This window comes from Halopelagius fulvigenes, assembly GCF_055398025.1.
Genome location: NZ_AP043846.1, coordinates 2638998 through 2745104, shown reverse-complemented (window position 1 = coordinate 2745104; position 106107 = coordinate 2638998). Strand labels below are relative to the sequence as shown.

Genomic DNA, 106107 nt, shown 5'->3' with positions numbered 1-106107 from the left:
GCGGCGGCTATCTCGGGCGCGTTCAACGCGCCGCGGGCGCTTTCGACGAGTGCGAAGACGGGGAGCGTCCGCCCGCGCGCCTCCAGTTCCTCGGCGACGGTTCGCACGTCCCCCGGGGTGCCCGCCTTGGGGACCATCACCGCGTCGAGGCGCACGTCCGCGTCCGCGCCGTCGTCTCCGAGGAGGACGCCGAGGTCGGATTCGTAGTCGTCGCTCACTCGGACGACGACTTCGGCTCCCGGGTCGAACGACGGGTCCGAGAGGACGGCGCGCACCGCCTCGCGGGCCTCCGCTTTCCGGGCGGGCGCGACGGCGTCTTCGAGGTCGAAACAGACGATATCCGCGCCGGTCGCCGGGGCCTTCCGCATCAGTTCCGGGCGGTCGCCGGGCGAGAACAGCAAACTTCGTCTGGCCATATCCGAGGTACGCGAGGCGATGTGTTCAAACCGTGCGGTGCGGGAACGACCGGTACGATTTTTCGCCTCGCGCGCGAGGTTCCCCCATGACCGGGCGGTACTACGAGGAGTTCGAGGTGGGCGAGACCATCGAACACGAGAAGCGCCGAACCGTCTCCGAGGCGGACAACCAGCGGTTCTGCGACGTGACGATGAACCAACAGCCGTTGCACCTCGACGCCGAGTTCGCCGCGGAGACGCAGTTCGGCGAGCGACTCGTCAATGGGCTGTACACGCTCTCTCTCGGCGTCAGCCTGACGATACCCGACACCACCGACGGCACCATCGTCGCCAACCTCTCGTACGACGACGTAGAGCACCCCGAACCCGTCTTCCACGGCGATACCCTCCGCGCGCGGTCCACGGTGACGGACAAGCGGGAGACGTCCGACGGGGAACGCGGCGTCGTGACGATGCGCGTCGAAGTGATGAATCAGGAGGAGACGGTCGTCTGTTCGTTCGAGCGAACCGTGTTGTCGCTGAAGCGTCCCGACGAGTAGTCGCCTACCCGACGACGAGGACGAAGTTCGAAACCGACGCGAGGCCCCACGGCGTCGCCACGGCGAGGGGGATGAGCGGCCGCCCTCGGTTCGGGACGAGGCGGGCGGCGACGACGGCGAATCCGACGACGAGAGCCTTCAGTCCGACCATCGCCGGCAACGGACCGACCGCCGAGATGACGGCCCGGGCGAACGGGTTGCCCTCGGTGTACCCGAGTTCGAGGCCGTACGCCGTCAGGAGAACGTCGAGGACGAACGTCACGCCGACGAGTGCCCACAGCGTTCGTTCGTAGTCGGCAACCGCATCGAGGGTGGCGGCGAAGGCGGACGACGAGGGGGACGCCGTCGAGTTGGGCGCGGCCATGTTCGATGGGTCGGCGGGAGAGATCCTCAGTAGTCGTCACATACGGAGAGACTGTACAAATAAACTGAACGTTACCCCGCCGGTAGCTTCGTCGTATCGGGTTCCTAACGGATACGTCGCGTCCGAACGGGGGCGACCAGTCGGCGCGGAAGACGCATCTCGACGTTGTCGAATCTCGAACCGTGAACTCGTCTGGCGGGACGGGCGGGCGTCGCGGACCATCGCCGTCGAAGCGGACTCCTCGCACTCCATCGAACGAACGGTAGAATCATTACGCGCTGTTCCATCTCCACCACCCATGTCGATAGATTGGGGTGACGTGTCACACGTCACGAAGGTAGACCCCGCCGAAAATCTGCCCGAGGACCTGTCTATCCTCGACGGGACCGACCTCGTCATCGTCGGCGGTTCCGACGGCGTAACCCGGGAGAACTCCCTGAACGCGCTCGAACGGATCCGAGCGCACCACCCGGACGTTCCGTTGTTTCAAGAGCCGTACAGTTCGAGTCACGTCTCGGAGGAGACGATAGACGCGGCGGACTACCTCTCCGTCCCGGCGGTGTACAACGGCGACCGCGAGAACTTCGTCGCGAAGCACGTCAATTTCTTCACCGAAGTCGGCAGCAAACCAGAGGAGATACTCGGGTCGGGGCTTCCGCTCGTCGGCGACCTGATAGCGTCGAGGGGCCGGGACGCGATCGAAGCGATTTCGGAGAAGATCCTCGCGGAGGGGTACGTCGTCCAGAACCTCGACTCGAAGGCGGCCGCCGTCTCGGGCGTCGAATCGACGTTCACCGCGGAGCAGGTGGCGGGGGCGGCGTTGGCGACCGAGTCGTTCTACGGGTTCCCGATATTCTACGTCGAGTACTCCGGGACCTACGGCGGGCCGGAGGACGTCGCGGCGGCGGCGAAGTACCTCGACGACACCGTGTTGCTGTACGGGGGCGGCATCGAGAGTCGAGAACAGACCGAGGAGATACTCGACGCGGGTGCCGACGCCGTCGTCGTCGGGGACTGCTTCCACGAGGACCCGGAACGGTATCGACGGACCCTGTGTTGAGCGGTTCGCCCCCGCCCCCGAAACTCCGGGGAACGCTCGCCCCTACAGCACGGTGCCGTGTTTCTTCTCGGGCAGCGATTTCTCCACCGTCTCGTAGAAGGCGAACCGCCCGGCGAGTTCCGCCCGGAGGTCCGACGGCGGCACGATATCGTCGATGACGACTTCGCTGGCCATCCGGTGGGCGTCGATGTCCTCGCGGTACTCTGCGCGCAGTTCCGCCTCCCGCTTCCGGCGTTCCTCCGGGTCGTCTATCTCGTTCAACTTGTTGGCGTAAACGGCGTTGATGGCCGCCTCCGGTCCCATGATGCCTATCTCGCCCGACGGCAGGGCGATGATGCTCTCGGGGTCGTACGCCGGGCCGCCCATGGCGTAGATGCCCGCGCCGTACGCCTTCCGGACGACAACGGTCTGTTTCGGCACCGTCGCCGAGGAGGTGGCGTAGATGAACTTCTTGCCCTTCTCCAAGATGGCGTCGCGTTCGACCTGCGACCCGGCCATGAACCCCGGCGTGTCGCAGAGGTAGAGCAGGGGAATTTCGTAGGCGTCGCACGTCCAGATGAACTCCGCCGCTTTCTCGGCGGCGTCGGGGAAGATGGCTCCGGACCGCTGAGCGGGTTGGTTGGCGACGACGCCGACGGGTCGGCCGTCGATGCGCGCGAAGGCGGTGACTATCTCCGTCCCGTAGTCGGATTTGAGTTCGAAGACCGACTCGGCGTCGGCGACGCGGTCCAACAGGTCGCGGACGTCGTACGGGCGGTTCGGCGACTCGGGGATGAGTTCGTCGATGCCGTCGGGGGAGTACTTCGGCGGCACCGTCTCCGCTCGCGGCGGTTTCTCGCCCGCCTTGTCGGGGAGATACGTTATCAGGTCGGCGACGAGCTCGCGGGCGTGTTCCTCGTCGCGTGCGACCAAGTCGGCGCTCCCGGACTCCTCGGCGTGCATGCGCGCGCCACCGAGGTCCTGCATCTCTATCTTCTCGCCGGTGACCATCTCCACCATCCGCGGGGAGGCGATGGCCATCGCGGACATCCCCTCGACCATGACGGTGAAGTCCGCGAAGACGGGCGTGTACGCCGCGCCCGCGATGCACGGCCCGTAGAGGACGCAGATCTGCGGGACGCGGCCGGAGAGCATCGAGTGGTTGTAGTAGTACTTCCCGATGCCCTCCCGGTTGGCGAAAAAGCCCGTCTGCTGGTCGATTCGACCGCCGGAGGAGTCCATCAGGTAGAGGACGGGTCTGCCGTTCTTCAGCGCTCGCTGCTGCATCCGGAGGAACTTCTCGACGCCGCGGCGCGCCATCGACCCTGCCTTCACGGTGAAGTCGTTCGCCATGAAGTGGAGTTTCCGCCCCTCGAACTCGGCGGCGCCCGTGATGAGGCCGTCCGCGGGGAGGCGGTTGCCGTCGGTCGCCTCCTCGGCATCGACTTCGGGACTGTCCGGGTGCCACGAGTCGAAGTTGGCGAACTTGCCGTCCTCGAAGAGGACGCCCGACGCCTCGCCGTCCGCCGAAGCCACGCCGTCGGTCGAATCCCCGCCGTCACCGTCGTCGAACCACAGATCGAGGCGGTCGCGGACGAACAGTTTCCCCTGTTCGGAGAGTCGGTTTCGGTACTTCTCTGGCCCGCCTTCGAGGATATCGGCGATCTCCTCGCGGAGTTTCGCCTCCCGGTCGGTCGGACCGAGTTCGTCGTCGAGGGGGTACGCCGTCTCGGGCGGGTCTGCGGTCGCCGCGGGGGAGTCGCCGCCGGCGTACACTTCGACGCTCGTATCCAGGTGGCGGGCGAGTGCGCCGGCGATGGCAGACGCCTCGTCCGCGGAGGCGTCGCCGCCGATTCGGACCTTCATAGGTTCGACTCCGCGGCGTTATTCAAAATGGTTTTCTATGTAAGAGTCCGCCGGCGCTCAGTCGTCGGCGAGGTGCGCCTCGATGGGTTCGACGAGCGATTCGTTGCCGACGTACACCGGCGTCCGCGCGTGCAGTTCGTCCTTCTCGACGTCCATCAACGACTTCTCGCCGTCCGAGGAGTACCCGCCCGCCGTCTCGACGATGTGTCCGACGGGGTACCCCTCGAACTGGACGCGGAGTTTCCCTTCGGGCGTACCCTTCAGCGTCGGGTAGCCGAAGACGCCGCCGTAGGTGAGTACCTGGTTCACGTCGCCTATCATCGACCCGCCGTACCGGAGTTTCATCGAGTCGTCCGACTCTATCTCGCGGACGTACGCCTCGAAGGAGTCGACCCAGTCGGGGACGCGCCCGCCGAACCCGTACACCGTCGGGTCCTCGGGGAGCGTCAGGTCCTCGCGGACGGCGTCGTAGGTGCCGTCGGGGTGGACGACGTACTCGGTGACGGTGCCGTCGCGGGCCGTTATCATCGTCGTCGTCGCCCCGTAGAGGACGTACGCCGCGGCGACGATGTCGTCGCCCGTCGCCGGAAGCGGCGCGTCGTAGACGGAGACGATGGTGCCCATCGTGTTGTTGGGCTTGAGGTTCGAGGAGCCGTCTAACGGGTCCACGCAGACGGAGAGACCCGCGCCCACGCCGATGACCTCCTCGCGTTCCTCGCTGGCGTACTCGCCGACGCCCGCGATGTCGCCGATGCGTTCGAGAAGCAGGTCGTCGGCGAACACGTCGGCCTCCATCGGACGCTCCCCCGAGGGGTTCTCGCCCTCGACGTACTTCCGCCGGGTCGGGAGGCCCTGTCGGATGTCCGGGGCCGTCCGCGCCGTCACGTCCACTATCTGGTCGATTACGGAGGCGGCCGAACTCGCTTCGGTCGGGAGTGAACTCTCTTCGGTGGCCATCTCAGAGCCCCGCCGTTTCCAGCGCCTCGTCCGTGGTCGTTTCCTCGAAGATGACCTGCTCCAAGGCGTCGAGGATGCCTTCCGGGTCCTCGCGTTGGAACACGTTGCGTCCGACGGCGAGTCCCTGCGCGCCCGCGTTCATCGCGGACTCGACCGTCTCCAAGAAGTCGCGGTCGGACGCCTTCGACCCGCCGCTCATGACGACGCTCGTCGGTCCGGCGGCGCGTACCGCCTGCTGCATCGCGTCCTCCGAGCCGGGGTACTTCACCTTCGCGATGTCCGCGCCGAGTTCGAGAGCGAGGCGGGCGGCGTAGGCGATGGTGCCCGGCTTCTTGTCGTTCTTGAGGCCCTGTCCGCGCGGGTAGGACCACATCACGACGCCCATGTCGTTCTCGCGGGCGGCCTCTTGGGCGTCGCGGAACTCCTCTTGCATCTCAACCTCGTGGTTCGACCCGCCGTAGAGGGTGAACCCGATGGCGTCCGCGCCGAGGTCCGCCGCGTTCTCAACCGTCCAGTTGACGGCGGAGTCCGGTTCGCCCATCCAGAGGTTGCTCGTGCCGTTCAGCTTCGCGAGGAGCGACACGTCGTCCTCGTAGGAGGGGTAGTACGCCTCCGCGACGCCCTTCTGGACGGCGAAGGCCGTCACCGCCGAGTGGGTCGCCAAGTCCCACAGGACCTCGGGGTCGGCCGTCTCCGGCACCGGGTCGAAGTCCGACGGTCCGTGCTCCAGTCCGTGGTCGTACGCGAGGATGATGGACTTGCCGTTCCGAGTGATGGCGGAGTCGGCTCCGGGTTTCATTACTTCCATTTCGGGTAACTATCTATATAAGCTCTTTGCAGGTCGTCATTCTCGTGCCCGCAGAATCAAATGCAGAATATTTGCTTTAGAAACCGTGACAAGCCAGAACTGCCGGAAGTGGGAAATTAACTCGAAAAGTAAAAAGTTCTTCAAACGCCGTCGAGTCGCTCGTCGGCGGCGCGGACCCACCCCTCGACGAGGGACTGGTCCAACTGCAGGGCGTCGGCGACGCTCTCGGGGTCGGCGGTGGCGAGGCGGCGGACCGAGCGAATCCCGGCGTCGGCGAGTTCCCGAGCGTCCGCCTCCTCCACGCCGTCGAGGACCGTCACGGGAGTCGGGAGGCTCTCGGCGCGCCACGCGGCCTCCTCGTCCTCGGGCGCGGCGGACGCGTCGGCACCGGTCGCGTCAGACCGCCACGCCGCCTCCTCGTCGGTCACGTTCGAGTCGCGTTCGCCCCCCCGCATCGACTCGGCGCGCCACGCGGCCTCCTCGTCCTCGGGCGCGGCGTCGTCGGACGCGCCGTTCCGGTCGCTCTCGACGCTCCGACTCCGCCACGTCTCCTCGTCCGCGGTGGCGTCGTCGCCCGAACCCTCCGTTCCCGAGTCCGCCGACGCCGAGGCGGCGCGTTCGCGCCACGTCGACTCGTCCACGGGGTCGGCGTCCGTCGGTCGCCGGCCGTCCGGTCGCGCGTCCGCCTCGGCGGATTCGGTCCGACGGTCGACGGCGGCCCGGTCGCCGTCGCCCCCGGATTCGTCCGCGTCGCTCTCGTCGTCGCCCCATCCGGTCGAACTCGCGGCTATCCACGCCCGTTCCTCGTCGTCCAAGCCGCGGACCTGCGTGGACCGCCGCGAGAGGTCCGTGTCCGCCGCGTCGAACGACCACGACAGGGAGTGCTCGCGCCGTATCTTCGCCGCGACGCCGGGGTTGACGCCGATCTCGGTCAGATTCCGGTACGAGATGCGCTTTCGGACGAAGTCCGACAGTTCTATCTCCGACGATTCGAGCGCCTCGGCCGTCTTCGGCCCGACGAACCGGAGGTCCTCGAACGTCTCGGGGCCCTCGTCGTCGTCCGCCGCGTCGCTCTCGTCGGTGCTGTGCCACGGAAGCGGAATCTCCTCTCCCTCGTCCGCCTCGCCGGTCCCCTCCACGTCCGACAGGCGGTTGCGGTCGCTCACTCGTCCCGCTTCGACGTACTCGTTCACGCCGTCGCCGGCGTCTCCGCCTTCGGTCACGATGTCACCCGTTGGGTGTACCTTCACTGTTTCCGACTTGAGCGTTTCCGTGCCTATCTCCGGGCAATCATGTTGTCCGACGGCCGACGGAAGCGACGAAACCGACCGACGGGGGAACGTCCCCTCCGGCACGTTTACCACGCGACCGGACGCACGTCCTCCATGGACGTTCGTGACGTAAACGAAGCGGAGACGGTCGGCGTCGTCGGCGCGGGCACGATGGGCAACGGCATCGCACAAGTGGCGGCGACGGCGGGATACGACGTCGTGATGCGCGACATCGAACCGGAGTACGTCGAGCGCGGGTTTTCGAGCATCGAGGAGAGCCTCGACCGACTCGTCGGAAGCGACCGCCTGACCGACGAGGAGGCCGAGGCGGCGCGAGCGAGGATAACCGGGACGACCGACCTCTCGGACCTCTCCTCGTGCGACGTGGTCGTCGAGGCGGCCGTCGAGAACATGGACGTAAAGCGGGACATCTTCGCCGACTTAGACGGACTCGTCGACGACGACGCGGTGTTGGCGACGAACACAAGTACGCTCTCGGTGACGACCATCGCCGCCGCGACGGACGCGCCCGAACGCGTCGTCGGCGTCCACTTCATGAACCCCGTGCCGGTGATGAAGGGCGTCGAAATCGTCGTCGGCGAGAAGACGGCCGAACCCGTCGTTGAGTTCGCCCGCGACTTCTCGGACCGACTCGGCAAGGAGACGTGGGAGTCCGACGACAAACCGGGGTTCGTCACTAACCGCATCCTGATGCCGTGGCTGAACGAGGGCATCCGCGCCTACGACGAGGGCGTCGCCTCGAAGGAGGACATCGACCGCGGGATGAAACTCGGGACGAACGCGCCGATGGGCCCCCTCGAACTCGCTGACCACATCGGCCTCGACATCTGTCTCGACGCCTCGAAGACCCTGTTCGAGGAACTCGGCGACCGCTACAAGCCCGCCTACCTCCTCAAGCGGAAGGTCGCCGCCGGCGACTTGGGGAGGAAGACGGGGGAGGGGTTCTACGAGTACGACTGACTCCGCGACTCACCACGTGCAGTACTCGCACCGGTCGCCGTCGAGTTCCTCGGGGTCCGCCTCCCGTTCCTCGGCGGGGTCGATGACGCTCGACCGCTGACACCCCAAGATGTCCGTCCGGTGCCAGTCTCCGTCCGCCGCGCGAATCACCGTGAGTTCGGGTGCCATACGAGAATGGTCACTCTCTCGTCACGAAAAAGTATCGCCGACGGTGCGGGGGCGCGACGCCGGGGGAACCACTCGTTCGTTCGTTCGTCCGTTCGTCCGTCACCGGGCGAGAAGCGCCGCGGCGGCCAGAGAGAGGAGGAGAAAGACGACGCCGAGTCCGGCGAGTGCGCCCGAGAGCGCCCTCACCGCCGGAATCAGGTCGCCCGCGGCGACGTACGCCAGCAGGGCGGCGAACCCGAACAACCCCGCGACGAAAACGCCCACGAACGCCGCCGTCGTCGCGTCGAGGTAGTCGTCTGCCGGCACGACGCCCCCTTCTCGGTCCGACCCCAAATGGGTACCGAGGCGACAGTCTGAGTATCAGGACTGAACATCTGCGCGAACGCTTTATCGGGGGGAGTGCCGTTGCCGTTCGCATGATTACCGTCGAGAACCTCAGGAAGACCTACGAGGGGTTCCCCGCAGTCGTCGGGAGTTCCTTCGAGGTGGACCGCGGCGAGATATTCGGCGTCGTCGGCCCCAACGGCGCGGGGAAGACGACGACGCTGAAGATGCTCGCCGGACTCATCGAACCGACGGCGGGCGCGGCGCGCGTCGGCGAGTTCGACGCCGGCGACCCGGAGATGCGGCGATGCCTCGGCTTCCTCCCCGAGGAGTCACCCCTCTACGAGGACATGACGCCGCGGTCGTACCTCCGTTTCTTCGCCGACCTGCACGACGTGCCGTACGCGGAGGCGACGCGCCGGACGGAGCGAACGTTCGACCGACTCGAACTCGAACACCGGGAGCGTCGCCTCGGCGACATGTCGAAGGGGATGAAGCGGAAGGTGGCCATCGCCCGGTCGTTGGTGAACGACCCCGACCTGCTCATCTACGACGAACCCGCGTCGGGACTCGACCCTCTGACGACGAACTACGTCTTGGAGTTCACCCGCGAACTCGCCGAACGGGGCAAGACCATCGTCTTCAGCGCGCACAACCTCTATCACGTCGAGAGCGTCTGCGACCGGGTGGTCATCATGAACCGCGGCGAGATAATCGCCCGCGGGACGGTCCCCGAGATACGCGACGAACACGGGGAGACGACGTACCACGTCTTCACGACCGTTCCCGTCCCCGACGCCGAACCCGTCGGCGACGGGCGGCACCGGCGCGTCGTAGCCGACATGGACGCCGTCGAGTCCGTCCGCGCCGCCGCCGAGTCCGCGGGCGGCGAGGTGGACGTGGCCGTTTCCGGCGACGCCACCTCGGACCTGATACGGGCGGCGTCGTCCGTCGGCGGCATCGACGCCAGACCGTACCGGTCGGAGGACGCCGCGATGTGGGCCTTCGACAGGGGCGACGCGGACGCCGTCCTCTCGGCGGAACGGTTGCACGGGCGGGTGTTCGTGACGGCGACGGCCCCCGACTCGAACATCGCGACCACGGTGGTCGTCGTCCGACTCCGCGACGCCCTCCGCGAGTTCGAGCGGACCGAACGGGCCGAGCGGTCGGCGTTCCTGACGAGTTCGACGCTGGAGTTGCCGTCGGAGACGAAGTCGAGCCCGTACTACGGCTTCACGTACACGGTGCTCGTCCCGCTTCTCCTCTACCTCCCGGTGTTCATCAGCGGCTCTATCACCGTCGACTCCATCACCGAGGAGATAGACCGCGGGACGCTCGAACTGCTCCGGGTCGCACCGCTGTCGCTGTCGGACGTGGTGGACGGAAAACTCCTCGCGGCGGCGACGCTCGCGCCCGCCCAGTCGGTGCTGTGGATTCTCCTCCTCGGCGTCAACGGGACGCCCGTCTCGAACCCGCTGTCGCTCTTAGTGATGGTCGCCGCGCTCTCGACGCTCGTCTGCTCGCTCGGCGCGGCGGTGGCGCTCCTCTCGCCCGAACGGCGCGCCGCGTAGTTCCTCTACTCCATCGGCGTGCTGTTCGTCTTCGGCGGCACCACGCTGTTCCCGCACAATCCCGTCAACACGTCCGCGCGCCTCGCAATCGGGAGCCCGGACCCCCTCGCGCCCGCCGTCGTCGCGTCGTACGTCGTCCTCGACGCGGGCGCGTATCTGGCGGTCCGGTACCTCGTCGGCGGCGTGGATCCGAACGAACTGTGAACTCTACTCGACGAACTCCACGCCGGTAATCTCGAACCGCCCGCCGCCCTCCGGCCCCTCCGCGGCGGTCACCTCCCACCCGTGAGCGTCGGCGACGCGCCGCACTATCGAGAGGCCGAACCCCGTCCCGTCGCGCGTCGTCGAGTAGCCCGTCTCGAACACGTCGTCCCGCCGGTCCGGCGGGATGCCGGGGCCGTCGTCCTCGACGTGGAAGCCGCGGGCCGATTCGCCGACGCGGACGGTCACGTCCGGGCCGCCGTGTTCCACGGCGTTCCGGACGAGGTTCTCCAGCAGTTGTTGCATCCGCCCCTCGTCCGCGCGGACGACGCGACCCGCGTCGGCGATGAGCGTCGCGTCCGCCGTCTCGACGTTCCGCCACGCCGATTCGACGGCGTCGCCGAGGGCCACCGGTCTGGTCTGCGTCGCCGCCTCGCCCTCCCGCGCGAGCGCCAACAGGTCGTCTATCAGCCTCCCCATCCGTTCGTGGGCGTTCGCCACGTCCCGGAGGTGGTCGCTGTCGCACTCCTCGGCGGCGAGTCCGAGGCGTCCTTGGGCGACGTTCAGCGGGTTCCGCAGGTCGTGGGAGACGACGCTGGAGAACTCGTCGAGTCGCTCGTTCTGCTGGCGGAGTTCGCGCTTGCTCGCCAACTGGTCGAGCGCCTGCCCCGTGTGCGAGACGAGCAGTTCGGCCAGTTCCACGTCGTCCTCGTCGAACGCGCCGGCCCGTTCGCTGACCGCCTGAAAGACGCCGTGGTCGCCGAGGGGGACGCTGAGCGCCCCGCGGTACGGCCCCTGCGGGTTCGCCTCCTCGGCCGTCCGCACGTCGTCGAACAGGTACGACTCGCCGGTCCGGTACGTCTTCCCGACGATGCCGTCCTCGACGGACATGGGGGCGACGCCGTCCGACGGAACCTCCTCGGAGACGGCCACGACCGACAGCAGGCCGTCGTCTTCGAGGTTTATCACGCACTGGTCGAACTCTAGGATGCTCTCGGCGACGTCCACCGTCCGCCGACAGACCTCCTCCGGCGTGCCGAACGTCGTGATGTCGGTGGCGATGCCGTGGAGCTCCTCCAGCGCCCTCTCGCGCTCTCGCTGCCGTCGGTTGCTGAGCACGCGGAGCACCTGGTCCGCGAGTTCCCCGGCGAACCGGCGCTCGTCGGCGAACCACTCGCGCGGTTCGCCGACGTGTTCGTGGCAGACGACGCCGACGACGCCGCCGTTCGACCGAATCGTCGCGTCCAGGACCGAGCCGATTTCGAGCGGTTCGAGGTACGCTTCGGCGAGTTCGGCGGTTCGCGGGTCGGTCCGCGCGTCCTCGGCGGCGAGAGAGCGGTGCGCCTCCAACGCCTCGAAGTAGGTGGGGTAGTCCGCGGCGGTCAGTTCCTCGCCCTCGGCGTGCGCGTCGGCGGACCGTTCGTACAGGTCCGCGCAGCGGAGGACGCTGTTACCGTCCTCGAACAGCCAGATTCCGACGCGGTCCACGTCGAGCGTCTCGGCGGCCGTCTCGGTTATCGTTCGCTTCCCGGTCTCGAAGTCGCCGTCGGTGATGCGCTCGTCGGTCGAGAGTTCGACGACCGTCCGTCGCTGCCGCGCCCGACGCTCTCGACTGTGGTAGTCGTCCGTCACGTCGCGGAAGACGAGCACGACGCCGATTACCTCGCCGCGCTCGCTCTCTATCGGCGACGCGCTGTCGGCGACGAACCGCTCGGTGCCGTCCCTCCCGACGAGGACCGTCCCGTTGGTCAGTCCGACCGCGCCGCCCGTCTCCAACACCCGCCGTGCGGGGTTCTCCTCCGGTTCGCGCGTCTCGTGGTCGATAATCTCGAACACCTCCGAGAGCGGTTCGCCGGCCGCCTCCTCGGCGGACCACCCCGTCAGTTCCTCCGCGACCGGGTTCATCCGCGTCACCCGCCCCTCGACGCCGGTGGTGATGACGGCGTCGCCGATGCATTCGAGGGTGACCCGGAGGTTCTCCTCTCGCTTCCGCAGGCGACGCTGGGTGCGGTGGTGTTCGTGCTCCTGTACGATGGCCCGCGCGAGGACGCCGTACTGCGAGGTGGGGTCGCCGCCCTTCCGGAGGTAGCGGTCCGCGCCGAGGTTGAGCGCCTCTATCGCCACCTCCTTTCTGCCCCTCCCGGTGAACATGATGAACGGCACGTCGTCCTCGAACTCCTGACGCACCGTCTCGAGCACTTCGAGGCCGTCCATCTCCGGTATCTGGTAGTCGCAGACGACGACGTCCACCTCGCGGCGCTCTATCGATTCCAGCCCCCGCCGCGGGGACGACGTCGTCTCGACTTCGATTCGCGGCGTCTCCGTCTCCAAGAAGCGTCGCGTGAGCTCCAAGAGACTCTCGTCGTCGTCGATGTAGAGCGTCCGAATCGGCGAGACGCGCTCGAAGTCCCCTTGCTCCCGCATCAGTGGGACTCCTTTCGCGCAATAGATTAAAAGAGTTACCAGCACCCGAACGCGCGCGTCGCAGGCTCCGCCCTCCCGCGTCCGAGAGGCGTCGGGTCATGCCCGGTGAAGGGTTCCCCGCGTGGAACATCCGAGTCGGAACGCACTCAAGGTAAGAGGACGGTGTTCGAGGTATGGGACTCGGAGGAACCGCGAAGAAGCTTCAGAAAGTGGCCGAGATGGCAGAGGACGTCTACGCTCGATTGAACGACTTGCGCGACCAGATTCACGCGATGCGCGAGACGGTCGACGAGACGAAAGACCGCGTGGACACCCTCGAAACGGAGTCCGCCGAACAGCGAGCCATCCTCGAAGCCATCGCCGAAGAGCAGGGTATCGACGTCGAAACCGTCACCGCGACGGCGCACATCAAAGAGGCCGAGGCGGACGAAACCGCGGGGGCGGGCGACGCCGACGCCGCGGACGCCCCGACGGACGCCGACGCGACGGACGCCGACGCGACGGACGCGGGGACCGCCGACCCCGAACCCGCCGACGAAGCGTAACGCCGCTTCGGCACCGCGATTCACGTCGGCGCGCGACCCGACCGGTAGTAGTTCGGCTCCCGTCCGCCGCCGACGGATGACAACCTTCAGGTTCGGGGGCAACTTTTGCCACCGCATGACCACGGACCGCGAGCCGCTTTCCTCGGTGTTGGAAACCATCGGCCGGACGCCGTTGGTCCGCGTCCACGCCTCGCCCGACGAGGTGCCCGTCTACGCCAAGGTGGAGTCGTTCAACCCGGGCGCGAGCGTCAAGGACCGCATCGGGAAGTACATGCTCGAACGGATGCTAGAGGAGGGGACGCTCCCCGAGGGCGGCACCGTCGTGGAACCGACCGCCGGGAACACCGGCATCGGCATCGCCGTCGCCGCGGGGCAGCTCGGCGTCGACGCCGTGTTCGTCGTCCCCGAACGATTCAGCGTCGAGAAGCAGCAACTCATGCGCGCGCTCGGCGCGACGGTCGTCAACACCCCGACCGAGAAGGGGATGGACGGAGCGATACGGCGCGCGCACGACATCGCCGACGACTTGGACGACGCCGTCGTCCCCCAGCAGTTCTCAAACCCCCTGAACGCCGAAGCGCACTACGAGACGACGGGGCCGGAGATTTACGAGGCGCTGGACGACGAGGTGGGCGCGGTCGTAATCGGGTGCGGCACGGCGGGAACGCTCATGGGCGTCGCCCGGTACGCCCGCGAACGGAACGAGGACACCTACGTCGTCGCCGTCGAACCCGAGGGGTCGCTGTACTCCAGACTCGAAGGCGAGGACGTCGAGGAGGCCGACTACAAGACGGAGGGCATCGGAACGCACAACCTCGAGACGAACGAACTGTTCGACGACTCCCTCGTGGACGAAATCGTCCAGATAGCCGACCGAGACACCCACGCAGAGGTCAAGCGACTCGCGAGCGAGGAGGGGCACCTCGTCGCCTCCTCCTCCGCCGCCGCGAGTCTCGCCGCGCGCGGCGTCGCCGAACGCATCCGCGACGGCGAGGTCGACGCGCCGCACGACACCGTCGTCACCATCTTCCCCGACTCCAGCGAACGCTACCTCTCGAAGGGAATCTACCGCGACTTCGAGTCGTGGGAGGGGTAGTCGGCGCGGCGTCGCGACGGCGGAGCACGACACCGCCGCGATACCGCCGCGTTACCGCACGAGGCGGCCGTGCTCTACCTTCATACACCTGTCCTGCACGACGGTTAGCCCCGCCTCCTCGGCGCGCGCGGCCGCCTCGTCGTCTCGTATCCCCTGTTGGAGCCAGATTGCGTTCGCGTCGCCGGCCGACTCGTGACGTTCGAGCACGTCGTCGACGATTCCCGGAACCTCCTCGCTGGGGCGGAACACGTCCACGACGTCTATCTCGGCGTTCTCCGGCACGTCCGCCAGCGAGTCGTACGCCGTCTCGCCGAGAACCTCGTCGGCGAAGGGGTTGACGGGAACCACCTCGTACCCGTGGCGTTGGAGGTACGCGGGTATCTCGTGGGCGGCCTTCCCGGCGGTGGTCGAACAGCCGACGACCGCGATGGTTTCGGCGTCGAGTACGTCCCTCATTCCGGCGTCGTCGGTGACTGGCATGGGTACACGGAGGGCGGGCGCGAACAAAAATCGTGGCCGTACGTGCGCACGCGTCACACAGTCAGGCGGCGGGAAGTCAGTCCGAAGCGAGAAGTTCAGTCCGCGGCGAGGCGAATCTCGGGGTCGCCGTCCTCGCGGGTGGTGACGATGCCGTCGAACAACTGCTTCAGCGTGTTCATCGTCTGGTCGTCGTAGGCGCTGGAGTCGATGGCGAACAGGCCCAGTCCGTCCACGCTCTGGATGCGCCCGGTGAACACGTGCAGGAAGCGGAACACCGTCTGCAGGTCGGCGTACATCAGGAGCGTCGAGAGCGAGTGCAGCATGACGCGGTTCTGCTCGATGTGGCGGTCCCGATAGAACGCCTGCAGGAACTCCGAGAGCTTGATTCCGATGCCCGTCATGTCCACGGGCGAGGACGTGTACTTGATGCGGTCGTCGTCGCGGATGTCGCCGAGATCCTGCTGGCGCGTCACGCAGTCCACGACCGCGACCGGCTTCCCCTCGTAGGGGACGCGCTTGCCGAAGTCCGAGAGGACGCGCTGTGCGCCGTCCTTCGTGGTGACGATTATCGCGCCGTCGCCGCGCTCGGTCCCCTCCGCGAGGACGTCGAGCGCCAGCGACCGCTTTCCGGTGAGCGGCGGTCCGCTGATGAGGATGTTCGTTCCCGGTTGGACCTCCGTGTCGAGATCGGGGCCGAGGTCATACATGCGGGTCCCTCGGGGCTGAGCCGTCAGCATGGAGATAAACGTTCGCGTGACGGGTCGACTCGCCGGGAGTCATTAGATGTAAGGTGATATCGTGATGCGATAATATTCTTTTTGATTCCGTAACAAGCGACCGATTCGGCGAGCGACGGACTCCGTCGAGCGACCCCTTCGCCGCCGGTTCGGCGGACACTCACGCGGGTACGCCGCCGGACGCGGTGATTCGCCCGGCGATGAACGCCGCCGTCGCCAGCAACATCCCCTGTTTCAGTCGCGACTGGCCGGCCGACGGGTCGGAGAACGCCCGCGCCGCGCCCCAGAGCATGACGCTGTCGGCGGGGAGCACGAGTGCGAGGTAAGCGGCGCCGAACCCGCCGACGAGGAACGGGACGACGCTCGACGCGACGGCGACGGCCAACACGGCGACGCCGAGCGTCAGGGACCGCCGTTCGCCGACCACTATCGGAAGCGTCCGCAGGCCCTCCTCTCTGTCGCCCGCGACGTCTTCGACGTCCTTGGCCACCTCCCGCGCGAACGTCGCCATCGCCGAGAGGGCGAAGAGGACGAGCACCGTCGTCTCGAACGCGCCGTCCACCGCGGCCGCGCCGAACAGGAACGTAGACCCCGTGAGATACGCGACGACGACGTTTCCGACGCCGGGGAGGCCCTTGAAGAGCTCCGTGTAGGCGAGCAACGCGACGAGGTTCACCACGGCGATGGCGATGGCCGTGACGGGGAGGACGGCCGCGGAGACGACCGCCCCCGCGAAGAGCGCGACGCTGAACCAGAGCGCGCCGCGTTCGCTCACCGCGCCGCGCGGAATCGGGCGGCTTGGGCGGTTGATTCGGTCTATCTCGCGGTCGAAGTAGTCGTTCACCGCGTTGCCCGCCGCCGTGGCGAATATCGTGGCGGCGACGGCGGCGACGATGGCGGCCGGCGCGAGGAGTCCGTCCGCGACGAACGCGCCCGTGAACGTGAGGACGCCCGCCGCCGCGACGTTGCCGGGACGGGTGAGTTCGAGGAGTCCGCGCGCCGTCTCCGACGGCGACGACTCCGCCTCGCGGACGCTCGATTCGGACTCTGCGGCCGGTGGCATACGACGTACTCCCGAAGCCGCGGAGATAAATGGCGCGGAGTCGGACGGATTCGCACGACGAGTCCGAATCCGTGGGTTTAAAACGAATCGCCTCACTACGTAGTAGCGAGGGCGCTTAGCTCAGTCTGGACAGAGTGCTTGGCTTCGGACCAAGTTGCCGTGGGTTCAAATCCTGCAGCGCCCACTTCTCTGCGAGGAACGTACGTGACGAGCGAGACGTTTACGCGAAGGATTTGAATCGGGGAGCGAGCGACCGAGGTTCAAATCCTGCAGCGCCCATGATTCTTCCGCGAACAACGTGAGCGGAGAATCATCTACCGCGAAGGATTCGAACGAGACCGAGGTTCTGCGGAAGCGTGGGTTCTCGGGCGTAGTCCACGATCCTGCAGGGTCCACGGAATCGATAGATTACAGCGTAGAATGTCGCCCGCCCTCTACGAGAGTTCGAGAAGTTGTTGAGCCAGTTTTCGAGGCACCGACACCATCGGCCAGTGCCCCGTGTCCAGTTCGCGGAGTTGCCACCCTCGCTGCTCACACAACTGCCGAATCATATCCAGGGTGGAGTCGTCCATCCCGTTCTGGGTGCAGAGAATATAGCTGGTGAGTAACGCTGCGTCCGGATTACCGACGTTCACCGGCTGTTTGAACGTGTTCAGCGGATGCGGAACAGCCTTTTCCCGCATCCACCGCGTGTCCTCGTCCGAGATGCCCACCCAGCCTGGAGGGTCATCTGGGAGCGACCAACCTCCAGCATGGCCTTTTGCCGACGCTTCCATGGCTTCCCACTCGTCCGGAGGATAGAACTCAGATGCCGAAACCGGCTCGTCGTTCATCGGAACCAGTGCATCCAAATAGACGACGTGTGCGAGCCGCTCGGGGACTCGTTCTGCCACGCCGGTCACTACAAGCCCCGCATAGCTGTGCCCGAGGAGAACAACGTCCGTGAGCTCGTTGTATTCGAGTGCATTCACGATATCCGTGATGTGCGTTTCTAAGTCGATCTCGAACTGAGCAAGGTGTTCTCGTTCACCAAGCCCAGTGAGTGTCGGTGTGTATACTTCGTGTCCCTCGTCACGGAGCAGAGGGGTGAGGTACTTCCAGCACCAGCCGCCGAGCCATGCTCCAGGAACGAGAACGAACTGTCGTGCCATGGTTCTTAGAACGGTTGCGAGCCTGATATAGATCTCTGCGAGGAACGTACGCGACGAGAGAGCAGTTTACCGCGACGGATTTGAGTCGGGGAGCGAGCAGTAGCGAGCGACCGAGGTTCGAATTCTGCAGCGCCCACTTCTCGATTGGAGTCCACTATTAGCGGAGACGCGTCGCTCCCCCGTTTCGTGAGACGCGTACGGATTCGACGTCGGTGCCCGCCGCCGGAAGCGTACCCGGTCCACCGTCGATGACCGACCGGTACGTTCGGTGCTCGGCCGAGGACGAGTCCGACCCGGAACGGTCGAAAAATACGTCGAACGGTGCTGTTCTCCGTAACTTCCGTTACGTTCCCGACGAACCCCCTTCGCTATCCCTCTTCTCGTCGTGACCGTTCCTCCTGCCGGTCGTGCTATTGTCTTCGATAGGAATGTTCTCCTCGCCGTCGAGACCGTGCCAGACGCCGTTATCTCCGACGATATCGGCGCGGCCTCGGTCATTGTCGACGAACAGCCGGACGATCGACGCCGGTCCGACCTCGAGTGTCACCGTGCCGTCACCGTCGACGTCTTCGACCGCGTGCTCGACCGCGTGGTTCGTCGGTTCGTCCCACGAGGACGGTAGCTCGTGGGGCAGTGGACGTTCCGCGGTGGCCGGTTTGAGCTGGACGACTTCGACCGACTTGTCGGCGTACCGGTCGCCCAGTTCGACCGTCACCTCGCTCGGTGCGCGGAGGTTGCGGTTGGTCAGGAACACGGCCAGTTCCTTTCCGCGTCGGTTCTGCATCGCGGCGGCGTCGACGTACGAGACGTCGTCCATCGGATCGATCCGCGGTCCGGTGTCGGGGAGGTTACGGCTAGCACCGCTCGTCGCGACGTCGACGGCGTGCCACTCGGCGTCGAGCTCGAAGACGGCGGAGTACAGTCCGGTCACGGAGCCGTCGGGACGGAGGGGATTCGGATCCGGCGGGTGATCGACCGTTTTCATCGGAACCCACGACTTGATCGGGACCCACGTCTGAGCGGCCCACCTGACGGTATCGGTCTCCCGAATGCACGCGTTGAGGACGCCCGCGACGTAGGACGCGCCGGGCATCGTATCCGGACCCGGATACGGCGCGCCGTCCGCGACGGTCGGGAAGATTCCGATTTCGCTGAGGTTGACGTAGAAGTCGTCGCCGTAGCCGTGTTCGTCAGCGAGCGTTCCGAGCTCGCCGAGTTGTTCGCCCAGCTGGGTCGCGGCCATCACGATCACTTCGTTGTAGTCCCAGTCGTCGGCGTCGTGTTCGTCTTTCCACGATTCGACGTCCTCGGCGCTGTCTAAGCCCCACTGGTAGCGGTGGATATTCAGCCCGTCGAGCTGATCGGGCGACAGTTCGTCCAACAGCGTTTCGTTCCACGGATTGTCGTTGTGTTCGGCCTCGGCCGGGTCCCAGCCGCTCGCGATGATCGTGATCGAATCGTCGACCTCGCGCATCGCCGCGGCGTACTCGTCGAAGCCGATCCGCTCTTCGGAGCCGGTGGCGTACTCCGAGGCGTCGGACGTGTGACCGAACTGCCAGTCGCCCCAGACCTCGTTTCCGACGCCCCAGTGTTCGACGTTCCAGGCGTCAGTGTAGCCGTGTTCGGCCCGTAGCGCCCCCAGCTCGGTGTCGGTCGAGCCGTTGACGTACTCGACCCAGTCGGCGGCGTCCTCGGGGAGGATCTGCCGCTCTTCGCCCCACTCCGGCGCGTTGTCGTGCCAGCCGATCGTGATCTCGGGAACGAGGTCGGCCACCTCGCACAGTTCGAGGTACTCGGCGGTCCCGAAGAAGTTCGGCTGCATCCCCTGCCAGGCGTGATTGAACCGGGGCGTCCGCTCCTCGAGCGGGCCGATCCCGTCGCGCCAGTTGTACTGGCTGGTGACGTTGCCGCCGGGCCACTTCAGCCACGTGCCGTTTTGGTCTTCGAGGAGTTCGATCGTGAGCGGGTTGAACTTGCCGTTGACGGCGTCGTCGGCAGCGAGTTCGATGAAGTCGATGTCGAAGTGTCCGTCGCCCTCGGCCGTGAACTCCACGGCGTACCGGCCGTACGGCGTCTCGACGTCGTCGACGGCGCCGCCCACGTATTCGTCGCCGCTCTTCTCCTCGAGTTCGAGCGTCGGCTCGTGGCGCGTCCACTCGCCGGTGACATCCACCTCCGTCGAGGCGAGGACATCGCCCTCGAGCGTCGTGATCGAGGCCGCAACGGCGTCGACGTCGCCGCGCACCGAGAAGCCGAGGTCGTAGCCCAGCGTCCGGTAGTCCGGCAGGACGATTCGCTGTTTGATACCGCCGGTCGAGCCGTCCTCGACGGCGATGCGCTCGTAGCCGACCGTCCCGTGGGAGGCCGATCCGCCGGCGACGCGCTCGCCGTCGGTCCGGTGTTCGAGGCTCACTCCGGTCTCTCCCACCGGCTCCCACGGGTACGGGAGCATGTCGTGGCGCTCGACCTCGTAGAACGTATCGATCTCGTTCGCGTCGAACCAGTAGTCCGGCGTCCGCCAGAACGTCGGGTTCATCACGTGCAGTGAGTAGACGCCCGGATAGATCGTCGCGTCGCCGTAGTGTTCGTTCAGGCGGCCGAACAGCGTATCGGGGACTGCACTCGCCGACCGAGCGTCGGTATCGACGGTCACCGTGTTCTCGACCGCGTTCCCTGATGTCGCCGACACGACGCCGGGCCCTAGCCCGACCGCCGACCCGGCGACCAGCATCGATTGTGCCGCGAGAACCTGTCGCCGAGAGACGCCGTTTCCGTCCGTCTCACTGTTTCCGTCGTCGTCGTTCTTTGGATCTACCGTCATCCACCGGCGAATAGATCATTATAGTATTAAATGATTGCTAGGTGTCATGAAAGATGAATACGAGACCGGATCGAGCACAGCGAGGGAGCCTATAACCGATCTAAGAGCTGCCAGAACTGGTAGTCTTGCAAGGGCCAAATTCGGCCGACTCGCGCCTCAGAGGTCGATTCGTTCGATAGTCGAACCGGAGCCTGCAGCGCCCATCTTCCTGCGACGAACGAGGCGATAAGACGCTACTCTCTCACTCACTCAACGGACGCTCCAACGCCTCGTCTATCGGTTCGTCGCCGGACCCGAGTTCGAACGTCTTCCCGTGGGTGTTCTCGGCCGTGAGCGACGCGGCGAGCGTTCGAGCCACGTCCTCGCGCGGAATCTCCGCGCTGTCGCGGTCGATTTCCTCCCCGACTTCGACCCGCCCGGTTCCTTCCTCGTTCGTCAGGGGGCCGGGGCGGACGATGGTGTAGGTCAGGTCGCTCTCGCGGAGGTACTCGTCGGCTTCGGCCTTCGCGCGCAGGTACTCTCGAAGCTCCTCGGGACTGTTCTCGGGTCGGTCGGCGTTGATGGAACTGAGCATCACGAACCGCTCTGCGCCCGCCTCCTCCGCGGCGTCGACGATGTTCATCGCGCCGTCGCGGTCGACGCCCCACACGTCCTCGCCGCCGGACCCCGCGGCGAAGACGACGGCGTCGCGCCCCTCGACGGCGTGCGTCACGTCCTCGGTCAGGTCGGCGACGACCGGTTCCGCGCCGAGCGATTCGATGTCTTCGACCTGCGCCTCGTCACGGACCATCCCGTAGGCGTCGTGGTCGCTCTCGGCAAGGATTCTCGTCAGGTGTTGCCCCACCTGTCCGTGCGACCCTGCGACGAGCACGTTCATGGCCCGGAGTTCGCCCGGAGTTCCGAAGAACCTGTTGCCCGGCCGCGCGACGAGGCGCAACCGATTTCGGCCCGTCCGCCCCTCCTTACCGCGGGCGCGCCTCTATCGTGGTGACGATACCGAACAGGGCCGTATCGGACCGCACGACGGGTAGCCCCGCCTCCGCGACGAGTTCGAGGGGTTCCTGGGTCCACCGACAGCCCATCTTCTCGTAGTGGGCGTCGGCGCGCCACTCTTGGAAGCGCGCGAACGGTCCGAAGTCGCTCTTCCCGTGTTCGACGAGCAGAATCCGCCCGGAGGGCGTACAGACGCGGCTCATCTCGCGAAGCGCGGCGACGGGGTCGGGGAACGTGCAGGTCGAGAGCGACGAGATGACGGTGTCGAACTCGTCGTCGTCGAAGTCGAGGTCCTGCGCGTCCATCTCGCGGAGGGTGTCGTCGCGGCCGAGTTCGTCGAGTCGCTCCCGGGCGTTCGCCAGCATCTCGGGGCTGATGTCGATGCCGACCAACTCGACGGACGCCGGCAGGTACCGGAAGTTCGGCCCCGTGCCGCAGGCCACGTCGAGGACGCGGCCCTCCGCGGTGGCGAACTGCCGCCGGCGGTATCGCCCGGCGAGAAACCGGTCGAGCCACTCCATCCGCGCCATCAAGTCGGCGCACTCCGCGTACGACGTCCGAATCTCCGCTATCGACTTCGGTCGCCGCTCCGACGGCGAGGAGTCGGTCGGTTCGGTCGAACTCACGAGTGATACCTCTCGTTCCACCGAGGTTCTACTGGCGCATAAAGATTGACGGCGGCGGTTACAGCGACGGAAGGACGCTCACAGCACCGCCGGAACGACGCTCGACAGCACCACCGTCGTGACGAGCCCAGTGAGGGAGATGATCGTCGTGAGGGCGGTCCACGTCCGGAGCGTCTCGCCGATGGTGAGGCCGCCGATCTCCTTGACCAGCCAGAACCCGGAGTCGTTGTACCACGAGAAGATGTTCCCGCCGGCCCCGATGGCCATCACGAGGAACGCGGGGTGGACGTCGAGTTGCGACACCTGCGGAGCCATGATGCCGGCGGTGGTCAGCATCGCCGCCGTCGCCGACCCCTGCGCGATGCGCACGATGGCGGCTATCAGCCACGCGCTGACTATCAGCGGGATGCCGATGCCGGCGAGGATGCCGGTTATGTAGTCGCCGATGCCGGACGCCGCCAGTAGCGCGCCGAACGCGCCGCCGGCGGCGGTAATCGCGGCGATGTTCCCGCCGCTTCGCAGCGCTTCGGTCAACTCCTCGGTCCACTCTTCGCGCTCCAAGTCGTTGTGGCGGTAGAACGTGTGCGCGGCCGCCATCGCCGCGATGGTGAGCGCCACGTTCTTGTTGCCGATGAACTGAATGTACGGCCGAATCGCCTCCAGCGCCGGGAACACGTCCCGGAAGGAGTTGACGAACGTCAGCGCGCCGACCAAGAGGACGGCGAGAAGGATGGGGAGGAGCGACTCGAACATGCCCGGAAGGGAACTCGTGTTCCGGTCGGCCAGTTCCTCGAGTTCCTCCGTCGTCGTCGCCATCGTGTCGCGGAGGGGGATGTCGAGTCGCTTGTTGATCCACCGCCCGTACACGATGCCGGCCAGAAACGCCGCCGGAAGGGCGGTGGCGATGCCGACGAGAATCGTCATCCCGAGGTTGACGCCGATTTCGTTCGCCACCGCGAGGGGGCCCGGCGTCGGCGGGACGAACACGTGCGTCGTCGCCGCGCCCGCGCCGACCACGACGATGAACAGGGTGTAGTCGCGGCCGACCCGCGCGCGCATCGACCGCGCGAGGGGTGCCATGAGGTAGAACACGCTGTCGAAGAAGACGGGGACGGCGAGCACGGTACTGCTCCCCCACAGGGCGATGTCGGAGTTCTCTCGGCCGAGTGCGCTCTGGAACCCGCGGACGACGCGCTGGGCGGAGCCGCTTTCGAGCATCGACTTTCCGATTATCGCGGCCATCAGAATCGGTATCCCGATGCCGGCCATGTTCTCGCCGAACGCGGCGGCGACTCGGCTAGCGGCGTCGGCCCACGCGAAGTCGGGCACGAACACCGCGTTGATGATGCCGACGAAGAACGCGGCGATGATTAGCCCGACGAACGCCGGGAGGTCCCACACGACTAACAGTAGTATGACCGCTGCCAACGCCAGGATGAACGTCAACAGCGGGCTATGTGCGAACTCTATTGCCATGGTTTGTTGTGATACTCTTCTCACTGCACAGTCGGGGTATAATTATCCACCGAAAACGAGTATTATATATAGAAATTATTATAAGAATAATCTATGAACCGAGCGTAAAATAATGACAGAACTTCACTCTCTGCATCTACGAGGTAGAGTGTGCGTCCCCGGGCGGAGAATGAGTTGAACGGACTACCGGGTTTACCGCCCGTACGTCGCCTCCCGCGCCACCGTGGACGGGTCACCGGTTCGGACGGCGGTCCGACGTCCGACGACGCTTGAGGCTGGAGCCGTCGGGAATCGTACATGTATCCGACGAAAACACTAGTTCTCGGCGGCCATAGCGCCCTTACGGGTAATCGCCTTGGTGTCGGTATGGCCTCCTATTACGTCGCTCTCATCGTGGTGAGCCTCGCCATTCTCGGAGCGGCGGTGCTCCCCCGGGTGTTCGCCGACAAACCGATATCGCTCCCCATAATCTACCTCGCGTCGGGGGCGGTGCTGTTCTTCGTCGCAGGGGTGGACGTCCCGCACCCGGTGGCCCGCCCCGAGGTCACGGAACGCCTCACCGAACTCGTGGTCATCATCGCGCTGATGGGCGCTGGCCTCAAACTCGACCGGCCGTTCGACTGGGGAGCGTGGTCCTCGACGTGGCGACTGCTCGCGATTACGATGCCGCTCTCCATCGCCGGCACCGCCCTCCTCGGCTGGTGGGTGCTCGGCGCGCACGTCGCGACGGCGATTCTCATGGGCGCGGTCATCGCCCCCACCGACCCGGTTCTCGCGGCGGACGTCCAGACGGGTCCCCCGGCGGAGGGCACCGACGAGGAGATAGACCCCGAGGAACAGGAGGGGACGATTCGGTTCGCGCTCACGTCGGAGGCCGGACTCAACGACGGACTGGCGTTCCCGTTCACCAACCTTGCCATCGCCCTCGCCGGCGCGGCGTCCCTCGCGGCGGGCGAGTGGCTCCGAGACTGGGTGCTCGTGGACGTGCTGTACAAGATTATCGTCGGCGTCATCGCGGGGTATGTCGTCGGGCGACTCATCGCGCGGTTCGTCTTCGGGGAACCCGCGAGTACGAGACTCGCCGTGGTGATGGAGGGTTCGGAGGCGTTGGCGGCGACGCTGTTCGCCTACGGCGCGACCGAACTGGTCCACGGCTACGGGTTCATCGCCGTCTTCGTCACCGCCCTCGTCCTCCGGCACTACGAGTGGGAACACGGCTACTACGAACACCTCCACGACTTCGCGGTGATGACCGAACGCCTGCTGATGGCCGGCATCCTCGTCCTCTTCGGCGGTACCCTCGTCAACGGACTGCTCGATCCCCTCACGTTGCCGATGGTCGGCGTCGGCCTCCTCATCCTGTTCGTCGTCCGACCGGTGGCGGGGATGGTGGGACTCCTCGGACACTCCGCACACTGGGCCGAACGACTCGTCATCGCGACGTTCGGCATCCGGGGTATCGGCTCCTTCTACTACCTCGCGCACGCGCTGAACGAGGCGACGTTCAAAGAGCAGGAACTCATCGTCGCCGCCGAGGAACTGTGGGCGCTACTCGGGTTCATCGTCGCCACCTCGACGGTGGTGCACGGAATCGCCGCGTCGCCGGTGATGGAGTGGTTGGACGAACGCCGCGCGTAGCACCCTTTCGCCCCGTCTCCCTCTCGTACCGACGGGTACGCGTTCTCGGCGTGTACGAGGTTCGCGCTGCGCGAGTGACCGTTCTGAAACGGAAACGACATACAAGTGCGTGGCCTCCGAACGGTGCGTTCACCGTGCCACGTGAACGCTCAGTCGATTTCTCGATAGACTACCTGCAGGTGCTCGCCCCCGACGGGTCCGCGGACGATGACCTCGACCCGGACCTCTCGGAGGACCGCCTGCTCGAGCTGTACCGGACGATGAAACGCTCGCGGCGACTCGACGAACGGGCCGTCTCCCTCCAGCGACGGGGGGAACTCGGGACGTACGCGCCGGCCATCGGACAGGAGGCCGCGCAGGTCGGAAGCGCGGGCGCCCTCGAAGAGACGGACTGGATGGTGACCTCGTTCCGCGAGACGCCCGCGTACCTCGCGCGCGGGACGCCGCCGCGGGCGATACTCCAGTACGCGATGGGGATGGAGGAGGGATCCGCCACCCCGCGCGAGGAGCGCAACTTCCCGCCTTCGGTCCCCGTCGGGTCCCAAGCCCTGCACACGGCGGGACTCGGGTGGGCCCAAGAGATAACCGGCGAGGACGCCGCGACCATCGGCTACTTCGGCGACGGCGCGACCAGCGAAGGCGACGTGTACGAAGCGCTCAACCTCGCCGGCGTGTTCGACGCGCACGCGGTCTTCCTCTGTCAGAACAACCAGTACGCCATCTCCGTCCCCCGAGCGAAGCAGACTCGCGCGGAGACGCTGGCGCAGAAGGCCATCGCGGCCGGAATCGACGGGATCCAAGTAGACGGTAACGACGTGCTCGGGACGTACACGGCAGTGCGAGATGCCTTAGAGAGCGCTCGGAACGGCGACCCGGTGTTCATCGAGGCGTTGACGTACCGTCGCTCGATCCACACCACCTCTGACGATCCGTCGGTGTACCGAAAGGTGGAGGAGGAAGACGAGTGGGAGGAACGCGACCCGATAGTCCGGTTCGAGACGTACCTCCGGGAGCGCGGCGTCTTGGACGACGACCGAGTCGAGGAGATACAGGAGGACATCGAGGAGGAACTCCGCGAGGAGATTCGACTCGCCAACGAGGCGCGGGAGGCCCTCGACGCGGCGGACATGTTCGACTACGTCTACGAGTCCCGCCCGCCGGAGGTAGACAGACAGCGCGCGGCGTTCACGGGGGAGGAGAATGGCCGATAAGCTGCGGATGGTCGAGGCGATTCGGGAGACGCTGTTCGAGGAGATGGACCGCGACGAGGGCGTCGTCGTCTACGGGCAGGACGTCGGCGTCAACGGCGGCGTCTTCCGCGCGACGCAGGGCCTCCTCGACGAGTACCCGAACCGCGTGTACGACGCGCCCGTCGCGGAGGCGGGCATCGTCGGCCTCGGCGTCGGCCTCGGCGCGTACGGGCTGACGCCGGTGCCCGAAATCGAGTTCTCGGGCTTCATGCACCAAGCGTTCCACCAGATACAGCAGCACGTCGCCCGCCTCCGGACGCGGACGCGCGGGGAACTCAACTGCCCGATGACGATTCGCGCGCCGTACGGCGGCGGCATCCGGGCGTTGGAGCACCACTCCGAGAGCTTCGAGGCCGGATACGCCCACACGCCCGGCCTGAAAGTCGTCGTCCCCGCGACGCCCGCGGACGCGAAGGGCCTCCTCGCCTCGGCGATACGCGACCCCGACCCGGTCGTCTACTTCGAACCGACGCGGCTCTACCGCGCGTTCCGCGAGGACGTGCCCGAGGGCGACTACACCGTCCCCCTCGGCGAGGCGGACGTGGTGCAGGAGGGCGACGACGTGACCGTCGTCGCGTGGGGCGCGATGCGCCACCGCGCGATAGACGCCGCGGAGGACGTGGACGCGAGCGTGGAGATAATCGACCCCAGAACCATCTCCCCCCTCGACTCGGAGGCGATTCTGGACTCCGTCAGGAAGACCGGTCGCTGCGTCGTCGTCCACGAAGCGCCGAAGACGGCGGGGATGGCCGCCGAGATAATCGCGCAGATAAACGACGATGCGCTCTACTATCTCGAATCGCCGGTCCAACGGGTCACCGGGTACGACGTGCCGTATCCGCTGTTCGCCCGCGAGGACGAGTACGTCCCCGGCGAGGAACGGATCCGAGGCGGTATCGAACGAGCGCTGTCGGAATAAGAGGGGGCGTACCGCCCGCGGCGGCGGCGCGGCGTTACTCCTCGTTACCGGACTTCGTCCGGTGGGCCGACGAGTTTCACTCGTCGACGTCGTCAGACTGCGTCTGACGGCCCGCCGAAGTCTCTTCGGCGGCGTCGCTGTTCTCTTCCATGTACTCCCGCGCCGCCGAGAGTGCGCCGTCGCGGTCGGTCGGTTCGGCGGTCAGGGGGACCTGATTCGACGTTCCGAGTTCGCCGCGCGGTTGGGAGTACACTATCCACTCGTCGCCGCCGCCGGCCTTCTCGGTGCAGACGACCCGTTCCTGCGGCCCTAACCACGAGTGCACGTCGTCGTCGGACTCTTCTGTCGTCCACCCGGACGGGGCGTCGTCGGGCGCGTCGGTAGCGGAACCCATTGTGGGATACCACGCCGCCGAGCGACATAGATGTTCACCGACCGCCACGTTTTCCGACGAGTTCGGTCGTCTCGCTTCGTTCGACTCTCTCTCGTCGGCGACCACCTCGCTTCGTCGCCCCCTTTCGATCCTGTCGGATTCGAAGTCGTTTCGCCGACGACGAAACTCCACCGCGTCGGCCCAATCTCACATCCCTCTGACCCTCCACGATTCGAGTATGCGCGACGATAGTCAATACGACGACTCCCGAGACGAGTACGGCTACGAGGAGATGAACGATCGGTCGTCGTCGCAGTCCCGGCTTCCCGTGCCCACCATCCCGTGGGGGTGGGCCCCCGCCTCCTTCCGAAGCGGAGACGACCACGTGACCGGCGACGAGGACTACGACACCGTGGCGGGCGACGACGAGGGCTACCGCCGGTCCGAGGACGACCAGTTCGCCGGCGGCCCCGACGACCGCCCGTCCGGGGGCGATGACGACTCGTGGTTGGACGAGGGACTCATCACCCTCCTCATCGTCAGCGGCGCGTTGCTGTTCCTCTTCCCGGAACCGGCGACGTCCGCGGTCGGAATCGTCCTCCTCGGCATCGGCATCATCGCGTGGGCCGCCGACATCATGCTGTGAGGTGCCGGCCCTCGCAGACGGCGGCGACGCCACCGACGTCGCGGCCCGTTTCAGAGGCCCTTCGCGGCTCTGCGACGCCGTGAGACAACCGTTTTACCGCGGTTAACTCCCGGATAACTCCGATAGCGGCTACATACTATTATGCCGATATGTATTACCCCGGCCCATGGTAGATGTCTCCGTAATCATCCCGACGCTGAAGCCGCCGGAGGAGATAGAGGCGGTCGAGTATCTGAAACGCGGGACGTTCGACGACTACGAGGTGGTCGTCTCGGACGCGTATCCAGTCACGCGGGCGCGGAACGAGGGTATCGAACACGCAAAGGCGGACAAGCTGGTGTTCCTCGACGACGACTCCCGCCCTCGTGAGAACTACCTCGAACGCGCCTCGGAGACGTTGGAGGACCAGTACGCCGTCGCCGGACGCATCTTCCACCCCCGCGACGACATCTTCGCGCGCTACTTCACCGCCCACTACGGTCACGGCGACGAACCGAAGACCGTAGACCGCTTCTGGGGCTGTAACATGGCGATGCGCCGAGAGGTGATAGAGGCCGTCGGCGGGTGGGACGAGCAGATGGGCTGGGGCCACGAGGAGAAGGAACTCGCCGACCGAGTGCAGGAGGAGTACGACATCTACTACGACCCCGAGATGGTCGTAGACCACCCCTACGCGGAGGGTATCTTGGACTACTGGCGCAAGCGCTACCAACTGGCGAAGCAGACGCCGTACTACTGGCAGACGCAGGGGCTCTCGCAGTCGGCGCAGGTGAAAGAGACGCTGAAGTCCCTCGTCCACCCGCTGAACTACCTCGGTCGCACCCCCACCGCCGCCCTCACGAGAACCGGCGGAACCCTCGCGCAGGGCGTCGGCCGGGTGCAGGGGTTGTTGGGAAACCGAATGCAGGAGTCCCCGAAGACGCCGACGACCGAGTACAAAGAGCCCGTGGGGGGAAAACAATGAGTTACGACGTCGCCGTCGTCGGCACCGGCGCGAACCCCGAGGAGAAGGACACCGACGGGTTCGCCATGGCGTACCGACACGCGGAGGCGTACGACCGCCTCGACGCCTGCGAACTCGTCGCCTGCACCGACATCGTCCGCGAGAACGCCGAGGCGTTCGCCGACTACTGGGACATCGCGGATGGGAACGTCTACACGGAGCTCGACCGGATGCTCCGCGAGGTCGAACCCGACGTGGTGAGCGTCTGCGTCCCGCCGGCGTTCCACGCCGACATCGTCGTGCAGTGCGCCGAGAGTGGCGTCGTCCGGGCCATCCACTGCGAGAAGCCGATGGCGAAGACGTGGGAGGGGTGCCGCCGGATGGTCGAACGCTGCGACGCCCACGGCGTCCAACTCACGTTCAACCACCAGCGACGCTTCGGCGGCCCGTTCCGCCGGGCGAAGGAACTCCTCGACGCGGGCGAGATAGGCTCGCTCCGACGCATCGAACTCGGCGGCAAGAACCTCTACGACTACGGGTCGCACTACTTCGACCTCTGCGGGTTCTTCACCGACCAGAGCGACCCCCTCTGGGCGATGGCCGGCATCGACTACTCCCAGGAGAACGTCCAGTTCGGCGTCCACAACGAGAACGGCGCTATCGCGCAGTGGCGCTACGAGAACGGCGTCCACGGCCTCGCCTCGACAGGCGAGTCGAGCATCATCCCCTGCGAGATTCGGCTCACCGGCACGGACGGGATGATAGACATCGGCGTCGACGACGGCCCCACGCTTCGGATGTTCAACGAGTCCTCGGGCGGGTGGAAGACGGTGGACGCCGACGGCGACGACATCCACTCGCCGAACTGGTCGAAACCCCGGACGGCGGCGCTGAAAATCGCCGAGCGCGTCCCCTTCCTCCCCGAGGAGTGGGTGAAGCAACCGACGTTCATCGACCGCGCGATAGCCGACGTGGTGGGCGCCCTCGACTCCGGCCGAAAACCCGAACTGGCCGCCGAGAACGTCGTCCAATCGACGGAACTGATATTCGCCTGCTGGGAGGCCGCCCGTCGGCGGACGAAGGTCGAACTCCCCCTCGACGTGGACGGCAACCCCCTCGAGGAGATGGTCGAAGACGGCGAACTGCTGGCCGACGAGCCCGAGAAACCGAAACAGACGCCGTAACCGGCGGCGCGGACGGACCGAGCGGCGAAGTACCTCTCCTCGACGGCCCGACGCGTCGGGCGCGCCTCCGATCGCTTCGGACGTAACTGTCATCCGAGAGACGGGCGTAGGCGATGCATGGAGTGGACACCGCTCGTCGCAGAACCGGTGGCGCGGTTCCCCGTCCTCACCCCCCTCCTCGCCGTCGTCCTCGCGGCGGTTCACGTCGTCACGGCGTACGTTCCCCACAAGGCATCGCTGCGAAGCAGGCAGTTGCTCTCCATGGGCGCGGGAACGTCCGTCGCGTACGTGTTCGTCCTCCTCTTTCCGGAGGTCGCGAAGGCGGCCGCCGAGGTGCGCACGATGTACGCGGGGCAGTTCTTCGCGGAGCAACTCGTCTTCCTCGCCGCGTTGGCCGGCCTCGTCGCGTTCTACGGATTGGAGGTGTACGCGGCGCACCGCATCGACGGTCGATTCGAGTCGTCCCGCGGCGGATACACCATCCACCTCGGGAGTTTCACCGCCTACTCCGCGCTCATCGGCTACCTCCTCTTCCATCAGGAGGTGGAGGGCGCACCCAACCTCGTGTTGTACACGGTGGCGATGGGACTGCATTTCCTGAACTTCGACAGGGGGTTGGACCGCCGGCACGGGGACCGGTTCAGGTCCACCGGTCGCTGGATTCTGGCCGGCGCGACGCTCCTCGGCGCGGGCATCGGAATCGTGACGCACGTCGGCGAACTCGCCCTCGGGATGCTGCTCGCGTTCCTCTCCGGCGGGTTGGTGTTCAACACGTTCAAAGAGGAGGTGCCCGAGGTCGACAAGGGACTCTTCCCCCCGTTCTTCGCGGGCGCGGCCGTCTACTCCGCCATCGTGCTCTTCATCTGAGTCTCGCGAAGAGCGTCTCACCACCACTCTTATGCGACCCCTCGCCGAACCACCGAGCAAATGAACCGTCCGCTCGCCGCCGTCGGGGGTGGATTCGTGGGAACGGTCGCGCTGAGCCTTTTGCTTTTACTGTTCGAGGTGGAGACGCGGTCGCGAATCCGCATGTTCGACGCCGTCGCGCGATTCGTCGGCGTCCCCGGCGACACCACTGTCGGATTTGTGCTCTTCGTCGTCGCCGGCGTCTTCGCGTGGCCGCTTCTGTTCGCCGCCGTCGAACAGTCGCTCCCCGGCGACGACCCCGCGATGAAAGGGATGGCCCTCGGAATCCTGCTTTGGGTGGCGTTCGTCCTCCTCGGACGCGGCGACCTCTCAGGGCCGATAATCGCCGCCTTCGCCGGCCTGACGCTCATGGCGCACCTCGCGTACGGATTCGTCCTCGGGAGCGCTTACGCCCGGTTCACGGGCGCGACACCCACCCACGACGCCGGTACCGAATCGGAGATGAGGTGGTGAGAGACGTTCTCGGAAGCCTAGAACTGCCCTTTGAACTTATGCCCGTGTTCTCCCTACCCCCCTGACACGCACTTCGTGCGATGCTATCGATGAATATTCCCCCCTTCGTCGTTCTCATCGTCGCCAGTCTCTTCGCCGCGAGCGTGGCGTACTGGCGGCGTCGTCGGAACGACGCGACGGCAGCGACCGAACTGCTCACCGACCGACTGCGGGCGGACGGCGGCGAACGACGTTCGCCCGACGACGAGGCGAACGAGACGTCCGCCACGGACGGCGGCGTTCCCCCGGCGGCGGGCATGCTGTTCAAGCGACAGCACAAGACGAGCAAACCCTACGGCCTGATGCGGTGGTTCACCACCGTGGACCACAAGGACATCGGATTTCTCTACCTCCTCTTCGGACTCGCGGCGGCGCTGTGGGGCGCGACGGACGCCTTCATGGTCCGGACGGAACTCGTTACGCCGAGTATAGACGTCTGGGACGCCGAGACGTACAACGCGCTGTTTACGACCCACGGGCTGACGATGCTCCTGTTCTTCGTGACGCCCGTGTTCAACGGCTTCGCGAACTACTTCCTCCCGCTGTTTCTCGACGCCGACGACATGGCGTACCCGCGAATCAACGCCATCGCCTTCTGGTTGGTCCCCCTCTCGTTCGTGATGGTTCGCGCGGGACTCCTGACTGAGGTGTTGGCGAAGATCATCGACGTGTTCGGGCCGAGCCTCACCTTCCTCTACGCGTTGGAACCCCCGGCCACCGGGTGGACGCTGTACGTTCCGCTGTCGGTGCAGATACCGAACCCCCAGATCGACCTGCTGCTCCTCGGGTTGCACCTCTCGGGGATAGCGACGGTCATCGGCGCGATAAACATCATCGTCACCGTGTTCACCGAACGTGGCGAGGGTGTCACGTGGTCGGACATGGACATCTTCTCGTGGTCGATACTCACCACGAGCGGTCTCATCCTGTTCGCGTTCCCCCTCTTGGGGAGCGCGCTCTTGATGCTCATCGCCGACCGAAACTTCGGCACGACGTTCTACGCCGTCGAAGTGCAGGGGCCGATACTGTGGCAGCACCTGTTTTGGTTCTTCGGCCACCCCGAGGTGTACATCCTCGTGTTACCCGCGTTCGGGTTGACGAGCCAGATCCTCCCGAAGTTCAGCGGTCGGACGCTGTTCGGCTACAAGTTCATCGTCTACTCGACGCTGGCCATCGGCGTCCTCTCGTTCGGCGTCTGGGCGCACCACATGTTCGCGACGGGCATCGACCCGCGGATCAAAGCCTCCTTCATGGTGGTCACGCTCTCCATCGCCGTCCCGTCGGCGGTGAAGACGTTCAACTGGATATCGACGATGTGGAACGGCGACGTCAGACTCGCCGCGCCGATGCAGTTCCTCGTCGGCGGCATCGGCCTGTTCATCGTCGGCGGCGTCACCGGCGTCTTCCTCGCGTCGATTCCGGTCGACCTCCTCGTCCACGGGACGTACTACGTCGTCGCGCACTTCCACTTCTTCGTCGCCGGCATCATCGCCTTCTCGATGTTCGCCGCGTCGTACTACTGGTACCCGCTTTTCACCGGCCGGTGGTACAGCAGACGCCTCGCGAACATCCACGCGGCCCTGAGCATCTCGGGCGTCGTCGTGACGTTCACGCCGCTTTTCATCATCGGGATGATGGGGCTCCCCCGCCGTTCGGCGTCGTACCCCGAGCAGTTCGCGCCGTTGCAACAGGTCGCCTCGTTCGGCGCACTCCTCATCGCCCTCAGCGTCGGCGTCTGGCTCTTCAACATGGTCCAGTCGTACCGCGTCGGACCGCGGATCCGGAGCGCGGACCCGTGGAACCTCAAGGCGACGGGGCAGTTCTCCAACGAGTGGCAGTGGTTCGAACGGCGACTCGAACAGGAGTTCGACTACGTCGTCGCCGACGAGGGGTCGGAACTCGACACGGGCCGAAACCGGACGGACAACCCCGAACGCTCCTCCGAGACCGAGGACGAGGGGACGCAGGGGGCGTCGGCGGAAGACGACTACTGACTACCGGTTGCCGGGGGTTCGGGGGTCCACCCGCCCCTCCCGGACGCGTTCGTCGTCTACGAACCGGTGGCTGTCGGTTCGTCTGTCCACGAGGAGCGCCACGTCGGCGGCGTCGTACAGCGTGAAGAAGGTGTCCCAATCGACCGCCCTGCTCGCGTCTCTCTCGTCCACGAGGTCAAGGCGCACCGACCCGCCGGGCGTCGCCGCGACGACGGGGCGCTTCCTGGCGGCGGCGGCCCACCCCTCGATCGCGCTCCGCTCCGAGAGCGCGTGTTCGGCTGACGGGTCCCTCGCCTGTCTGTCGGTGTCGTTCTCGGGAGGCATCGTCTCCGTGTCGTTGCCGCGGCACGGTGACGGTTCTCCTGCTTGCGATGGCAAGGACGCGTCGTCGCGGGACGGCCTCGCTCCGAAGTCGGGATCCGCTTGAAGGGCCGCGTTCGCGGGACTCAGCCGTCCGTTCGCACGCCGAGTTCCTCCTCGGCCAGTTCCGCGGCTTGCCGAATCGACCCGACGGAGGTGAGGTGTCCCGCGCCGACGGACGTCTTCATCGCCTTCGCGGGCGCGCCGGTGAACACCTTCGGGCCGAGTTGGGCCACTGCGCCGTCGCCGACGGAGACGATCCACCCCGGCACGTCGAACCGGTAGGGGTCGAGTCGCGGGGCGAAGTCGTCGCCGCCGCCCCGTTCGTGTTCGACCAGTCGGGCGACGTTCGTCGCCACCGTCCGCGCCTCCCGGATGGCCGCCGAGGCGGACGCGGGGACGGCCTCCCCGTCGGCGTCCACCGCCCGCGCGGCGTCGCCGACGACGAACGTCCGGTCGTCGAGTCGCAGGTCGCTCCTGACGAGGGGTCGGTCCCCGCCCATCGCCGCCGCGCCGGTGATGCCGCCGGTCCAGACGAACACGTCCGCCGGGAGCGTCTCGGCGTCCGTCTCGACGGCGTCGGCAGTGGCCCGGACGACGGGCGTCTCAGTCCGCACGTCGACGCCGCGGGCGGTCAGTTCCTCGCGCACCGCGTCGCGGAAGTTCTCCGGGAAGTTCGGCGCGACGTCGCCGAGTCGTTCGAGGACGGTCACGTCGGCGTCGAGATTCTCCTCGCGCGCGAGTGCGGCGAGTTCGCCCGCCGTCTGGACGCCCGAGAGGCCCGCCCCGCCGACGACGATTCGCACACCCTCGCCCGCGTCGAGGACCGCATCGCGGATGGCGAGGGCGTCGTCGACTCGCTTCAGCGGGTGCGAGTGCTCCTCGACGCCGGGAAGCCCGTAGTACGCCGTCTCCGCGCCGAGGCAGACGGCGGCGTAGTCGTAGGAGAGGGAGTCGTCGCCCTCGAAGTACACCTCGCGGGCGTCCCTGTCGAGGCGTTCGACGCGCGCCACCCGCGGTTCGGCCCGGTCGAACATCTCCGTCAGGGGGACTCGGATGGCGTCGGCGACGCTCGGTCTGCGGATGACCCGGTGGACCTCGTGTTGGACGAGGTGGGCGTCGGACTCGTCCACGACGACGAGTTCGGCCTCGGACGGGAGGCTCGATTCGAGTCGGCGAGCGAGCGTCACGCCGGCGTAGCCCGCGCCGAGTACCAGAATTCGCATACGGTCGCTTGGCGCGCCGCGACCAAAGAGCGTGCGGGTCGCCGGGCCGAACGGTCGGGCGGAGTCGCGCGGGGCGGAGGAACCGCCTCAGAAGAGGGCGTCGGACTCGGGGAGAATCTCGGCGGGGCCGCCGACGGACCAGACGTCCGTCTCCACGTCGCACGCCGCGACGGCGGACTCGACGCGTTCGACGTGTTCCTCGGTCGTGTTCACGTAGACGCTCGCACCCGTGTCCGTCGAGAAGTATACCGGGACGTCCTCCTCCTCGCGGAGTTCACGCACGGCGTTGAACACGGCGATGGTCCGCGGTTGCCAGTACACCCACCCGGCGGGGCCGGTCATCGTCGTCGCCGTCAGCGACAGCGAGTCGTGTTCGGCCAACTCGAACGCCCGGTCGAAGTCCGCCTCGCGGAGGGCGTCGCGCATCGTCTGTAACTGCTCGTGGACGTGCGCCATCCGCGCCTCGAACATGTGGCTCTCCGCGGCCTCCTCGTGGGCCTGTTCGGTCTCCTTGTAGGCGGGGACGTGCGCCGCGACGATTCGCAGGTCGTCTTCGAGGTCGGACTCGATGCGCTCCGATCGGCAGTCCTCGTCGTTGAGTCCGGCGTACAGGTGGGAGAACGCGCCGGTCACCGCGCGCGCCGCCGAGGAGGACCCGCGACGGGCGATCGTCGAGATATCGGGGCGGGAGAGGTCGAGGCCGGCGGCCTCGGCGAGGGCCATCGCCGCGGCGGCGAACCCCGACGAGGACGACCCGAAGCCGATGTTCGAGGGGAAGGAGTTCTCGCTCTCCAGTCTGACCGCGTGGTCGAACTCGGCGAGTCCGCGGACGTGGTCCACGACGGCGTCGATGCGTTCCGCGCCGCGGCCCGTCACTTCCTCGCCGCCGATGCGGTAGACGTCCTCGGCGGCGTCGGGTCGGAACTCCACCGTCGTCTTCGTGTGCGTCGGGGCGGTGCAGACGCTGATACTGTCGTGGTAGGGGAGTCGCAACTCCTCGTCTCGCATCCCGTGGTACTTTACGAGACCCTGAATCGGGTGTGCCTTCGCGGTGGCCTTCATGCACCTACGCGGGAGTGACTCCCGGTTAAACGTCCCGATGGGTCACGAGGAAGGGTCGCTCAGTCGTCGGACGGTTCTTCCGCCTTCGTCTCCGCCTCCGGCCCGCGTTGCCAGACGTTCGTGACGGGTTCGCCGGACGGCGGCGTGTGACTGACGTGCTTCATCGAGGTTCGGTCCGAGTTCATCGTGATATCTCTTCTCGTGGGGCGGCTTAACGCTTCGCTGGATATGCCTAGTACCTTCATTAGCATACTTAGGTGTATAAGGTGGACGAGACGCGGTGGCGCTCCGCTACCGCCAGAACGCCGCAGAAGAGGACGCGCGAGGAGAAGACGAGGCCGGAACCGGCGCTTTCGAACTGATCTCTGGTAACATCACGTTACTGCCTACTCTCCCGAACTAATATATCACTTCACGGACAATGGGGCAACCGGGTGACGCAGGTGTTACGTGGTCACGACGACGAAACTTTGATTATGGATTGGACTTAATCAACGCGACACATTCCGAAATTTATCCCCTGAGCGTGCGAATCATCGGAACTTCGAGCCGAGTGGTATCCAAATGAAAACTTGCCCCCACCGTCGAATCCCCCGTCGAACCGCCCCCATGAATTGTGCCCGAACCAACAGGAGCCCTCTCGAACATGTCTGAAACGTGGGACGCCGCGGGATACATCGCGAGTTCCCGCTACCGACTCGCGGTCTGTAAGTTGCTCGCGCGGAACGGACCGGACCTGCCCTCGCGGATAGCCGAGGAACTGGACTTGGCCCAACCGCACGTCTCGCGTGCGCTCTCGGAACTCCGCGAGAGAGACATCGTCGAACTACTCGTCCCCGAGTCCCAGCAGAAAGGGCGGCTGTACGGCCTCACCGGGGACGGTCAGGCCGCCCTCGCCCGACTGCGCGGACAGGCGGTGAACGTCGAGTTCGTCGACGAGTCGCGTTTCCCCCACGCGAACCTCCTCGACTACCTCCTCGACGCTCACGAGTCCGAACTCCGACTCGCTATCTCCCACCACGAGGACCGGACGGACGTCTACCTCGCCGCCGACGCCGCCGCGCGCACCCACGACGAGGAGTCGATTTCGAGCCTCGTCGCGTCGCTGGAAACTGACGGCTGCGACGGCGTCGAGTCCTCCGTCGTCGGACGGACGACGTTCGTCGTCCGCGGACTCGAAGGCGCGACGCTGGTCCAACTCCCCACGGACTGCGACGAAGACGTGTTCCTCTCGCTCGAACGAGGGGCCGACGTCTCCGTCGAATCGTTCGTCGAGAACTGCCAAGCGCACCTCTCCACCGAGAACTAACCGTCGCCTGCCTCCGAACGGGCGAATTCGTCGAAAGAGCGCACTGTCGGTGAGTCGAACATATCGGAGTTTGACGGGCGATACTAAGACGGGAAGGTGTTTAATCACGTAACAGACGTCCATACGTGTATTATAACAACGACTTTGTGTTCGGTCCTCCATCCGTCACTCGGCGTGGACCACCGCTCCGTCCACGAGTCAGTATCGAGTGCCGTCGTCACCGGGTTCACGCCGTCGAAGATACCATGTCCGTGCCGGCGACCGTTCGCCGCGGCCGCCGCTTTTCGTCTTTTCCGCCGGTTCGAGGCGTCAGTCACCGATTTCTCTCCTCTGGACCGCGCGGGCCGCGGAAACTGCCGCTCACCGTCCGTTAGTTGTTGTAATATTCTACTACAAGAGAAACGGCGGAGTAGTTTGTAGAAATTTACAACACCTTATGTAGTACCCGCCCATCTCGGTATCCAAGAACCGCCGGCGCGTCCGGTGGCGACCGGTTGCCCGGAACCGGTCAGGACGGAAACCCCGGGAGCCCCCACAATGATACGAAAGGTACTCGCGGTAGTCCTCGTCGGCGCACTGATTTCGAGTGCAGTTCCGGTCGCCGCACAGACCGTGGACCCGGAACTTCGGACGTACGTCTCCTCCCCGACGCTGACTCCCGGTCAGGTGAACGAGGTACAGGTGCAGTTGGTGAACGACGCGACCGACTTCGACGACACTGCGCGCACGGCGAAGAACATCAACGTCAACCCGAAGGACACGGGCCGCCTCGACGTGCAGACGGGGAGTCTGTTCCTCCCCACGCTGGCGGACCCGGACGCGGCCCAACAGGGTTCGGCAGCGACGCAAGAGATAACCATCGCGGTGAAGGTGCCCTCCGACATCGAAGCGGGGACGTACCGGATTCCGATAAAGGTCCAGTACGAGTGGGATGGCGAGAACGGGCCGCGCGAACGCACCACCACGGAGTACGCCACCGTTCGCGTCGAGGAGGGTCCGCGCTTCGCCGTCGTCGATACGAACTCGACGACCACCGTCGGCGGAAGCGGGACGTTCGAGGTGACGATGGAGAACGTCGGCGAACAGGACGCGAGGGACGCGAGCCTGACGCTCTCCTCGCAGAGCGGAGACGTCTCCATCAGCGGCGGCCAGCAGGGTAACCGGTACGTGGACCGGTGGGAGACGGGCGAGACGCGCACGTTCGAGTTCGACACCAGCCTCACCAACACGGCCCGACCCGGAAACTACACGCTCAACGCCTTGGTGTCGTACAAGGACGCCAACGGCAACGACGGTCGGAGCCCCAACATCTCGCTCGGGATGAACGCCCTGCCCGAACAGACGTTCGACATCAGCGGCGTCAACAGTTCGCTCCGCGTCGGCGAGGAGGGGACGCTCTCCGCCGAGGTGACGAACAACGGCCCGCAACCGGCGAAGAACGCGGTGGTCGTCATCGACCAATCGGGGGAGACGGTGACGCCCATCGAGACGGAGTACGCCGTCGGTGACTTAGCGCCCGGCGAGTCCGCGCCCGTCTCGTTCGACGTGGAGGTGTCGTCGGAGGCCACCTCCGGCCCGCGCCAACTCGGCATGTCCGTCAAGTACCGCGGCGACGACGGCACGCAGCGACAGTCCGACACCATCGACGTCCGGGCCGAAGTCGCCCCGCAGACCGACGAGTTCGAGGTCGAACCGGTGAACGCGACGTTCGCGGCGGGCGACGGCGGAACGCTCGAACTGACGGTGACGAACACCCGCGACGAGACGCTGACCGACATCTCGGCGAAGATATACCCCGAAGCACCGCTCTCCTCGACCAACGACCAGGCGTTCATCGAGAAACTCGGTCCGGGCGAGTCCGAGACCATCGTCTTCCAGACGAGTGCTGGCGGCGACGCGATGCCGAAGACGTACCCGATGAAACTCGACTTCCAGTACGACGACGCCGACGGTGACACCATCATCTCCGACACGTACCAAGTCCCCGTCCGGGTGACCGAATCCGAAGGCGGCGGCCTGCCGTTCGTCGTCGCGGGCGTCGCCCTCGCCCTCCTCGGCGCGGGCGGAGCGCTCGTCTACCGCCGGCGGGACTGATAGATGGACCTCGACCACCAACGCGTCGTCGACTGGGCCGACGACCACATCGTCGAGCGACCGGGGAAGGTGATGCTCGCCTTCTTCGTCGTCACCGCGGTGTTCACGGTCGGTCTGGGAAACGTCTCGACGGAAGCCGGAACGCAGCAGTTCGCCGAAGACATCCCCGCACAAGAGGCGCTCGATAGGGTGAACGACGAGTTCAGCTCGTCGTACGGCGCGGACACCGGCAGCACGCAGCTCATCCAACGCGACCAGAACGTCCTCTCGAAGCAGTCGATGGTGAACATGTTGCGGTTGCAGCAGAAGTTAGAGGAGCGACCGGAGATGCGCGTCAGCGGAACGTCGTCGGCCGCCTCCGTCGTCGCACAGACCATCGACCCGAACGCGACGACGCTGGACCAGCAGATAACGACCCTCGAACGGGCGACGCAGACCGACGTTCGGCGGGCGGTCCGGCAGAACGCCGACAACCCGGCGTTCACCGGCACCCTGAGCAACGACTTCAACGAGGAGGACGCCTCCGCGTCGGCGACCATCGGCGTCGTCGAGCACACGCTCCCGACCGGCCTCTCCAGCTCGTCGGCGGGACAGTCGGGGGAGAGTCCGCTCACCCCGATTCAGACGCAGGCGCAGCGTATCGCGGCCACCTCCGACGGCGACATCACCGTCTTCGGGAGCGGCATCATCTCGCAGGAGTTCTCGACGGTGACGACGGACTCGCTTCTCATCGTCACGCCCGCGGCGGTGCTTCTCATCGTCCTGTTCCTCGTCATCGCCTACCGCGACTTGGTGGACCTCCTGTTGGGGGCGTTCGCGCTGGCGATGGCGGTCATCTGGACGTTCGGCTTCCTCGGGTTGGCGGGCATCCCGTTCAACCAGATAATGATCGCCGTCCCGCCGTTGCTCCTCGCGGTGGGGATCGACTTCGGCATCCACGCGGTGAACCGCTACCGCGAGGACCGCCAGACCGGACTCGACATCGACGCGGCGATGCGGGTGGCGACCGACCAGCTTCTCGTCGCCTTCTTCATCGTCACGGGGACGACGGTCATCGGCTTCCTCTCGAACCTCGCCTCCGACCTGCCGCCCATCCGCGACTTCGGCGTCGTCGCGGGCGTCGGCATCACCTTCACCTTCCTCATCTTCGGGGTGTTCCTCCCCGCGGCGAAGGTGTGGATAGACCACAAGCGCGAGCGGTACCCCATCCCGACGTTCAGCCAGTCGCCCCTCGGACAGGAGGGGTCGGCCCTCGGCGACGTGCTGAGCGTCGGCGTCGGCATCGCGGACAGAGCGCCCGTCATCTTCCTCGTCGCGACGCTCCTTCTCAGCGCCGGCGCGGGCGCGTACGCGACGGGCGTGGACACCTCGTTCTCGCAGGAGGACTTCCTCCCGCCGGAGGAGGTGCCCGCCTACCTGAAGGCGCTTCCCGAACCGTTCGCGCCGAGCGAGTACACCGTCGTCTCGCAGCTGAACTTCCTCGAAGACAAGTTCACCAGCACGCAGGGGGGGACGGTCACCATCTACGTCGAGGGCAGGATGGAAAACGACGCCGCACTCGAACAGGTGTACCGCGCGGGCGAGGACCCGCCGGACTCGTTCGTCTCGGAGAACCGCCGCGCGGAGTCAGAGAGCATCGTGACCGTCATCCAGTCGTTGGCCGAACAGGACGAGGAGTTCGCGGCCCTCGTCGACCGCAACGACAGGGACGACAACGGCGTCCCCGACGACAACCTCGGCGAGATCTACGACTACCTCGAATCCTCGCCGATGGAGTCGCAGGCGTCGCAGTACCTCGCGGAGGACCACCGGAGCACTCGCGTCGTCTACACCGTCTCGGCGGACGCGTCCGACCGCGAAGTGACGAACGACGCGCGCCAGGTCGCCGACCGGTTCCGCTCCGACTACGACGCCATCGCCACCGGGAGCACCATCGTCTTCCTGGAGGTGTCCGACCTCATCTTTACGTCTGCGGTGACGAGTCTGGCGCTCGCGCTCGGGGGAACCGTCGTCTTCCTCGTGTTCATCTACTGGCTCCTCGAGGACTTGCCCTCTATCGCCGTCGCTAACCTCATCCCCATCGTCGCCTCCGTGGCGTTCGTCGCCGCGACGATGCGACTGCTCGGCATCTCCTTCAACGCCTTCACGGCGACGATCCTCTCGCTCACCATCGGCCTCGGCATCGACTACTCCGTCCACGTCGTCCACCGGTTCATCGACGAACGCAAGGAGACGGACGTGATGACGGCGCTCCGGCGCACCGTCGTCGGGACGGGCGGGGCCCTGATGGGGAGCATGTTCACCACGGCGTTCGGCATCGGCGTCCTCGTCCTCTCCGTCCTCTCCGTCCTCGGGCAGTTCGGGGTGCTGACGGCCATCTCCATCATCTACTCGTTCGTCACGTCGCTCGTGGTCCTCCCGCCGGCCCTCGTCCTGTGGGACCGCATCGTGAACGACGACCCGAACGAACCGATGGGCGGCGGCCGCGACTCGCCGTCGGACTCCGACAGTCCTATGACCGCGACGGCGGACGGTGATTTGCTGTGAACCCACTCCGACCGGACGGCGGCAGTTCGCGGGACGGGGACGACGCACCCGCCGACGCCTCCGACGCGTCCCTCGATGCGCCCGGCGCGGCCGCCGACGGCGAACACGAGGCGGTCGAATCGCTCGAAGCGCTGGGGTTGTCGAACTACGCCGCCCGCGTCTTCGTCGCGCTACAGAAGCTCGGCGCGGGGACGGCCAAGGAGATTCACGACCTCGCGAACGTGCCGCGGTCGCAGGTGTACGGCGCGGCGGAGGAACTGGAGTCGCTCGGCTTGGTCGAACTCCAACAGGCCACGCCGAAGCGGTACCGGCCCGTGGGACTGGACGCCGCCCGGCGGCGACTCGCCGAGGAACTGAAGAGCGAGGCCGACCGGGCGTTCGACTACTTGGAGGCGGCGCGGCGACAGCGCACATCGGGCGAGACGCGCGACGACGTCTGGACCGTCCGCGGGCGCGAACCGGTCAACAACCGCCTCATAGAGCTCGCGGAACGGGCCAAAGAGCGGGTGGTCTTCGCCGCGCCCGACACCGACCTCGTCCCGACGGAGCTCGTCGCCGTCCTCGCGGAACGGGCCGACGACGGCGTCGCGGTGTGCGTCGTCAGCGAGAGCGAGGCGGTCCGAACCCGGTTCGCCGAGGCGGCGTCGTCGGTCGGCGTCCTGGAACCGCCGAACGAACCCCCGGCGTCGGACTTCACCGGCCGGGTGTTGCTCGTCGACGGCCGCGTGGTCTTTCTCTCCGTCGCGCCGGCGGCCGAGTCCGGCGGCGAGGAGACGGCCATCTGGAGCGCCGATACGGCGATGGCCGACATGCTCTCTCGCATCATCGAGGGAACGCTGGTCGAACGCTGACGGCCTCCTCGCGGGTCGGACGCCGCCCGTCGCTTACGACCCGACGCCGACGGCGCGCGTCGCCCCCCACGTCAGGACGACGATGCCGACGACGAACCCGCAGAGGGCGACGAGCATCGGGACGGGGTCGAGCAGCTTCTGACCGAGGAACGGTCCGCGGACGAGGAGGAACCCCGTGGCGACTGTCGCCGCGAGGCCGACGGTCGTCACGAACCCGTAGAAGTAGGTCAACACGCCGAGGCCGGCGCGGTCCGTCTCGAACTGTGAGGTGCGAGGCATACCGGAACCTGTAGATTCCGGTGACTTAGCCCTTCTCGTACGTGTCAGCCGACGCGTCGGTGTCGGACGCGCGTCCGACTTCGACTCCGACTCACCAGCGAATCTCGAAGCCCTCCTCGCCCTCGGGGTCGTCGTAGGTGGCGTCTACGTCCTCCACCTCGGCGGCGCTACTTCCGGTGTGACACCACTCGACCATCTCCTCGACGGCCGGGCGCGGCCCCTCGAAGACGGCCTCGACGCGGCCGTCGTCGCGGTTGTGGACCCACCCGTCCACGTCGCGTTCTCTGGCGGCGTCGCGTGTGCTCGCCCGGTAGTAGACGCCCTGTACCGTCCCGGAGACGAAGACGTGCGCGCGCACGCGGTCGTCTGTGGAACTCATACGTCGGCGTACGCGTTCCCGCCGGAAATATCGCCGGGAAAACCGCGGGGCGCGAGGAGGAGAAACCGCCGGACGCGACGCGGTGACTCGGAGCCGGCCGGGACGCCGCGCCGGAATTGGAGGAATCTAAGTGGGGGCCGTCCAACTCTCTCGTATGGAACTCTTCGGAACCGCGGGTATCCGCGGCGACGTCACGTCCCGGGTGACCCCGGAACTCGTACTCGCCGTGGGTCGCGCCGTGGGCCTCGACGTCGTGGAGTCCGGCGGACGGCCGGACGTGGTCGTGGGGCGCGACGGGCGAACGACGGGGGCGGGCCTCGCCGCGGCGGTGGAGTCGGGGCTGGAGTCCGCCGGCGCAAACGTGCTCAGAGTCGGCGTCGTCCCCACGCCGGCCCTCGCGTACGCCTCGCAGGGACGGCACGGCGTGATGCTCACCGCCTCGCACAACCCGCCGACGGACAACGGCATCAAACTGTTCGTGGACGGCGAGGAGTACGACAGGACGCTCGAACGCGCCGTCGAGGAACGCGTGGAGGCGGGCACCTCCCCCGCCGCGTGGGACGAGTGGGGCGACGCCTACTCGATGGAGTTACTGCCCGAGTACCGCGAGGCCGTCGCCTCGTACGCGCGGGCGTACGGCGCGTCCTGCGAGGGCCTCCGAATCGCCGTGGACTGCGGCAACGGCGTCTCCGCGCACGCGACGCCGCGCGTCCTCGACGAACTCGGCGCGCACGTCGTGACCCTCAACGGGCAGGTGGACGGCCACTTCCCCGGCCGGGAGTCGAAACCGACGCCCGAGACGCTTCGGGACCTCCGGGCGTTCGTCGCCGACTCCGAGTGCGACTTCGGCATCGGACACGACGGCGACTCCGACCGCATCGTCGTCGTCGGCCCCGACGGCGACGTGGTCCACGAGGACACCGTGGTCGCCATCCTCGCGGAACACTACGTCCGTTCCGGCGACGCGGACGACCCCGTGGTCGTGACGACGCCCAACGCCTCGGGCCGCATCGACGAACGGGTGTCGGCGGCGGGCGGACGGGTCGAACGCGTCCGCCTCGGCGCACTCCACGAGGGCATCGCCGCGGCCAGAGAAGGGGGCGGCGACGTGGTGTTCGCCGCGGAACCGTGGAAGCACGTCCACACCGCGTTCGGCGGGTGGATAGACGGCGTCGCGTCGGCGGCGGTGTTCGCCCGACTCGTCGCCGAGTCCGGCCTCGACGGCCTCCGCGAACCCGTGACGGAACGCCCCTACCGGAAGGTGAGCGTCGCCTGCCCGGACGCAGCGAAGGAGGAGACGATGCGGACGCTCGAATCGACGCTCCCGGAGGCGTTCCCCGACGCGTCGGTGAACACAGACTACGGCGTCAGGGTCGAACGTCCGGACAACTCGTGGATACTCGTCCGGCCCTCCGGGACCGAACCGTACGTCAGGGTGTACGCCGAGGCGGACGACGTGGACGCCCTGGTCGAGGCGGCCACCGACGCCGTCGAGGACGCCGTCGAGTCGGCGTCCTGAGGGGCGACCCGACGAACGGAGAGCGAGACCGAATCGACGGACGGGCGTCCGGTCGCGAGATAATCGGTCGTACGTCGAGAAACCGCGAATTTTTCGAACATATCGGTCAGCGAAGAAGCGGAGCATTTATGCGCATCTCTGAGACCTATCCTCAATAGGTGACCACACTCATGGATAGACGGAAATTCATCAAGGCGACCGGCCTCGCGGGCGCAGTGGGCCTCGCAGGTTGCACCGGCGGACCGAGTGGAGAGGGAACTAGCGGCGAGTCCGAGACGACGGGGTCCTCGGGAGAGGGCGACTCCTCGGCGACCGAACAGACGACGGGGTCCTCCGAACCGGAGGCGCACGTCGGCGTCGTGTACGCGACCGGCGGCCTCGGCGACGGGTCGTTCAACGACCAGGCCCAGCAGGGCATCCAGCAGGCCGCAGACGAGTTCAACGTCGCGTACAACGAGGCGCAACCGGACGAGGTGTCCCAGTTCCAGAACTTCCAGCAGCAGTTCGCCAGTTCGACGAGTCCGAACTACGACCTCGTCTCCTGCATCGGGTTCCTGCAGGCGGACGCACTCTCGCAGACCGCACCGCAGTACCCGGACCAGCAGTTCATGATCGTCGACAGCACCGTCGACGCCGACAACGTCGCGAGCTACGTGTTCAAGGAGCACCAAGGCTCGTTCCTCGCCGGTCAGATGGCCGGTCTGCTGACGACGCAGGAGTTCAGCGCGGGCGACGGCGCGACGAACCCCGACCAGAAGACGGTCGGCTTCGTCGGCGGCGTCGAGAGCGGCCTCATCGCCAAGTTCGAGGCCGGGTACAAGGCCGGCGTCAAGAACGCCGACGACTCGGTCAACGTCCAGTCCACGTACGTGGGCAGCTTCAACGACCCCTCCGCGGGGAAGGAGGCGGCGCTGTCGATGTACAACAGCGGTGCGGACATCGTCTACCACGCCGCGGGGAACACCGGCACCGGCGTCTTCCAAGCCGCCAAAGAGCAGGGCGCGTTCGCCATCGGCGTGGACCGCGACCAGTCGCTCACGAAGCCCTCCTTCGCGAGCGTCATCCTCGGGAGCATGGTCAAGCGCGTCGACACCGCGGTGTACAACGCCGTGAAGTCGGTCGTCAAGGGCAACTTCGAGGGCGGTTCCACGGTCACGCTCGGTCTGAAGCAAGAGGGCGTCGCCCTCGTGTACGGCGACGCCATCGGCTCGGAGATTCCGTCCGACGTGAAGGACTCGGTCAGTTCCGTCCGCGAGAAGATAATCGGCGGTTCCATCTCCGTGCCGACGGACCCGTCCGAAGTCTAACGTCGAATCGGCGGAACTAAACTATTCCTCAATCATTTACCCACAATGTCAACAGCCGTTCGACTCGCCGGGATAACGAAGCGGTTCCCGGGGGTCATCGCGAACGACGACGTAGACATGTCCGTCGAGGGTGGGACGGTGCATGCGCTTCTCGGTGAGAACGGGGCCGGGAAGACGACATTGATGAACGTCCTCTACGGGCTGTACGAACCGACCGAGGGAACCGTCTACATCGACGGGACGCCGCGCTCGTTCGACTCGCCGCGAGACGCCATCGACGCCGGCATCGGGATGATCCACCAGCACTTCATGCTGGTCGACCCGATGACCGTCACCGAGAACATCACGCTCGGCAACGAACCGCGGAAGTGGGGCGGGTTGGCCATCGACCGCGAGACGGCCCGGGAGGAAGTCGCCGAACTGTCGGAACGGTACGGGTTCGACGTGGACCCCGACGCCCGAATCGAAGACATCTCCGTCGGCGCGCAACAACGCGTCGAGATTCTGAAGGCCATCTACCGCGGCGCGGACGTTCTCATCCTCGACGAACCGACCGCCGTCCTGACCCCGCAGGAGGTGGAGGAACTGTTCGCCGTCCTCGAAGAACTCACCGCGCAGGGGAAGACGATTATCTTCATCTCGCACAAGCTCGGCGAGGTGCTGGAGGCGGCCGACGAGGTGACCGTCCTCCGCGACGGGAAGAACGTCGGCACCGTCGCCACCGACGAGACGACGCGGGAGGAACTCGCGGAACTGATGGTCGGGCGGGAAGTGCTGATGGAGGTGGACAAACCGGCGATGGACGCCGGCGACTCCGTCCTCTCGGTCCGCGACCTGTCGGTCGAGGACGAACGCGACGTGGAAGTCGTCGGGGACGTGTCGTTCGAGGTTCGCTCCGGCGAGGTGTTCGGAATCGCGGGCGTGGACGGCAACGGGCAGGCCGAACTCGTCGAGGCCATCACCGGCCTGCGGACGCAGGAGTCCGGCACCGTCTCCTTCGAGGGCGAACGCATCGACGGGTGGTCGCGCCGAAAGCGCATCCGGGAGGGGATGGCCTACATCCCGGAGGACCGCCAAGAGCGCGGACTGGTGATGGAGTTCGACCTCGTGGAGAACGGCATCCTCGGGAGCCAGCACGCCGAACCGTTCGCCTCCGAGGGTCGAATCGACTGGGACACGTCCCGGTCGCACGCCGAGGACATCATCCGGAAGTACGACGTTCGCCCGCCGAACGCCGACGCCGACGCCGTCTCCTTCTCCGGCGGGAACCAACAGAAGTTCATCGTCGGCCGCGAGTTCGAACGCGACCCGTCGCTCGTCGTCGCGACGCATCCGACGCGCGGCGTGGACATCGGTTCGACCGAGTTCATCCACGAACGACTGCTCGACCTCCGGCGGGAGGGGAAGGGAGTGCTCCTGATATCCTCGAAGTTAGAGGAGGTACAGGGCCTCTCGGACCGCCTCGCGGTCATGTACGAGGGCGAGATAATGGACGTGGTGGACCCGGCGGCGGTGACCGAGGAGGAGCTCGGCCTCCTCATGGCGGGGGAGTACCCCGACTCCTACGAGTCGTCGCGTCGAACGGACGCCGCGGAACCCGCGGGTGAGCGTCGATGAGCGTCAAAGACGGCGTCGAACGACTCGTCGGCGCGTCGGCGTTCGAGCGGTTTCTCATCAGCGGTGCGGCGTTGCTGCTCTCCGTCGCCGTCGGGTTCGTCCTCATCCTCGCGGCGGGGCGGATGACGACGTGCGGGGCCGCCGCCGCGACGTACTTCGGCGTCGGGTTCTGTTACGACCCGTTCCTCATCTACGACCGCCTGTTCCTCGGCGCGTTCGGCAACTTCTCGGCGAACCCGCTCAACGGGCAGTTCGCCACGACGCTCTCGGAGACGACGATACTGATGTTCACCGGCGTCGCCGTCGCCGTCGCCTTCCGCGCCGGCATCTTCAACATCGGGACGCAGGGGCAGCTCGTCGTCGGCGGTCTGGTGACCGCGGTGGCGATTCCCGCCGTCGCGGCGACGATACCGGCCGGCGTCGGCGCGTTCGTCCTCCTGCCGTTCGGCCTCCTCCTCGGGGCCGTCGCCGGCGGCATCTACGGCGCGATACCGGGCGCGCTGAAGGCGTACGCCGACGCGAACGAGGTCATCACGACCATCATGCTCAACTTCGTCGCCACCTCGATCGCGCTGTACCTCGTGCAGAGTCACTTCAAGGACCCCGAGAGCTTCGCGACTCAGACGGTGCCGGTCCCGGACCAAGCGCTGTTCCCGACGCTGGTGTTCAACCCCCGCAACGACTTCTCGCTCGTCGCGTTCGGCCTCGCCGTCGCCCTCCTCGTGGCCGTCTACCTGATCCTCGAACGCACGTCGTTCGGGTACGACCTCCGGACGAGCGGTCTGCAGTCGGAGGCCGCCGAGTACGGCGGCGTCGACGCCGCCCGAACCGTCGTCGCGAGCATGACGTTCTCCGGAGCGCTCGCCGGCATCGGCGGCTCGATATACGTCCTGATGGTGCTGGGTAACTTCCAGACGGGCGTCCCCGCGTACGGGTTCGACGGCATCACCGTCTCCATCCTCGCGGGGAACAACCCCCTGGGCGTCGGCTTGGCGGCGCTGCTGTTCGGCGTCCTCAAGAGCGGGTCCATCGTCGTGGACGTAGCCACGGACGTGCCGCCGCAACTCGTCGGCGTCCTCCGGGGCCTCATCATCCTCTTCGTCGCCATGCCCGAGTTCTTCCGCCTCATCGGCAGACGCGTCTGGACGTTCGAAGACGAGGCGACCGGTCGTCCGGTCACCGACGGCGGCGTGGGAGGTGAGGCCGATGAGTGAGGCCAACCTCCGTTCCGGCCTGACGAGGGGCATCGACTCGCGGCGACTCGTCGCCGGCGTCGCGCTCTTCGCCCTCGCGGCCGTCGCCGTCCTCGGCGTCCTGTTCCCGTCGTCGGGCGCCGGGCAGTTGCTCTCCATCATGACCGCGAAGAGCACGATGTCCGCGACGCTCCGGCTGTCGGTTCCCATCGCGTTCGCCGCCCTCGGCGGTATCTTCGCCGAGAAGAGCGGCGTCATCAACATCGGACTCGAAGGGCTGCTCATCATCTCCGCGTTCGGCGGCGTCTACTTCGCCGACGTGACCGGGAGCACGTGGCTCGGCGTCGCCGCGGGCGTCGTCGCCAGCACCCTGCTGGCCGCGGTGTTCGCCGTCGTCTGCATCGAGTTTCGCGCCGACCAGATCATCGCCGGCCTCGCCATCTGGCTCATCGCGCTCGGGTTGGCCCCCTTCGCGTCGCAGGTGGTGTACGGCGGGCCGAACACCACGAGCGTTCCGACGGTGGGGACGGTTACGGTTCCGTTCCTCTCGAACCCGAAGTTCGGCGCGTTCGCCGCGCTCTTCGACGCGACGCCGTTCGTCTACCTGATGTTCGTCGCCGTCGTCGCCTCGTGGTGGACGCTCAACCGGACCGCGTTCGGTCGGTGGGTCCGCGCCAGCGGCGAGAACCCGAAGGCGCTGGACACCGCGGGCGTGGACGTGCAACGCGTCCGCTACGCCGCGGCCATCCTCTCGGGCGTCCTCGCCGGCATCGGCGGGGCGGCGCTGTCGCTCAGCATCGGACAGTTCACGGGTAACGGCCCGACGATGGTCAACGGCAAGGGGTTCATCGCCATCGTCGCCTACCTGTTCGGCAACTACAACCCCATCGGCGCGATGCTCTCGACGATGCTGTTCGCCGGACTGGACGCGCTTCAACTGACGCTGCAGGCGCGCGACGTGTTCGCGATCCCGCAACCCCTCGTGCGGACCATCCCGTACGTGACGGTCATCATCGTCCTCGCACTCGTCGGTCGGACCCGCATCCCCGAGGCCGCGGGCGACCACTACGAGTCGGGCGAAGACTGAGGCACCGCGCCGATTTTCGCCCTCTGCGTCGTCCGCTTCCGCCGTTCTCTTTTCGCCGTTCTCCGTTCACCGCTCTCCGTTCGCCGCCCGTCGCCATCCGGTCGGATATACTATTTTTCTGACCTTCTAACACGTCTGGGGGATTTATTATCAGGAACGGTGATGCGCCGCATATGCGCCCGCGAGACGCTGTCCGAAGTGCCGCCCGGTACCACCTCCGTGCGTTCGTCCCGACGGCCGTCGGCGTGGGTCTCGCCGGTGTCGGCCTCTGGTTCGGACTCCGAGGAGGCGGAACCCTCTCCCCGACCGCCCTGGCCGCCTCGGGCCGCGTCGTTCCGACCGCCCTCCTCGTCGGCGTCGGCCTCCTCGTCGCCGCGTTCGGCCGAACCGCCGCCCGCCTCGCCGCCACCGCCGACCTCGTCGCCGTCGAAGTCGAGGACGCGCGGGGCGGGGACGACGGAATCGACCCCGACGACCTGCGCGAGACGGTGTCGCTGGCGGTGCAACACGCCGTCGCCGACACGATGGACGTTGCGTCGGACCAGATAGAGGAGAACGTCGAAGACGCCGTCTCCCGCGCCCTCGCCGAACGCGGCGGGTCCGGGGCGGCCGACTCCGTCCGGAAAGTCGTCGACCCGACGGGCGAACGGGAGGTCCGCGAACTCGACGAACGACCCCCGTCCGCCGACCGCCCGTCCGCCGGGAGCGTGAACGGGGACGTCACCGCCGACGGGCCCCCCGCCGACCCTCTCGCCGAACGGCCGCGCGGCGACGAGGAGACGCACGACCCTCTCTCGGAGGCGTCCCGGCGGGCCAGCGAACGGATGCAGTCCCTCCTCGACGACGACAACAGCGAGTTCCCGGCGGAGGCGTCGCCCGACGCGCCCGCCGACGGCGCGGAGATACTCACCGACGACGGCGACGACGGCGGCGAGGAGTCTCGGCTCCCGGACGGTTCGACGGCGACGGCGGACGACGCGGAGATTATCGACGGGGACCGACGCGACGGCGAAGCGACCGGGGAGGAGGCGGCGGACGCCGACGCCGGGATGGTGTTCGGCACGGAACTGAAGGACGCGGAGTGACCGCGCTACTCGGTCTCGCCGGCCCGGCGGCGTGCGTTCGCGCCCGTCCCGTCGAACTGTCGCCTCGTAGGCGACCGAACCGGGCATAAAGAGTATTTCTTACACTGGGTTTTACCAATACTCATCATGTCTGACCTGTTATGGGGTCGCTCACCGACTACGCTGGGTACGGACGGAAGTTCCGGAAGGAACTCGACAAACTCGACCACCACACCGACGCCGATCGGCCGCACGTCAAGCGCTGGCTGAACAGCCTCGACGGCAACGTCACCGAGGGTACGATGGGCGAGTATCTCCGCCAGTTGCGCATCGCCTCGAAGAGACTCGACTGCCCGCTCGTCGAACTGACCGAGGACCGCATGGACGCCTACAAGTTCGAGATGCGCCACGAACGGCAGGGCGGTGACGGCCTCTCGGACTTCACCGTCAAACAGCGCCAGTTCGTCATCCGGCGCTTCCTCCAGTTCGTCAACAGCGACCTCGACGGCCTCGACTGGGCCGACGACTACGAACTCGTCAAACCCGACAGTAAGACCATCAGCGCCGACGACATGCTCACGCAGGAGGACATCCGCAAACTCACCGAGGGAGCGCAGAACCTCCGCGATATCGCCGTCATCGAGTTCCTCGCGGACACAGGCGCGCGCCTCTCGCTCATGGGGTCGCTCCGCGTCGGCGACGTCGACCTGGATACCGAGCAGGCTACCTACACCCCGAACGACGAAGCGAGAGGCCTGAAGGGTGCGCCGATCACCGAGTACCCGCTCATCGACTCGAAGGCGAGCCTGCGGACGTATCTCCGGAACACGCACCCCCGACCGGATGTCGACGAAGCGGCCTTCTTCCACAAGTTGAGCGAAACCAGACGGACGTGGCGTGAGGACGACGGCGCCGTCTCGCCGAACACGATCCGCCGGCAACTCCGTCGAGCGGCCGAACACGGCGGCGTCGACAAGCCCGTCAACCCCCACAACTTCCGACACTCTGCGGTGACGCGGATGGCTCGCGAAGGCTATACGAGAAGCCAGATCGAGCACCGCGTCCACTGGACCATCGACACGGACATGTGGGAGACGTACGAGCACATCGCGAGCGAACAGCACAACTCGGACATCTTCGCGCAGGCGGGCGTCATCGATCCCGAGGACCGCGACGGCCCGAGTCGGGAGCGACACCCCTGCGGAAACTGCCACGAGACGCTCGCCCCGCACCACGAGTTCTGCCCGCGGTGCGGCGAGCCCGCGACGCCCGAGCGACGCGAAGAGGTGGACGCCAAACGCGACGTCGTCGTCGACGAACTCGTGAAGGCGACCGACGCGGAGACGCGCCAGCAGCTGCGGACGCTGCTCGACGCCATCGACGAGAACCCGCAGCACGCCGTCGACGGGTCGTGAATCGTCTGCCGCGATACGAAGAGCGGGGGTCGTAGTCGCGGACATCGCAGTCTCCAACTTACGACACCTCCGAGAGTACGACGTCGTCACCGAGGCGGTGCCACGAGTTTCCGTGGGTGTCGCTACAGTAGATGATTCGAGCGACAGCGTCGGCGTTTTCGACGCACTCGGTGTGGTACGGCTCTCCGTCTTTAAGCGGGGCTACTTTCGTGTCCCAGTCGAGTTCCTCGTCACAACCGGGACAGGTGAAGTAGCCGCGTTCCTTGAACCGCTGAATCTCGCTGGTCTCTGTCTCACTCATCGTCGGTCCTCCCGTCGAGGACGGACTGGGCGAGTTCACCGATTTCCTCGCCTTCGTACTTCTTGACGAGTGCACGCAGCGCTTCGTCAGTCGAGTCCGTGTACTCGCCCGCGTTGGGAGCGTCACTCGAACTCATCGTTTCCTCCGAGGATCGACCTTCTCGGTCGATCGGTTCGGGCAGTCCTCGCGCGTCCCGTCCGTGTGCGGGCTCTTGTTCCACGCGCGGGCGTGCCCGTACTCGACGCCGTCACCGTCGACCGTGATCCAGTAGTTGCAGTCTACACAGACCGCATCGTGGTTCGGGTGCTCGACGGGGATGAGGTGTGATGGGAACTTCTGATCCGTCTCTGCTGGCGTCCAGTCGCTCCGGGCGCTGTTGTCGCGCGAGGGGTTCGCGGGTAGCGTCGTCATGCTGACCCTCCCACGTCGTCGGGATCGGCGTCGGCGAGCTTTCGCGCGAGGCCGTACCGAACCGGGCCCTCTTGGATGGGGCGAATCTTTGGTTCGCGGAAGGTGGCCTGACAGCGGTCACAGTAGTACGCCTCGGCCTCACTGGGCGGGTCCGACGAGATCCCACCCGGCCGGCGGCGAACCTGCGTCTCGTTACACTCGGGACAGGCACGCACCTCGCCCTTGCCAGTGACCGGTCGGCTCATAGGACCACCCCGATGGCGTACCCGACGAGCACGCCGACCTCGAAGATGATCGCGGCGATCCAGATGGCGAGGAACCAGAACGGGCACGTCCGAATCCGGCGGTGGAGTCTCGCCACCTGCCGGTGGAACCGCGTCATCAGGGCCATAGGTCTCCCCCTCCCTGCTTTTCGCGGACTTCTGCGACGTTTTCGAGGTACGTCGCGCCCTTGCGGATCTCGTTGGGATCGACGTTTGTGTGCCGGTCGACGAGTTGTTTGAGTTCCTCACGCCATTCTTCAGCGCTCATTCGGCACTCACCTCAAATTCCTCGTCGCTGCCGGTCTCGGTGAGGAACGTCTGGTCGGAGTCGGGGAGCGACGCGTACTCCAGCAGTTCCTCACGAAGCCACTTCGCGAACGTCGGCGTCGCCATCGTCGTGAACACGGCGACGTAGCCCGAGGCCGCGGCCGTCCCGCGGACGCTCGTCCCGTTCCACGAGTAGCGGAAGCCGAGTTGCGACGTCTCACGCCCGTCGGTCTGGCTGAGGTGGGCGTCGGCGTGGTAGTCGATACTGATGCGCGGGTTATCGGGGTCGGTCTTGTCGCTCGCCCCGACGTGCCACGCCTCGGCGGTGTCGTCGTCGCGCAGGTCGCTCGCCCACGCATCCAAGTCGAGGACGGCGCGGTCGATCCAGACGCCCGCACGCGCACCGAGGTAGTCGAACAGCCACTCGCCGTCTGAGGAGTCGACGCCGACGAAGCCCGCATCGAGGTCGGCATAGAAGTCGCACGCCACCTCGCGGAGCCCGTCGACCTTCTCGGTCGAGATGCCGGTCTCGTCGTCAACCCAGACGTCGGTCGTCTGCGTATCGATGGTGTTCGCGCAGGTGCCGTGGTACACTTCCGCGCCGTCGAGGTAGGCCGTCGACTCGGCATCGATGGCGGGAAAGCCGCTGTCGAGCCGGGAGTCGATGGTGGTCGTCTCCGCCGGGCCGTCGGTGAGACCGAGAATGCACGCGTGCATCAGTCGGCCACCTCCCGAAGGGCGGCGATGCGCTCTTCGAGCACGTCGTCCTCGACGAGCGTCTCGTTCGACTGCAGCAGCCCCAACTTCCCGAGGAGGTCCTTCGTCGTCATGAGCGAGTTCATGCCGATACGTCGGTGGACATCGAGCGCCGTCTCCTGGGCCTCGACCTCATTGAGCACTTCCGCGAGCGTACGCGGCGTCGTCGCGTCAGCGACAATTTGGCTCGGGTGTCCGTCGCACCACTCGGGAATGTCTGCGTCGTTCGACGCCTCCGGGCTCTGATCAAGCGGGGCGTCGGGCTCGTGATCGAGCGGAATGGGCTCGTCGTCGGGGTGCATCTGCCCGTGGTGAATGTTGAGGCTCTGGTAGGGGCCCTTGCCGCAGATGCCGCACCAGACTTTGGACTCGCTGTCGTCGGCGTCGTCGGCGTCGTACCGGTCGGCGTCGTCTTCGGCACTGGCCTCCGAGTCGTCCTCCTCACGCTCGTCGGTCTGGATATCGGGGGACTCGACTGCGTCGGCACCGTCGTCGATGACCGTGGCGAACGCTCCGAGGTCGAGACCATCCACGCGGTCACGCAGTTCGGCGATGCCCTCGACGACGAGGGGGAACATCTCTCGCGAGAGCGACGTCGTCCCTACGGGCGCGATGCGCGCAAGCCGGACGCCCTCGCCCCCGGACGTGCCTGACGCCGTCAGGACGACCGCGTGATCGTCGTCGCCGTCGATGCGGACGACGAGCTGGTCGACCGCGCCATCGCTGAACGTCTCTTCGACCTTCGCGAGCGTGGGCGTCACTCCGGCGGTCGGCGTCTCGATGCTCATCACCGCCACCCCCCGAGGTCGACGAGGTCGTCTTCGCTGGCGAGTCCCTTCTCCGTCTCGTCGGGGTCGATGGCCCCCGAATCGATCCACGAACGACCGGTCGCAGACTCGACGACGTGATAGTCCTCGCCGGCACGGCCGCCCGTCACGGGAACGCAGGCCAACGGAAGCGTGGCCGGCGACTCCCACGGGGAGCCGATGCCTTCGGCGGCGCGATGGCTGACGGCGGCCTCTTCATGTCCGGGCGACGCGCCCGGCGCAGTGGGCCACCCGCCAGAGTCTCGCTTATCGACCGTGGACATCACTCGCTCACCACCCACTCGTCGGTCTCCAACTCTCGTTTAGGCATGAACCCCATCGCGATGAACGAGAGGCAGAACATCGCCAGTCCTACGAGGGCGATGAGCATCGTATCGTATCCGAAAAACGTGCCGAAGAGGCCGACGGCGACACCGACGATACCGACGCCTGCGATTGCAGAAAGGCCATCGTGGTAACCGACTCGCGACATCAGGCGTCACCTCCGACGGTGACGCGGACGCCAGCGACTTGCCCGCAGTCGGGGCAGACGAAGCCGCCCGCCCGTCGCTTAGTCATCGTCGCGCCGTCGTTCCGGCAGGAGAGGGTAACCGCCATCACATCTCACTCCCGTGGGCGATGGCAGGCTCGATGTCGCCGGACCGGAGTCGAATCTCGGCGAGTTCGGCGGCGTCGCGGACGAGGTCCGCATCGACACCGGCGTCTTCGGCGAGCAGCGCGACGGCGGTGGGCATGTGGCCGTCGGCCCACTCGTCGGCAGCGACCATCAGGTCCGCGAGGAAGTGGAGCACGTCGGCGCTCATTCGCCGGCTCCCTCTAATACGGGGATGGAGACGCCGCGCTTCTTAGCCATCCAACGAAGCTTCGCGTCGATCGTCGAACGCCCCTTCTCAGTCAGTTCGTACTCGTTCGTCCGCTTGTCGAGTTCCGACTTGCTGATGAACCCGCCCTCGACGAGTTCGTCGAGGTTCGGATATAGCCGGCCGTGGTTTACGTCTTCGCCATAATAGTCTTCGAGGTCGGCTTTGACCCCGAGGCCGTGCTGGGGGCCGTCGGCGAGTATCGTTAGTATGTTCTGCTGAAAATCGCGCAGCTCAGTCGGCCGCAGCTTTTCTTGCGCTTCAGTTCCTCCCGTATCGTTGGGACAATCATTATTGCCCCGGTGGGTGTCTGCTGTCATGGGTACGGTCCCCGATACGATCCTCGATTGGATCCTCGGACATCTCGTCCGAGTTCGTTCACGGCACCGACACGGTGTCACGAATCCCCAGGGTAGGGGATCGGCCCATCCGGCGTGCGCCAACACGCCGGTTCTTCCGAACGATGATGGGACAGATTGACTATATCGCTCCCTCTACATATAGCTTACTGACAACTAGTCACCACCGTGGTGAGGTGGGGACTACACACAGTATTGTAGGCGTCACATCTAATACTCCCCATCCTGTACTGATGTGTAATCAGAACTACTATGAGCGTAGTCACAGATGGGTCAGACATGCGTAAGGGGGCTGAGTGGATGACCCGCCCCGCTGACGACAGCATCTTGGAGCTGCTGCGGGAGTACGGGAATCTCACGCCAACGGCTGTCGGAGTCCTCAGCGAGGGGGATCTGTCCCAAAGTCACGTCGGCAACCGCTTGCCCACGCTCGCGAAGTATGGGATGACCGGCCGCATCGCGCGTGGCCTCTATTATATCTCTGAGATCGGCTTGGCGTGGCTCGACGAGGAGGTCGACGCCTCGGAGTTGCCCGAACGGGACGAGCCGCTCGGTCCCGAGGACGCCCCCGCGTTCGTCTACGTCACCGACGAGTGAGAGGTGCCTCTGATCCTCGCCGGAGTGCCCCTTATCTCGCGGCGAACTGATCCTCTTCTTATGATCCCTCACGGAGCCGTCGGTGGATGCCCCATCGAGTACCGACGTCCCGTGCATCCACGTGAGACCACGATCTGACGCCGCGTAACTGGCTGCGACCGCGGAGGATATGGATGGCATAGAGCAGTCGGGATCGAAGTATTTCCGACCTCCCCGACACAGATTCATCTGCATGTCACCTACTTATACCTTTCCCGCATCGTCTCGTGTCAATACGACAATGAACGCTTACACCATTCGATGTATTATGATACGATATGATGTACTGTCCAGCAGTACGTCGTCTCATAGGACTGTCTATACCGTTGCCACTATGCCTACCTCGGGTGGATAGCCACACGAAATGGTTCGTAAGCCGGGGGCGTGGATGACGCCCGGAACCGATGAGCGCATTCTCGAGTACATGCGGGCGGAAGGGAACATGACGCCGCTGGCGCTGTCGCGCGATGGAGAGCAACCCCGGCTGGACAAGTCGCGCCAGCACATGAGCAACCGACTCGGAAAACTCGCCGAACGCGGGCTGGTCTACAAGCTCGACAAGGGGTTGTACGGGCTCACCGAGGCAGGCGAGGCGTACCTCGATGGCCGCCTCGACGCCCGCAGCCTTGAGCCCGTCGCCGACCTCACGGACCCAACGGGCCCGCTGCCCGGCGAGACTGAGAAGTGACATTGGTACGAGCCAACTAGTCAATCCCTGCGATAATGAATGTCTGCCGTACCCCTGGAGTGAAAGTGAAAGAAACGGCGAAAGTAGAACTCGTTCGGACAGTTCAAGCCCTGAATCACTAATCTACGGTTCTGGGGCCAATAACGTCTAATAACTGACGGACTGGAATTGCGATAGCGGTTCATATGTGATAGTCACAGACGTTAATGTGGTGACCTGTCATATGAACCTGGATCACTGAGCAGGTATTTACAGCCCGGTGAGTCGTCTGTGCGGTGTTAGCACGTCATAAGATCTTCTTGCACGCGTCCTAATCGTGCCGAGGGGCTAACACTTACGACGGTGCGCCCGAGTGGTTCGTTCCATGGACCGACGTACATTCTTAACACTCACCGGAACTGGACTACTAACTGGAATCGCCGGCTGTAGCGGTGACGCAAGTGAGACGACCACGACTGGCGGTGGTGGCGAGCAAACGACCGCCGCTGCGACGACGTCCTCGACGCCGAGCAAGACCGAAACGGAGACAGCGACCGAGACCGCGACTCCGACCGGCGAGGCCGCGGTCACTGCGACGAAGGAGGCGACGCTACAGGTCAAAGAGGGCGATTACACCACGAAGGCGTGGGCCGAGGCCGAACTCACGAACAAGGGCGACGCTCCGTCGGGCCAACTCCAGGTCGACGTCCGCTTCTACGATGCCGACGACAACATTCTCAGCACCGAAACCGGGTATCTCGCAACGCTCGGCCCGGGGGAGACGTGGCGGGCGTTCATCCCACTGTTTGGCGGCGACGCCAAAAACGCCGACCACGTCGAGGCCGAAGGCAAATTCTCGAAAGATCCGCCGGCCGTTCGCGATGGTGTTACTGTCGCTGAGAGCAGCCTCTCGGGTGGCGACACCGACAAGGTCGTTTCGACGGGTATCGTCGAGAACGGGAGCGACCGCGAAATTAGCTATCTCGAAGCCATCACCAAATTTTACGCCGGCGATGGCGTGGTCGTCAACACCGAGTTCTCGAATATCGACGGCCTCCCCGCGGGCGAGACGTGGAAATTCGAACACACCTACCTGCGGCAGTACGCGCCCGCGGTGACCGACCACACGGTCGTCCTCAACGAAAATATCTGAAAAGGAGTCCGGGGTTGGCTGAGGCGAGGTCAGTCTTTGCACCCGCCGTCGGTACGGACGTGCCGTCGCCCGCCATCGGTCGCACGCCCCTTCTCGATGCCGAGATTGTGCCGGGCCAAGGAGCAAACTTCCGAATGTTCAATCTGAGATAATGTCTCGTCACCAGCGAAGCACTCACAGCACCAGAAGTGGACGACCGTCCCTTGGATATAGCCGTGTGCCTTGTTCACCTCGCCAGCTTGGAGGATCACGAACTCGTGGTCCGCCTTGATCGCCTCACGGAACACGTCGGTACTGGGCTCGTGGGCCTCGTAGTCGAATTTCTCTGTGAGCGGGCAGTGATCTAAGTGGTCGATTTCGGCGATTTCCTCGTCCGACTGCTCGCACTGCCAGCACCTGTACCCGGCCCCGATACCGGCGGGCAGGTCGTATGCAGGCAGCGAGTCCATCGTCACCATCCGCTCGATGGGCAGGCCGTCGACCTGATCGAAGCGGACGCGGATGCTCATATCGGCACCGCCATGTCGGCGTCACATTCGAGCGTCGCCGGCGCCGTCACCGACTCTTGACCGCGCGTCATCCAGTCCTCGACGACCGGATCGTACACCTGCTCGACGCGCCGCCACGGGTACGGGTCGGCGTCGGCGACCTCCTCCCGCGGTTCGTAGACGACGCGCCGCCGTGGAGCGTCGCGGACGTCGTACTCGACGATGAGCTTCTTCCCGTTGCGGATGACCGTCGGCCCGTCGCGCTCACTCATCGTCCGTCACCCCAAGGTCGGCCTGCAGACCATTGGCCACCTGCTCGACCGACACCCACCACGGGAGTTCGACGTAGCGCTCGACGAGGAGCGCACGGATCAGGTGCTTGCAGCGCTTCCCTTCGTCACGCTTCCGATAGACGAAGTCGCCACAGTCGCACTGCAGCGCGTCGAGATTGACGACATGTTCACGTACCTCGTCGTCGACCTCGTTGATCACGACGACCTCGTGGTCGCCCCATGCGTTAGGGTGGTCGCGCTCGACGCGCAGCGGTTCGGTGAGCGCTCGACGCGTCGTCTCGCTGACGGGGAGCGGCTTGCGGTGGAGGTCGTGGTCGTCGTCGGTCATGGTCGGGGCGCTCTTACTCATCGGGAATTCCTCCCTGACGCTTCGGCGGCAGCTCCGGGTCGGGATTCCCCCAATCGGCGGGCACCTCGGCGACGGTCGTCGCGAGCCACGCCTCGTCGGACGCGCCCGGTCCGGTTTCGACGAGTCGCCAGCAGTCGTCGTCACCGTCCTGCGGACGGAGGAGATCGCACCACCGGTCGGGGCCGCCATGGCCGACCCACGCATCGTCGGAGCGCTTGGTCGCGCTCATTGGCCGTCGTCCTCCTGGTGGACGCACGAAACGCGGTATCGCTGGCAGTCCTCACAAAACGTCGCCTCAGGGTGATCAGAGGCGAGCATTAGTCGTCACCTCCGACACGCCGCACGCTCACCGAGTGGTGCATGTCGAGGATCACTTTGCCAGTGCGCTCGCCCTCGCGGAAGTGGCGTTGGTTGACGAGCAGGTATGTGTTCGCGTTCGCCCACTCGCCGGAGACTTCCACGGCGTGCTGTTCGACCGCCCCGTTCTCCATCGTCTCGAACGGCCGGGAGCCGGCGTCGCGGACGACGAGCGGTTTGCTTCGGTCCCCGAAAAGGACTTCGTCCCCGACGTCGAGGTCGCGGACGTCGTCGATGCGTTCGATGCGTTCTTCCGTACTGCGGTATTTCGTAGACATGCTTTCGTTTCCTGCGAAAGCGCGGTCGGTGTCTCCAGCACCGGCCGATTCTGCGACAGTCCGAATCGGCGAGCCACGCTTCACAGATGTTAGTACATTTGCTAACACCATAAAGGTTAGAGCACTTGCTAACATTACGATATGCGCTAAGTATTAGTAGATGCGCTAACTACCATTGGGTGAGAGGTTAGCAAATACTACAATGCAAACAGATGTAGTCCGGGGCATGGCGAAAACTCGGGCACTCCTTACTGAAACAGAGCGTGAACAGTTGGCAGGAGACCATGGGAATAACCGAAAGTACCAGGCGACATCACGGGCGAGACGGCGAATCGAAGACGAACTCCCTGCGGACGTGCGAGTGATGCAAGAACATCAGCAGGACCTGTTAGGCGAACTCCGTGGGGTTGTTTGCCCCGACGAGACGGCCGACGTCGACCTTGACGCCGTCCGCGACGCCACACGGGATGCGAGAGAGGCGTACGAGAGCGTCGACGGCAACGGCGTTGAGGACGCCCTCGACCGGCTCGAAGAGCTACTCGGGATGGAGGACACCGATGGCGACGTGTGAGACCTGCGGCGAGTACATCAGCCTCAAACTCGTGTCGTCGCACGACTCGGACCCGATCTCGACATTAGTTTCTTCCCCGCTCAAGAGTCTGGGGAAGTCGGGAAGAGTGTCCCGCGGAACTTCTACTGCGGGACAGAGTGCGCGATGGAACGCTTCGGCGAGGTGCTCTGTCGGGACTGTTCGTCGAAGCCGGTCGTGTTCCGGGTGAGGTGTTCGAGCGGGCTCTGTTCCTGGACGTACCGCGTTGAGGAGACGGAGTTCAACCGCGGACACGCGAAGACATTGGCTCAACAGGAGGCGAACAACCACGAGAAAGAGAAACGCATCTTCGACGACGATCCGATGCACACGACGACCGTCGAGGAGGCGGCCCGTGGCGAGTAAGACACTTCGACCTACAGGGAGAAGGAACGGTTGAGGGCCCTCATGACTGACGAACGCCGATTCACCCACTGCCCCCGATGCGGTACAGAAACCAACGGCAACGAGGTCTACCGGATGCCGATACAAGGGGACACACCGGACGCCAATCCCGCTGACGAAGCCGCGACCCCCGACCGCCAGATGGTCAACACCGAAGAGTGGATACGGTTCCTCCCCTGCGAGTGCGTCGTCCCGCCCGAAGAGTACGTAGAACTGTTCAAAGAGCGCATGGGCCGATGAGCGACGCACCACGCGGCGCGGCGGGCGTGGAGTTCCTCCGTCTCATCGCGGCGGTGACGAGTTGGTTCCTGAGAGTCATCATCCGGTCGGACTCGTGTCCATCGTCGTGGTCGTTCCCTACGCGGCCTTCATCGTGTGGGCAACTCCGGAAGTCGGGGACGTCCTTGGGACGGGCGGGATGGCGGTGGCGCTACTCGTGTTCTTGCTCCTGACCATGCCGGCGCTGGCCGTCTGCTTGCTTGTCGTCTCGCTCGTCGCAATGGAATACGTCCCATGGGACGTGGTCGACGCCGGGGGTCCGCGATGAGTGACTTCGACATGTTCGAGTATGGGTGGTTCTACGCGACGACCGAGGGGCGCGTGAGTATGCTCTCCTCCAAGAGCAATCTTCACGACATGACCGTCGATGAGGCGAAAGCCCTCCGAGACGAGTTAGAGAAGGCCATCCAGAAGGCCGAGGAGTTCGACGATGACTGACGGCGAGACTATTCCGAGTCGCCGCCGACTGCTTCAGCTATCTCGATGAACCATCCGACCATCTTCTGAAGGGCAAACATCGTGGTAAGAGTGGTGAGTGCGACAAAATGGCCGAGGGTAAATATAAGCAGCGCGGCAAGCCCCCAACGAACCATCATCTTCCAAGGACTGCCACCGCACACCAGATCCACGAACCATGATAGCAGCATCGCTCCGGTCTCGTAATTTGCCCGGATGCCGAGTACCGAGGAGAACACTCTCGGTGTCGACGACGTCGGCGTGGCGAAGGGGTCCGCGGCCGTCGTGGTCGTCGTGGCCGACCGTCGCCGCCGTCGCGACGCACCGCCAGTCGGCGTTCCAGCCTGCCCGATCGCGTCGCCGATCGCGTTGAGGTGGCTCTCTGTCACCGAGTCGAGCTTCTGCGCAGCTTCGAACACCGATTCGAGGTCGGGCATCGCGTTGTGAGTCGGGGCGAGCGCGTCAGCGGCCGTTTCGTTGACAGCAGCGACGTGTTCGAGAGTACCCCTGAGTGGTTCGAGTTTCTCCTGCTCTTTGGCCATGCGTTCCGCAGCGGGTTGGTACGTCTCTGCAGCGTTAAGCGAGGCCTCCGTGACTGGTCCGAGCGCCTTCTGCATCGACTCCAACATGTCGGGGGAGATGAACGGTCCGAAGGTGTTCTCGTCGTCGTCATCGTTGGAGTCCGACATTTATGAATCGCCTCCGAGAGGGACCTGACCCCGGCCGCTGAGCCAATCGCCGAGTAGTTCTGTCACAAATATTGCCGATGAAGTCGAGTATTAAAGCCGTTGCGTCTCCGTCCGCGTCAGAGACGTTCAGCTCCGCACACACCACCGTTTCCAGTGAACCTGCCCTCGCCTGAGTTCAGATGTCTCTCACGGCGGGCTGACAGACCACGAAAAACAGCGCCGAGGCTACGGCTCGTACGGCTCGCCGTCCAACAGCACCTCGGTATCGTCAGGGACGTGGAGCCGCCGCAGCTCGCCCATGAACATGTAGGTCGCAGACCACCCATGTTGGGCCCGGCCATAGACGTACCACGTACCATCATCCTCTTCAACGGTCGAACTCGCCGGGGAGATGCTCACTTCGTCTTCGGCGACGAAGCCGTACTCGCAGGTCGTCGCGAACGACAGATCAAGCTTGTGCGTCTCCTGCTCGCCGTCGCCCGATCCGCCCGACACCCCCGAGTCAGACTGATCCTCCTCGGGGTCGCTTGCAGCGGTGGGGTCTCTCGCACCGTACTCGCCGTCTGGTTCGGCCTCGCCGTAGTGGTTGTCTCGGACTTCGACGCAGTCCCACTCGTCGACGTGGACCTGAATCACCGCTTCGTCAGTCCACCCGTTCGGCGTCGCACGCGGCTGCTTATCGTTGTAGAACCAGTTCAGGTAGATCTCGGCTTTCTCCGAGGGCGTCCCGCGGATGGCGACCGCCGGGACGCGACCGCCGCCGGAGCGCCCGCCGGCGTTCTCGACGACGCGCACCGTGTTGTGGTGAATCTTCATTCGCGTCCCGCCGGGGCGGTGCTGGTCGAAGACATGCGAGATAGCAGGGGCATCGACGACGTTGTACCGGATTTCGTACCCGCCGCCGTTGCCCTGGACCGCGTGGCGGACGTGCCAGATCCGGTTGTACTCGATGATGGGGTACTCGCTGCCCTCGGTCGCGACGCCGTACCCATGCCCCATCCGCGAGCAGTGATGGATGTCGCAGTAGCGAACACGCGTATCGTCGCCGGTCCGAACGCCGGCGTAGCCCCACCCCGACAGCGAGCAGTTGTCGACTTCGACGCCCGTACTCCCCTGCGCGTCGATGCCGAGTTCCGTCGTCTCCGTCTCGTCAACCCAGTTCCACCGCGGCCCGGCGACGCGGAACCCCGTGATGCGGACGTTATCCCCTGCTTCGAGCATCGCCCACGGGTGCTTCTCCGTCTTCAGAAGCGCGCCCTTCGAGCCGTCGTGCCCGCGGTCCGAGGCGAGCGTCACACCCTTAGGGACCGTGAACTCGCTCTTGCCCATGTCGTCGATGGCGGCGTCGTCGGCGACGAAGACGACGTCACCCGTAGAGGCGTTGAGCAAGGCGTCGTTCAGTTCGGACTTCGATTCACAGACCACGTCGGCATCGTCGGCCGTGACGATGCGCGAGTAGCCCTCGCTGCCACCGATCGGACCGTCAGTTTCAGTCATTTGTTGTGTCCTCGCAGATCGGCGGGCGTGTACGCCTCGCCGTCGATCAGGATCTCGGTATCGTCAGGGAGGTTCACCAACGGGAACGACGCGCCCGTCACCTTGAACACCGGAGACCAGCCGGATTGGGCGTAGCCGTGGACGTACGTTTGTCCGCCCTCTTCGTAGACGTCCGCGCTCTTGGGGTGGTCGTGGATGCTGCCGTCGACGGCAAAGCCGTACTCGACCGTGGTCTTGAACGTGAGTTCGAGCGTCTTCGCGTCGGCAGGAACGTCACGTTCGCCGTCGCTGCTATCGTCGACGGGGTCACCCTCGACGGTCACCTCGGCGTCGCCCTGGAGCAGCTCTACGGACTCGACATCGCCGGCGATGTCGTACGTGTCCGTATCCCCCTTGTCGGTGATCCACGCCGTGATGGTGCCGTCCTTGATGGTGTCCCACTGCTCGACATCGTCGGTCGGCCAGATATCGTCTGTCGTGATGATGCGATACTGCGTCTTCGTGCCCGTGCCCGTCACGACGAGCGACTTCGTCGAGGGACGCGTGGACTCGTCAGGCGCGGTCGTCTCCTCGTCGAGCTGCGGCCGCTGGCAGCCGCTCCCCGCGGCCGTCCCCGTGTCGATCCCCGACGTCGGGCAGGAGAAACACCCGCCGTCGACGGTGACCGAGCGTCCGCCATGCACGCGCGCAGTCCCTGCGCCCGAGAACGAACAGTTCCGGAACGTGATCGACTGATCGTCTGGTTCGGTACCCCAGCGGGCGTTCGTCAGGGCGTCGAAGGGGCGACAGGCCTCAACCTCGGAGCGGAGGCGGGAGTTCTCGATCGTGACCGGGCCCACGTTCCCGTCGGCGAAGGCGAGTCGGGACTTCTCCGGCGCGCTCAACAGGAGGAACTCGGTGTTCGAGATGGTGACCGGAACAGACGAAACGCCCTCTTTGGTGTTCTTCGTTTCGAGCACCGGGCCGTGAGGGTTGATGAACTCACCGCGATTGTCGGGATGGGCGTTGTCGGTGTCGATCACGAATTCGCAGTCGCGGACCGTCGCCGGGCGCTGCCCGCCGCCGAGTCGAATCGACGCCTGGTTGTTGTTCTCGAAGCGTGTCCGAATGAAGTGCGTCGAGCCGCGTGTTCGCGAGCAGTAGATCGCGTTCGTCCCGCAGTTCGCGAACACCGAATCGACGACGTAGAGGTCGCCTTGATGCTTGCTTCCGAGCCAGATGCACCCCTCGTTAGCGTCGCCGTCGAGGTGGCCGTGCGAAACGATGTTCGTCGGGCCTGTTCGCTCGATCCGCCGCAGGATAACCGTCCCGTCCGGGGAGGTGGCCATCACGGCCAGATTGTCGGCCGCGCCGTCGCCGTCCGTCGGGTTGAAGCCCTTGAATCGGACGTTATCGACGAGGATGTCGCCGCCGGCTTTGATGAGAAAGCCCGCGGAGCCCTCCCACTCCTCGCCGTAATCGACGACGACGTTTTCGATCGCGAAGTCGCCGCTTACGCTACCGCGGAGGATGAAGTGCGTACCCGCGCCTTTGTAGCGAATCGTCGCTGTCGGTTCGCCGTTCTCGTCAGTCGGCCCGGAGATGACGCAGTCCGATCGCGGCGGGTTCTCGCGGGTGGTCGTGTACGTGACGCCGTCCTGCAGCTCGAAGCGAGTGGCCTCGTCTGCTCGCTCCAGGGCGCGGTCGAATTCGCCCGGGGGGACACGAATGGTTCTGGTTGTTTGGACGTCCGATGCGTCTTGAAGTGTTCCGTCGGGAATCTCTTCGGTTGTCGTAGGCATGTGTTGAGTGGGAAGGATCGCGCAGCGGTGTGTGTCAGAAAAACGGCGGGGAAACGGAGTGCGGTATAGAAAAACTGCAGTCTGTGAGGTGGATGGTTTCAGTTGACCGCGGCGAGTGAGACGGTGGGAGGGGATTCCGCTCTTAGAGGCCTACCCAGGCCCATTCGCGGAGATGGACTTTTTCTTGAGAAGACGTGTCTGCGGGGGTGATATCAACCCGGATGCGTGGGGTGGTGATCGACGAGATATCGACGTCCGTGTCCGCGACGGTATACGCATATTTTGGGTATCCGTTCGCGTCGACCCGCTCCGTCATGATCCCGAAGCGCTGCGCGTCGGCTTCTTGTTGGGCCGTCAACTCCCGACGGGAGACCGACAACGAAACCCCGGTATCTACGTTGGCCTGTTCAACCCCGTCAACGACAACGACCGCGTGCCATGTCGTATTTGCCACGGGGTCTGCAACGAGCATGGCATGATTCTGTTCGGACTCGTAGAACCCGAACCGGACAGTCGCATCCGAGTCGGTATCGCGGGTGATCGACGCCGAGACGAGGGTATTTCGATGCGGAGTTGTGACACGGCCCGCGGTCGCACACGAAGCGGGTTGACCGTCCCCTCGAATCCGGAGGTCGCCCCAGCGATTCACGGCGACGTCGCCTGTAGTGTCATACTGCGAGACGGTGTCCGTGACGAAGTGATCCCAGTGGGCGGTCGTCTCGCCGTGGACCGCCGCCGTCATGTTCGGCGGCGTCGCCAGTCGCGACCCGCTCCACGCCGCGCGTCCCGGCATCGTCGGGAAGAACGTCTGCGCACGAATATCGAAGGGGGTCGTCGTCTTCGAGTGGTTGTTGTAGACGAAGTTCTGCCCCCAGTCGATGCGGTACCCCGTCGCCTCGTGGCCCTGTTTGTCCCCCTCGGCTTGCACGAAGAGGTGATTACTCTGGCCCTTTGCGACGTGGACGCCGACGTCTTCGATTTGGTTGAGTTGCCCCCACCAAAACGACCGGTCTGAGGTTTGCGGATCGTCTTCGTCGCCGATGATGATACCGCGCTGCATCCCTGTTCCCGACACGCAGATGCGATTCATGTGCCCGCTGATCTGTTGCGCCCGCTTGCGGATGATCGCATCAACCGGGCCGCGGCATTTCGGCCAGTGAATCGTCGACGAACTAATATCACAGAGGTGGAGCACATCGCCCGGATCATCCACGTCCGCGACGTCGAAGGAACCCGGGCCATAGATATTGACGGTGTTGCCGATGCCTTTGGACTCGATGAAGTTCCCCGTGAACGAGTCGATGTCTATATCCGACCCACGGAAGTCGAGTGTGTAAGTCGAATAGTCGGTGTCGGGGAGCGAGAGGGTCTGCGTCCAGTGTCCATCTGGGTTATCCTGGCCGTCCCCATATGCGCCGGGTTCGAGTCCGACGATCCCCCCACACGGCGGGAGTGCGTCCAACTTCGTTTGCATGTCATCCGGCGAGGTCGCCCGTGAAGAGGCCGTCGTGTTAGTCATCGGTCGTTAGATCGGATTCGGTGAAATGCCGTACAGGATGTTCACGTGATACAGGAACATCGTGTCATTCGCCGTCCCGTCCGGGTTTTCGATCGAGACGAACGGGGTGTAATCCAGCGTCGGGTCGGGGAGCGCTGACGCGTCCGTGAGTCGGTTCCCGAACGCGTCCTGATACCGGTGGTAGAGTTCTCCCGACGCGTAATCCCAGTAGATCCCTGACGTGACCGCGCCAGAGGGGATGATATTCCGTGTCGGGAGTAGCGTCTCGGTCCCGGCGTTGGAGACTGCGACATTTGCCGCCCCACTCGACGGGCTGTTGACCGGTTGATGGACGATGCTATTCCCGGCACCGTCCTCGAAGCCGATCCCGACGTTCGCGTCGTCGTAGACGCCGACGTTGCCGCCAAATCCGAACGTGACCTCGAATCCGAAAACCCCGAACCGACCCGCGGCGTCGGGGGTGAATGGCCCCATGTCAACCCGGGCAGCGTCTCCCTGCGTTCCCCCCGTGTCCATGAGCGCCCGTCCTCCCATCGTCGTCTCTGTCGAGAGCGTCGCGGCCCCCGTCGAGGCGTCAGTCATCCAGGACGCAAGCGATCCGTCGAACCCGTGGGAAATCTCCTTTTCAAACCGGAATCTGTTTTTCAGCGTCATTGGTTGATCTCTCCGAGTTTCGCCCGCGCGACACCGATGTTCGAGTTGTTGCTGACTTTCGCGTAGTAGAACATGTGCAAGTATTCGCCGTCGTTGTAGAAGTCGTAGGCGTTCACGCCAGTCGCATCGGCCCACGCCGGGGGCGAATAGACGACTTCACCGCCGCCGAATGCTGTTTTCTCATGATCGCTGAACGGGAGCGCTCGTGCGTGAGGCCCTGCTCGGTCGCCGTAATGGATAGCAACCCTCCCGCCCACCGACGAGAGTGCCGGAGACCCTCCGTTATACTCTCTCGGCGCGTAATTCTGCCACTGAGTGTTGTCGAAGGCAGGGGAGGGCTTCGTCTCCCAATTCTCGCCGTCCATGGACCACGCGACGCCGATCCCGGGGGCGTTGTTCGGGCCGTCTCGCCCCTGGTACACGCCGACGAACTTCCGACCGATCCGGCGGACGGAGAAATAACTACGCTCCTGTTCGTCCCACCGGCCATCCGCGGAGCACTTGAGGACCTTCTTCTGAAGCGTGAACGACGTGCCGTCTCCAGAGAGCGGCGCGGTCATCAGATAGGTGTCCTGGCTCCCTCCATCTGGCGAGTGAACGTAGAGGTTGAGACGGCTGTTCCGGGAATCAACCACGGCAGACGGGGAGGCGACGTGGTTGTCTCCGAGTGCAGTGTCGGAGATGACGCGTCCGTGGAAGGTCCACGGCCCCCACAGCGATGGTGCGGTTGAGAGCTCGATTCCCGCGCCCGCGTCGTGGCCCGACCAATAACAGTAGTAGGTGTCGATCGGGGAGGCGAGGGCTTCTTCGGCATTTATGATCGTCGGGTATGTTGCCCCGTCGGGCGATGCGCTCGCGCTCCCGTCGATTATTGGCGAGCCTTTGTCTTCCCACGTGATATCCTCCCACGACCAGTCCCGCTTTTGGTTCTGGATTCGTGGATTCGCCGGCGTGACCGGCGTCGCAGAGAGGTTATCGACAATTGAGTGCCGCGTGGAGACCAGATCAGCGTCGGCCGTTTCGGGCTTGATATCAAGCCCATCGACAGGCGAGATGTTCGTGTTGATATCCGCGTCGACGTACTTTTCTAGCGGGATGTTCGGGTCGTCGTGAACGAGATCAGCAACGTCGGGCGCGACGATATCCAGTGGTCGGGACGCAGAGACGTCGATGCCTTGTGCATCCCATCTCCAGCTACCGCTCGTCTCGGTGTACCTAACGATTTTTCCAGGTGCCATAGATGTGTCTTGTGAAGTTCTTTCTGCAGTGGTTCGCGGGCGGTGCGTCCGGTGGTCAGTGTGTTACTGGGTCTTCTGCAGGCGGCGGACGTCGCGTTCAAGCCCGTCGAGGATGTCGATCGAGTCCTTTGGCGGGTTGATTTTGAGTGTCGCAGTCGCCTGCCCGATTGATTCGCTATACGAGACGGTTTCGATTGGGTATTGCTCGCCGCCCCACTCGGGGATCTCGAACAGATAGCCGGGAAGGACAAGCTCCGGGATGATTACGATCTCTCCCGAGAGTGTGTCCTGGCGGAGCCGTTCTTCGAGCGCCGAGTCGGCGCGGGCTTGACAGTCCGCGTCCGTCGTGAGTGTCGGGTCGGTGATCCGCCAGGGGATCGTCTCCCCGAGCGCATCGATTTCAGCTTGATCCGATGCCGTCGCCGACACTTGCGTCCCATCAGAGGAGATTTTACCCTTGACGATGACCTTGTTCGCGTAATCAGTCACGCTCCCCGTCGCGGAGTCGTCAACCGACGTCCACGTCCCTTGGCGGACGAGGGCGCCGGGTTTGTACGACTCAACAAGACGATCCGCTGCGGTATGCTGGACGGTGAACCGCATCCCTACGCGCTCGTGGAGGTCTTGAAGGACTTCGAGTGGCGTCCCCTCAAACGTCCCATCCGAGAGCGTCGTCGCCGTTTCCGGGTCATAGACGGTCGCGGTGAACGTCGTGTGATCGGTCCAGAATCGACGGATCGCTTCCGAGACGCGCAGGCCAGAATAGTCGACCGTGATATCCCCACGGGCAAGTTCGAGCGCCGGCCCGCGGCCGGCCAGCGTCGCCTCTTCGCCTCTGCCTGGCCCCGGGAACTCCTCGACGCGCCCCTTGAAGATGAGCGAGTCGCCGTAAAACAGGTCCAAGTCCGCGAACTTGAACGACCCGAGGCCGTTGATCCGCGGGACAGTCAAGGAGACGTCCGACGGCGCCGTATGCTCTAACGTGAGATCCATCCCAATGATGGACGTGATGTCAGTGCGGCGACCGTCGGCAGTCGTCAACCGGGCTCGATAGCCCTGCTCACTCTGTGGGCCGAGCGTCCCGCCCCGCTCCCCGCCGAGAGTCGCCCCCTCACGCTCGCCGAGGGTGAACCCACGAGCGGCCGGGCGCGGGGCGCTCGTCGAAAGGTCAACCATCTCAGGCTCCGTCGGGCGTTACGGCGAGACGGTCGGCTCGCACTTCGCCACTCCCGCCGTGCATCGTGATCCCATAGCCGCGCCCACGGTGCGCCGTCGAGGCCGTCGGCGAGGTGATTTCACCGAGCATCGTGTCCCGGGCTCCCGACGCCGTCGAATAGATGCGGCTCGGATGCACGCCTTCGCCCCCGCCGTCGTAATCGGTCTCCAAGATGTACCAGTTCGGCCACGAGACGGAGACGGAGACGCTCCCGAGCGTGTCGAAGTTATTCGAGTCATCGGCGACTTGCAACCGGAGGAGGCCATCGGGATCGAGGCGGACTCGGTTCCCCGAGTAGTAATCGTCCGACTCGCGGCCGAAGGTGAACCACATAGTCCGCGCGTTCGTCGAGTCGAACCGGACAGCGATCGAGATGCGGTCCCCCGACGAGGCGTAGTAGCTGAGGCCGTCACCAGGCAGCGAGTAGTCGCGCGTCCACGTGTTGTTGCTCCACGCGGCGGCCGCATTCCCCTCGAACGCGGGCGTGTTGAAGGTGTACTCGGAACCGCCACCGCGCCAGTTGGCGTTGATGCTCTCGTCGAACGGCTCAACGACACGCTCGGAGGGGGCGCCGATCGTCCGGACGAGCGTCGTGTTGACGCTATGGACCTCGTTAGTGTCCTCGCGATAAACACGGATCTCGCCCGCAGTCGTGTTCAACCACTGCCGCGTCGAGAGGAGTTCCTCATCCGGAGGATCTGACGAGAGTGCGGGGATCGCCCCGCCACCGGTCCCGGCCTTGATCCGACGATCGGTCCTGAATCGCGGTTCGAGGTCGCCCGACGACGTTGCTCCTGGAGGCACCCAGATTTCGGCGAGCGGGACGGCGTCCAGCGCCGCCGAGTCGGGGGGCGCAGGCTGCCAGGTCTTGTCGCCGACGCGGTCCTCGGGAAGCGGCGGCGCAGGACGCCCCTGTTTCACTCGGATTGCACCCTCTCGATCGACGTAGATCAAGTCCTTCCGCGGGTTGACGGGGTCGCCGGGTTGGAGCGTGACGGCCCCACCGGAGACGGACAGTTGTCGCCCGTCATGGACGACCCGTCCGCTGGCGACCTGCAGCTCGATCGCTGAGGTTGAACCGCCGATGATCACGCCGCAACCGCGGTCCCACCCGTAGCCTTCGCCGCGGCGATTCAGGTTATTCAGTGTGAGCGCGTCGCTACCGTCGCCGATGAAGTTTCGCTGTGGCATGAGTCGAGAAGATGTTCCGGCTTACCGTCGGATCTGAAATGCGTTACGAACGTCCGCGGCCGTCCACTCCTCGCCGAGCCGGTCCGAGAGGAATGTCGCCGCTTCATCCGCCGTGACGACGGACACGTCCGAGTGTTCGGTGAGGCTGTCTGGAACGGTCTCTTCAGTCCGCGCGGCGTAGGCCTCGCCGAGTTCGGGGTGTGAGACGACGAACCCGACGTAATCGAGCCCGATGTCGACCGCCGGGCCGGGGATCGTCACTTCCCCGCGCTTGCGCTCGCCGACCGGGAGCACGATAAACGTCGACATCTCAGATCACCCGCTTGGCGAGGCCATCAATAATGCTCAGGTCGCTTTTCGACCCGTGATTCTCCCAGATGATGCGTAAGCCGGCGTAGTTGGTCAGCTCTGCTTCGGTGGCCGTGATATCGACGAGCGTGTTGGAGGTGTCGAGGCGCGTCTGGGTGAGGCGTATCTCACCCGTACTGTGAGTGTTATCGTCGAAGCGCTTGATGCGCGTCTCGATCCACGTGCTTTCCGGCGGGACTGTCCCGACGCTCGCGACCTCCGAACCCGTCCCGCTAGTCATTTGGTCAAGCGTCGTCTCGCCGTTGGCGACGTCGTTCCGAAGCCGCCAGAAGTTGTTCCCGTCGGAACTCCCGGCGAACTGTAACTGGAAGACCGAGGGTTCGTCGCGGTAGGTGTAGATCCGCGCCTCCTCGCCGAGCTCGAAGTAATGGGGCAGTCCATCGCCCGGATAGGAGTCGATATCGCAAAAGTTCGCGTTAGTGTCGGCGCGGACCGCGCCCGATCCCTCGTAAACGGTGGATGTCTCCGGGCCGAAGTCGCCCGTGTCGCCCGTCCAACCGCTGTGGAGCCCCGTGTTGAACGAGTCGATGGTGAGCCACGAACTCCCGCCGATCGCGCCAGCGGTGGTGATCAGCGCACCCCCGTCAGTCGGAAGCCCACCCATTAGAACACCTGGTATGCGGCGGTTAAGGTGACGCTCGATGGGCCGTCCCCGTCCGCGGTGTAACTCGTCGATGTGTCGTTGTCGATCGTAATGTAGTAGACCGAGGTCGAGTTTGTGGTGTTTTCGACGGACCAGATCGGGTTGCCGGTGGTGTATATGTTGTTTATAGCGTCGGTGCCGCTGACTTGGTTTTTATCGGAATCTGTGAGCTCGACGGTGAGATGGTTCTGCGGGGGGCTTCCGTCCCCCTCCGCGATACCAACCATGAAGACGTCGAGCGTCGCCCCTGGCGGGACATGAACAGGCGAGTAATAGTGATCCCCACCGTTGGGGGCGCCGTCCTCCTCGATCGTAACGTTAATCGAGAGGTTTGGCTGCGCGATGACCGCATTCGGCGTGATCTTGTAGGGGGTAACCGACAGATTCCCCAGGATCTCCCTCGTGACCTTTCGGGAGCCGTCGACCGGGATATATTGCGGGTGATCGTCATCGCTCAACCCCGAGAGATTCCCGTGGTCTGCGGTGATCGACTGGTCGCTGACGACGGGAATCCGTCGATCCCGAACATACTCGACATGGGGGTCATCCAGGTCGTTCGCGCCCGTCGCACGCGCAGGGACCCATATCTCGGCGATCGGGACGCCAGTCGTCCCGACAAGGTCGGGCGGAGAGGGTTGACGCGCTTGTCTCGCTTTCTTCCCCTTCGGTTGCGGAGGTTGCGGGACGCCTATCTCACAGTCAAGGGCACCATTCTCATCGACATAGACGATATCCTTGCGCGCCCAGTCGGAGTCACCCCGTGGGAGCGTGATCGACTGCGCATCCACCGAGACAGTCGTCCCCTTAATCCGGACGTCCCCGGTCGTGACGGAAATCTCGATCTTGTCGTCGCGGTCGACGAGTGACGGATCGGCACCAGAACTCCACCCCGTTCCCGTGAGCGCGTCCGTCAGCTGGCCGATTTCGAGAACGTCAATATCGTCTCCGGTTTGCGTCGTGAACATGTCGGGTAATTACTGATTCCCGCTCTGGACGACGTTCGTCGCGTTCGCGTCGATCGTGACGGTCCCACGGTTGTTCGTCACCCAGACGTAGCTCGCATCGGGTTCGTTCATCTGCACCGCGGTCGCCGTTCCCGCAGTGCAGTCACAGTTCTGAACGCGGAGATTCGTCAACGCGTCATACGAGGCGTTGGTCGCGATGACCGCCGCCACGTTGCCGCTCGACGTGTCGATGCGGGACCTGGAGACGGAGACGAACTCGACAGTCCCCGCGCCCGCGGTGACGACGCCCCGACCGGCATGTCCCCCGACGATGTCGAACTCGTCGAGCGTCACGTTCGAGACGACCTCGCCGGTGGCGCCCGCTTCGATGGTGACCGCGTCGCCAGTCCCCGTCGATTCGAGCCGTCCGGCGAGGGTGACGTCCGAGACGTTCGCGCCGGCCGAGTGGATATAGACGGGGTCACCGCCGCCGGAGACGATATCGAGGTCTAACGCGACGCCCGTGACGGCGCCGGTCGCTCGAACCTCGACGGCGTTTACCATCTGGCCGGACGGATCGTCGATGCGCCCCTCGATGTCAGCCGACCCTGCTTCGATGTAGACGCCCGTTTCAGTCGCTCCGTTCCGCGGGATGAGCGTCACATCCGTCGCGTCGATCCGGCCACCCGCCTCGACGACGAGCCCGCGCCGGCCACAGAGGAGTTCGGTCCCCGAGAGTGTGATCGCGCCACCGCTGTCAGTGACGACGCACCCCCCGGAGGCGGAGGCATTCCCGAAGTCCTCCTGGCCGATGTAGCCGCCGACGACCTCGATATTCTTTACCGGCCCCTGGTGCGTGCTTACACCGGCGAGAGTGAACTGCTCGATCTGCGGGTTGATGACGACCGCATCATGCGAGGACTTGTGAAAGTCGATCCCCCGGCGGACCGGTGTGGTACTCGCACCGCCGCCGGCCACCTTCGGCGCGATGAGCGTGAGGTCCTGCGACTTGTGGTGTTGGAACGCCTCACCCTCCGAGGAGCCGTTCAGATAGGGCTTCTCGATCGTGCAGCGGTCGGTCGTATGTCGCCAGCAGTGATAGACGCCGAGTGCGTTGAAGATGAAGCCGTTGACGTGGACGTCTTCGTAGACGCTGTCCGCACACCAGTCGAACTTGAACCACGACGACGTCTGCGCCGAGTCGTCGCCCTCACAGCGCAGGTTTTCGATGCGCGGCGATTCGAGGAGGTCGACCTGGTAGAGGGTGGCGTTGTTCGCCGTCGTGAAGTCCTCGCGGGCGGTCGTCGACATCGTGACGATATTGTTCGTCGTGTCGACGGACGTCACGCGCCCGAACGTCATCGCGTTCGCGGTGTTGACGTTGACCGAGCCGTTATCGAAGAGGTAAACGTAGTCGTCAACCGAGAAGAGAGAGGCGTCCGTCACCGGGATGTCGTTCGTCCCCTGCGAGACGTCCGCCGATAGCGCCGACGACGCCTGGACGCCACCACCGCGGAAGACGATCGCGCCGTCTTCGTTGATGTCCGTGGAGTTGACCGTCCGGGTGAGGGTCGCGTTCTCGCCGCGGATGGTGAGCGGTTTGTTGATGACGTGCGTGCTGTCGAGTAGATACGTCCCGTCGTCGATAACGAGCGTGTCACCGGGGTTACAGTCCGCGATAGCGAAATCGAGGCCAGTGTCCGATGTCGTTGCCCCGGAGGGGTCGGCGGATTCGTAGTTCGAGAGATAGACGGTGTTCGGCGGCCCTCGCCGTCGCGGTTCGTAGATCTCCTTTGCACTGCCCTGATGGACGAGACGCCGGCCGTTGTTCTCGATCAGCTCCGTCCCCTGCCCGTCGACGACGCCTTTGAGCTCGGCGTTGGTCATGTTCCCGACGCCTTTCGGCGAGTCAACCCCGTTTGCAGAGGTGGCGGACGTCCCCGATATGGCCGTGAACTTCGTCCCCGGCCCGCCAGAGAGGGGGTGCGACCCACTGGAGGCCGTGATGTTACTGCTGACGAGGCCGACGTTCGCCGAGTCGGTCACGTTGATCGCGGTGGCGACGTTGCCCTCCCCGATGTTACAGCCTTTGAGTTTGATGGTGCCCTTCTTGATGCCGACACAGATGCCCGCTGTGCCGTAGTTCCCCTTCTGGTAGATGTTGCAGTCGCGGGCCGTCGCGAAGCCGTTCAGTTGGACCGAGGCGTTGAACTGGATGCCGTCAAGGAACGAGTCCCCCTTCCCATAACACGCCCAATTGATTCCGTTTTCGACGACGACGTCGGCGGGGGCGGAAGGATTGCCTAAGAAGGTCACGTCCGCCAGCGTCGAAAGCCCCGTCATCACGGGGGGCCTGTAGGTATTCGATCCGTTGTTGTAGACCGCCGGGAGATTCCCGTTGCTGTTCGGGACCGTAAACAGATCGATCACTACCTCATCAGAGAGGAAAAACGGCAGTGAGTCGATGGCTCCCTGGAGCGTTAGGGGGTCCGACTGCGTCCCCGCAGCGTCGGCCGTCCCGTTCGGCGAACAGTAGAGCGTCCGCTTGCCGGCATCCCACGCAAGCGGGCGCGAGACGAGACCCTCGGAGACGTTCTCCGTGCTGAAGGTGACCGTCGTGTCGGTCGGGAACTCATCAACGCCATCGAAGTCGATGGTGAACGTCTCGTCCTTATCGTTGTGGGAGGTGGTGATGTCAGCGCCGGCAGTGATGAACCCGGCGACGACGTCGCGAACCGACTCTGCATCGCCGGCAGGCGATCCCAGACGCCGATCTTTGAGATACTGGATCTCAGGGTCGTCGAGGTCCGTCGAGGCGTCCGCCTCTGCAGGGACCCATACCTCCCAAAGGGCGAGGTAGTTGCCCGCCTCACCATCGAGTTCTTCGACGCTCGGTTGGTACGCATCCTCGTCGGTCGTCCCGTCCGGGAGCGCCGGTTCGGGCGTTCCGGGGAGGACGACACACGAACCGGCGGTGTCGACGGCGATCAGGTCCTTCCGCGGATCGTCGAGGTCGCCCGCCTGCAGGGAGACCTGCTGGGCGTTGACCGAGACGGTGGTCCCACCGAGGCGGATCTCCCCGCTCGTGATGTCGACGGTGATGTCCGTCGAGTCACTGGTGAGCGAGGCGTCACACCCGGACTCCCACGCATCACCGTTCGACAGATGCAGGAGTTGGTTTATCGTCAGCGAGTCGATGCTGTTCTCGGATTGGATTTCTAACGGCATGGATTAGTGAAACAAGAGTCAGGGCGCGTCGCGGCCGGTCAGAGACTGTTGCGCCGGCGGGCGGCGATGACGGCCTGCCGGGTCGGGAACTCCGCCGTTGAGGCGATGGTCGTCGTTTCGATCTCGAGCGTACACTGGCGCTCGGGGAGACTCGTCCCGTCACTGACACCAGTTACGACCGCCCAGCGGGGGTCGTGGACGCTGTCGCGCGTCGGCGGTAGCTCACCCGTCGCCGTCGTCGCCGGGGCGTCCGCAGCGAGCGGCCGGATGCGAACCAGATTCGACGCCCCGGCCTGCTGCTCACGAAAGTAGCAGTCCACCTCGGGCGTCTGGTAGACGACGACGCCCGGCGCGCGGCGGCCGTACTGTTTGAGCGCGCGATACCGCTCGACGTGGTCGGCGATTTCGTCGTCGGGCTGCGGCCACATGGCGACGCGATAGGTCGCCGATGCGCCGGGTGTAATCGGCGGGACGCCGTTTTCGGCGCTCAGTCCGTCGACGCGGACGGAGCCGATGTGCCACGGTGCGAGGACGGAGTCAGGTGCACCGCCGTCGCTCCCGCCACCGGGGAGGGAGTAGTTAGTGTTATCGTAGCGTGACTGGTCGTAACGTGGTCTGTCGGGCATGGGTTTGTGAGGAGAGGGCTACTGGGCGGTCGGGGGCGATTCCCTGATACAATCAGTGTATCTGAAGACTGAGGTATACGGACGAAACGCGACGCTCTTTCTCTGAACCGACTCGGAGAAAGGAGGGGTGCGGGAACACCCCACCGCGCTTCTTAGAGAAGAAACACCTACTTCCGATTGCACGTTTCTGTACGAACACGAAAAGTGGACTTTTATTCAAAAGCAGTGTAAGGATACCTCTCATGGTGTAGCGAACGGAGGGAAGAGGGGAACCGCCACCGTTACCGTAAGATAGACGATGAGCGCTCCGATGACCGCAAGCGTCAGGGCGGGATTTCCAGTCGTAATTGATGTCACAAGTCCAGAGGTGAAGATTTCCATACTCATTTTCTTCAGTTCCGCGAGTATCCGGTTGACCATGCTGTTCATGCGAGTCTCACGTTCGTGGTGAAACCCCTCTGAGGATTCGAACCTTATTGACCAGTGTTCGCACCTTTGATGGTCAACCGGCTAGACTTGTGTTCACGTGGTTGATTTTTCCATCTAATAGCAGATAATGTTTGCCTTTGTGCGAACACGGGCTGAGATTGGTAGGGAGAAGAATTAGTCTGTGGCCGGCGTCGGCTGCAATAACTCCCGGTAGTTCTCCGGAAGACGTGTTCCATTAGCCCTCATCTCTTGGACCAACGCGTCTGCTTGCTCGAACGCTATTGACTCAGCACGAATAAGCTCGCGCATAACACCAAGACTACCCATCAACTCTAGTTCGAGGCGTTCACAAACAGTACGCGCTCTTCCATCGTCAAGGACGCAGGAATATGTACTCCCACTCGATTCGTATTTCTCGCCAAGGGCAAGAACGGATAATTCTCCGCGCCCTAGGCCGAGGTACCGGTTCGATAGCTCTTCTCGGCGATCAGGATCAGTATTAACGACCTCAGACTCCGATTGAACCCGCTCCACCATCGGACCATCCGACAACACTTCATCCATTACCGTTTCTGTTGTCACAGGAGCGTAGTCACAATCGATTATAGAGTCGAACACGACCAAATCTTCTAGCTCGTCGCACCAAGAGATGATGACTGAAGCATCCAAGATGAGCCTATGCACGTATCGCCCCTCGGAACTCCGACATCGGTACACCAGCTAGCTCCGACGCTTTCTCAAGACTGACTTTACCGCGTTCATAGAGATGCCGGGCAACCTGCTTCCGTTTCCCTTCTAAGCCCTCCTTCTCCATCGAGTTCTTCGTCATCTCTGGATACGTATAATAGACATAAACCAGCAGTTCGTCCCTAGATAAATCGTTCGCAAAATCCTTGATATCCTCTACGAGATACCGAATTCGATCCGGTATCTCAGCATAGACATCCTCAACCAAATCTTCGCCCTTTGGAGTGAGTGCAACACCAAGACGAGTACGTTGGACGAGACCGTACACCTCGAGTTTGTCGTGTATTCCTTCGACGGTCTCGCTGAATGGACCTCTGAGGTAAGCCTCGAACTCAAGGGCCTCTTCCAGCTTCGGCATATTCTTCGCGACCAGGAACAGCTCCTTCTGTATCCACAAATCTCCTGGTACCGCATCACCCCCATTTGCGTGTAATAGCAGCAGGTAGAGTTTGTCCACCTGATCCAGATCGTCGTCTATCATGCCAATCACCTGTATTTATATGTTGTGCACAGGCTCTTAAGGCTATGCCGAAGCTGAACGTAAAAGTCGATACATTTGACGACAGTTCTCTCTTCGCCCATAAAACCATCCAGCTCGGCTCAAAGAGCATCGAAACTCCCGCCAAAGCACTCCAAATTGACGAAACCACACAAACCGACCAGGTTCTGGACGATGCTCGTGGAGCTAACGAAATTTACGTTTCTACCAATCCAGGGAAGCTCTCAAAAGCACAGGAAGAATTCAAGCCGAATATCAAGAAGAATATCGGACGAGCACTGAACAAAGCAAACGACGACGAGTTCAACTTCGTATTCGCTCAATTCGGTTCCGAACGCCGCTTTGAAGACGACAATCTCGACTTTCTCGTAGATACCATTTACTCGACCTCCGATTTTGTGACGGTGCCATTGATGTCCGACCTAGTTTCTGCCATCGAGGACGACGGCAGTGGTGCAAGCTCGATATATTTCAAAACATATAGAGAAAACGTGAAACGATTCATCGAAACCGCAGAGCAGATCAGCAGCAAGCCGATCATGGGGACTCTTCCACAATTGCCATGGGGACTAACGAACAAAATCGTCGAACTGTATCTTGACAAGGGGATTCGGGCGTTCTGCTTCGACTTCAATGGCCGGACTGTCACAGCACAGTTTCAACTATCCAATATGGTCGTCCCCCTCCTTCGTGAGATTGGGCGACGGAAACTCCAAGAGGAGGTTTTCTTCTACTGTCTGAACGCAAATCGCGGTCGAAGCTCAAACGATGCGAACTTTGTCCCCGCGCGTGACTTCATCTCACTCGGATTTGGGTTCGACCTTGTGGGAGACAAGCACATGTCGTTACCTCTCCCAGCAGATTTCTACGATAAGATGGGTGACTCAGACCCAGAGATCCGGCTATTTGATAAAGACGGGTACTACTATCAGAACCACGAATACGATGGGGACCTCACCGATCAACTGCCAACAGAAACAGGACTTGATCGAGACAGAATCGCCAGTAATCCTAGTGACCACCACCGATCCAAGTTCGAAAAGTTGCTCAATGGAGAGCAGCAGGCGCTGGAGGCGACTGACTTGCGCCCAGCGATCGATGAATACCGTGTATTAGACCACATCGAACCGAAAGCGGGGGTGGACAACACGGTACTCTCAAACTTACAATCGTCAAAGCAGGAATTCGACGATGGCCGGAAGCAAAAGCGACTGAACGATCTCTGGTAGCTGTTGGTGTCGTCTTTTCCTTGAATCCGATGGATTCACGACATACAGAGATTTGTCCTTGATTCTGCAACAACAGATACCCTACTTCGAGACGAAAAATCCATTTGCAGATCCGTGTTTGATCTATTCTGCGGCATGCTGCACCGCTAGCCGGTCAGCTAGCGCATGTCGGGACAGGAGCTTCTATACAATCTTCACTGTACTTACCGAATCGGCGGTGATCGTTTCGGGGGTGATATCGAGCCCGTCGACGAGCGTCAGGTTCGTATTCAGATTCGCATCGGGATACTTCGTCAGCGGGATGTCGGGGTCGTTGTGGACGAGATCGGCCACGTCGGGCGCGACGACCTCTAGCGGCCGGGGCGGCGAGACGTCGATGCCTTGGGCGTCCCAACGCCAGCTGCCGCTGTCTCGGGTATACTTGACGATAACTCCGGGTGCCATGATGTGTGTCTATGAATGGGTGACTGCGGGCGGTTACGAGACGATACACTGCGAAAATGAGTGTCTGAGTCGTGTTAGTTGTCGACGAGACGTCTGAGTTTCCGCTCCTGCTTGCGATCACGGGCGTCGAGCATCCGGCGGAGTTCAGCGACGGCGTCCTCGCCGCCGCCGACTTCGATCTTATCGATGATCGTGCGGGCGTCGATCGGCTGGCCACCCCCACCACCACCGCCGGTGCGCTCGTACGCCTTTGTCTCGGCGGGGGTGAGGACGCGCTCGCCACTATCGACGAGCGCCAGTCCCTCGGACCGGACGTAACCGCCGGAGTGGAACGAGGGGATGTTCCCACCGCCGGCAGAGGCTGCGTCGGCGGCCGCACTCGCGGCGTCGCCCGCGGCGTCCCGGGCCGACGAGAGGGCGTCTGCCGCCGAGGAGGCCGCATCCTTGGCAGTCGAGACGATGTCGCCGGCGATGCCGGAGACAGTCGAGAGCTTCGAGCGGAACGCACCAACGAGTCTGTCTAAGATCCCCGTGATCTGGTCGTACATCCCCTGCACCGCCGAGACGGCCGCATCTTTGGCGGCGTTGAACTCGGACTCGGTCGTCGAACGGACCTGGCCGAAGATGTCCGTGACCGTCGAGAGGATCTGGTTGAGGACGTCCGTGATGAGCGACAGAATCTGATTCCAGATGTCCGTCGCCGTCGTGAGAATCTGGTTGAGAACGTCCGTGATCGTCGTCAGAATCTGGTTCCAGATATCCGTCGCGGTCGTCAGAATCTGATTCAGAACGTCGGTGATCGTCGTCAGAATCTGATTCCAGATGTCAGTCGCCGTCGTGAGAATCTGGTTGAGGATATCCGTGATAGTGGTCAGAATCTGATTCCAGACGTCGGTCGTCGTCGTGAGGATCTGATTCAGGATCGTCTGGACCGTCGTCAGAATCTGATTCCAGACCGTTTGGACCGTGGTTTGGATCGTCGTGAGGATCGTCTGGATCGTTGTCTGGATCGACGTCCAGATCGTTTGGACGGTCGTCTGTATCGTCGTGAGAATCGTCTGGATCGTCGTTTGGATCGTCGTCCAGATGGTTTGGACGGTCGTCTGTATCGCCGTGAGGATCGTCTGAATCGTCGTCTGGATCTGGGTCCAAACGGTTTGGACCGTCGTTTGGATCGTCGTGAGGATCGTCTGGATCGTCGTTTGGATCTGAGTCCACACCGTCTGAACGGTGGTTTGGATCGCAGTGACGACCGTTTGGATCGTCGTCTGAATCGCCGTCCAGACAGTTTGGACCGTGGTTTGGATCGTCGTCAGGACCGTCTGGATTGTCGTGAGGATCGCGTTCCACGCCGTCGTGACGACGTTTTGGATCGCGGTGAGTGTCGTCTGAATCGTCGTCTGGATCTGGGTCCACACCTGCGTCGCCGTCGTCTGAATCTGCGTGACGATCGTCGTGATCGTCGTGAGGATCGTGTTCCAGACCGTCTGAACCGTCGTCTGTATCGTCGTGAGGACGGTCCGGATTGTCGTGAGGATCGCGTTCCACGCCGTCGTGACAACGTTTTGGATCGCGGTGAGAGCCGTCTGGATCACCGTCTGGATCGTCGTCCACACCTGCGTCGCGGTGGTCTGAATCTGCGTGACGATCGTCGTGATCGTCGTGAGGATGGCATTCCAGACCGTTTGGACGGTGGTTTGGATCGTCGTCAGAACCGTCTGGATTGTCGTCAGAATCGCGTTCCACGCCGTCGCAACGACCGTTTTGATGGTGGTAAGCGCGGTTTGGATCGCCGTCTGTATCGCCGTCCAGACTTGCGTCGCGGTGGTTTTGATCTGCGTGACGATCGTCGTGATCGTCGTGAGGATCGCGTTCCAGACCGTTTGGACGGTGGTTTGGATCGTCGCGAGGACGGTCGCGATGGTGGTCTTGATGAGATTCCAGTCGTTGATGATCGCCGTCTTCATCGTGGCAAGAACAGTCTGGATGACCGTCTTGATCTGGTTCCAGACGTTCTTAACCGTCGAGAGAAGCCCATTGAGGGCGTTTAGCACCGCGGTCTTGATCGCGTTCCACGTCGCGGTCGCCCCCGCTTTGAGCGACCGCCACTGCGTGAGGAGAGTGGTGACGATCTGCTTCCCGAGTTGCTGCGCGCTTGCGGCGAGGCCGGTGAGGAACTGGGTGACCGAGTCGATGACGTTCTTCGTGATGTCCCGAATCCCGAGGAAGTTCGTCCGCCACGCGGCGAGCAGGGCGGTCACGACGGCGATGGTTGCCGTGATCGGGTTCGACAGCATGACGAAGGCTGCCGCGACGGCGCCGATGATCGAGATCGCGAGCTGGAGTTCCGAGGAGAGGCTGAGGAACGCTTCGAGGATGCGGTCGACGATGGTGATCGCCGCGGTGATCGCGGGGATGAGCACCTCGGCGACGATGTTTGCCATCTCCCCCAAGACGGGGACGACGTTGTTCCCGACCCACTTCGCGAACTTGACGAGCGTCGGCAGGAACCCCTTGACCGCATCGATCAGCGCCAGCAGCTCCGGCTTCAACTCGGTCACCGCCTGCTGGAATGCCGCGAACGCCTGCGGCGCGTTCGAGACGACGTAATTGATGAGTTCCTTGATCGGCGGCAACAGGCCCTTCGCCCGGGCGAGGAGTTCGTTGATCGTCGGTTGGAGCTGCGTTACCGCGTCCTTGAACGCCTGGAACGCCTTCGGGGCGTTCGTCGCGACGAAGTTGATGAGCTGTGTCAGCGGGGGGATGAGATTCGTCGCGATGAACGTCCCCAGCTCCATGATGAACGGGAGGAGACTGGCGATCGAGGCCGCGAACTCCTTGAAGACGGGGTAGGTCTTCGCGACGACCTGCTGAAGCGACTGAAACGCCGGCCCCGCCGAGGTGGTGAGCATCTTCACCAGATCCATGAACACCGGCAGCGCCTGGTTCGCGAGGCCGACGATCGCCTTGACGATCTGCGGGATGACCTGCATCGCGATCTGGCCGAGCTGCACCATCGCATCCCGGAACTGCCCCACCGGGCCGATGACCGCGAGGATGTTCGCGACCAACTGTGGGAGTGCGCGAACGGCCTGGACGAGGAGCGGGCCGAACACCTCACCCAACGGTTGTATGAGCGCTGTGATCTCCTTCTTCGCGGTCTTGAACGCCGCCTTCAACTCCTCCATGTGCGTCACGACGCCCGTCAGCGCCAGTCCGCCGAAGACGGCGCCGAGTGAGGCGGCCGCGGCGGCGACGCCACCGATGACGACGGCCATCGGAGCAAGGACTGTCGAAAGCGTGATGATCGCCGGGATGAGCGAGGCCGACAGTGCCGACGAAAGCGCGGCCGAAGCCCCGGCGGCGAGGGATGCCGCTCCCGAGTAGGCCGACACACCGCCCGCCGCGGCCGCGCCCTTGACGCCTGCCTGCGTCAGCTCGTCGCCGACGGCGTTGACGCGCCCCTTCGCAAGTTGCGACTTCGCCGCGACGCCGGTCATCGCACCCGAGGCGCGCTTCAACCCCGCGCTCATCGTCGCGGCTTGTGCCGCACTCGTGGCGGCCTCGTTCCCGAGTTTCGAGAGCCCCTTCGCCGCACTCCCGGCCGCTTTCCGGATCAACGCGGCCGACGAGGAGAGGTTATTCGCAGAGGACTCGGCGCGCTTGATTCCTTTAGAGAAACCGGAGGAATCAAGGCTTAAAGAAACTGACAATTTCTCGAAAGGCATGATTTTTGACCTGAATTACATTTTTGGGACACTATCGGCAGTGTCCTCAGTCGGTTGCGGGCGCGGTGCTACTCGGGACGGTCTAATCCAGACGCTACGTGGTCTGAGAACAGCAACAGGGCGGGACGCTACCCGCCGATGTCGGTTAGTTGACGGCGAGGGTCGGGCGCAGCGGGATGCCCTCCCACGTACGGTGGCAGGAGATGCAGAGCGTCACCAGATTCTCCATCCGGTTCGCTTGTTCGTGGTTGAGTTCGCCGTCTTCAACGAACTTGTTTCGCGGGGTGATATGGTGAACGTTCAACCCCTTGCCGTACCTGTCACGCGACTTCTCGCTGTCGAGGCCGCATGCTTGACAGGTGTGGTCATCGCGGGCGAGTACCCTCTCACGACGGGTCTGCCAATTCGGCCCATATCCAAGTGACTCTGAGTCACTGTCGGGTAGTTCAAGGCCTATCGCGGCGAGAACGTCGGGCCACGGGCCGAACATCCGATAGTACACGCTCCATGCGTGCGGTCCTTCGCGTTTGAGGTCTTTTGGAAGTGGGACACGCCCAAGCTCATTGTAGAACTGCCGGAGTTCACGAGCGAGTTCGGTCCGTGTCTGCTTCCCGTTATTGTACCTCTCAAGCCCCGCGGCCTCAAGGGCCTCATCCCATGAGCCAAATCTGCGGGTGTAGATCCCGTGGCTGAACTCCCCGTGCTCGATCATATCCCGGTGGCTGAGACGCCGTCCGAGTTCTTCTCTAAGCCGGCGGAGCTCTGCAAGAAGCTCGTCGGTGGGGATGTTGACGCGGTGGTTAGGGTCCAGTCCCGACGCTTCGAGAGCGTCATTCCACGACCCGAACCGGTCTATGTAGGTCGGTGGAGAGTACTTCCCGTGCTGCCGCATATGGGCAATGGAGGGAACCCGACCGAGTTCTGACGTGAGCCGTTCCAGTTCGTCAAGGAGCGCCCCCTCGCTGATGTCCCTCTCCTTATTTGGGGCGAAGCCAGCTTCTTCGAGCGCCTCGCCCCACGACCCAAAGTGTTTGTTGTAGGTCGGATACGAGGCGACGAGTTCGCCGTCCTTCGCATCCTTCACCTTGGGCGTGCGTCCCAACCGTTCAGCGACCTCTCGAAGGGACTCGATCATCTCCTCTTTCTTGTCGGACTGATGGACGCGGGTCTGGTGGTAGTTCAAACCGCACTCGCTGACGAAGTCGTCGCGCCCGCACGTCGGACACTCGATGCCGTCGGCGCTGTCTTCAGTCGTCGCCATCACACACCACCTCGCGGAGCTCGTCGAGGAGGTCGGGACGGTGTTCACGCAGAACATCGATGTCCTGCGGGAGTTCCTCAGTGATCCGCTTCCGGACGCGGTACACCGACTGATCCCGCTGAGAATCAGACGGCTCTCCGTTGCCGGTGATGTAGTCGCGATCGGTGTCGGTCATGAGTGCACGGTAGCGTCCCATGCCCGACTCTGCAGTCTGAGCCATTACAAGACTGACTATGCACTACTGCAACTAAGAAATTTGCACTAATGCATAGTATAGGACTCAGCCGTTGTTAATTGGCTGACCAGTGAGCGTCAAGCCGATCTTATCGCGATAGTTGCTGGCGGCCGTCTCCAGGAACCGCTGCTCCGCGGGATGGAGTTGGCCCCACTCACCGGGCGTCATGCCCATGACGAGGAGGAGTTCGAAGTACCAGATTCCGCGCTTGCTTTCAGCGAAAGTCGTCGATGTCCTCGGCGGACAGCGAGTCGTCCTCCGCGATCAGTCCCTGCGCGACCGTGATGAGTCGCATGAGCGACAGCGTATCGGACCACCAGTCAGGGTCCGACAGCGACTCGTCGACCGCCTTGTCGCCGAGGATCTCGGAGATGTCGGAAACCATCTCCCGGAACCTGTCGCGAATTTCGCCCTCGTTCTCGGCGTCAACCTCTCCCTCGTCGATCGCCTCGAACTCCTCGCTGATAGCCATCAACCGCGTCGCTTCGTTCGTCGAGAGCGTCGAGAATTCGACCTCGAGGTCCTTGTCCTCGAAGACAGGGACGAAGATCGTCTCTTCGTCGGCCGCCTGTTCGAGCTGCTGCTTGATCGACTGGTTCTTTTTCGCCTCGGCCTTCTTCTCGTCGAGCTTCTCTTGTGCCATCTCCCGGGCCTTCTGGGCCGTCTCGGGATTGTCGTAGTCCGGCCCGATCTCGGGAGAGTTGTCGACCTGTGCGCCGCCGTCCGTTCGGATGTTGTCGTTGGTGTCAGTCATGCTGATGTATTAAAAAGTGAGAGTGCGGTGTTAGGGCGACGTGGACCCGATGTGGTAACCGCCGTTCGCGTCGACCTGGAACGTGATCTCGGAGCCGTCCTGCGGGAGGGCCATCTCGTCGAAGTTGATTTCGCACCGATAGAACTCGAACGTCTGCTGAGGCGCTCCGGCCATGGCCGGCTCGTCGTTGTAGACGTGGAGCCGGATGTCGAGTTCCTGCCGGGCGAGCGGCTGCCCGTTGGAGTCGACGATGCCCAGCGTTTGGAGCTGGGGCATCCCCGCGGCGAGCGCGGTGACGAATTCGAGGCCCACCGCTTCGTGCTCGTTGAACCGCTGGCCCCAGCGGCTTTCGTGGAGCTGGAACTCGGTGGTGGTGTCTTCGGACGAGATGGTGGTCTCACCCATCGTGAAGCCGACGATACTCTCTGTCTCGGACGTCTGGCCGATATCCGAAACGACTGCGATTTCGATGAACGCGCCCGAAAGCACGTTCTTGAGATTGGAATTGTTAGCTGGCATGGATGTGTCTACGTCTGCGGAACTGCGGGACTGCGGAGTCGGTCAGCGAACGATGCGCGAAAAGAGGTCAGACGCCGCGCGTCTGGAACCGGAAGCGTTGCGGGAGGGTGACCTTGCCGACAAGGTCGTCTGCATCCTCGCCGCCGAACTGAAGCTCACCCGGGCCGTTGTTACCCCCGATCGGCGTCACGCCCGGGGCGATACCTCCGTCCAACGCGTCGGCGACGGTGTCGCCGATGTTGTAGATGTGGAGACGGCCGTTTTTCTCCCAGTAGGGTTGCGACATCACGACCGTCACCTGAAAGCCGGCCCGGAGGCGGTTGCCGACCTTCCCCTCGGGGCGTTCGTTCTTGTCGGCGAGCCCGACAGAGACGAACACCTCACCGTCCGGGATGCCCGTCTTCGAGGGATTGTCGATGATACGCGCCGGGTCGCCGTCGAGATAGCCGTCGACGAGCGGCGGATGCGTCTGAAGCGTTTTGATGATCGCTTCGAGGAGGTACCCAATTCTGCCTTCGACTGCTGCCATCTGTTAGGCCCTCCGTTTTGCCCGACTGACGGCCGCCTGGAGGCGGTCGTTTATCTCGCCCTCCGCCGCGTGTAAAGCGGGACCTAAGAAGGGTTGCGCTTTTGCTGGCCCGACACTCTTCCGGAAGATCGTCTCCCCGTCAACGGTGAACTTGAGTGCCTTCCCGTCGGCGGTCACGGGACCACGGCCGAACTCAACGGCAGGCGCGTACTCGACGTTCGTCCCGATGATCGCCTCGAAGTACCCCTCACCGATCGCATTGACGACGTGTCCGATGGAGGCCCGAAGCGTCCCCGTGTCGACCGGGGCGCGTTTCTTCGCCTCACGCTCGATGAGGAGGGCGATATCTCCGACCGCCCGCTCAACCTCGTCCATGAGGATGTCGAGGAACTTCTGGAGCGACCGGGACAACTCTTCAGGCGTCGTGTCCCACTCGACATCGACTGAGACACTCATTTAGACGGCCTCCGAGTAGCGTTCGGCGTCGAAGACGTACATCTCAGGCGTTGCTTTTCGGGCGTAGTGGAGGCGCTCGCCGACGATCTTGTAGAGGTCCGCGGCCGACTCGCCGGCATGTTTCGGCCAGACGCGGACGCGGTCCCCCGTCTGGATCTCGCCCGCTTTCGCACGCGGCGACCAGAGGGTGAGCGCCGCGTCGACAACCTCGCCAGCGTTCGTCCGCCCGAGGTTGCCCGCCTCGGCCGGCGACGCGGCCATACAGTTGAGGCGGAACTGCTCGACCCACTGTTCGGTGGGTTGGCCGAGGTCGTCGGTGCCGCCCGTCGGTTCTTGCCGTTCGACGGCGAGTCGGTGGGCGTCGCGCTGGCGGTGGCTCATGATCGAGTGTGCCTCATGATTCGCGTTCGATCTCGTAGTCTGCGCTCAGTTCGAGAACGGTCCCGCTGGCGTCGAACGTGACCGTGTCGTGTCCTTCGCGGGTGAGCGTTACTTCGGTGGGGCAGACGTACTCGAAGGCTTCTTCAGAGTCTTCGAGGTCAAGGCCCTGCGATTCGAGCCACGCTGTGAGAAGTTCGCCGAGATCCACGCCGTCAACCGCCGGAAGTTGTGTCTCGTCCATGTTGGCATCAGGGGACGCTGCCATTCGAACGTTTCGATGACTCATGTAGGAGGCTCCCTCAGCATCTGGAAGGCGATCATCGCGAGGAGGGCGAGGACAGCGGACTCGAACGACGTTCCGAAGTACTCGTACGCGATGAACGGGGCGAGTACGACGATAGCGTCGACGAGGTTGCGAAGTGTACTCTCCCCCTCTGCCTCAGTCTGGTCGCTCATGAGGGACACTCCCGTAGCATCTGGAAGGCGACGACGGCGAGGAGAACCAGAACGACGGACTGGAACGGCCACCCCAGATACTTATGCCCGACGACCGGGATGAGGATGACGACCCAGTTAACGAGTGCGCCGAGCAGGGACCCCTCGTCGCACATCGTTACTCCTCGTCCTCGGGGAGGTCTTCGACGGCCACGGTGACGGTCACCATCGTCGTGTCCTCGCCGCGGTCTTCGATGTCGACTATCCCACCATCCCGAAGCGTGTGAACTCCCTCGCCGTCAGAGAGGTAGTCGATGAGCCGCCCTGCTCGCCGAGCGTGATCGCCCGGTTTGGGGTCGTTACTCATCGTTGCTCACCTCCAGAGAGCGTCGTGTGAACGTCCGTCTCTATCTCGTAGAGCGCGCCACCGATGCGTACTCGGGTGTGGTCGGCGGTAATGATGAATTCGTCACTCATCATTTCACGTCCTCGGTAACCACGAGTTTGAGATTCTCCCCGTGCGGGAGGGGGTACGTCGACCCGTCGCCGTACGTGATCACGAATTCGATGGGGTAGACGCCCGGCGTGTTGAACTCGCCAGACGCCGGCGTATAGCTGACGACGCCGTTGGGGGCATCGTCAAGCGTGGCGGCGACGCCCGACAGTTCCGCCGTCCCATCGGGCGCGTCGGCCCACACGGAGACGCCCGATACTGTCGAGAGATCGATCGCGTATCCGGCGCGGTTCCGAAGCGTTGTCTGGAACTTCGTGTGATCGTCTCCGGGCTTGCGGGTATGGAACGGCGCCCCGTTGACGGTCGGGGAACCGGTCTGGACGTCCTCGCGTACCTCGATTCGGAGGTTGCGGTCCTGCGGGACGGGTTCGTACGACGTTCCTGTCCCGCGGTTAATGACGAACTCGGCGTAGTAGGTGCCGACGGCGTCGAGTTCGGCCGACCCGAACACGTAGCTGACCTTCCCGTTGGCGGCGTCTTCGAGGGTGGCCGCGGCGCCGTTGACGACGGCCGTCCCGTCTTCGGCATCGACGTAGAGGTCAACGCTCGTCGCGCTGGAGACGTCGATCGGGTCCCCATTTCTGTCGCGGAGCGTGTAGCTGAACTTGCTGTGGTCGTCACTCGGTTTCCGAGTGTGTGCGGTTGCTGTCATGAGTCGCTAAAGTTGGTTGAAGTGATGTGCCGCGACCCACCGCCGAGGCGGCGATACCCCATGTCGCGGAGGTCGCCTTTGATATCGGCGTGTAACTCCTTCGGCGAGCGGTAGTCGTAGCCCGCGCCACTCACGAGATCCTCGCTCGCGATGCCGTCCTCGTGGATGCGGAGGATGCGTGCCCGAGCGAGACGGATGACGGCCTCCGAGATCGTGTACGGCGCGTCGTCGGCGTCGGTCCACGTATGCTCGCTGGTGGTCCACCCGTCAACGCGCTCCGTCGCGGTTTGTAGCGACTCGTCGAGAAGGTCGTTCCAGTCGGTTTCGGACTCAATGCCGAAATCCAGCGGCGAGTAGTCCAGTTCACGCTCAAGAGCCGCGCGAGAGGCATACTGTTTCGGCATCCGTCACTCCTCGGCCGAGTCGTCAGCGAGCTCGTCGCGCCGGTCCTCGATCGCTTCGTGTGCGGTCGTCCGGTCCTCGCCTTCTCGCTCGGCGTGTTGGAGCGCGTCTAACCGCCCGTCGAACTCGCCCGCGTCGAGTGCCTCTTCGAGCTCTGGAACCGTCCCGTTGAGGATGTCGTACGGGCCGCGAACGCGCTCGAACTCGGCATCAGTGTGCTCAGTGAGGAACTCGGGGAGCGTGACCGTCTCCGACTCGGCGTCGTCGGGGGCGCCCTCCGGGGCCGGAAGCGTGACCGTCGCATCCGGGTCGACGTCGAACTCGTTCCCCCGTGTGACAACGATGTCGTGCGCGGGCATTCGGAGTCGCATACTCGGCCCCTCGAAGCGGTAGGTGTGAGTGCGGTCACTCATCGTTCACCTCCGCGCGATGGATGAGCGCCTGCTTCTCGTACTCGACGCGTTGCAGGGCGGCTTTGGCCTCCTGGACGGCGTCGCGGAACGCGCTCGAATCGACTTCGACGGTCGCGTACAGTTCGTCGATGTCGGGCATGTTCACCTCCGCCCCTCGACGGCTTTGAGGACGGAGTCCCGCGGGGACTCCCGCGATTCTTCGGCGTCCTCGACGGCGTCGAGATGAGCGTCGACGTTTCCGTCCTCGATCGCGGAGACGACCGACTGCCACGCATCATCGATGAAGGCCTCGGCGTCGAAGTCCTCCGTCTCAGCGTCGTCTGCAGCGTCGTCATCATCGGCACTCTCGGAGTCGGACGCTTCCGGCGGGCCGTTGGCCCACGAAATCGCATCGTAGGCGGCGACGAGCGCGCGGGCGAGGTCTTCATCCTCGACGCTGAAGCGGTTCGCGCTGTCAGTGTCGAGTTGGACCGTCGTCTCCTCGTCGCGAGGGTCAACCACGGCGCCCCAACCGTCGAGTGCACAGCGCAGTTCAAAGCCCATGGGTCAGTCCCGTTTAGACGCCGCCCTGAACCTTCAGGGCCGCGTCGGGTTCGGTCGGGACCCAGTCGATACGGCCGCTGACCTGGTAGACCCACTGCTTCTTCGAGTCTTCGCGGTAGCGGGTGATGTCGAAGCTCGACCGGGGCGATTCCCACCCGTAAACGCCCGTGTCGACGAGCATCGCTTCGTCGGCGCCGAGGTCTCCCGTGTTCGTCAGGAGGGCGGGGCGGCCCATGATCTCGGTGACGCTCGGGCCAGCGCCGCGCAGTTCGTCCGCGAACGTCTCTGTAGACGAGGCGAACTCGTTCGTGGTGATCCAGTCGCCCCACGCGTCGGGCGAGAGGAACCAGACGAAGCGGTCGGGGTTGTAGCCCGCATCGACGAGCGTCGTGTAGGCGCTGACGGCGGCGTTGTAGTTGAAGTCGGTTCCGTCAGTCCCGATGGTGGTGCTGTTGCGGTTGGCGTTGAGGACGGAGTAGGCGATGCCGTCGAGGCGGCGCTGTTCCTCCTCGGACATCCGCATCTGGGTCGCCAGCGTCACGTTGACGGTGGAGTCCTGGATGTCGTTGTCGTGGATGACAACTTCGAACCCGTAGTCAGTCCACGCGGCGCGGACGCCGTCGTAGTTCATGTCGGCGCGGGGGTAGTCCGAGCCCTGCTCAACTTCGACCATCTCGCCGTCGAAGTCCTCGCTGATGGCAGGGTACTCGACGGAGTCGCCGTCGCGGTTCGGTGCTTCAGAGTCGACTTGATAGGCGTTCCGGAACTGGAACATCTCCTCCGGTTCAGGGAGGAGGACGTTTCGCATGTCCGTCTCAGTCGGGACGCCGCTGTAGTTAACGTTCGTAGGCATGTTGTAAGTGGAGAGAGTGTTACCGCGTCGTTACAGGTTGACCGCCGCGTAGCCGGTCGGCATCGTGCCGCCGTAATCGCCGGCGTCGCCCTCGGGCGTCAGCGTCGAGATGGCCTGCGTGCCACTGCCGAACTGCCCCTCCGTTGCGGAGGAACCGAGTTGTGTGCCGGCGGCCGTCCCGGACGCCACGTTGGCGACGACGGGGCCGGCGATGTGAACAGAGACCTTCTCGGTGTCAGTCTTGCTACCTTGTTCCTGTGCCAGAACGCCGATGACGTGCGGGTCGTTGGTCCCGTCTGCTTGCGTGACCTTGCCAGCACTCATGGCGACAGCGTCACCATCCGAAGCGGTACCGTCGCCAGTCAGCGTAACCGTGATGACGCCCGCGTTGAGCGCCTGTCCGGGGTTCTTTGCCATTGTTAGAGAGCCTCCATGTCGATGTCGTCGTAGCTGTCAACGCCCGCCGCCTCGGCCGCCTCCTCGCGGAGCGACTCCGCGTAACTGGAGTTGACGCCGTTGAGCGTGTCGGCGCGGGCGAGCTTCGAGCGGATCTCCTCGCGTTCGTCCTCCGAGAGGGCGTCCACGCCGTCATCGGCGCCGACGTCCCCACCGTTGGGGTCGGCCGGGTCGTCGTCCGTGCTGCCCGTCTCGGGCGACTGGACGAGTGCCTCGGCGTCGAACTCGCCGTCGTCGGTCTCGAACTCGGCCATCAGGTTGTCGAGCGAGAGGGCTTCGGCGGTCGACGTCTGCATACCGGTGCGCTCGGCGAGGGCGTCGGCCAGTACCGAGCGCACGGTTTCGACGCGCTCGGCGAGGGCGTCGTAGTCTTCGGCTTCGACGACATGCGGGTCGTCGTACGTTTCCATTTCGTCGGCGAGTGCCTCGACGTCGGCCTCCACGACGCTCGGGTCGTCAAGCGTGCGGGCCGTGCGAACGAGGTCCTCTTCAGAATCAGTCAGGTCCATAGATGGTGTCGGATCGTCAGGTCCCAGCGTGCTCGCGCCGTCACCGGGATCGTCGCCAGTGGGTGTCGTGTCGGCATCATCGCCCGCCGGGTCGTCAGGAGTCGCGTCGGATTCCGCCGATTCGTCGTCGGGCTGTGCGCCGCCGTCGTCACCCTCGTCGCCCTCGGCACCGCCGTCCTCGAACGCCGCGCCGAGGGCATCGGCGAGTGCCGTGTTCGACATGGCCTCCGCGGCCGAGGGTGCGGGTTCGATACTCGCGCCCTCCGACGCGCCGTTGGAGACGACCGCGAGGTCGCGCCAGTGGAGGATTTCCTCGGCCTGCAACGCGTCGCGCTGCTCGTCACGCTCGCCGAGGCGGCGAATGACGAACGGCGAGACGTCGACGCGGCCGTTCCGGACGAGGTCGGCGATCTCTGGGTCGTCAACCTCGCCCTCGTAGAGGACACCGACGCCCGGCTTGTATCGTGCGTCAGTCACCTCCCCGACGATCGAGCGCGTCGGTGGCTCAGTCGGAAAATCCCCATCTTCGGGGATATCGTGCGCCGAGTCGTCGACGAGCTTCCGCCCGATCAACGCCTCAGTCGCCTGTTCGAGTGTCTCTCGCGGCCAGTGGACGCGCGTTTGCGAGGCGCCGTGAGTAACATCCCCCTCCCCTAACGCCACCCCCCTGACCACCAAAGGCAAGTCGTCGGTTGATTCGTCCGCGAGGACGGCGATACCAGTCGCTGGAGTGTCGTGCTGGGCGTCGGTCATAGTTAGGTTGGAGGAGTTAGTCTCCGAATCGGTCAGGAGTCGTCGTCAAGGACGGGGATGACAGTCCCCTGGCATTGTGGGTGGAATGGTGGCCCCCCGTGCGGGATGTCGTCGATGGGGTAGACATTCCCAACGAACTCCTGACAATCCTCGCAAGGATCATGCCCGAGAATTTTGACGCGCTCGACGTCTGCCTCTCGGTATCGGGTTTTTGCTGCTTCGTTGTGAGCCCGAGGGATTTCAGTCCGCGCCGTTCGTGTCGCGTTGACCTTCCCGTAGGAATCGATGCGGTCAGTGAGTTCACGGGCCGTCTTCTCCGCCCCCCACCCCTGCGTGAGTGCATCCGACAGGACGCGAGACATCTGCTGGCCCGTCGCCGATGTGATGCCCTCCAGTTCGTTGAAGGTGCGAGTGTACAGCTGTTCGACCGTCTCGATATGGATCGAGCGGGTGAACGCGTCTGCGACCGTCCCGGCCGGCACGCTGGCGCCGGCCTGTTGAAGCCATGTGTCGGCGTGGCGAATGCCCTTCTCGTAGGCGGATCGGACATACTGGATTTCGCCCGCATCGTTACGGACGGGTTCGAGGACTCCGCGGTCGAACTGGCGCCGGAGCCACGCCATGAACTTCTCGTGTTTGCGGGAATCGGTCGCGAACGCGTACGTTTGGAGGTCCTCAATGTCACGGAGTGCATCGGCCGCCGTCGGGGTGAGCCCGAGGCGGTCACGCCGTCCGACATCGCGACGGATTACCGTGTTGATAGAGGCGAATCCCCCGCGGAGCTTCTGTGCGAACTGTTGCTGTTCGGTCTTCGTCTTTGTCGGCGGCGTCGGCATCGTTACTCAGACTCCGGCGGTTGTGCGAGGTCAGGCAACTCTTCAACCGGCGGGGGTGACTCCTCAGACGTGTCGGACTCCTCGAACGCCGCCTCGTCGAGTGCGTCTCCGGGGAGTTGCATTATCAAGTCGGCCAGGTACTCGCGGTCGAAGTACTGGTATGCCTTGTCACCAAAGACGAACTCGATTAATTTGCCGTAGGAGGCCGCGGCCTCCAGTTCGTCGGCGTCCATCGAACGGATCGGCGAGTCGTCATCGTCGGGTTCGAGGACCAGATCCATCCCCGAGGTATCGAGGTCGCGCTGTTCGGCCACGCGCTTCATCGCCGGGAGGAACCCGTCGGTGAGTTCCTCGCGGAGGTCGATGACGCGTTTCTCGTAGCGCCGTTCCTGTTGGGTGGTGACGAACTGGTTGATGTTCTCTTCAAAACCCACCGCATACAGCGGCACCGGCAGCGCCGAGACGATGAGTTTGATGTAGAGATTGATGACGTTCAGCAGTCCGTCGGCGATTTCCCCCTCGAACTTCTCGAAGGTGACCGTCCCGTCGTGGCCGATGATGTCGCCCGGCCCCATCTCCGAGCCGATCTTCTCCTCGATAAACTCCGACTGTTCGTTTGCGGACCACTCGGTGACGATGACCTCGTCGCCCGCCTCGACGACGCCCGTCTCGAACGCCAGCGACCAGATGCCGTATGCCTTCGTCTGGATGGCATTCTCGTTGTCCTTGAGGATCTGCTTGAGCCCGCGGACGAGATCGCGGACGCTGTGCGTCGCGGGCGTCCCCCACAACTCGCCCGGGTCGGGGTCCCGGGCGATTTTCGTCACGTCGTTCTGACTGAGCGGGACAACGTCTTTACCGTCGTACTTGCCACGCTGCCCGAGGACGGAGCGTTTGTGATACTGGAGATACGCCGCCGCCTCCCCGCGTTTGGTCTGGATGATCTCGTCACCACTGGCGTCGGGCGAGAGGAGGATCGGACGCTTATCGAGGGTTTTGAGCGTCACCGACCAGGGCGGGATGCACATGAACCCCGTGATTTTCTCGCCGTCTTCGCCTTTGACGTGCTCGGCGAGGACGTCGCCGGCGGCCACGTAGAGGAGGGCTGCCTGTCGAAGGACGGCCGTGAAGTCCTGGTGGGTCTGCCCGGCGATGATGCCCGCGTTTTCGAGAAAGCCACCATCGGGAGTGCCGTCAGGGGCGTCATCCCCACCGTTGAAGAACGCCTCCGTTTCATCGGAGTCGGCAACCATCCGACAGCCGGGTTCGACGACGTCGGCCGCGTACTGCCCGAGGCCGGCGTTGATGAACGGCGTCGTCTTGTAGGTCAGCCAGTCGTCGTAGCGATCTTCCGGGGCCGAGACAGTGTCGACGTTGCCTGCCGTGAACGATCCCGTCCCGTTCTCGGTTCGGGTCTCGGGCGTCTGTGCCTCATGTCGGAGCGCGTCGGCGAGTGTAGACAGTGGATTACGCATGTGTGAATTAGTGTTTGCCAGTAGAGGCGGGCGACCGGCGGCGGACGGTCTTCTTATCGATGTTCCGGAGTGCGATTTCGATAGCGTCGAGGCGGTCGTCGTGCGTCGCGCTGGGGAACTGCAACCACTCATCGGTCTCGAAGTCGCGCCACGTTTCGGCCGCCGGATCTCCGATGATGCGGAGGTCAGAACTCTCGAACTCCGCGGCCATGTTGTGAATGCGCTCCTCTTTGCTCCCGGTCGACGTCGTCCCCTTCGCCGGGATGGGCGTGTCGTCGCGAAGGCGCTGGGACACGCCACGGTTGGCGTTCTGCTCGACAAGCATCGAATCGACGTTGACGTCGCGCAACTGCTCCACTGCCCAGTCCGCGGCACCCTTCACCGACAGCCCCCGCTTTCGAGCGAGGTGGGTCAGATAACCGCGGTCGGTCGTGGTATCCCACGCAACCACGGCCAGGGTGGTGTAGTCGGTATCATTCTCGACTGCCTGCTGGAGGTCGTCGACGAGCCCGAGGTCCATCCCGGCAACCCACTCGTACGACGATTCGGGGGCCGGAAGTTCGTCGACGTACGTGAGCCACTCGCTCCGAAAGACCTCGCCGCTGAGGGCGTGGGGGTCCTGTTGGTTCTCCCGCCGCCAGATCGGGAGCGAATCGTCGCCGTCGACGATGTCGTACAGAAGCGATTCGGGCGGTTTGTGCTCCGGCCAGAGGACGCGGATCTCCTCGTCGGGGATGACACCGTTGTTCGCGAGGTTGACGTCCGCGGGGAGGTCCGAGACGTCGTCGTACACCTCGCCGTCATCGCCGCGGACTGACCAGGCTCGTTGGTCGACGAGCGGCCAGTCCGTCTCGTGGATGGCCTTGTAGACCTTCGCGTCCCACGTCGCCGACTCCAGGATGTCCGTCGCGTAGAGGTCCCGGGGGTGCTTGCGCGTCCCGATCATCGCCTGGACGGCACCGCCTTTGAGGGCAGAGTCGGGATCGCCGAGGTTCTTCGTGTAGTCGCGGAAGTACTCGCGGACGTTCCGGCGCTGGGTCTTCGTCCGCTGGTTCTCCCAGTCGACGATGTCGTCCCAGATGATGACGTCGAAGTGCTTCCCGGTCAGTTGGCTCTCAAGGCCGTACGCACTGATCGAGGGCTCTTTGTGATCGTTCGCGGCCGTCGTGAGTTGATGGCCCGCCGCGTTGGCGATGTCGATGCCGAAATGCGGCGCCCAGTGCTCGACGGCGTCGACGACCTTCCCCGCCCGTTCCGCGGCGATGTTCGCAGTTTTACTGATGATCGCCACCCGGATGTCGGGGTGGGTGAGCAGCGCCCACGCCGGGAAAACGACACCGACGCCTTCACTTTTGCCGTGTCCCCGGGGGAGGAGACGGGCAACCTTCTTCGGGGCGTGCGGGTAGTCCTCGTCGACCGCCTTCCAGAGCGCATTATACAGCTCCTTGAGGTGGTCGCCCGGGGGCAGCGAGTACTCGAACAGTTGGACCGACGCGACCCCCGGATGCGCGATCGGGTTGCGCTCGGCGATGGCCGACGGCGTCACCTGGTCGGTCTGGCTCATGTCTGCGGCTCGACGTCGAACGCCTGGTCGAGTTCGTCCTTCTCTTCAGTCGAGAGGGTGAGGTCAAGCCCCGCCTCCAGGGCGTCGGCCTGCCGGTCTTCGGGAGAGTCGAGGAGCCCGAGGTCTTTTAGCCACTTGCGGTTCTCGTTTGAGAGCGTCTTCTTCGCCGCCAACGCCGGCGCCTTCTTGTATCGGATTTCTTTGACCGTCCCGTGTTCGTGGGTTTTGATCCTCGTTTCGCGATCGATCATCACCGTCCCCGAATCGAGGTCGTCGGGCTTCTGCGTGCTCCAGTTCTCGACGCGGAGCTCAGTCACCGCGTTTACCGAGAGTTTGAACAGGCGGAGATCGTGGCCGGTCGGGATGTCGCCGTGCGTCTCAAGGTAGCGCTCGCGGTAGTCCTCATAAATGTCGTCGGCGATCTGGCGCTGGGGGTCGGTGAACTTCTCCGAGTAGAGGTTCGATTGATCGGCGTACGCACCGTGAGAAACTGAGTTCGTGTTCTCCTCGGGAGCGCCAGCGCCTTCGCGAGCGCCGCCGGGTGCCGCCCCGCCGTGATACTTGCAGTATCCTTCGCCGAGATGGTCAGTCCCCATCCCGGCCCGTTGACCGCAGTAGCCACCGTCCTGCGTCGGGTGGTAGTTGCAGTTTCCGTCAACAGGTTCGTCGTTACTCATCGATACCCCTCATGGATTGATTGTTTTCTCAGTGTGTGTTCGGTCTGTGTTCAGCCGTCGTCGTGGTAGAATTCGACGGGGGTGTTACGCACTCTGGGGGGTGTGGTTGCTACTCTCCAGTTTGTGATGGCACGGTCGGCAGACGGTGATGAGATTTTGTAATTCATGAGGAGACTCGGCCATATGCGCAGGAGTGCGGTGGTGTACGTGTAACGCCTGCCCGAATCTCTCGTTATGTTCCTCGTTAGTCATCCGGCAGAGGCGGCATTGATAGAAGTCGCGCTCCTTTGCCACCTCTCTTCGCTCAGGCCACGGTTTGTGGTAATGGATACGCCGACCAGAGTTCTCCTCCGCACGCTGCTTGAAGAACTCCCGGCGGCAACCGATTGAACAGAAGTCAAGATCGCACCGTTCAGCGAAAAACTTCTTCTTGTCGAACTTCACCGCACAGTTCTCGCAGGTCACTTCTACCCGATCCCACTGGAACCGGTCGTGGCACTCCGGGCTGCAGAAGTTATTCTCGGACCGTTCCAACCGGCGAGGGGTAACGGTTACCTCGTCTCCACATTCAGCGCATTCAACCGTCTCCCCAGCGATACTCTCACCATGCAGTCGGGCATGGTGAATCTTCATTCCGTGGCGGTTCTTGAAACCCGATTCTCCGCACGTCGGGTAGACGTGTTCGGTACTACTAAACTCGTCCAGCGTCTTTTGATGCATGCTTCGGTTGCTCCCGAAGCGCGGTCGGTGTCTCAAGCACCGGCCGTTTTCCTGAAACGGCGATACCGCGCTTCTTGGCAACCTCTACATCCCGAACGCACTTAGTAGTGGCCCCACCGGAATGTCACCCGTGGTAGAAATCCACGGGTAAATACCAACTCACAATCCGATCGTAGCCGATGCGGAGGTCGGTCTGGTTGTTCGACAGCGTCAGTACTTCGTCGTCGTCGTGGAACGTCGCCGTCCCGAGGCGGATCTCGACTTCGGCGTCCTCCTCTTCGACAGTCGCGTGTACTTCTCCGTGCGCTTCAACGTCGGCCTTGAGTAGGTCTATCTGGCTCATTGGTATGGAAAGGGTGAATGCAGTCGTTCAGCGTCGCGTCATGCGGTCTTCGATCTCGTCGGCGATTTCGCGTTTGAGCATCCCGACGTCGTCAGCAGTGAGTGCATTCGTTCGTTCAGGCTCCCGTGGCACGTTTTCCCCGTCGGCGAGTGCTTCGAGGTACTCCGTCCAGGACACGCCGTCGGGCTTGTCCGCCGAAAGGCGCTCGAACAGCGGGTCATCGATGGAGATCGTCGTCCGGTCAGTCATCGGACCTCCTTAGTCCGCTCATAGTAGTCGTCGGCGGTGGCAAGTTCCTCCTCGCAGGCGAGGAGCGAAATGACGAGGGAGGGGGCGGCGAGGGCGACGAGGAACGTGTCGCCCAGGGCGGCGAACAAGAGCATGAGTCCCGCGTTGACGTAAACGGACCAGAAGGTGAGGGTTGATAGCCCCAACTCGTTGAACCTGCGGACTTTGGTGAGGGTGTCGCGTTCAGTCATCTGGTTACTCCGTGTCCGTGCCGATGCCGAGGCGGACGAATAGCGGGTCGTGGGTCGTGAGATACCACTTAACGACGCGGTCAACTCGTGTGGTGACGAAGAGCGCCATCGCCACGACGTAGAGGGCCGTTTCCGTGCCGTCGGACGCGAGTGCCATGAGGAGGATGCCGAGGGCGACGTGATCCAACGGGGGCGAGGAGAAGGTGTCGCGTTCAGTCATCGCGAGGGACCCCCACCATCCCCTGTCCGAGAAAGAGTACGAGAAGCGCCTGCGCTACTGCGACGCCGTCAAGCGCCAACCACCCGAGCCACCCGATAGCGACGAGGATGAGAAACCACCCAGCGGCACGGATGAGCAGGACACCAAGGGTCGCGAGTGCGACCTTGTAGTAGTCTTTCATGGGTCACAGATCCCCGAGCGTCGGTGTCCGAACCTCTGCGCCGCACCCGACGTGCCATCGGTGGGCGTACTGGCGACGGGTCTCGGTTCGGGGGACGGACGTCTCGCACTCCGGGCAGTACAGCCGGAGGTACGGGGAGCTATCGGGATCGTTGGTAGTCGACATGAGGGAGTCCTCGAAGGGTGGTCAGGTCGTCACTCGGCGTACTCGGCGGCGAGCGTCTCGGGATCGAGTTCGATGACGACCATATGCTGACGGAGGAGGCGAATCTCCTCGCGGGCTTCCGCGGACATCGTCGGGAAGATGACGACCGGGACGTACCGCGGGGAGTGGCTCGCGTACAGTCTCGCCTGTCCGACGCCGCCGATCACGTCGTCGGCCGTGTTCTCTACCTCGATCGCGAAGACTGCGCCGAGTGGCGAGACGACCAACCAGTCGGGGATACGGCCGGTGTGGAGACGCGGCTCGTCTCGGATAGCGTCAGAGGGGAATCGGTCGTGGAGCCATGCGCCGACAAGGTCGTGAAACTCGGTTTCTGGGATCGTCATTGGTCTGATGTATGAAAAAGTGCGTCTGCGTTACCGGCGCGTGTCCGTCCGCCCCGGCCAACACTGCCCGCAGGGAAACGCGCCCTTGGCGCGGGCTTCCGCGGGCATCGTCTCGATCATGCCCGCAGTCGTCGCGAGCTTCGTCGGATCGTGATAGATGAGCCAGTTGTCGGTGACAACGGGCTCGGGTGGGGTCATCATCTCCGGTCGTACTCGATTCCCTCCTCGTCGAGGATCGATTCGAGGCGTCTGGTTCCGCGTTCGACGTCCATGTACTCCTCGGAGAGATGCTCGTCGGGGTGTTCCGTCGGTTCGGGTTCCCAATGCGCCAGCACTTCGAGGCCGTCGGGGTGGTCGAACGCTCGGATGTGGTTCTGCCACTCTTCGATTTCGGGCGGGCCGATCTCGGGGCGGAACTCTGTCCGCCGGAGGTTCTGGATTTCGCCCTTGTAGTAGACGGAGAGCTCCCAGTTCGGGCCGAACGAGCGCCGGCCTAACACGTACCGGAGCGCCCGCTCGGGTGGGATGTTGCCTTCGTCGAGGCCGTAGACGATGAGTCGCGGGACGTCATCGGGTTTCTCAACGGTGTGCTGGGCGACGCGGTAGGCAGCGATGCCGGCCCGGACGAGATGCCACGGGACGCGTTCGATGTACCCGAACGACATTTAGTGCGCGCCGGAGGCGTGGCCTTCTCCGACCATGTGCGACAGCGCGTCGGATACCATCTTGAACTGCTCGCTATACGGGACGGTGACGAGCGAATACCCGAAGAGCGTCCCGGCGATCACCAGGACGAACGCTGTCGAATCGAGCCACTCCTTCGGGATGGGTGTCGAGTTCGGTTGTGCGATGATTCGGAGGGTCGCGTACACGACGCTCGGCCCCCCGACAACCTTCAGCATCGCGTTCGGGTCGTGCGCGAGGGTATGGCCGAGGATGGTGCCGAACGCGGCCGCCAGGAACCACGCGATGAGCGCGCTCCGCCGCACCTCGATCCTGCCATCGCCATCCTTGTCTCGCGGGAGACGCTTCCGGAGGTGTTTCGTGACGCGACCGAGGCGTGCGCGGATGTTCGAGTTCGACGCCGACGTGACGGTGTCGTGTCCGGTCGACGTGAACTCGCCGGCGGCGGCGACGTCGGCCGCCGACTTTCCGTCGGACGTGTCGGGGTGCGTTTTCTTGTGCTCCTTGTACTCGGCTTTCTCGTCCGAACTGAACGTTTCCCCGCAGTAGTCGCACTCGTAGGCGGGTAGGCCACCCGAGTCGGGGGTGTCCGTATCGCTCGACTCGGCGGGTGTGTTCTCGACGATCGTCTGGGCGGCGTGGGTGGAGATTCCCTCGACGCGGGCGAGGTCGTCGACCATCGCGGTTTGGATGTCGGCGATGGTCTCGTAGCCGGCCGCGCGCAGTCGAGCCGCTCGTTTCGTGCCGATGCCGTTGATAGTCGTGAGGTCGTCGCTGGTGGTGTCGTTAGAGTTTGTCATGGGGAATATCTTCGGCGTAGTGGTCGACGATGCGGGTGAATCCGGCGGACATGACGATGAGGACGAGGCCGAGCGAGAACACCACGGCCGACGCGCTCCAGAACGGTGACGCGATCAGTAGGCGGGCGAAGATGCCCATGAACGCCAGTCCGAGCAGGAAGTACAGTGCTTGAAAGACGAACGGGTATCGACGATCTGTCATCCGCAACCACAGGCCGGCGACCAGGAGGCCGAAGCCGACGAAGAGGCCGAATTGGTGTGCGAGGACGCTTTCCGATGGGGGAGCAATCATCTTACTTTGAACCTCCGTTGAGGATCACGTCGACGCCCCAGCCCGCGCCGAGGATCGTGAGAAGCCCGACGACGGTCCAGTACTGCGGCGGGGTGCCGGTGACCGATATGTAAATGATCGCGAGACCGGCGACTGTGCCGACGTAGAATTTGATGCTGTCTCTGTTCATTAGACATGATTCTTGTAGTACACGCCGCCGGGAGTGGCGGGGCTGCACGAGAGGGCTACGAGGAGGGTAGTTTCGGAACAGTACAAGTGAAAAGACGCCGGCGGGGAATCGAACCCCAGCACATGGATGGCCACCGTCGCCGGCTTTAGATCACCGACGCGATAGGTGGCTCCATGCCGCGACCAGCGGGCGTCAGCTGCGGACGCACGGGCTTTGTTGGAACTATTGGACTGGAATCGTACGGAGTCGAATGACAGACGCACCGCGCGATAGCGGGACGAGGGCCGACGTAGTGAAGATGAGTACGCCGATCTGCGGTCCCGAGGAACGTAGTTCCCCTACGAAGAATTGATCATGTCCGCCGGTTGGCGAATGTGCGCCCGCTCGTGTGGCTCTGCGTCCTATCGCCGTCGGTCTCGCGGCTCTCGCCGGTCATCGGGTCATCTAGGACAGGTTAGCAAGTAGTTCGCTGGTTACGTGTCTGTTTCAGTCTGTTCGTCTGATTCAACCTGCTCGTCTCTTTCCTCAACCCCCTCTTCGCTTGATGCACCGGCGAGGACAGGTTGATCTCCTGTGATGAAGTCAGGCTTTTCTGGAGGAGAGTGGCATCGATTATGTTTTGCCTCCGAGAAAGGTACCCACCAGAAAAAGCCCGTTCGGGCGTCGATTTCGCTAAGGAGCTTCGTCCGGGCCATGATCGCCTGTTTTGAGTCGTGCTGAAGGTTGTGTATGGCAAGGTGTGATTTCGGGTGATCGGGGAAGTCTTCTGAAGCTGGGACTGGATCAGCCTCTACAAGCTCGTTATACCATTCTTGATCGTCAATGATCCTCTCGATATTTCGGTAATAGTCTGTCGCGTAATCAAGTTCGTCGCTTGATAGCAACCCAAGCTGAGAGTAGTGCTGGTCATACATCCGGGTGCTGAGATCTCGCTCAAGATTGCTCCGTTTACTGTCTGGCATAGATGCTAAAAAATCGAGATCTTCCTTTGATCTCTTTATCTCTGCTCTTAGCGAGTTTCGAATCGATCGGCGTTTGACTGCATCTCGATAGTACTGAATCGTCCATGACGCAACAGCAGTTAGGATAGATCCGATGATTATGAACCAAAGTTCGCTCGGCACCCATGAGACGAAATCCAAGAAAGGAGAGAAATCTCCAAGCATTGAGAGCACCTTTCATCAGAAATGTATTCAT

Annotated in this window: 132 protein-coding genes, 1 tRNA gene and 1 pseudogene (1 of these 134 cut by a window edge); 37 read left to right on the top strand and 97 right to left on the bottom strand. The window is 64.3% G+C overall.

Annotated elements, in window-relative coordinates; translation table 11 throughout:
- Window positions 1–416: the 5' end (the start) of an HpcH/HpaI aldolase/citrate lyase family protein gene (locus tag ACZ522_RS19170; protein WP_379695917.1), read on the bottom strand. It extends 439 nt beyond the left edge of the window; 416 of the gene's 855 nt are visible here — the first part of the coding sequence; its start codon is at window positions 414–416; its stop codon lies off the left edge, out of view.
- Between the two features lie 86 nt (window positions 417–502).
- Between ACZ522_RS19170 and ACZ522_RS19165 the strand changes: the two genes are divergently transcribed.
- Complete coding sequence (locus ACZ522_RS19165) at window positions 503–955, top strand: MaoC family dehydratase (RefSeq protein ID WP_379695919.1); 453 nt, start codon at window positions 503–505, stop codon at window positions 953–955.
- A 4-nt stretch (window positions 956–959) separates the two neighbouring features.
- Here the strand turns inward: ACZ522_RS19165 and ACZ522_RS19160 are convergent, their stop codons facing one another.
- Window positions 960–1319, bottom strand: coding sequence for a DUF5658 family protein (locus ACZ522_RS19160; RefSeq protein ID WP_379695921.1), 360 nt, complete (start codon window positions 1317–1319; stop codon window positions 960–962).
- A gap of 298 nt (window positions 1320–1617) precedes the next feature.
- Between ACZ522_RS19160 and ACZ522_RS19155 the strand changes: the two genes are divergently transcribed.
- On the top strand, window positions 1618–2379 hold the full coding sequence (locus ACZ522_RS19155) for a geranylgeranylglyceryl/heptaprenylglyceryl phosphate synthase (protein WP_379695923.1): 762 nt from the start codon (window positions 1618–1620) through the stop codon (window positions 2377–2379).
- Window positions 2380–2421: 42 nt separating this feature from the next.
- Here the strand turns inward: ACZ522_RS19155 and ACZ522_RS19150 are convergent, their stop codons facing one another.
- The 4 genes from ACZ522_RS19150 to ACZ522_RS19135 form a co-directional block, all read right to left on the bottom strand.
- Complete coding sequence (locus tag ACZ522_RS19150; protein ID WP_379695925.1) at window positions 2422–4224, bottom strand: acyl-CoA carboxylase subunit beta; 1803 nt, start codon at window positions 4222–4224, stop codon at window positions 2422–2424.
- A gap of 57 nt (window positions 4225–4281) precedes the next feature.
- Window positions 4282–5181, bottom strand: coding sequence for a class 1 fructose-bisphosphatase (locus ACZ522_RS19145; RefSeq protein ID WP_379695927.1), 900 nt, complete (start codon window positions 5179–5181; stop codon window positions 4282–4284).
- A gap of 1 nt (window position 5182) precedes the next feature.
- Entirely contained in the window at window positions 5183–5980 is a 798-nt protein-coding gene (locus ACZ522_RS19140) for a class I fructose-bisphosphate aldolase (protein WP_379695929.1), read from the bottom strand.
- A gap of 149 nt (window positions 5981–6129) precedes the next feature.
- Window positions 6130–7239: a DUF7409 domain-containing protein gene (locus ACZ522_RS19135; RefSeq protein ID WP_379695931.1), complete on the bottom strand. Its 1110-nt coding sequence runs from the start codon at window positions 7237–7239 to the stop codon at window positions 6130–6132.
- Between the two features lie 135 nt (window positions 7240–7374).
- Here ACZ522_RS19135 and ACZ522_RS19130 point away from each other — a divergent pair, with 135 nt between their 5' ends.
- Window positions 7375–8241, top strand: coding sequence for a 3-hydroxyacyl-CoA dehydrogenase family protein (locus ACZ522_RS19130; RefSeq protein WP_379695933.1), 867 nt, complete (start codon window positions 7375–7377; stop codon window positions 8239–8241).
- 9 nt (window positions 8242–8250) lie between these two features.
- On the opposite strand, the gene ACZ522_RS19125 is transcribed toward ACZ522_RS19130, so the two are convergent.
- Window positions 8251–8409, bottom strand: coding sequence for a hypothetical protein (locus ACZ522_RS19125; RefSeq protein ID WP_379695935.1), 159 nt, complete (start codon window positions 8407–8409; stop codon window positions 8251–8253).
- Window positions 8410–8508: 99 nt separating this feature from the next.
- On the bottom strand, window positions 8509–8715 hold the full coding sequence (locus tag ACZ522_RS19120; RefSeq protein WP_379695937.1) for a hypothetical protein: 207 nt from the start codon (window positions 8713–8715) through the stop codon (window positions 8509–8511).
- Between the two features lie 110 nt (window positions 8716–8825).
- Between ACZ522_RS19120 and ACZ522_RS19115 the strand changes: the two genes are divergently transcribed.
- Together ACZ522_RS19115 and ACZ522_RS19110 are read left to right on the top strand one after the other, a co-directional pair.
- On the top strand, window positions 8826–10304 hold the full coding sequence (locus ACZ522_RS19115; protein WP_379695939.1) for an ATP-binding cassette domain-containing protein: 1479 nt from the start codon (window positions 8826–8828) through the stop codon (window positions 10302–10304).
- Between the two features lie 18 nt (window positions 10305–10322).
- Window positions 10323–10508, top strand: coding sequence for a hypothetical protein (locus ACZ522_RS19110; RefSeq protein ID WP_379695941.1), 186 nt, complete (start codon window positions 10323–10325; stop codon window positions 10506–10508).
- Between the two features lie 3 nt (window positions 10509–10511).
- On the opposite strand, the gene ACZ522_RS19105 is transcribed toward ACZ522_RS19110, so the two are convergent.
- On the bottom strand, window positions 10512–12929 hold the full coding sequence (locus tag ACZ522_RS19105) for a GAF domain-containing protein (RefSeq protein ID WP_379695943.1): 2418 nt from the start codon (window positions 12927–12929) through the stop codon (window positions 10512–10514).
- Between the two features lie 173 nt (window positions 12930–13102).
- On the opposite strand from ACZ522_RS19105, the gene ACZ522_RS19100 reads away from it, so the two are divergent.
- Window positions 13103–13474, top strand: coding sequence for a DUF5798 family protein (locus tag ACZ522_RS19100; protein WP_379695945.1), 372 nt, complete (start codon window positions 13103–13105; stop codon window positions 13472–13474).
- 115 nt (window positions 13475–13589) lie between these two features.
- Complete coding sequence (locus ACZ522_RS19095; RefSeq protein ID WP_379695947.1) at window positions 13590–14570, top strand: PLP-dependent cysteine synthase family protein; 981 nt, start codon at window positions 13590–13592, stop codon at window positions 14568–14570.
- Window positions 14571–14621: 51 nt separating this feature from the next.
- On the opposite strand, the gene ACZ522_RS19090 is transcribed toward ACZ522_RS19095, so the two are convergent.
- The 3 genes from ACZ522_RS19090 to ACZ522_RS19080 form a co-directional block, all read right to left on the bottom strand.
- The gene (locus tag ACZ522_RS19090) at window positions 14622–15050 is read right to left on the bottom strand and encodes a CoA-binding protein (RefSeq protein WP_379695949.1); all 429 of its coding nucleotides are present in this window, start codon (window positions 15048–15050) and stop codon (window positions 14622–14624) included.
- Between the two features lie 95 nt (window positions 15051–15145).
- A complete protein-coding gene (locus ACZ522_RS19085; protein ID WP_379695951.1) occupies window positions 15146–15757 on the bottom strand; it encodes an RAD55 family ATPase in 612 nt (203 codons plus the stop codon).
- Between the two features lie 190 nt (window positions 15758–15947).
- Window positions 15948–16850, bottom strand: coding sequence for a geranylgeranylglycerol-phosphate geranylgeranyltransferase (locus ACZ522_RS19080; RefSeq protein WP_379695953.1), 903 nt, complete (start codon window positions 16848–16850; stop codon window positions 15948–15950).
- Window positions 16851–16959: 109 nt separating this feature from the next.
- Between ACZ522_RS19080 and ACZ522_RS19075 the strand changes: the two genes are divergently transcribed.
- Window positions 16960–17034, top strand: a tRNA-Arg gene (locus tag ACZ522_RS19075).
- 250 nt (window positions 17035–17284) lie between these two features.
- Here ACZ522_RS19075 and ACZ522_RS19070 read toward each other — a convergent pair.
- From ACZ522_RS19070 to ACZ522_RS19050, 5 genes are all read right to left on the bottom strand, one after another.
- Complete coding sequence (locus tag ACZ522_RS19070) at window positions 17285–18001, bottom strand: alpha/beta fold hydrolase (protein WP_379695955.1); 717 nt, start codon at window positions 17999–18001, stop codon at window positions 17285–17287.
- A gap of 343 nt (window positions 18002–18344) precedes the next feature.
- Window positions 18345–20822 carry an alpha-L-arabinofuranosidase gene (locus ACZ522_RS19065; protein ID WP_379695957.1) on the bottom strand — a complete coding sequence of 826 codons (2478 nt, stop codon included), beginning with the start codon at window positions 20820–20822 and terminating at the stop codon, window positions 18345–18347.
- Window positions 20823–21063: 241 nt separating this feature from the next.
- On the bottom strand, window positions 21064–21699 hold the full coding sequence (locus tag ACZ522_RS19060; protein ID WP_379695959.1) for an SDR family oxidoreductase: 636 nt from the start codon (window positions 21697–21699) through the stop codon (window positions 21064–21066).
- 85 nt (window positions 21700–21784) lie between these two features.
- Entirely contained in the window at window positions 21785–22345 is a 561-nt protein-coding gene (locus ACZ522_RS19055) for a class I SAM-dependent methyltransferase (protein WP_379699843.1), read from the bottom strand.
- 174 nt (window positions 22346–22519) lie between these two features.
- The gene (locus ACZ522_RS19050) at window positions 22520–23917 is read right to left on the bottom strand and encodes a GntP family permease (RefSeq protein WP_379695961.1); all 1398 of its coding nucleotides are present in this window, start codon (window positions 23915–23917) and stop codon (window positions 22520–22522) included.
- Between the two features lie 366 nt (window positions 23918–24283).
- Here ACZ522_RS19050 and ACZ522_RS19045 point away from each other — a divergent pair, with 366 nt between their 5' ends.
- The 3 genes from ACZ522_RS19045 (at window position 24284) to ACZ522_RS19035 (ending at window position 27724) form a co-directional block, all read left to right on the top strand.
- On the top strand, window positions 24284–25555 hold the full coding sequence (locus tag ACZ522_RS19045; protein WP_379695963.1) for a cation:proton antiporter: 1272 nt from the start codon (window positions 24284–24286) through the stop codon (window positions 25553–25555).
- A gap of 134 nt (window positions 25556–25689) precedes the next feature.
- Complete coding sequence (gene pdhA, locus ACZ522_RS19040) at window positions 25690–26766, top strand: pyruvate dehydrogenase (acetyl-transferring) E1 component subunit alpha (protein ID WP_379695965.1); 1077 nt, start codon at window positions 25690–25692, stop codon at window positions 26764–26766.
- Window positions 26756–27724, top strand: coding sequence for an alpha-ketoacid dehydrogenase subunit beta (locus ACZ522_RS19035; RefSeq protein WP_379695967.1), 969 nt, complete (start codon window positions 26756–26758; stop codon window positions 27722–27724). Before pdhA ends, ACZ522_RS19035 begins: the two co-directional genes overlap by 11 nt.
- Before the next feature lie 76 nt (window positions 27725–27800).
- Here ACZ522_RS19035 and ACZ522_RS19030 read toward each other — a convergent pair whose 3' ends face one another.
- Window positions 27801–28118, bottom strand: a complete 318-nt coding sequence (locus ACZ522_RS19030) for a hypothetical protein (protein ID WP_379695969.1) — start codon at window positions 28116–28118, stop codon at window positions 27801–27803.
- 217 nt (window positions 28119–28335) lie between these two features.
- Between ACZ522_RS19030 and ACZ522_RS19025 the strand changes: the two genes are divergently transcribed.
- The 6 genes from ACZ522_RS19025 to ACZ522_RS19000 all read left to right on the top strand — a co-directional run bounded on the left by ACZ522_RS19025 (window position 28336) and on the right by ACZ522_RS19000 (window position 34283).
- Window positions 28336–28743 carry a hypothetical protein gene (locus ACZ522_RS19025; protein WP_379695971.1) on the top strand — a complete coding sequence of 136 codons (408 nt, stop codon included), beginning with the start codon at window positions 28336–28338 and terminating at the stop codon, window positions 28741–28743.
- Window positions 28744–28909: 166 nt separating this feature from the next.
- Complete coding sequence (locus ACZ522_RS19020) at window positions 28910–29707, top strand: glycosyltransferase family 2 protein (protein ID WP_379695973.1); 798 nt, start codon at window positions 28910–28912, stop codon at window positions 29705–29707.
- Complete coding sequence (locus ACZ522_RS19015) at window positions 29704–30870, top strand: Gfo/Idh/MocA family protein (protein ID WP_379695975.1); 1167 nt, start codon at window positions 29704–29706, stop codon at window positions 30868–30870. The genes ACZ522_RS19020 and ACZ522_RS19015 overlap by 4 nt, the downstream gene beginning before the upstream one ends.
- 117 nt (window positions 30871–30987) lie before the next feature.
- Window positions 30988–31737, top strand: coding sequence for a hypothetical protein (locus ACZ522_RS19010; protein ID WP_379695977.1), 750 nt, complete (start codon window positions 30988–30990; stop codon window positions 31735–31737).
- 60 nt (window positions 31738–31797) lie between these two features.
- Entirely contained in the window at window positions 31798–32250 is a 453-nt protein-coding gene (locus ACZ522_RS19005; protein WP_379695979.1) for a DUF6789 family protein, read from the top strand.
- Window positions 32251–32339: 89 nt separating this feature from the next.
- On the top strand, window positions 32340–34283 hold the full coding sequence (locus tag ACZ522_RS19000; protein ID WP_379695981.1) for a cbb3-type cytochrome c oxidase subunit I: 1944 nt from the start codon (window positions 32340–32342) through the stop codon (window positions 34281–34283).
- On the opposite strand, the gene ACZ522_RS18995 is transcribed toward ACZ522_RS19000, so the two are convergent.
- The 4 genes from ACZ522_RS18995 to ACZ522_RS18980 all read right to left on the bottom strand — a co-directional run bounded on the left by ACZ522_RS18995 (window position 34284) and on the right by ACZ522_RS18980 (window position 37116).
- Window positions 34284–34607 carry a hypothetical protein gene (locus ACZ522_RS18995; protein ID WP_379695983.1) on the bottom strand — a complete coding sequence of 108 codons (324 nt, stop codon included), beginning with the start codon at window positions 34605–34607 and terminating at the stop codon, window positions 34284–34286. It abuts the gene before it with no gap.
- 122 nt (window positions 34608–34729) lie between these two features.
- On the bottom strand, window positions 34730–35869 hold the full coding sequence (locus ACZ522_RS18990; protein ID WP_379695985.1) for an NAD(P)/FAD-dependent oxidoreductase: 1140 nt from the start codon (window positions 35867–35869) through the stop codon (window positions 34730–34732).
- Window positions 35870–35956: 87 nt separating this feature from the next.
- The gene (mvaD, locus tag ACZ522_RS18985) at window positions 35957–36931 is read right to left on the bottom strand and encodes a phosphomevalonate decarboxylase MvaD (RefSeq protein WP_379695987.1); all 975 of its coding nucleotides are present in this window, start codon (window positions 36929–36931) and stop codon (window positions 35957–35959) included.
- 59 nt (window positions 36932–36990) lie between these two features.
- The gene (locus ACZ522_RS18980; RefSeq protein ID WP_379695989.1) at window positions 36991–37116 is read right to left on the bottom strand and encodes a hypothetical protein; all 126 of its coding nucleotides are present in this window, start codon (window positions 37114–37116) and stop codon (window positions 36991–36993) included.
- 461 nt (window positions 37117–37577) lie between these two features.
- Here ACZ522_RS18980 and ACZ522_RS18975 point away from each other — a divergent pair, with 461 nt between their 5' ends.
- The 4 genes from ACZ522_RS18975 to ACZ522_RS18960 all read left to right on the top strand — a co-directional run bounded on the left by ACZ522_RS18975 (window position 37578) and on the right by ACZ522_RS18960 (window position 43732).
- Entirely contained in the window at window positions 37578–38240 is a 663-nt protein-coding gene (locus ACZ522_RS18975) for a winged helix-turn-helix domain-containing protein (RefSeq protein ID WP_379695991.1), read from the top strand.
- Window positions 38241–38777: 537 nt separating this feature from the next.
- The gene (locus tag ACZ522_RS18970; protein ID WP_379695993.1) at window positions 38778–40334 is read left to right on the top strand and encodes a COG1361 S-layer family protein; all 1557 of its coding nucleotides are present in this window, start codon (window positions 38778–38780) and stop codon (window positions 40332–40334) included.
- A 3-nt stretch (window positions 40335–40337) separates the two neighbouring features.
- Window positions 40338–42881, top strand: a complete 2544-nt coding sequence (locus ACZ522_RS18965; protein ID WP_379695995.1) for an efflux RND transporter permease subunit — start codon at window positions 40338–40340, stop codon at window positions 42879–42881.
- Window positions 42878–43732 (top strand): TrmB family transcriptional regulator, encoded by an 855-nt coding sequence (locus ACZ522_RS18960; protein WP_379695997.1) that lies wholly within the window; start codon window positions 42878–42880, stop codon window positions 43730–43732. The genes ACZ522_RS18965 and ACZ522_RS18960 overlap by 4 nt, the downstream gene beginning before the upstream one ends.
- Window positions 43733–43765: 33 nt before the next feature.
- Here ACZ522_RS18960 and ACZ522_RS18955 read toward each other — a convergent pair whose 3' ends face one another.
- Entirely contained in the window at window positions 43766–44011 is a 246-nt protein-coding gene (locus ACZ522_RS18955) for a DUF8132 family protein (protein WP_379695999.1), read from the bottom strand.
- Between the two features lie 91 nt (window positions 44012–44102).
- A complete protein-coding gene (locus tag ACZ522_RS18950; RefSeq protein WP_379696001.1) occupies window positions 44103–44390 on the bottom strand; it encodes an acylphosphatase in 288 nt (95 codons plus the stop codon).
- A 154-nt stretch (window positions 44391–44544) separates the two neighbouring features.
- On the opposite strand from ACZ522_RS18950, the gene ACZ522_RS18945 reads away from it, so the two are divergent.
- The 7 genes from ACZ522_RS18945 (at window position 44545) to ACZ522_RS18915 (ending at window position 53592) form a co-directional block, all read left to right on the top strand.
- On the top strand, window positions 44545–45909 hold the full coding sequence (locus tag ACZ522_RS18945; RefSeq protein ID WP_379696003.1) for a phosphohexomutase domain-containing protein: 1365 nt from the start codon (window positions 44545–44547) through the stop codon (window positions 45907–45909).
- Window positions 45910–46079: 170 nt separating this feature from the next.
- Window positions 46080–47216, top strand: coding sequence for a BMP family lipoprotein (locus ACZ522_RS18940; RefSeq protein ID WP_379696005.1), 1137 nt, complete (start codon window positions 46080–46082; stop codon window positions 47214–47216).
- A gap of 45 nt (window positions 47217–47261) precedes the next feature.
- Window positions 47262–48833 (top strand): ABC transporter ATP-binding protein, encoded by a 1572-nt coding sequence (locus ACZ522_RS18935; RefSeq protein WP_379696007.1) that lies wholly within the window; start codon window positions 47262–47264, stop codon window positions 48831–48833.
- A complete protein-coding gene (locus tag ACZ522_RS18930) occupies window positions 48830–50047 on the top strand; it encodes an ABC transporter permease (protein ID WP_379696009.1) in 1218 nt (405 codons plus the stop codon). The genes ACZ522_RS18935 and ACZ522_RS18930 overlap by 4 nt, the downstream gene beginning before the upstream one ends.
- Window positions 50040–51113, top strand: coding sequence for an ABC transporter permease (locus ACZ522_RS18925; RefSeq protein WP_379696011.1), 1074 nt, complete (start codon window positions 50040–50042; stop codon window positions 51111–51113). The genes ACZ522_RS18930 and ACZ522_RS18925 overlap by 8 nt, the downstream gene beginning before the upstream one ends.
- 173 nt (window positions 51114–51286) lie before the next feature.
- Window positions 51287–52198 (top strand): hypothetical protein, encoded by a 912-nt coding sequence (locus tag ACZ522_RS18920; RefSeq protein WP_379696013.1) that lies wholly within the window; start codon window positions 51287–51289, stop codon window positions 52196–52198.
- Between the two features lie 140 nt (window positions 52199–52338).
- Window positions 52339–53592: a tyrosine-type recombinase/integrase gene (locus tag ACZ522_RS18915; RefSeq protein WP_379696015.1), complete on the top strand. Its 1254-nt coding sequence runs from the start codon at window positions 52339–52341 to the stop codon at window positions 53590–53592.
- A 58-nt stretch (window positions 53593–53650) separates the two neighbouring features.
- On the opposite strand, the gene ACZ522_RS18910 is transcribed toward ACZ522_RS18915, so the two are convergent.
- The 13 genes from ACZ522_RS18910 to ACZ522_RS18850 are packed head-to-tail and all read right to left on the bottom strand — an operon-like array spanning window position 53651 to window position 57597.
- Complete coding sequence (locus tag ACZ522_RS18910) at window positions 53651–53893, bottom strand: hypothetical protein (RefSeq protein WP_379696017.1); 243 nt, start codon at window positions 53891–53893, stop codon at window positions 53651–53653.
- Window positions 53886–54029, bottom strand: coding sequence for a hypothetical protein (locus tag ACZ522_RS18905; protein ID WP_379696019.1), 144 nt, complete (start codon window positions 54027–54029; stop codon window positions 53886–53888). Before ACZ522_RS18905 ends, ACZ522_RS18910 begins: the two co-directional genes overlap by 8 nt.
- Window positions 54026–54304, bottom strand: a complete 279-nt coding sequence (locus tag ACZ522_RS18900; protein ID WP_379696021.1) for a hypothetical protein — start codon at window positions 54302–54304, stop codon at window positions 54026–54028. Before ACZ522_RS18900 ends, ACZ522_RS18905 begins: the two co-directional genes overlap by 4 nt.
- On the bottom strand, window positions 54301–54549 hold the full coding sequence (locus ACZ522_RS18895) for a hypothetical protein (protein ID WP_379696023.1): 249 nt from the start codon (window positions 54547–54549) through the stop codon (window positions 54301–54303). Before ACZ522_RS18895 ends, ACZ522_RS18900 begins: the two co-directional genes overlap by 4 nt.
- Complete coding sequence (locus ACZ522_RS18890) at window positions 54546–54695, bottom strand: hypothetical protein (RefSeq protein ID WP_379696025.1); 150 nt, start codon at window positions 54693–54695, stop codon at window positions 54546–54548. The genes ACZ522_RS18895 and ACZ522_RS18890 overlap by 4 nt, the downstream gene beginning before the upstream one ends.
- Complete coding sequence (locus tag ACZ522_RS18885; protein WP_379696027.1) at window positions 54686–54835, bottom strand: hypothetical protein; 150 nt, start codon at window positions 54833–54835, stop codon at window positions 54686–54688. The genes ACZ522_RS18890 and ACZ522_RS18885 overlap by 10 nt, the downstream gene beginning before the upstream one ends.
- Window positions 54832–55551 (bottom strand): hypothetical protein, encoded by a 720-nt coding sequence (locus ACZ522_RS18880; protein WP_379696029.1) that lies wholly within the window; start codon window positions 55549–55551, stop codon window positions 54832–54834. The genes ACZ522_RS18885 and ACZ522_RS18880 overlap by 4 nt, the downstream gene beginning before the upstream one ends.
- Window positions 55551–56378 carry a hypothetical protein gene (locus ACZ522_RS18875; protein ID WP_379696031.1) on the bottom strand — a complete coding sequence of 276 codons (828 nt, stop codon included), beginning with the start codon at window positions 56376–56378 and terminating at the stop codon, window positions 55551–55553. Before ACZ522_RS18875 ends, ACZ522_RS18880 begins: the two co-directional genes overlap by 1 nt.
- The gene (locus ACZ522_RS18870) at window positions 56378–56680 is read right to left on the bottom strand and encodes a hypothetical protein (protein WP_379696033.1); all 303 of its coding nucleotides are present in this window, start codon (window positions 56678–56680) and stop codon (window positions 56378–56380) included. The genes ACZ522_RS18875 and ACZ522_RS18870 overlap by 1 nt, the downstream gene beginning before the upstream one ends.
- The gene (locus ACZ522_RS18865) at window positions 56680–56889 is read right to left on the bottom strand and encodes a hypothetical protein (protein ID WP_379696035.1); all 210 of its coding nucleotides are present in this window, start codon (window positions 56887–56889) and stop codon (window positions 56680–56682) included. Before ACZ522_RS18865 ends, ACZ522_RS18870 begins: the two co-directional genes overlap by 1 nt.
- Window positions 56889–57014 carry a hypothetical protein gene (locus ACZ522_RS18860; RefSeq protein ID WP_379696037.1) on the bottom strand — a complete coding sequence of 42 codons (126 nt, stop codon included), beginning with the start codon at window positions 57012–57014 and terminating at the stop codon, window positions 56889–56891. Before ACZ522_RS18860 ends, ACZ522_RS18865 begins: the two co-directional genes overlap by 1 nt.
- On the bottom strand, window positions 57014–57220 hold the full coding sequence (locus ACZ522_RS18855) for a hypothetical protein (RefSeq protein ID WP_379696039.1): 207 nt from the start codon (window positions 57218–57220) through the stop codon (window positions 57014–57016). The genes ACZ522_RS18860 and ACZ522_RS18855 overlap by 1 nt, the downstream gene beginning before the upstream one ends.
- On the bottom strand, window positions 57217–57597 hold the full coding sequence (locus tag ACZ522_RS18850; protein WP_379696041.1) for a PadR family transcriptional regulator: 381 nt from the start codon (window positions 57595–57597) through the stop codon (window positions 57217–57219). Before ACZ522_RS18850 ends, ACZ522_RS18855 begins: the two co-directional genes overlap by 4 nt.
- A 318-nt stretch (window positions 57598–57915) precedes the next feature.
- Between ACZ522_RS18850 and ACZ522_RS18845 the strand changes: the two genes are divergently transcribed.
- The 3 genes from ACZ522_RS18845 to ACZ522_RS18835 all read left to right on the top strand — a co-directional run bounded on the left by ACZ522_RS18845 (window position 57916) and on the right by ACZ522_RS18835 (window position 60092).
- Window positions 57916–58233, top strand: a complete 318-nt coding sequence (locus ACZ522_RS18845) for a PhiH1 repressor (RefSeq protein ID WP_379696043.1) — start codon at window positions 57916–57918, stop codon at window positions 58231–58233.
- A 427-nt stretch (window positions 58234–58660) separates the two neighbouring features.
- Entirely contained in the window at window positions 58661–58960 is a 300-nt protein-coding gene (locus ACZ522_RS18840; protein ID WP_379696045.1) for a hypothetical protein, read from the top strand.
- Window positions 58961–59324: 364 nt separating this feature from the next.
- The gene (locus tag ACZ522_RS18835) at window positions 59325–60092 is read left to right on the top strand and encodes an FxLYD domain-containing protein (protein ID WP_379696047.1); all 768 of its coding nucleotides are present in this window, start codon (window positions 59325–59327) and stop codon (window positions 60090–60092) included.
- 29 nt (window positions 60093–60121) lie between these two features.
- On the opposite strand, the gene ACZ522_RS18830 is transcribed toward ACZ522_RS18835, so the two are convergent.
- The 5 genes from ACZ522_RS18830 to ACZ522_RS18810 all read right to left on the bottom strand — a co-directional run bounded on the left by ACZ522_RS18830 (window position 60122) and on the right by ACZ522_RS18810 (window position 61857).
- Window positions 60122–60601 (bottom strand): hypothetical protein, encoded by a 480-nt coding sequence (locus ACZ522_RS18830; protein ID WP_379696049.1) that lies wholly within the window; start codon window positions 60599–60601, stop codon window positions 60122–60124.
- A complete protein-coding gene (locus ACZ522_RS18825) occupies window positions 60598–60852 on the bottom strand; it encodes a hypothetical protein (protein ID WP_379696051.1) in 255 nt (84 codons plus the stop codon). The genes ACZ522_RS18830 and ACZ522_RS18825 overlap by 4 nt, the downstream gene beginning before the upstream one ends.
- Complete coding sequence (locus ACZ522_RS18820; protein WP_379696053.1) at window positions 60845–61201, bottom strand: SWIM zinc finger family protein; 357 nt, start codon at window positions 61199–61201, stop codon at window positions 60845–60847. Before ACZ522_RS18820 ends, ACZ522_RS18825 begins: the two co-directional genes overlap by 8 nt.
- A gap of 13 nt (window positions 61202–61214) precedes the next feature.
- Complete coding sequence (locus ACZ522_RS18815; RefSeq protein ID WP_379696055.1) at window positions 61215–61451, bottom strand: hypothetical protein; 237 nt, start codon at window positions 61449–61451, stop codon at window positions 61215–61217.
- 88 nt (window positions 61452–61539) lie between these two features.
- Window positions 61540–61857 carry a hypothetical protein gene (locus tag ACZ522_RS18810; RefSeq protein ID WP_379696057.1) on the bottom strand — a complete coding sequence of 106 codons (318 nt, stop codon included), beginning with the start codon at window positions 61855–61857 and terminating at the stop codon, window positions 61540–61542.
- 226 nt (window positions 61858–62083) lie between these two features.
- Between ACZ522_RS18810 and ACZ522_RS18805 the strand changes: the two are divergent.
- From ACZ522_RS18805 to ACZ522_RS18785, 5 genes and pseudogenes are all read left to right on the top strand, one after another.
- Window positions 62084–62290, top strand: a pseudogene (locus tag ACZ522_RS18805) (hypothetical protein); the annotation flags it as partial.
- Window positions 62291–62572: 282 nt separating this feature from the next.
- Window positions 62573–62812: a hypothetical protein gene (locus tag ACZ522_RS18800; RefSeq protein WP_379696059.1), complete on the top strand. Its 240-nt coding sequence runs from the start codon at window positions 62573–62575 to the stop codon at window positions 62810–62812.
- 42 nt (window positions 62813–62854) lie between these two features.
- On the top strand, window positions 62855–63091 hold the full coding sequence (locus ACZ522_RS18795; RefSeq protein ID WP_379696061.1) for a hypothetical protein: 237 nt from the start codon (window positions 62855–62857) through the stop codon (window positions 63089–63091).
- Between the two features lie 94 nt (window positions 63092–63185).
- Window positions 63186–63398, top strand: coding sequence for a hypothetical protein (locus ACZ522_RS18790; protein ID WP_379696063.1), 213 nt, complete (start codon window positions 63186–63188; stop codon window positions 63396–63398).
- Entirely contained in the window at window positions 63395–63568 is a 174-nt protein-coding gene (locus tag ACZ522_RS18785) for a hypothetical protein (RefSeq protein WP_379696065.1), read from the top strand. The genes ACZ522_RS18790 and ACZ522_RS18785 overlap by 4 nt, the downstream gene beginning before the upstream one ends.
- A gap of 8 nt (window positions 63569–63576) precedes the next feature.
- Here ACZ522_RS18785 and ACZ522_RS18780 read toward each other — a convergent pair whose 3' ends face one another.
- The 16 genes from ACZ522_RS18780 to ACZ522_RS18705 all read right to left on the bottom strand — a co-directional run bounded on the left by ACZ522_RS18780 (window position 63577) and on the right by ACZ522_RS18705 (window position 80838).
- Window positions 63577–64275, bottom strand: a complete 699-nt coding sequence (locus ACZ522_RS18780) for a hypothetical protein (RefSeq protein WP_379696067.1) — start codon at window positions 64273–64275, stop codon at window positions 63577–63579.
- Window positions 64276–64500: 225 nt separating this feature from the next.
- Window positions 64501–65772, bottom strand: a complete 1272-nt coding sequence (locus ACZ522_RS18775; protein WP_379696069.1) for a right-handed parallel beta-helix repeat-containing protein — start codon at window positions 65770–65772, stop codon at window positions 64501–64503.
- Window positions 65769–67553, bottom strand: a complete 1785-nt coding sequence (locus ACZ522_RS18770; protein WP_379696071.1) for a hypothetical protein — start codon at window positions 67551–67553, stop codon at window positions 65769–65771. The genes ACZ522_RS18775 and ACZ522_RS18770 overlap by 4 nt, the downstream gene beginning before the upstream one ends.
- A gap of 142 nt (window positions 67554–67695) precedes the next feature.
- Window positions 67696–69027 carry a hypothetical protein gene (locus ACZ522_RS18765; RefSeq protein WP_379696072.1) on the bottom strand — a complete coding sequence of 444 codons (1332 nt, stop codon included), beginning with the start codon at window positions 69025–69027 and terminating at the stop codon, window positions 67696–67698.
- A 51-nt stretch (window positions 69028–69078) separates the two neighbouring features.
- Window positions 69079–69726, bottom strand: coding sequence for a hypothetical protein (locus ACZ522_RS18760; RefSeq protein ID WP_379696074.1), 648 nt, complete (start codon window positions 69724–69726; stop codon window positions 69079–69081).
- Window positions 69723–70964 carry a glycoside hydrolase family protein gene (locus ACZ522_RS18755; protein ID WP_379696076.1) on the bottom strand — a complete coding sequence of 414 codons (1242 nt, stop codon included), beginning with the start codon at window positions 70962–70964 and terminating at the stop codon, window positions 69723–69725. The genes ACZ522_RS18760 and ACZ522_RS18755 overlap by 4 nt, the downstream gene beginning before the upstream one ends.
- Before the next feature lie 63 nt (window positions 70965–71027).
- Window positions 71028–72140, bottom strand: coding sequence for a hypothetical protein (locus ACZ522_RS18750; RefSeq protein WP_379696078.1), 1113 nt, complete (start codon window positions 72138–72140; stop codon window positions 71028–71030).
- A gap of 1 nt (window position 72141) precedes the next feature.
- Window positions 72142–73371 carry a hypothetical protein gene (locus tag ACZ522_RS18745; protein WP_379696080.1) on the bottom strand — a complete coding sequence of 410 codons (1230 nt, stop codon included), beginning with the start codon at window positions 73369–73371 and terminating at the stop codon, window positions 72142–72144.
- Between the two features lie 21 nt (window positions 73372–73392).
- The gene (locus ACZ522_RS18740; RefSeq protein ID WP_379696082.1) at window positions 73393–73680 is read right to left on the bottom strand and encodes a hypothetical protein; all 288 of its coding nucleotides are present in this window, start codon (window positions 73678–73680) and stop codon (window positions 73393–73395) included.
- Window position 73681: 1 nt separating this feature from the next.
- The gene (locus ACZ522_RS18735; RefSeq protein ID WP_379696083.1) at window positions 73682–74344 is read right to left on the bottom strand and encodes a hypothetical protein; all 663 of its coding nucleotides are present in this window, start codon (window positions 74342–74344) and stop codon (window positions 73682–73684) included.
- Window positions 74344–75348 (bottom strand): hypothetical protein, encoded by a 1005-nt coding sequence (locus ACZ522_RS18730; protein WP_379696085.1) that lies wholly within the window; start codon window positions 75346–75348, stop codon window positions 74344–74346. The genes ACZ522_RS18735 and ACZ522_RS18730 overlap by 1 nt, the downstream gene beginning before the upstream one ends.
- A gap of 9 nt (window positions 75349–75357) precedes the next feature.
- Window positions 75358–78555: a hypothetical protein gene (locus ACZ522_RS18725; RefSeq protein WP_379696087.1), complete on the bottom strand. Its 3198-nt coding sequence runs from the start codon at window positions 78553–78555 to the stop codon at window positions 75358–75360.
- A gap of 38 nt (window positions 78556–78593) precedes the next feature.
- Window positions 78594–79181 carry a hypothetical protein gene (locus tag ACZ522_RS18720; RefSeq protein ID WP_379696089.1) on the bottom strand — a complete coding sequence of 196 codons (588 nt, stop codon included), beginning with the start codon at window positions 79179–79181 and terminating at the stop codon, window positions 78594–78596.
- A gap of 240 nt (window positions 79182–79421) precedes the next feature.
- A complete protein-coding gene (locus tag ACZ522_RS18715) occupies window positions 79422–79610 on the bottom strand; it encodes a hypothetical protein (protein WP_379696091.1) in 189 nt (62 codons plus the stop codon).
- Window positions 79611–79784: 174 nt separating this feature from the next.
- Complete coding sequence (locus tag ACZ522_RS18710; protein WP_379696093.1) at window positions 79785–80294, bottom strand: PIN domain-containing protein; 510 nt, start codon at window positions 80292–80294, stop codon at window positions 79785–79787.
- Window positions 80287–80838, bottom strand: coding sequence for a hypothetical protein (locus ACZ522_RS18705; RefSeq protein WP_379696095.1), 552 nt, complete (start codon window positions 80836–80838; stop codon window positions 80287–80289). The genes ACZ522_RS18710 and ACZ522_RS18705 overlap by 8 nt, the downstream gene beginning before the upstream one ends.
- Before the next feature lie 44 nt (window positions 80839–80882).
- Here ACZ522_RS18705 and ACZ522_RS18700 point away from each other — a divergent pair, with 44 nt between their 5' ends.
- The gene (locus tag ACZ522_RS18700; RefSeq protein ID WP_379696097.1) at window positions 80883–82085 is read left to right on the top strand and encodes a hypothetical protein; all 1203 of its coding nucleotides are present in this window, start codon (window positions 80883–80885) and stop codon (window positions 82083–82085) included.
- 183 nt (window positions 82086–82268) lie between these two features.
- Here the strand turns inward: ACZ522_RS18700 and ACZ522_RS18695 are convergent, their stop codons facing one another.
- From ACZ522_RS18695 to ACZ522_RS18505, 39 genes are all read right to left on the bottom strand, one after another.
- Complete coding sequence (locus tag ACZ522_RS18695; protein WP_379696099.1) at window positions 82269–82529, bottom strand: hypothetical protein; 261 nt, start codon at window positions 82527–82529, stop codon at window positions 82269–82271.
- 74 nt (window positions 82530–82603) lie between these two features.
- Complete coding sequence (locus ACZ522_RS18690; RefSeq protein ID WP_464391790.1) at window positions 82604–86257, bottom strand: phage tail tape measure protein; 3654 nt, start codon at window positions 86255–86257, stop codon at window positions 82604–82606.
- A gap of 145 nt (window positions 86258–86402) precedes the next feature.
- Window positions 86403–87518, bottom strand: coding sequence for a homing endonuclease associated repeat-containing protein (locus tag ACZ522_RS18685; protein ID WP_379696103.1), 1116 nt, complete (start codon window positions 87516–87518; stop codon window positions 86403–86405).
- On the bottom strand, window positions 87505–87738 hold the full coding sequence (locus tag ACZ522_RS18680; protein ID WP_379696106.1) for a hypothetical protein: 234 nt from the start codon (window positions 87736–87738) through the stop codon (window positions 87505–87507). Before ACZ522_RS18680 ends, ACZ522_RS18685 begins: the two co-directional genes overlap by 14 nt.
- 229 nt (window positions 87739–87967) lie before the next feature.
- Window positions 87968–88507 (bottom strand): hypothetical protein, encoded by a 540-nt coding sequence (locus ACZ522_RS18675; protein WP_379696108.1) that lies wholly within the window; start codon window positions 88505–88507, stop codon window positions 87968–87970.
- A gap of 30 nt (window positions 88508–88537) precedes the next feature.
- On the bottom strand, window positions 88538–89026 hold the full coding sequence (locus ACZ522_RS18670; RefSeq protein WP_379696110.1) for a hypothetical protein: 489 nt from the start codon (window positions 89024–89026) through the stop codon (window positions 88538–88540).
- A 67-nt stretch (window positions 89027–89093) separates the two neighbouring features.
- The gene (locus tag ACZ522_RS18665) at window positions 89094–89555 is read right to left on the bottom strand and encodes a hypothetical protein (RefSeq protein WP_379696112.1); all 462 of its coding nucleotides are present in this window, start codon (window positions 89553–89555) and stop codon (window positions 89094–89096) included.
- Window positions 89556–89558: 3 nt separating this feature from the next.
- Complete coding sequence (locus tag ACZ522_RS18660) at window positions 89559–90011, bottom strand: HK97 gp10 family phage protein (protein ID WP_379696114.1); 453 nt, start codon at window positions 90009–90011, stop codon at window positions 89559–89561.
- Window positions 90012–90392 carry a hypothetical protein gene (locus ACZ522_RS18655; RefSeq protein WP_379696116.1) on the bottom strand — a complete coding sequence of 127 codons (381 nt, stop codon included), beginning with the start codon at window positions 90390–90392 and terminating at the stop codon, window positions 90012–90014.
- Between the two features lie 13 nt (window positions 90393–90405).
- On the bottom strand, window positions 90406–90633 hold the full coding sequence (locus tag ACZ522_RS18650) for a hypothetical protein (RefSeq protein ID WP_379696118.1): 228 nt from the start codon (window positions 90631–90633) through the stop codon (window positions 90406–90408).
- Window positions 90634–90674: 41 nt separating this feature from the next.
- Complete coding sequence (locus ACZ522_RS18645) at window positions 90675–90848, bottom strand: hypothetical protein (protein ID WP_379696120.1); 174 nt, start codon at window positions 90846–90848, stop codon at window positions 90675–90677.
- Window positions 90845–91003 (bottom strand): hypothetical protein, encoded by a 159-nt coding sequence (locus ACZ522_RS18640; protein WP_379696122.1) that lies wholly within the window; start codon window positions 91001–91003, stop codon window positions 90845–90847. Before ACZ522_RS18640 ends, ACZ522_RS18645 begins: the two co-directional genes overlap by 4 nt.
- A 2-nt stretch (window positions 91004–91005) precedes the next feature.
- The gene (locus ACZ522_RS18635) at window positions 91006–91194 is read right to left on the bottom strand and encodes a hypothetical protein (protein WP_379696124.1); all 189 of its coding nucleotides are present in this window, start codon (window positions 91192–91194) and stop codon (window positions 91006–91008) included.
- A 109-nt stretch (window positions 91195–91303) separates the two neighbouring features.
- Window positions 91304–91993 carry a BppU family phage baseplate upper protein gene (locus tag ACZ522_RS18630; protein ID WP_379696126.1) on the bottom strand — a complete coding sequence of 230 codons (690 nt, stop codon included), beginning with the start codon at window positions 91991–91993 and terminating at the stop codon, window positions 91304–91306.
- The gene (locus tag ACZ522_RS18625; protein ID WP_379696128.1) at window positions 91990–92397 is read right to left on the bottom strand and encodes a hypothetical protein; all 408 of its coding nucleotides are present in this window, start codon (window positions 92395–92397) and stop codon (window positions 91990–91992) included. The genes ACZ522_RS18630 and ACZ522_RS18625 overlap by 4 nt, the downstream gene beginning before the upstream one ends.
- A gap of 3 nt (window positions 92398–92400) precedes the next feature.
- Window positions 92401–92808: a hypothetical protein gene (locus ACZ522_RS18620; protein WP_379696130.1), complete on the bottom strand. Its 408-nt coding sequence runs from the start codon at window positions 92806–92808 to the stop codon at window positions 92401–92403.
- Window positions 92801–92947, bottom strand: coding sequence for a hypothetical protein (locus ACZ522_RS18615; protein WP_379696132.1), 147 nt, complete (start codon window positions 92945–92947; stop codon window positions 92801–92803). Before ACZ522_RS18615 ends, ACZ522_RS18620 begins: the two co-directional genes overlap by 8 nt.
- 2 nt (window positions 92948–92949) lie before the next feature.
- A complete protein-coding gene (locus ACZ522_RS18610; RefSeq protein ID WP_379696134.1) occupies window positions 92950–93309 on the bottom strand; it encodes a hypothetical protein in 360 nt (119 codons plus the stop codon).
- Window positions 93310–93364: 55 nt separating this feature from the next.
- Window positions 93365–94204, bottom strand: coding sequence for a hypothetical protein (locus ACZ522_RS18605; protein WP_379696136.1), 840 nt, complete (start codon window positions 94202–94204; stop codon window positions 93365–93367).
- Window positions 94205–94234: 30 nt separating this feature from the next.
- The gene (locus ACZ522_RS18600; RefSeq protein WP_379696138.1) at window positions 94235–94621 is read right to left on the bottom strand and encodes a hypothetical protein; all 387 of its coding nucleotides are present in this window, start codon (window positions 94619–94621) and stop codon (window positions 94235–94237) included.
- Between the two features lie 2 nt (window positions 94622–94623).
- A complete protein-coding gene (locus ACZ522_RS18595; RefSeq protein WP_379696140.1) occupies window positions 94624–95646 on the bottom strand; it encodes a hypothetical protein in 1023 nt (340 codons plus the stop codon).
- A 308-nt stretch (window positions 95647–95954) separates the two neighbouring features.
- Complete coding sequence (locus ACZ522_RS18590; RefSeq protein WP_379696142.1) at window positions 95955–96758, bottom strand: minor capsid protein; 804 nt, start codon at window positions 96756–96758, stop codon at window positions 95955–95957.
- Between the two features lie 2 nt (window positions 96759–96760).
- Window positions 96761–98233, bottom strand: a complete 1473-nt coding sequence (locus tag ACZ522_RS18585) for a hypothetical protein (protein WP_379696144.1) — start codon at window positions 98231–98233, stop codon at window positions 96761–96763.
- Between the two features lie 7 nt (window positions 98234–98240).
- A complete protein-coding gene (locus ACZ522_RS18580) occupies window positions 98241–99797 on the bottom strand; it encodes a phage terminase large subunit family protein (protein ID WP_379696146.1) in 1557 nt (518 codons plus the stop codon).
- Entirely contained in the window at window positions 99794–100474 is a 681-nt protein-coding gene (locus ACZ522_RS18575; protein ID WP_379696148.1) for a hypothetical protein, read from the bottom strand. Before ACZ522_RS18575 ends, ACZ522_RS18580 begins: the two co-directional genes overlap by 4 nt.
- Window positions 100475–100558: 84 nt before the next feature.
- The gene (locus ACZ522_RS18570; protein ID WP_464391825.1) at window positions 100559–100726 is read right to left on the bottom strand and encodes an HNH endonuclease; all 168 of its coding nucleotides are present in this window, start codon (window positions 100724–100726) and stop codon (window positions 100559–100561) included.
- A gap of 592 nt (window positions 100727–101318) precedes the next feature.
- A complete protein-coding gene (locus ACZ522_RS18565; RefSeq protein ID WP_379696152.1) occupies window positions 101319–101537 on the bottom strand; it encodes a hypothetical protein in 219 nt (72 codons plus the stop codon).
- A gap of 27 nt (window positions 101538–101564) precedes the next feature.
- Window positions 101565–101786, bottom strand: a complete 222-nt coding sequence (locus tag ACZ522_RS18560) for a hypothetical protein (RefSeq protein WP_379696154.1) — start codon at window positions 101784–101786, stop codon at window positions 101565–101567.
- Window positions 101783–102016, bottom strand: a complete 234-nt coding sequence (locus tag ACZ522_RS18555) for a hypothetical protein (RefSeq protein WP_379696156.1) — start codon at window positions 102014–102016, stop codon at window positions 101783–101785. Before ACZ522_RS18555 ends, ACZ522_RS18560 begins: the two co-directional genes overlap by 4 nt.
- 4 nt (window positions 102017–102020) lie before the next feature.
- On the bottom strand, window positions 102021–102236 hold the full coding sequence (locus tag ACZ522_RS18550) for a hypothetical protein (RefSeq protein ID WP_379696158.1): 216 nt from the start codon (window positions 102234–102236) through the stop codon (window positions 102021–102023).
- Window positions 102229–102417 (bottom strand): hypothetical protein, encoded by a 189-nt coding sequence (locus ACZ522_RS18545; RefSeq protein ID WP_379696160.1) that lies wholly within the window; start codon window positions 102415–102417, stop codon window positions 102229–102231. The genes ACZ522_RS18550 and ACZ522_RS18545 overlap by 8 nt, the downstream gene beginning before the upstream one ends.
- A 3-nt stretch (window positions 102418–102420) precedes the next feature.
- Complete coding sequence (locus ACZ522_RS18540; protein ID WP_379696162.1) at window positions 102421–102582, bottom strand: hypothetical protein; 162 nt, start codon at window positions 102580–102582, stop codon at window positions 102421–102423.
- 29 nt (window positions 102583–102611) lie between these two features.
- A complete protein-coding gene (locus ACZ522_RS18535; protein WP_379696163.1) occupies window positions 102612–102965 on the bottom strand; it encodes a hypothetical protein in 354 nt (117 codons plus the stop codon).
- Between the two features lie 30 nt (window positions 102966–102995).
- On the bottom strand, window positions 102996–103166 hold the full coding sequence (locus ACZ522_RS18530; protein ID WP_379696165.1) for a hypothetical protein: 171 nt from the start codon (window positions 103164–103166) through the stop codon (window positions 102996–102998).
- The gene (locus ACZ522_RS18525; protein ID WP_379696166.1) at window positions 103163–103630 is read right to left on the bottom strand and encodes a hypothetical protein; all 468 of its coding nucleotides are present in this window, start codon (window positions 103628–103630) and stop codon (window positions 103163–103165) included. The genes ACZ522_RS18530 and ACZ522_RS18525 overlap by 4 nt, the downstream gene beginning before the upstream one ends.
- Window positions 103631–104449: a helix-hairpin-helix domain-containing protein gene (locus ACZ522_RS18520; protein ID WP_379696168.1), complete on the bottom strand. Its 819-nt coding sequence runs from the start codon at window positions 104447–104449 to the stop codon at window positions 103631–103633.
- Entirely contained in the window at window positions 104436–104741 is a 306-nt protein-coding gene (locus tag ACZ522_RS18515) for a hypothetical protein (RefSeq protein WP_379696170.1), read from the bottom strand. Before ACZ522_RS18515 ends, ACZ522_RS18520 begins: the two co-directional genes overlap by 14 nt.
- 1 nt (window position 104742) lies before the next feature.
- Window positions 104743–104910 carry a hypothetical protein gene (locus ACZ522_RS18510; RefSeq protein WP_379696172.1) on the bottom strand — a complete coding sequence of 56 codons (168 nt, stop codon included), beginning with the start codon at window positions 104908–104910 and terminating at the stop codon, window positions 104743–104745.
- Between the two features lie 473 nt (window positions 104911–105383).
- The gene (locus ACZ522_RS18505) at window positions 105384–106085 is read right to left on the bottom strand and encodes a hypothetical protein (RefSeq protein ID WP_379696174.1); all 702 of its coding nucleotides are present in this window, start codon (window positions 106083–106085) and stop codon (window positions 105384–105386) included.
- Between the last annotated feature and the right edge of the window lie 22 nt (window positions 106086–106107).

What these genes read in the sequence shown, in the direction of transcription:
- ACZ522_RS19165 (WP_379695919.1), top strand. Translation starts at nt 503, where the DNA reads ATGACCGGGCGGTACTACGAGGAGTTCGAGGTGGGCGAGACCATCGAA.
- ACZ522_RS19160 (WP_379695921.1), bottom strand. Translation starts at nt 1,319, where the DNA reads ATGGCCGCGCCCAACTCGACGGCGTCCCCCTCGTCGTCCGCCTTCGCC.
- ACZ522_RS19155 (WP_379695923.1), top strand. Translation starts at nt 1,618, where the DNA reads ATGTCGATAGATTGGGGTGACGTGTCACACGTCACGAAGGTAGACCCC.
- ACZ522_RS19150 (WP_379695925.1), bottom strand. Translation starts at nt 4,224, where the DNA reads ATGAAGGTCCGAATCGGCGGCGACGCCTCCGCGGACGAGGCGTCTGCC.
- ACZ522_RS19145 (WP_379695927.1), bottom strand. Translation starts at nt 5,181, where the DNA reads ATGGCCACCGAAGAGAGTTCACTCCCGACCGAAGCGAGTTCGGCCGCC.
- ACZ522_RS19140 (WP_379695929.1), bottom strand. Translation starts at nt 5,980, where the DNA reads ATGAAACCCGGAGCCGACTCCGCCATCACTCGGAACGGCAAGTCCATC.
- ACZ522_RS19130 (WP_379695933.1), top strand. Translation starts at nt 7,375, where the DNA reads ATGGACGTTCGTGACGTAAACGAAGCGGAGACGGTCGGCGTCGTCGGC.
- ACZ522_RS19125 (WP_379695935.1), bottom strand. Translation starts at nt 8,409, where the DNA reads ATGGCACCCGAACTCACGGTGATTCGCGCGGCGGACGGAGACTGGCAC.
- ACZ522_RS19115 (WP_379695939.1), top strand. Translation starts at nt 8,826, where the DNA reads ATGATTACCGTCGAGAACCTCAGGAAGACCTACGAGGGGTTCCCCGCA.
- ACZ522_RS19105 (WP_379695943.1), bottom strand. Translation starts at nt 12,929, where the DNA reads ATGCGGGAGCAAGGGGACTTCGAGCGCGTCTCGCCGATTCGGACGCTC.
- ACZ522_RS19100 (WP_379695945.1), top strand. Translation starts at nt 13,103, where the DNA reads ATGGGACTCGGAGGAACCGCGAAGAAGCTTCAGAAAGTGGCCGAGATG.
- ACZ522_RS19095 (WP_379695947.1), top strand. Translation starts at nt 13,590, where the DNA reads ATGACCACGGACCGCGAGCCGCTTTCCTCGGTGTTGGAAACCATCGGC.
- ACZ522_RS19090 (WP_379695949.1), bottom strand. Translation starts at nt 15,050, where the DNA reads ATGCCAGTCACCGACGACGCCGGAATGAGGGACGTACTCGACGCCGAA.
- ACZ522_RS19085 (WP_379695951.1), bottom strand. Translation starts at nt 15,757, where the DNA reads ATGTATGACCTCGGCCCCGATCTCGACACGGAGGTCCAACCGGGAACG.
- ACZ522_RS19080 (WP_379695953.1), bottom strand. Translation starts at nt 16,850, where the DNA reads ATGCCACCGGCCGCAGAGTCCGAATCGAGCGTCCGCGAGGCGGAGTCG.
- ACZ522_RS19070 (WP_379695955.1), bottom strand. Translation starts at nt 18,001, where the DNA reads ATGGCACGACAGTTCGTTCTCGTTCCTGGAGCATGGCTCGGCGGCTGG.
- ACZ522_RS19065 (WP_379695957.1), bottom strand. Translation starts at nt 20,822, where the DNA reads ATGACGGTAGATCCAAAGAACGACGACGACGGAAACAGTGAGACGGAC.
- ACZ522_RS19060 (WP_379695959.1), bottom strand. Translation starts at nt 21,699, where the DNA reads ATGAACGTGCTCGTCGCAGGGTCGCACGGACAGGTGGGGCAACACCTG.
- ACZ522_RS19055 (WP_379699843.1), bottom strand. Translation starts at nt 22,345, where the DNA reads ATGGCGCGGATGGAGTGGCTCGACCGGTTTCTCGCCGGGCGATACCGC.
- ACZ522_RS19050 (WP_379695961.1), bottom strand. Translation starts at nt 23,917, where the DNA reads ATGGCAATAGAGTTCGCACATAGCCCGCTGTTGACGTTCATCCTGGCG.
- ACZ522_RS19045 (WP_379695963.1), top strand. Translation starts at nt 24,284, where the DNA reads ATGGCCTCCTATTACGTCGCTCTCATCGTGGTGAGCCTCGCCATTCTC.
- ACZ522_RS19035 (WP_379695967.1), top strand. Translation starts at nt 26,756, where the DNA reads ATGGCCGATAAGCTGCGGATGGTCGAGGCGATTCGGGAGACGCTGTTC.
- ACZ522_RS19030 (WP_379695969.1), bottom strand. Translation starts at nt 28,118, where the DNA reads ATGGGTTCCGCTACCGACGCGCCCGACGACGCCCCGTCCGGGTGGACG.
- ACZ522_RS19025 (WP_379695971.1), top strand. Translation starts at nt 28,336, where the DNA reads ATGCGCGACGATAGTCAATACGACGACTCCCGAGACGAGTACGGCTAC.
- ACZ522_RS19020 (WP_379695973.1), top strand. Translation starts at nt 28,910, where the DNA reads ATGGTAGATGTCTCCGTAATCATCCCGACGCTGAAGCCGCCGGAGGAG.
- ACZ522_RS19015 (WP_379695975.1), top strand. Translation starts at nt 29,704, where the DNA reads ATGAGTTACGACGTCGCCGTCGTCGGCACCGGCGCGAACCCCGAGGAG.
- ACZ522_RS19010 (WP_379695977.1), top strand. Translation starts at nt 30,988, where the DNA reads ATGGAGTGGACACCGCTCGTCGCAGAACCGGTGGCGCGGTTCCCCGTC.
- ACZ522_RS19005 (WP_379695979.1), top strand. Translation starts at nt 31,798, where the DNA reads ATGAACCGTCCGCTCGCCGCCGTCGGGGGTGGATTCGTGGGAACGGTC.
- ACZ522_RS19000 (WP_379695981.1), top strand. Translation starts at nt 32,340, where the DNA reads ATGAATATTCCCCCCTTCGTCGTTCTCATCGTCGCCAGTCTCTTCGCC.
- ACZ522_RS18995 (WP_379695983.1), bottom strand. Translation starts at nt 34,607, where the DNA reads ATGCCTCCCGAGAACGACACCGACAGACAGGCGAGGGACCCGTCAGCC.
- ACZ522_RS18990 (WP_379695985.1), bottom strand. Translation starts at nt 35,869, where the DNA reads ATGCGAATTCTGGTACTCGGCGCGGGCTACGCCGGCGTGACGCTCGCT.
- mvaD (WP_379695987.1), bottom strand. Translation starts at nt 36,931, where the DNA reads ATGAAGGCCACCGCGAAGGCACACCCGATTCAGGGTCTCGTAAAGTAC.
- ACZ522_RS18980 (WP_379695989.1), bottom strand. Translation starts at nt 37,116, where the DNA reads ATGAACTCGGACCGAACCTCGATGAAGCACGTCAGTCACACGCCGCCG.
- ACZ522_RS18975 (WP_379695991.1), top strand. Translation starts at nt 37,578, where the DNA reads ATGTCTGAAACGTGGGACGCCGCGGGATACATCGCGAGTTCCCGCTAC.
- ACZ522_RS18970 (WP_379695993.1), top strand. Translation starts at nt 38,778, where the DNA reads ATGATACGAAAGGTACTCGCGGTAGTCCTCGTCGGCGCACTGATTTCG.
- ACZ522_RS18965 (WP_379695995.1), top strand. Translation starts at nt 40,338, where the DNA reads ATGGACCTCGACCACCAACGCGTCGTCGACTGGGCCGACGACCACATC.
- ACZ522_RS18955 (WP_379695999.1), bottom strand. Translation starts at nt 44,011, where the DNA reads ATGCCTCGCACCTCACAGTTCGAGACGGACCGCGCCGGCCTCGGCGTG.
- ACZ522_RS18950 (WP_379696001.1), bottom strand. Translation starts at nt 44,390, where the DNA reads ATGAGTTCCACAGACGACCGCGTGCGCGCGCACGTCTTCGTCTCCGGG.
- ACZ522_RS18945 (WP_379696003.1), top strand. Translation starts at nt 44,545, where the DNA reads ATGGAACTCTTCGGAACCGCGGGTATCCGCGGCGACGTCACGTCCCGG.
- ACZ522_RS18940 (WP_379696005.1), top strand. Translation starts at nt 46,080, where the DNA reads ATGGATAGACGGAAATTCATCAAGGCGACCGGCCTCGCGGGCGCAGTG.
- ACZ522_RS18935 (WP_379696007.1), top strand. Translation starts at nt 47,262, where the DNA reads ATGTCAACAGCCGTTCGACTCGCCGGGATAACGAAGCGGTTCCCGGGG.
- ACZ522_RS18930 (WP_379696009.1), top strand. Translation starts at nt 48,830, where the DNA reads ATGAGCGTCAAAGACGGCGTCGAACGACTCGTCGGCGCGTCGGCGTTC.
- ACZ522_RS18925 (WP_379696011.1), top strand. Translation starts at nt 50,040, where the DNA reads ATGAGTGAGGCCAACCTCCGTTCCGGCCTGACGAGGGGCATCGACTCG.
- ACZ522_RS18920 (WP_379696013.1), top strand. Translation starts at nt 51,287, where the DNA reads ATGCGCCCGCGAGACGCTGTCCGAAGTGCCGCCCGGTACCACCTCCGT.
- ACZ522_RS18915 (WP_379696015.1), top strand. Translation starts at nt 52,339, where the DNA reads ATGGGGTCGCTCACCGACTACGCTGGGTACGGACGGAAGTTCCGGAAG.
- ACZ522_RS18910 (WP_379696017.1), bottom strand. Translation starts at nt 53,893, where the DNA reads ATGAGTGAGACAGAGACCAGCGAGATTCAGCGGTTCAAGGAACGCGGC.
- ACZ522_RS18905 (WP_379696019.1), bottom strand. Translation starts at nt 54,029, where the DNA reads ATGAGTTCGAGTGACGCTCCCAACGCGGGCGAGTACACGGACTCGACT.
- ACZ522_RS18900 (WP_379696021.1), bottom strand. Translation starts at nt 54,304, where the DNA reads ATGACGACGCTACCCGCGAACCCCTCGCGCGACAACAGCGCCCGGAGC.
- ACZ522_RS18895 (WP_379696023.1), bottom strand. Translation starts at nt 54,549, where the DNA reads ATGAGCCGACCGGTCACTGGCAAGGGCGAGGTGCGTGCCTGTCCCGAG.
- ACZ522_RS18890 (WP_379696025.1), bottom strand. Translation starts at nt 54,695, where the DNA reads ATGGCCCTGATGACGCGGTTCCACCGGCAGGTGGCGAGACTCCACCGC.
- ACZ522_RS18885 (WP_379696027.1), bottom strand. Translation starts at nt 54,835, where the DNA reads ATGAGCGCTGAAGAATGGCGTGAGGAACTCAAACAACTCGTCGACCGG.
- ACZ522_RS18880 (WP_379696029.1), bottom strand. Translation starts at nt 55,551, where the DNA reads ATGCACGCGTGCATTCTCGGTCTCACCGACGGCCCGGCGGAGACGACC.
- ACZ522_RS18875 (WP_379696031.1), bottom strand. Translation starts at nt 56,378, where the DNA reads ATGAGCATCGAGACGCCGACCGCCGGAGTGACGCCCACGCTCGCGAAG.
- ACZ522_RS18870 (WP_379696033.1), bottom strand. Translation starts at nt 56,680, where the DNA reads ATGTCCACGGTCGATAAGCGAGACTCTGGCGGGTGGCCCACTGCGCCG.
- ACZ522_RS18865 (WP_379696035.1), bottom strand. Translation starts at nt 56,889, where the DNA reads ATGTCGCGAGTCGGTTACCACGATGGCCTTTCTGCAATCGCAGGCGTC.
- ACZ522_RS18860 (WP_379696037.1), bottom strand. Translation starts at nt 57,014, where the DNA reads ATGGCGGTTACCCTCTCCTGCCGGAACGACGGCGCGACGATGACTAAG.
- ACZ522_RS18855 (WP_379696039.1), bottom strand. Translation starts at nt 57,220, where the DNA reads ATGAGCGCCGACGTGCTCCACTTCCTCGCGGACCTGATGGTCGCTGCC.
- ACZ522_RS18850 (WP_379696041.1), bottom strand. Translation starts at nt 57,597, where the DNA reads ATGACAGCAGACACCCACCGGGGCAATAATGATTGTCCCAACGATACG.
- ACZ522_RS18845 (WP_379696043.1), top strand. Translation starts at nt 57,916, where the DNA reads ATGCGTAAGGGGGCTGAGTGGATGACCCGCCCCGCTGACGACAGCATC.
- ACZ522_RS18840 (WP_379696045.1), top strand. Translation starts at nt 58,661, where the DNA reads ATGACGCCCGGAACCGATGAGCGCATTCTCGAGTACATGCGGGCGGAA.
- ACZ522_RS18835 (WP_379696047.1), top strand. Translation starts at nt 59,325, where the DNA reads ATGGACCGACGTACATTCTTAACACTCACCGGAACTGGACTACTAACT.
- ACZ522_RS18830 (WP_379696049.1), bottom strand. Translation starts at nt 60,601, where the DNA reads ATGAGCATCCGCGTCCGCTTCGATCAGGTCGACGGCCTGCCCATCGAG.
- ACZ522_RS18825 (WP_379696051.1), bottom strand. Translation starts at nt 60,852, where the DNA reads ATGAGTGAGCGCGACGGGCCGACGGTCATCCGCAACGGGAAGAAGCTC.
- ACZ522_RS18820 (WP_379696053.1), bottom strand. Translation starts at nt 61,201, where the DNA reads ATGACCGACGACGACCACGACCTCCACCGCAAGCCGCTCCCCGTCAGC.
- ACZ522_RS18815 (WP_379696055.1), bottom strand. Translation starts at nt 61,451, where the DNA reads ATGAGCGCGACCAAGCGCTCCGACGATGCGTGGGTCGGCCATGGCGGC.
- ACZ522_RS18810 (WP_379696057.1), bottom strand. Translation starts at nt 61,857, where the DNA reads ATGTCTACGAAATACCGCAGTACGGAAGAACGCATCGAACGCATCGAC.
- ACZ522_RS18800 (WP_379696059.1), top strand. Translation starts at nt 62,573, where the DNA reads ATGGAACGCTTCGGCGAGGTGCTCTGTCGGGACTGTTCGTCGAAGCCG.
- ACZ522_RS18795 (WP_379696061.1), top strand. Translation starts at nt 62,855, where the DNA reads ATGACTGACGAACGCCGATTCACCCACTGCCCCCGATGCGGTACAGAA.
- ACZ522_RS18785 (WP_379696065.1), top strand. Translation starts at nt 63,395, where the DNA reads ATGAGTGACTTCGACATGTTCGAGTATGGGTGGTTCTACGCGACGACC.
- ACZ522_RS18780 (WP_379696067.1), bottom strand. Translation starts at nt 64,275, where the DNA reads ATGTCGGACTCCAACGATGACGACGACGAGAACACCTTCGGACCGTTC.
- ACZ522_RS18775 (WP_379696069.1), bottom strand. Translation starts at nt 65,772, where the DNA reads ATGACTGAAACTGACGGTCCGATCGGTGGCAGCGAGGGCTACTCGCGC.
- ACZ522_RS18770 (WP_379696071.1), bottom strand. Translation starts at nt 67,553, where the DNA reads ATGCCTACGACAACCGAAGAGATTCCCGACGGAACACTTCAAGACGCA.
- ACZ522_RS18765 (WP_379696072.1), bottom strand. Translation starts at nt 69,027, where the DNA reads ATGCAAACGAAGTTGGACGCACTCCCGCCGTGTGGGGGGATCGTCGGA.
- ACZ522_RS18760 (WP_379696074.1), bottom strand. Translation starts at nt 69,726, where the DNA reads ATGACGCTGAAAAACAGATTCCGGTTTGAAAAGGAGATTTCCCACGGG.
- ACZ522_RS18755 (WP_379696076.1), bottom strand. Translation starts at nt 70,964, where the DNA reads ATGGCACCTGGAAAAATCGTTAGGTACACCGAGACGAGCGGTAGCTGG.
- ACZ522_RS18750 (WP_379696078.1), bottom strand. Translation starts at nt 72,140, where the DNA reads ATGGTTGACCTTTCGACGAGCGCCCCGCGCCCGGCCGCTCGTGGGTTC.
- ACZ522_RS18745 (WP_379696080.1), bottom strand. Translation starts at nt 73,371, where the DNA reads ATGCCACAGCGAAACTTCATCGGCGACGGTAGCGACGCGCTCACACTG.
- ACZ522_RS18740 (WP_379696082.1), bottom strand. Translation starts at nt 73,680, where the DNA reads ATGTCGACGTTTATCGTGCTCCCGGTCGGCGAGCGCAAGCGCGGGGAA.
- ACZ522_RS18735 (WP_379696083.1), bottom strand. Translation starts at nt 74,344, where the DNA reads ATGGGTGGGCTTCCGACTGACGGGGGTGCGCTGATCACCACCGCTGGC.
- ACZ522_RS18730 (WP_379696085.1), bottom strand. Translation starts at nt 75,348, where the DNA reads ATGTTCACGACGCAAACCGGAGACGATATTGACGTTCTCGAAATCGGC.
- ACZ522_RS18725 (WP_379696087.1), bottom strand. Translation starts at nt 78,555, where the DNA reads ATGCCGTTAGAAATCCAATCCGAGAACAGCATCGACTCGCTGACGATA.
- ACZ522_RS18720 (WP_379696089.1), bottom strand. Translation starts at nt 79,181, where the DNA reads ATGCCCGACAGACCACGTTACGACCAGTCACGCTACGATAACACTAAC.
- ACZ522_RS18715 (WP_379696091.1), bottom strand. Translation starts at nt 79,610, where the DNA reads ATGAACAGCATGGTCAACCGGATACTCGCGGAACTGAAGAAAATGAGT.
- ACZ522_RS18705 (WP_379696095.1), bottom strand. Translation starts at nt 80,838, where the DNA reads ATGATAGACGACGATCTGGATCAGGTGGACAAACTCTACCTGCTGCTA.
- ACZ522_RS18700 (WP_379696097.1), top strand. Translation starts at nt 80,883, where the DNA reads ATGCCGAAGCTGAACGTAAAAGTCGATACATTTGACGACAGTTCTCTC.
- ACZ522_RS18695 (WP_379696099.1), bottom strand. Translation starts at nt 82,529, where the DNA reads ATGGCACCCGGAGTTATCGTCAAGTATACCCGAGACAGCGGCAGCTGG.
- ACZ522_RS18690 (WP_464391790.1), bottom strand. Translation starts at nt 86,257, where the DNA reads ATGCCTTTCGAGAAATTGTCAGTTTCTTTAAGCCTTGATTCCTCCGGT.
- ACZ522_RS18685 (WP_379696103.1), bottom strand. Translation starts at nt 87,518, where the DNA reads ATGGCGACGACTGAAGACAGCGCCGACGGCATCGAGTGTCCGACGTGC.
- ACZ522_RS18680 (WP_379696106.1), bottom strand. Translation starts at nt 87,738, where the DNA reads ATGGCTCAGACTGCAGAGTCGGGCATGGGACGCTACCGTGCACTCATG.
- ACZ522_RS18675 (WP_379696108.1), bottom strand. Translation starts at nt 88,507, where the DNA reads ATGACTGACACCAACGACAACATCCGAACGGACGGCGGCGCACAGGTC.
- ACZ522_RS18670 (WP_379696110.1), bottom strand. Translation starts at nt 89,026, where the DNA reads ATGCCAGCTAACAATTCCAATCTCAAGAACGTGCTTTCGGGCGCGTTC.
- ACZ522_RS18665 (WP_379696112.1), bottom strand. Translation starts at nt 89,555, where the DNA reads ATGGCAGCAGTCGAAGGCAGAATTGGGTACCTCCTCGAAGCGATCATC.
- ACZ522_RS18660 (WP_379696114.1), bottom strand. Translation starts at nt 90,011, where the DNA reads ATGAGTGTCTCAGTCGATGTCGAGTGGGACACGACGCCTGAAGAGTTG.
- ACZ522_RS18655 (WP_379696116.1), bottom strand. Translation starts at nt 90,392, where the DNA reads ATGAGCCACCGCCAGCGCGACGCCCACCGACTCGCCGTCGAACGGCAA.
- ACZ522_RS18650 (WP_379696118.1), bottom strand. Translation starts at nt 90,633, where the DNA reads ATGGACGAGACACAACTTCCGGCGGTTGACGGCGTGGATCTCGGCGAA.
- ACZ522_RS18645 (WP_379696120.1), bottom strand. Translation starts at nt 90,848, where the DNA reads ATGAGCGACCAGACTGAGGCAGAGGGGGAGAGTACACTTCGCAACCTC.
- ACZ522_RS18640 (WP_379696122.1), bottom strand. Translation starts at nt 91,003, where the DNA reads ATGTGCGACGAGGGGTCCCTGCTCGGCGCACTCGTTAACTGGGTCGTC.
- ACZ522_RS18635 (WP_379696124.1), bottom strand. Translation starts at nt 91,194, where the DNA reads ATGAGTAACGACCCCAAACCGGGCGATCACGCTCGGCGAGCAGGGCGG.
- ACZ522_RS18630 (WP_379696126.1), bottom strand. Translation starts at nt 91,993, where the DNA reads ATGACAGCAACCGCACACACTCGGAAACCGAGTGACGACCACAGCAAG.
- ACZ522_RS18625 (WP_379696128.1), bottom strand. Translation starts at nt 92,397, where the DNA reads ATGCCGAAACAGTATGCCTCTCGCGCGGCTCTTGAGCGTGAACTGGAC.
- ACZ522_RS18620 (WP_379696130.1), bottom strand. Translation starts at nt 92,808, where the DNA reads ATGAGTGACCGCACTCACACCTACCGCTTCGAGGGGCCGAGTATGCGA.
- ACZ522_RS18615 (WP_379696132.1), bottom strand. Translation starts at nt 92,947, where the DNA reads ATGCCCGACATCGACGAACTGTACGCGACCGTCGAAGTCGATTCGAGC.
- ACZ522_RS18605 (WP_379696136.1), bottom strand. Translation starts at nt 94,204, where the DNA reads ATGCCTACGAACGTTAACTACAGCGGCGTCCCGACTGAGACGGACATG.
- ACZ522_RS18600 (WP_379696138.1), bottom strand. Translation starts at nt 94,621, where the DNA reads ATGGCAAAGAACCCCGGACAGGCGCTCAACGCGGGCGTCATCACGGTT.
- ACZ522_RS18590 (WP_379696142.1), bottom strand. Translation starts at nt 96,758, where the DNA reads ATGCCGACGCCGCCGACAAAGACGAAGACCGAACAGCAACAGTTCGCA.
- ACZ522_RS18585 (WP_379696144.1), bottom strand. Translation starts at nt 98,233, where the DNA reads ATGCGTAATCCACTGTCTACACTCGCCGACGCGCTCCGACATGAGGCA.
- ACZ522_RS18580 (WP_379696146.1), bottom strand. Translation starts at nt 99,797, where the DNA reads ATGAGCCAGACCGACCAGGTGACGCCGTCGGCCATCGCCGAGCGCAAC.
- ACZ522_RS18575 (WP_379696148.1), bottom strand. Translation starts at nt 100,474, where the DNA reads ATGAGTAACGACGAACCTGTTGACGGAAACTGCAACTACCACCCGACG.
- ACZ522_RS18570 (WP_464391825.1), bottom strand. Translation starts at nt 100,726, where the DNA reads ATGACTAACGAGGAACATAACGAGAGATTCGGGCAGGCGTTACACGTA.
- ACZ522_RS18565 (WP_379696152.1), bottom strand. Translation starts at nt 101,537, where the DNA reads ATGAGCCAGATAGACCTACTCAAGGCCGACGTTGAAGCGCACGGAGAA.
- ACZ522_RS18560 (WP_379696154.1), bottom strand. Translation starts at nt 101,786, where the DNA reads ATGACTGACCGGACGACGATCTCCATCGATGACCCGCTGTTCGAGCGC.
- ACZ522_RS18555 (WP_379696156.1), bottom strand. Translation starts at nt 102,016, where the DNA reads ATGACTGAACGCGACACCCTCACCAAAGTCCGCAGGTTCAACGAGTTG.
- ACZ522_RS18550 (WP_379696158.1), bottom strand. Translation starts at nt 102,236, where the DNA reads ATGACTGAACGCGACACCTTCTCCTCGCCCCCGTTGGATCACGTCGCC.
- ACZ522_RS18545 (WP_379696160.1), bottom strand. Translation starts at nt 102,417, where the DNA reads ATGAAAGACTACTACAAGGTCGCACTCGCGACCCTTGGTGTCCTGCTC.
- ACZ522_RS18540 (WP_379696162.1), bottom strand. Translation starts at nt 102,582, where the DNA reads ATGTCGACTACCAACGATCCCGATAGCTCCCCGTACCTCCGGCTGTAC.
- ACZ522_RS18535 (WP_379696163.1), bottom strand. Translation starts at nt 102,965, where the DNA reads ATGACGATCCCAGAAACCGAGTTTCACGACCTTGTCGGCGCATGGCTC.
- ACZ522_RS18530 (WP_379696165.1), bottom strand. Translation starts at nt 103,166, where the DNA reads ATGATGACCCCACCCGAGCCCGTTGTCACCGACAACTGGCTCATCTAT.
- ACZ522_RS18525 (WP_379696166.1), bottom strand. Translation starts at nt 103,630, where the DNA reads ATGTCGTTCGGGTACATCGAACGCGTCCCGTGGCATCTCGTCCGGGCC.
- ACZ522_RS18520 (WP_379696168.1), bottom strand. Translation starts at nt 104,449, where the DNA reads ATGACAAACTCTAACGACACCACCAGCGACGACCTCACGACTATCAAC.
- ACZ522_RS18515 (WP_379696170.1), bottom strand. Translation starts at nt 104,741, where the DNA reads ATGATTGCTCCCCCATCGGAAAGCGTCCTCGCACACCAATTCGGCCTC.
- ACZ522_RS18510 (WP_379696172.1), bottom strand. Translation starts at nt 104,910, where the DNA reads ATGAACAGAGACAGCATCAAATTCTACGTCGGCACAGTCGCCGGTCTC.